Annotated in this window: 20 protein-coding genes (2 of these 20 running past the window's edge); 5 read left to right on the top strand and 15 right to left on the bottom strand. The window is 74.9% G+C overall.

Annotation, left to right across the window (positions count from 1 at the left end; translation table 11 throughout):
• The 7 genes from OG617_RS23935 to OG617_RS23905 all read right to left on the bottom strand — a co-directional run.
• Positions 1–11,030: the 5' portion of a type I polyketide synthase gene (locus OG617_RS23935; RefSeq protein WP_405095220.1), read on the bottom strand. Its footprint begins 3,250 nt before the window's first position; only the first 11,030 of its 14,280 coding nucleotides appear in the window; its start codon is at positions 11,028–11,030; its stop codon lies off the left edge, out of view.
• Positions 11,031–11,073: 43 nt separating this feature from the next.
• Positions 11,074–22,278, bottom strand: a complete 11,205-nt coding sequence (locus tag OG617_RS23930; RefSeq protein WP_405095219.1) for a type I polyketide synthase — start codon at positions 22,276–22,278, stop codon at positions 11,074–11,076.
• Between the two features lie 18 nt (positions 22,279–22,296).
• On the bottom strand, positions 22,297–37,179 hold the full coding sequence (locus OG617_RS23925) for a type I polyketide synthase (RefSeq protein ID WP_405095218.1): 14,883 nt from the start codon (positions 37,177–37,179) through the stop codon (positions 22,297–22,299).
• A 42-nt stretch (positions 37,180–37,221) separates the two neighbouring features.
• Complete coding sequence (locus tag OG617_RS23920) at positions 37,222–47,295, bottom strand: type I polyketide synthase (RefSeq protein ID WP_405095217.1); 10,074 nt, start codon at positions 47,293–47,295, stop codon at positions 37,222–37,224.
• Positions 47,296–48,073: 778 nt separating this feature from the next.
• A complete protein-coding gene (locus OG617_RS23915) occupies positions 48,074–49,288 on the bottom strand; it encodes a helix-turn-helix domain-containing protein (RefSeq protein ID WP_405095216.1) in 1,215 nt (404 codons plus the stop codon).
• Positions 49,275–49,769: a hypothetical protein gene (locus OG617_RS23910; protein ID WP_405095215.1), complete on the bottom strand. Its 495-nt coding sequence runs from the start codon at positions 49,767–49,769 to the stop codon at positions 49,275–49,277. The genes OG617_RS23915 and OG617_RS23910 overlap by 14 nt, the downstream gene beginning before the upstream one ends.
• Complete coding sequence (locus OG617_RS23905; protein ID WP_405095214.1) at positions 49,762–50,184, bottom strand: DivIVA domain-containing protein; 423 nt, start codon at positions 50,182–50,184, stop codon at positions 49,762–49,764. The genes OG617_RS23910 and OG617_RS23905 overlap by 8 nt, the downstream gene beginning before the upstream one ends.
• Before the next feature lie 199 nt (positions 50,185–50,383).
• Here OG617_RS23905 and OG617_RS23900 point away from each other — a divergent pair, with 199 nt between their 5' ends.
• The gene (locus tag OG617_RS23900; RefSeq protein WP_405095213.1) at positions 50,384–51,151 is read left to right on the top strand and encodes a Scr1 family TA system antitoxin-like transcriptional regulator; all 768 of its coding nucleotides are present in this window, start codon (positions 50,384–50,386) and stop codon (positions 51,149–51,151) included.
• Positions 51,148–51,342, top strand: coding sequence for a DUF397 domain-containing protein (locus OG617_RS23895; protein WP_405103924.1), 195 nt, complete (start codon positions 51,148–51,150; stop codon positions 51,340–51,342). The genes OG617_RS23900 and OG617_RS23895 overlap by 4 nt, the downstream gene beginning before the upstream one ends.
• A 424-nt stretch (positions 51,343–51,766) precedes the next feature.
• Here OG617_RS23895 and OG617_RS23890 read toward each other — a convergent pair whose 3' ends face one another.
• Positions 51,767–52,843, bottom strand: a complete 1,077-nt coding sequence (locus OG617_RS23890; RefSeq protein ID WP_405095212.1) for a hypothetical protein — start codon at positions 52,841–52,843, stop codon at positions 51,767–51,769.
• 497 nt (positions 52,844–53,340) lie between these two features.
• Positions 53,341–53,730, bottom strand: a complete 390-nt coding sequence (locus OG617_RS23885) for a hypothetical protein (protein ID WP_405095211.1) — start codon at positions 53,728–53,730, stop codon at positions 53,341–53,343.
• A 350-nt stretch (positions 53,731–54,080) separates the two neighbouring features.
• On the opposite strand from OG617_RS23885, the gene OG617_RS23880 reads away from it, so the two are divergent.
• The 3 genes from OG617_RS23880 to OG617_RS23870 all read left to right on the top strand — a co-directional run bounded on the left by OG617_RS23880 (position 54,081) and on the right by OG617_RS23870 (position 55,992).
• Positions 54,081–54,425, top strand: coding sequence for a hypothetical protein (locus OG617_RS23880; protein WP_405095210.1), 345 nt, complete (start codon positions 54,081–54,083; stop codon positions 54,423–54,425).
• Positions 54,426–54,463: 38 nt separating this feature from the next.
• Positions 54,464–55,429 carry an IS3 family transposase gene (locus tag OG617_RS23875; RefSeq protein WP_405095209.1) on the top strand — a complete coding sequence of 322 codons (966 nt, stop codon included), beginning with the start codon at positions 54,464–54,466 and terminating at the stop codon, positions 55,427–55,429.
• 92 nt (positions 55,430–55,521) lie between these two features.
• Entirely contained in the window at positions 55,522–55,992 is a 471-nt protein-coding gene (locus tag OG617_RS23870; protein WP_405095208.1) for a hypothetical protein, read from the top strand.
• A gap of 397 nt (positions 55,993–56,389) precedes the next feature.
• Here OG617_RS23870 and OG617_RS23865 read toward each other — a convergent pair whose 3' ends face one another.
• From OG617_RS23865 to OG617_RS23840, 6 genes are all read right to left on the bottom strand, one after another.
• On the bottom strand, positions 56,390–56,965 hold the full coding sequence (locus OG617_RS23865; RefSeq protein WP_405095207.1) for a hypothetical protein: 576 nt from the start codon (positions 56,963–56,965) through the stop codon (positions 56,390–56,392).
• Positions 56,962–57,822, bottom strand: a complete 861-nt coding sequence (locus OG617_RS23860) for an HNH endonuclease (RefSeq protein ID WP_405095206.1) — start codon at positions 57,820–57,822, stop codon at positions 56,962–56,964. The genes OG617_RS23865 and OG617_RS23860 overlap by 4 nt, the downstream gene beginning before the upstream one ends.
• A 234-nt stretch (positions 57,823–58,056) precedes the next feature.
• Positions 58,057–88,020 (bottom strand): type I polyketide synthase, encoded by a 29,964-nt coding sequence (locus OG617_RS23855; RefSeq protein WP_405095205.1) that lies wholly within the window; start codon positions 88,018–88,020, stop codon positions 58,057–58,059.
• Positions 88,021–88,046: 26 nt separating this feature from the next.
• Positions 88,047–110,636, bottom strand: a complete 22,590-nt coding sequence (locus tag OG617_RS23850; protein WP_405095204.1) for a type I polyketide synthase — start codon at positions 110,634–110,636, stop codon at positions 88,047–88,049.
• Positions 110,637–110,966: 330 nt separating this feature from the next.
• The gene (locus OG617_RS23845; protein WP_405095203.1) at positions 110,967–111,824 is read right to left on the bottom strand and encodes a metallophosphoesterase family protein; all 858 of its coding nucleotides are present in this window, start codon (positions 111,822–111,824) and stop codon (positions 110,967–110,969) included.
• Positions 111,825–112,063: 239 nt separating this feature from the next.
• On the bottom strand, positions 112,064–115,343 hold the 3' end of the coding sequence (locus OG617_RS23840) for a type I polyketide synthase (RefSeq protein ID WP_405095202.1). 16,061 nt of this gene lie beyond the right edge of the window; the window shows 3,280 of its 19,341 coding nt (coding positions 16,062–19,341); the start codon falls outside the window, past its right edge — the gene reads right to left on this strand; it ends in the stop codon at positions 112,064–112,066.

Genomic DNA, 115,343 nt, shown 5'->3' with positions numbered 1-115,343 from the left:
ACGCCCGTGACGGCCGTCCCCGCAGGCGCACCCGCACCCAGGGCGTCCAGGCCGGACAGCAGCTCCTCGACGCTCGACCCGACCACCGACGCCCGGTGGTCGAACGCCGACCGGGTGGTCGCCAGGGACCACGCCACCCCGGTGGGCGCGACGCCGTCGTGCTCACGCACGTACCGGGCCAGGCGGGCGGCCTGGCCGGCCAGGGCCGCCCTGGACCGGGCCGACACCGGCCACACCGTCATGTCCGAGGCGACCAACCCCGAGGCCTCCGTGGGGACGGCGACCTGCTCGGCCGGCTCGTCGTCGGCCTGCTCAATGATCACATGCGCGTTGGTGCCGGAGATGCCGAACGACGACACCGCCGCCCGACGCGGCCGGTCCACGGCCGGCCACGGGGTGGCCTCGGTGACCAGCTCCACCGCTCCCGACGACCAGTCGATGTGCGGCGAGGGCCCGTCGACGTGCAGGGTCGCCGGGACGACGCCCTCCTGCATGGCCAGCACCATCTTGATGATTCCGGCGACGCCGGCCGCCGCCTGGGTGTGGCCGATGTTCGACTTCACCGAGCCCAGCAGCAGCGGCTCGTCCCGGCCCTGTCCGTAGGTGGCCAGGAGCGCCTGCGCCTCGATCGGGTCGCCCAGCGTCGTGCCAGTGCCGTGCGCCTCGACCACGTCCACGTCCGCCGTGGTCAGTCGCGCCGACGCGAGGGCCTGCCGGATCACCCGCTGCTGGGACGGGCCGTTCGGCGCCGTCAGACCATTGCTGGCACCGTCCTGGTTGACCGCGCTCCCCCGCACGATCGCCAAGACCCGGTGCCCGTTGCGCCGTGCGTCGGCAAGCCGCTCCACCAGCAGCACGCCGACGCCCTCACCCCAGCCCGTGCCGTCCGCGCCAGCCGCGAACGCCTTGCACCGCCCATCGGCGGCCAGTCCCCGCTGCCGCGAGAACTCCACGAACAACCCGGGCGTGGCCATCACCGTCACGCCACCCGCGAGCGCCAGGTCGCACTCGCCGCGCCGCAGCGACTGCACCGCCAGGTGCAACGCCACAAGGGACGACGAACACGCCGTGTCCACCGACACCGCAGGCCCCTCCAACCCCAACGCGTACGCCACCCGACCCGACACCACACTCGCCGCATTCCCCGTCCCCGCGAACCCCTCCACCTCATCCACAGAAACCATCAACAGGGCCCCATAGTCCTGACCATTCGTCCCCACGAACACCCCTGTTCGCGAACCCCGCAACCCCCCCGGATCAACCCCTGCCCGCTCCACCACCTCCCACGACGCCTCCAACAACAACCGCTGTTGCGGATCCATCGCCAGCGCCTCACGGGGCGAGATCCCGAAGAAGGCCGCATCGAAGTCCGCCGCCTCGTACAGGAAGGCGCCGTTGCGTACGTAGGAGGTGCCGGTGGAATAGGGGTCGGGGTCGTACAGGCGCTCGACGTCCCAGCCCCGGTCGCCGGGCAGGTCGGAGACGGCGTCCCGGCCGGCGTGCAACATCTGCCAGAACCGCTCCGGGTCACCCGCGCCGCCGGGGAACCGGCAGGACATGGCGACGATCGCCACCGGCTCGTCGTCGCTGAGCGTCACCCGCGCGGTTTCCACCGGGGCGTCGGCCCCGCCGCCCAGCTCTTCGTGCAGGTGCCGGGCGAGCGCGGTGGCGGTGGGGTAGTCGAAGACCAGGGTCACCGGCAGGCGCAGCCCGGTGGCGGTGGCGAGCCGGTTGCGCAGCTCCACGGCGGTCACCGAGTCGAAGCCGAGGTCCCGGAACGCGTGGTGCGGGTCGATGGCCTGGCCGCCGTCGTACTTGAGGACGGTGGCGGCCTGGTCGCGGACCAGGTCGAGCAGCGCCTGCTGGCGCTCGGCGGCGCCCATCCGGGTGAACGCCCCGGCCGGGCCGGCCTCCTCCGCCTCCTTCGCCTCGACGAGGCCCTTGGTGGCCGCCAGGCGCTGCGCCTCGGGGATCTCGGCGATCAGCGGCCCGGGCCGGGTGGCGGTGAACGCGACGTAGAACCGGTCCCAGGCGATGTTGGAGATGGTCAGGAAGGTCTCGTCGTGCTCGACGGCCTGGTGCAGCGCGGTGACGGCGAGCCGGGGGTGCATCTCGGGCGCGCCGTGGCGGTGCAGCATCCGGCCGAAGTCGCCTTCGGCCATGCCGCCGCCGCCCCACGCGCCCCAGCCGATGGAGGTGGCGGGCAGGCCGAGGCCGCGCCGGTGCTCGGCGAGGGCGTTGAGGAACGCGTTGCCGGGGGCGTAGTTGCCGACGCCGGAGCTGCCGACGGTGCCGGCCATCGAGGAGAACAGGATGAACGCGTCGAGGTCGAGGTCGCGGGTCAGCTCGTGCAGGTTGAGCGCGGCGTTGACCTTGGCGCTCAGCGCGTAGTCGACCTGTTCGAGGGTGAGCGAGTTGATCACGGAGTCGTCGAGGACGGCGGCGGTGTGCACGACGGTGGTCAGCGGGTGCTCGGCGGGCACGTCGGCGATGACGGCGGCGAGCGCGTCGCGGTCGGCGGCGTCGCAGGCGGCCACGGTGACCCGGGCGCCCAGGCCGGCCAGCTCGGCCTCCAGCTCGGCGATCCCCTCGGCCTGCCGGCCGCGCCGGCTGAGCAGCACCAGGTGGGACGCGCCGTTGGCGGCGAGCCAGCGGGCCATGTGCCCGCCGAGGGCGCCGGTGCCGCCGGTGACCAGGGCGGTGCCGGAGGGCCGCCAGGTCCGGGTGGCGGGGGCGTCGCCGAGCGGGGCGCGCAGCAGCCGGCGGCCGAACGCGCCGGCCTGGCGCAGGGCCACCTGGTCCTCGCCGTCGGCGCCGGTGAGGACGCGGACCAGCCGCCGGCCGGCCGCGTCGTCCAGCTCGTCAGGGAGGTCGACGAGGCCGCCCCAGCGGTCGGGGTGTTCCAGGGCGGCGACCCGGCCGAAGCCCCAGGCGAGCTGCTGCACGGGGTGCGGCAGCGGGTCGGCGGGGTCGGTGGAGACGGCTCCGGAGGTCAGCGTCCACAGCGGGGCGCGGACGCCGGCGTCGCCGAGGGCCTGGGTCAGGGTGACCGTGCCGGCGAAGCCGACCGGCGCGGACGGGTGCGCCGGGGCGGGCGTCTCGTCGAGCGCGAGCAGCGACACGATCCCGGCGACCGGTCCCGCCGCGGCGAGGTCGCGCAGCCGGTCGGCGAGGGCGGCGCGGTCCGTCCGTTCGGCGTCCAGGGCCAGGGGTACGACAGTGCCGCCGCGCCGGTCGAGGGCGTCCCGGCAGAACGCGGCCTGGGCCGTGTCGGTGTCGTCGGGTCCGGTGACCAGCCACCAGGTGCCGGTGGCGGTGGGTTCGCCGGGCCCGTCGACGGCGACGGGCAGCCAGGCGTCGCGGTACCGCCAGGAGTCCACGGTGGCCTGGTCGCGGTGCCGGCGGCGCCAGGCGGCGAGGGCGGGCAGCACGCCGGCGACGGCCGTCTCGGGCAGCGCGTCGGTCGCGTCGGCGGCGAGTTCGGCGGTGAGGGCGGTCAGGTCCTCGGCCTCGACGGCGGCCCAGAACCGGGCGTCGACCTCGTCGACCTCGCCCGGGCCGGCGGCCGGGGCGGACGCCGGGGCCGGCTGCGGCCAGTAGAGCTGTCGCTGGAACGGGTACGTGGGCAGGTCGCGGCGGTGCGCGGCCAGCCCGGCGAACGCGGGTCGCCAGTCGACGGGCGTACCCCCGGCGTAGGCCTCGGCCGCGGCGCGGAGGAACCGGCCGAGGCCGCCCTCGTTGCGGCGCAGCGTGCCGGTGACGGTGACCGCGCCCGGGTCGGCGGCGGCCAGCTCGACGCTCTCCTGCACGGCCATGGTGAGCACCGGGTGGGCGCTGACCTCGACGAAGGTCTGGTAGCCGGCGGCGACGAGGCTGCGCACGGCGTCGTCGAAGCGGACGGTCTGCCGCAGGTTGCGGTACCAGTAGTCGGCGTCGAGGCCGGCGGTGTCGAGCCAGTCGCCCTCCACGGTGGACCGGAACCGGATCTCGCTGGTGCGCGGGGTCAGCCCGGCGAGCAGGTCCAGGAGCTGCTCGCGCAGCGGCTCGACGTGGGCGGAGTGCGAGGCGTAGTCGACGGGGATCCGGCGGACCCGCACCTCGCGGGCCTCGTAGTGGGCGACCAGCTCGTCGAGGGCGGCGACGTCGCCGGACACGACGACGGAGGTGGGGCCGTTGACGGCGGCGAGGGCGACCCGGCCGTCCCAGCGGGCGATGGTGCCGGTGGCCTCGTCGGCGGTGGTGGCGACGGAGACCATCCCGCCGTCCCCGGCGATGCCGGCGATGATCCGGCTGCGCAGGGCGACCACGGCCGCCGCGTCGTCGAGGCTGAGGGCGCCGGCGACGTGCGCGGCGGCGATCTCGCCCTGCGAGTGCCCGACGACGGCGGTCGGGCGGACCCCGTACGACTCCCAGAGCGCGGCGAGGGAGACGCCGACCGCGAACAGGGTGGGCTGGACGACGTCGACCCGGTCCAGGGAGGGTGCGTCGGGTACGCCGCGCACCACGTCGGTCGGCGACCAGTCGACGTACGGGCGCAGCGCCTCGGCGCAGGCGGCGAACTTCTCGGCGAAGACGGGTGCGGTGTCGAGCAGCTCGGCGGCCATGCCGATCCACTGGGAGCCCTGGCCGGGGAAGACGAAGGCGACCTCGCCCGGCGTACCGGCTCCCCGGGTGACGGTCTCAGGGGTGGGCCGGCCGTCGGCGAGCGCGCCCAGCGCGGCGGTCAGGCCGTCCCGGTCGGCAGCGAAGACGACGGCCCGGTGCTCCTGGGCCGCCCGGGTGGCGACGAGGGACCAGCCGACGTCGGTGAGCGCGGCGTCGGCAAGCCCGGCGCCGGCGACGAGGTGGTCGGCCAGGTCGCGGGCGCGGGCGGCGAGGGCGTCGGCGGTACGCCCGGACAGCACCCAGGGCAGCTCCCCGGCCGGCCCGCCGGCGGTCGGGGCGGGCTCCTCGGCGGGGGCCTGTTCGAGGATGGTGTGCACGTTGGTGCCGCTGATGCCGAACGAGGAGATCCCGGCGCGGCGCACGCCGTCGGCCGGCTCCCAGGGGCGGGCGGCGGTGAGCAGCTCGACGCTGCCGGCGGACCAGTCGACGTGCGGGGTGGGCTCGTCGACGTGCAGGGTGGGGGGCAGCACCCCGTGCCGCATGGCGAGCACCATCTTGATCACCCCGGCGACGCCGGCTGCTGCCTGGGTGTGGCCGATGTTCGACTTGATCGAGCCGAGCCACAGCGGCCGGCCGGCGGGGCGGTCGTGGCCGTACGTGGCGATGAGCGCCTGGGCCTCGATCGGGTCGCCGAGGGTGGTGCCGGTGCCGTGCGCCTCGACGGCGTCGACCTGGTCGGCGGTGAGCCGGGCGTTGGCCAGGGCCTGCCGGATGACCCGCTGCTGGGCGGGGCCGTTGGGGGCGGTGAGCCCGTTGGACGCGCCGTCCTGGTTGACGGCGCTGCCCCGCACGACGGCGAGGACCGGGTTGCCGTCGCGGCGGGCGTCGGAGAGCCGCTGGAGGACCAGCAGGCCGACGCCCTCGCCCCAGCCGGTGCCGTCGGCGGCCCCGGCGAACGGCTTGCACCGGCCGTCGGCGGCCAGCCCGCGCTGCCGGGAGAAGCCGACGAAGATGCCGGGGGTGGCCATCACGGTGGCGCCGCCGGCCAGGGCCAGGTCGCACTCCCCCGCCTGGAGGGCCTGCGCGGCGAGGTGCATGGCGACCAGCGACGACGAGCAGGCGGTGTCGACGGTGACGGCGGGGCCGTGCAGCCCGAAGGAGTACGCCAACCGGCCGGAGATGACGCTGGCGGAGGTGCCGGTGGCGAGGTAGTTCTCGTCGACGCCCCCGGCGGCCATCAGCAGCGAGCCGTAGTCCTGGCCGTTGGTGCCGACGTACACGCCGGTGCGGCTGCCGCGCAGCGCGGTCGGGTCGATCCGGGCCCGCTCGAACGCCTCCCAGGTGGTCTCCAGCAGCAGCCGCTGCTGGGGGTCCATGGCCAGGGCCTCCCGGGGGCTGATGCCGAAGAAGGCGGGGTCGAACTCGCCGGCCCCGGCGACGAAGCCGCCCTCACGGACGTAGCTGGTGCCGAGGTGTTCGGGGTCGGGGTGGTACAGCTCGGCGACGTTCCAGCCGCGCTCGCCGGGCATCAGGGTCATCGCGTCGGTGCCGCCGGAGACCAGGTCCCACAGCTGCTCGGGCGAGGACACCCCGCCGGGGAAGCGGCAGCTCATCGCGACGATGGCGATCGGCTCGCGGTGCAGGTCGGTGCCGTCGGCGACCACCTCGCCGGGTGCGTGGCCGGCGGTGCGGTCGTGCAGGTGGGCGGCCAGCTCGGCGACGGTGGGGTGGTCGAAGACGAGGGTGGCGGGCAGCGTCATGCCCGTCTCGGCGGTGAGCCGGTTGCGCAGCTCGACGGCGGTGAGCGAGTCGAAGCCGAGGTCGCGGAAGGTGCGGTCGGGCAGCGGCTGGCCGGCCGGGTAGCCGAGCACCACGGCGGCCTGGGTACGGACCAGCTCGGTGAGCTGCGGCAGGGAACGGCCGACGACCACGGCGCGGACGGGGCCGGCGGGCGCGGCGGGCACCCCGGGCAGGGCTGCGATCAGCGGGGTGGACCGGCCCCAGGCGGCGGCGAGGCGTCCCCAGTCGACGTCGGCGACGGTGAGGGCCGGCTCGGCGGCGTTGACGAGGCGGCCGAGCGCGGTGACCGCCTCGGCGGCGGGCAGCGGGTTGACGCCGCCCCGGGTGAGCCGGGCGGTCAGCGCGGCGGTGGCCGCGGCCATCCCGTCGGAGGCCCAGGCGCCCCAGGCGAGCGCGGTGGCGGGCAGCCCCTGGCCGCGCCGCCAGGCCGCGAACGCGTCGAGGTACGCGTTGGCCGCCGCGTAGTTGCCCTGGCCGGCGCTGCCGACGACCCCGGCGAGGGAGGAGAAGAGCACGAACGCGTCGAGGTCCCGGCCGGCGGTGGCCTCGTGCAGCACCCGGGCGGCGCGGACCTTGCCGTCGAGGACGGTCTGCATCCGGGCCGGGTCGAGGCCGTCGAGGACGCCGTCGTCGACGACCCCGGCGGTGTGCACGACGGCGGTGAGGTCCGGCAGGCCGGCGACCAGCGCGGCTACGGCGTCGGCGTCGGTGACGTCGCAGGCGACGATCCGGGCGCCGCCCAGCTCGGCCAGCTCCCCGGTCAGCTCGGCGGCGCCGGGGGCGGCGGGGCCCCGCCGGGAGGCGAGGACCACCTCGGCGGCCCCGTTGGCCAGCAGCCACCGGGCGGTGTGCCGGCCCAGCGCACCGGTCCCGCCGGTGACCAGCACCGTGCCCGACGGCCGCCAGCCCGGCCCGGCGGGCGGAGCTGCCGGGACGAGGCGGCGGCCGAAGGTGCCCTGCGGGCGGATGGCGACCTGGTCGTGGCCGGCGTCGGCGAGGACGGCGAGCAGCGCGTCCCCGGTGACCCGGTCGAGGCGGTCGGCGGTCCCGCCGGGCGGGGTGCCGTCGGCGGGCAGGGCGGTGCCGACTGGCAGGGCGGGCAGGTCGATCAGGCCGCCCCAGCGGTCGGGCTGTTCCAGGGCGACGACCCGGCCGAGACCCCAGGCCGCCGCCGACGCCGGGTCGGCGACGGTCTCGCTGCCGCCGACGGACACGGCGCCGCGGGTGACGCACCACAGTCGACCGGCCAGGCCGGTGTCGGCGAGGGCCTGGACGAGGGTGAGCAGCAGCGCGGTGCCGGCGGGCACGGCGGGGGCGTCCGGCAGCGCCGCGTCCCCCTCGGGCAGCACGCACAGCACCCCGGCCCACCCCGCCCCGCCGCCCTCCCGCAGCACCTCACCCAACTCACCCCGCCCGGCCCCAACGGGCACGACGAGCCGATCAACGCGCGCCCCCGCCCTAACCAGCACACCCGCGACCCCCGACAGCTCCGCGCGATCTTGCACTTCGGGCCCCGACGAAAGCCGCGTAACGCCCTTCTCGGGGGCCGAAAGTGCAAGATCGACGGGGGTGGGGGTGGGGGTGGGGGTGACGATCAGCCAGCGGGATGTTAAGGACGGGGTGGGGGTGGGGCGGACGGGGTGCCAGTCGACGCGGTACGACCAGGCGTCGAGGACGGCGTCGCGGAGGCGGGCCCTGCGCCAGGACGACAGGACCGGCACGGCCGGGGCGAGCGCCTCGACGGCGGCCGGGTCGTCCTGCACGGCCAGGTGGGACGCCACGGCGGGCAGGTCGCCGCGTTCCACGGCCGCCCAGAAGTCGCCCTCCGTGCCGTCGGCCGGCCCGGTCTGGTCGGCGGCGGGGGCGAACTCGGGCCAGTAACGCTGGTGCTGGAACGCGTACGTGGGCAGGTCGACCCGGGTCGCGCCCGTGTCGGCGAACCACGGCTGCCAGGTGACGGGGACGCCGTGGACGTGCAGCTCGCCGAGGGCGGCGAGCAGGGCGGCGGCCTCGGGCCGGTCGGCGCGCTGGGCGGCGACGGCGAGGACGCCGGCGTCGCCGGGCAGCGCGTCGGCGGTCATCGCGGTCAGCACGCTGCGCGGCCCGACCTCCAGGAACGTGTCGACGCCGGCGGCGCGCAGCGCGGTCACCCCGTCGGCGTACCGGACGGCCTCCCGGACGTGCCGCACCCAGTGGTCGGCCGTGCGGATCTCGTCGGGGTCGGCGAGCGCGCCGGTCAGGTTCGACACCACCGGCAGCAGCGGGGCGGCGAACGTCAGCTTGTCGAGCACCGCCCGGAACCGGGCCAGCATCGGCTCCATGAGCGGGCTGTGGAAGGCGTGGCTGACGGCGAGCCGGCGGGTGCGGGCGCCCCGGTCCCGCCAGGTCCGCTCGACCTCGTCGAGGGCGTCGGCGTCGCCGGACACGACGACGGCCGTCGGCCCGTTGACGGCGGCGATCCCGACCCGGTCGGTCAGCCCGTCCAGCGTCGGCAGGACGTCGGCCTCCGGCGCGGCGACGGCGAGCATCCCGCCGCCGGCCGGCAGGGCCTGCATCAGCCGGCCCCGGGCGGCGACCAGCGCGCAGGCGTGTTCGAGGGAGAGCACCCCGGCCACGTGGGCGGCGGTGACCTCGCCGATCGAGTGGCCGCCGACGAGGTCCGGCGCGATCCCGAACGACTCGACGAGCCGGAACAGGGCCACCTCGACGGCGAACAGGCCGGCCTGGGTGAACACGGTCTGATCCAGCAGGGCCGCCTCGGCGGTGTCCTCGGCGGCGAACAGCACCTCCCGCAGGGGGCGCGGCAGGGTCCGATCCAGGTGCCCGCACGCCTCGTCGAGGGCGGCGGCGAACACGGGGAAGGTCTCGTACAGCTCCCGGCCCATGCCGGCGCGTTGCGCGCCCTGGCCGGAGAAGAGGACCGCGAGCTGGCCGCGGGTCGAGCCCGTGCCGGTGAGCACGGTGCCGGCCGGCGAGCCGGTGGCGAGGGCCCGCAGCCCGGCGAGCAGGTCGTCCCGGCCGGTGGCGGCGACGACGGCGCGGGTGTCCAGGGGGGACCGGGAGGCGACCGACGAGTGGGCGACGTCGAGGGGACGCAGGTCGGCGTCGGCGTCCAGCCACCCGGCCCAGCGGCCGGCCTGCGCGGCGAGCGCGGCCTCCGACCGGGCCGACAGCAGCACCGGTACGACCGGACGGCCGGCCGTCGGGGCCGGGGCGTCCTCGCCCGCCTCCGGGGCGGGGGCCTGCTCGACGATGGTGTGCGCGTTGGTGCCGGACACCCCGAATGACGACACGGCCGCCCGGCGGGGCCGGTCCACGGCCGGCCACGGGGTCGCCTCGGTGGCGAGGCTGACGGCACCGGCGGTCCAGTCGATGTGCGGGGACGGCTGGTCGACGTGCAGGGTCGGCGGGACGACGCCGTGCCGGATGGCCAGCACCATCTTGATCAGCCCGGCGACGCCTGCGGCGGCCTGGGTGTGGCCGATGTTCGACTTGACCGAGCCGAGCAGCAGCGGCGCGGCGTCGCCCCGGTCCTGCCCGTACGTGGCCAGCAGCGCCTGCGCCTCGATCGGGTCGCCGAGCCGGGTGCCGGTGCCGTGCGCCTCGACGACGTCGACCTGCTCGGGGGTGAGCCGGGCGTTGGCCAGGGCCTGCCGGATGACCCGCACCTGGGAGGGGCCGTGCGGGGCGCTCAGCCCGTTGGACGCGCCGTCCTGGTTGACCGCGCTGCCCCGGACCACGGCAAGGACCGGGTACCCGTGGCGCTGGGCGTCGGAGAGGCGGGCGAGCAGCAGGATGCCGATGCCCTCGGACCAGGAGGTGCCGTCGGCGCCGGCGGCGAACGCCTTGCACCGGCCGTCGGCGGCGAGGCCGCGCTGCCGGGAGAAGCCGACGAAGACCGCCGGGGTGGGCATGACCGTCACGCCGCCGGCCAGGGCCAGCTCGCAGTCGCCGTTGCGCAGCGCCTGCGCGGCGAGGTGCACGGCGACCAGCGACGACGAGCAGGCGGTGTCGACGGTGACCGCCGGCCCTTCGAGGCCGAGGGTGTACGCGACCCGGCCGGAGATGACACTGGTCGCGTTGCCGGTGAGCAGGTGCCCCTCGCCGTTCTCGGCCTGGGCCTGGGCCATCATCCCGTCGTAGCCGTGCGACGCGGCCCCGACGAACACGCCGGTGCGGCTGCCCCGCACCGCCGGCAGCGGCAGCCCGGCCCGCTCGAACGCCTCCCAGGACGTCTCCAGCAGCAGCCGCTGCTGCGGGTCCATGGCGACGGCCTCGCGGGGCGAGATGCCGAACACGTCGGCGTCGAAGTCGACGGCGTCGTAGACGAAGCCGCCCTCGGACACGTAGCTGGTGCCCGGGTGGTCGGGGTCGGGGTGGAACAGCCGGTCGAGGTCCCAGCCCCGGTCGGCGGGGAACGGGCCGATGCCGTCCCCGCCGTCGCGGACGAGGTCCCAGAGCTGCTCGGGTGAGGAGACGCCGCCGGGGTAGCGGCAGCTCATCGCCACGATGGCGATAGGCTCCTGCGCCCGGTCCTCCAGCTCGCGCAGCCGCCGCCGGGTGCGCCGCAGCTCCGAGGTCGTACGCTTCAGGTACTCGACGTACTTCTCGTCCTCGTTGCTCACCGTGGACCCACCTCACTCGGCATGTCGTGGTCGTTGCGGCTGGTCACGACGTCTCCAGCTCGCGGTCGATCAGGTCGAAGATGTTCTCGGCGGTGGCCGACTCCAGGTCGTCGTCGCCGTCCGCTTCGGACTGCCGCTCGGCCAGCCGGTCCAGCAGGCCGTGCAGCCGTTCGGCGATCCGGCGGAACTCGTCGTCGGCCGGGTCGAGGCCGGCGAGCGCCGCCTCGAGGCGGTCGAGTTCCCGCCCGGCCACCGCCGACGGGTCCGCCGCGCCGGCCGGGGCGAACTGCCCGGCGAGGTGCGCGGCGAGCGCCGCCGGCGTCGGGTTGTCGAAGACCAGCGTCGCCGGCAGCCGTAGCCCGGTGGCCGCGCCGAGCCGGTTGCGCAGCTCGACCGCGGTGAGCGAGTCGAAGCCGAGTTCCCGGAACGCGCGGGTCGGTTCGATGCCGGCGGGGTCGCCGTGGCCGAGGACGACGGCCACGTGCGACAGCACCAGGTCGCGCAGGGCGCGTACCCGCTTGTCGTCGGAGAGGCCGGCCAGGGTCGCGGCGAACGCCTGCCCGTCGGCGGCCTCACCGGCGGCGGCCCGGCGGCCGGCGGCGCGGACCAGGCCGGCCAGCAGCGGATGGACGGGCGCGCCCGGCGCCGCCACCCCGGTGCTGATCTTCGCCGGCATGAGCACGGGGCGTTCGGACCGCCAGCCGGCGTCGAACAGGGCCAGGGCCTCGTCGTTGGACAGGGCGGCCATGCCGCCCCGGTCGAGCCGGCGGATGTCGGCGGCGTCGAGGTGCCCGGTCATGCCGCTGGCCTGCGCCCACCGGCCCCAGGCGAGGGCGACCGCCGGCAGGCCGAGGGCCCGGCGGTGCTCGGCGAGGGCGTCGAGGAACGCGTTGCCGGCGGCGTAGTTGCCCTGCCCGGGGCCGCCGAACACGCCGGCGGCGGCGGAGAACAGCACGAACGCCGTCAGCTCATGGTCGAGCGTGGCCCGGTGCAGGTTCCAGGCCGCGTCGACCTTCGGCCGCAGCACCGCATCGAGCCGGTCGGGGGTGAGCGACTCGACGGTGGCGTCGTCGAGGACCCCGGCGGCGTGCACGACGGCCCGCAGCGGGTGCCGGGCGTCCACCATGGACAGCACGTCGGCGACGGCGTCCGGGTCGGCCAGGTCGGCGGCGACGATCGACACGTCCGCGCCGAGCGCCTTGAGGTCGGCCAGCAGCTCGTCGGCGCCCTCGGCGTCGGGGCCGCGCCGGCTGACCAGGAGGAGCTGCCGGGCGTCGTGCGCGGTGACCAGGTGCCGGCAGAGCAGCGCGCCGAGGGTGCCGGTGGCGCCGGAGACGAGAACGGTGCCGTCGAGCCGGGGCGGCTGCGGGATGCTCAGGGCGAGCTTGCCGACGTGCCGGGCCTGGCTGAGGAAGCGGAACGCCTCCGGGGCCCGCCGCACGTCCCAGGTGCGCCGGGGCAGCGGGCGCAGCGCGCCGGTGGCGAACAGCGCCATCAGCTCGCCGAGCATCCGGCCGATGGCGTCCGGCCCGGCCTCGATGAGGTCGAAGACCTGGTAGTCGACGCCGGGGTGGGCCTCGGCGATCAGCCGTGGGTCCCGCTTGTCGGTCTTGCCCATCTCGACGAACCGGCCGCCCGGGGCGAGCAGTCGCAGGGACGCGTCGACGAACTCGCCGCTGAGCGCGTTGAGCACCACGTCGACGCCCCGCCCGCCGGTGCGGTCGCGGAACTCCTCGGCGAAGTCGAGGGTGCGGGAGGAGGCGAGGTGCGCGTCGTCGAAGCCGGTGGCGTGCAGCGCCGGCCACTTGCCGGGGCTGGCCGTGCCGTAGACCTCCGCGCCGAGGTGGCGGGCGATCTGCGCGGCGGCCATCCCGACGCCGCCGGCCACCGCGTGCACCAGCACGGACTCCCCCGCCGTCAGCCGGCCCAGCTCGGCCAGGCCGTACCAGGCGGTCAGGAACACCACCGGCACGGCGGCGGCCTCGGCGTACGACCAGTCGTCGGGGACGCGGGTGAGCAGGCGGCGGTCGGTGGCGGCGACGGAGGAGAACGAGCCGGAGAAGATGCCCATCACCCGGTCGCCCGGGGCGAGGTCGGTGACCCCCGGCCCGACGTCGAGCACCACGCCGGCGCCCTCGTTGCCCAGCACCTCCTGGTCGGGCACCATGCCGAGGGCCAGCACCACGTCGCGGAAGTTCAGGCCGGAGGCGCGCATCGCGACGAGGACGTGGCCGGCCGGCAGGTCACCCTGCGCCGGGGCGGGCAGCAGGGCCAGGTTCTCCAGCGTGCCCTTCTCGGTGACGTCGAGCCGCCACGGCGTGCCGTCGGCGGGCAGCGGCAGCGCCCCGGCGTCGCGGGCCCGGACCAGCCGGGGCGCCAGCGGCGCGCCGTCGCGGACCGCGAGCTGCGGCGCGCCGGAGGCGACGGCCGCCGGGACGGCCGCGAGGGAGGCTGCGGCGCCGTCGGTGTCGAGCAGCGTGAACCGGCCCGGGTGCTCGGACTGGGCCGACCGGACCAGCCCCCACACGGCGGCGCCGGCCAGGTCGCGGGGGGCCTCGCCGGGGGCCGCGCCGACCGCGCCGACGGTGTGCAGGACCAGCCGGGACTGCTCCAGCCGGGGCTCGCCGAGCCACGCCTGCACCAGCGCGAGGGCGTCCCGGGCCGCGTCGTGCGCGGCCTCGGCCACCCGCGCCAGGTCCGCGCCGGTCGCCAGGTCGACCACCACATCGGGTACGTCCCCGGAGCGCTCGATCGCGGCGACCAGCGCCGCCAGGTCGGGGTGGCCGTCGACGGGGTACCCGGCGGCGGTCAGCGCGTCGCCGAGGCCGGGGGTGTCGTCGCCGAGCAGCGCCCAGCGGGTCGTCCCCGCCGCCGCGTCGGCCGCCGGCAGCGGCGTCCAGTCCAGGTGGAACAGGGCGCTGCGGCGCAGCGCGGCGGCCTCGTCGGCCCGGCCGGCGGCGACCGGGCGGAAGGTCAGCGACTCGACGGTGGCGACCAGCTGGCCGGCGGTGTCGGCGAGGGTCACCGCGACGGTGTCCGGGCCCAGCGGGCGCATCCGCACCCGCAGCCGGGTCGCGCCGTGGGCGTGCAGGCCGACCGCCCGGAAGGCGAACGGCATCCAGCCGGTGCCGGCGGCGGCGTCCTCGCCCAGCAGGTCGGTGAGCCCGCTGACCTGGAGGGCCGCGTCGAACAGCGCCGGGTGCAGCCCGAACCGGGACGCCTCAGCGGCGGCGGAGTCGGGCAGGGCCACCTCGGCGTAGACCTCGTCGGCGCCGCGCCACACCCGGCGCAGGCCCTGGAAGGCGGGGCCGTAGCCGAGACCTCCCTCGGCCATCCCCGCGTACCAGACGTCGAGGTCGGCGTCGACCTCGACCGCGTCGGCCGGCGGCCACTCCCCCGGAACGACCACCGGGGCGGGAAGCTGCGGGAGCAGCAGGCCCTCGGCGTGCCGGGTCCACTCGCCGGAGCCGTCGTCCTCGGGCCGGGAGTGCACGGTGACGGCCCGCTCGCCGGCGTCGCTCGGCGCGCCGACGCGCACCTGCACCTGCACGGCGCCGCCCGGCGGGAGCACGAGGGGGCTGATCAGCGTCAGGTCGCCCACGTGTCCGGCGTCGACCTCGTCGCCGGCCCGGACCACCATGTCGACGACGCCGGTGCCGGGGACGATCACCGCGCCGCCGACGGCGTGGTCGGCCAGCCACGGGTGGGTACGCACCGACAGCCGGCCGGTGAGCACCACCGTCTGGTCGTCGGCGACGGGGATCGCCGCGCTGAGCAGCGGGTGGCCGGCGTCCTGGAGGCCGGCGGAGGCGACATCCTGCGCCCGGTGGGCGGGCGGGTCCAGCCAGTACCGGCCCCGGTCGAAGGCGTAGGTGGGCAGGTCGATGGTGGCCGTGGCGGCGAGCACGTGCGTCAGGTCGACGGGCAGGCCGATCGTGTGCGCGGTGGCCAGGTTCGTCAACAACCGGGTCGCATCGTCGTCGCCCCGCCGCAGGCTGCCCAGGGTGTGCCCGGTCACCCCGGCGTCATCCAAGATCGCCGTAACCGGCATCGTCAACACCGGATGCGGGCTGATCTCCACGAACGTGGAGTGCCCCGCCGCGACCGCGACCCGGATCGCGGCATCGAACTGCACCGTCCGGCGCAGGTTGTCGTACCAGTAGTCCGCGGTCATGCTCGCCGGGTCCACCCAGTCCCCGGTCAACGTGGAGACAAGGCGGGTGTGACCGGCCTGCGGGGTCACGTCGGCCAGGTCCGCGCGCAACTGCTCGGCGACCTCCTGCACCGACACCGAGTGCGACGCGTAGTCCACCGGAATCAACCGGGCCCGGATACCGTCGTCGGTGCACCCCTGAACCAGGTCCGCCACCGGCTGCGGCGGCCCGGAGACGACCACCGTGGCCGGACCGTTCACGGCCGCCACGCCGACGCCGGGGAACTGCGCGAGACGGACGGCGACCGCGTCGGCGGACAGATCCACCGACGCCATCGCCCCCGTACCCCGCAACACCGCCAAAGCACGCGAACGCAGCGCAACCGTCTTCGCCGCGTCGTCCAGGGACAGGATCCCCGCCACACACGCCGCGCCGATCTCACCCTGCGAGTGACCGACCACCGCCTGCGGCACCACCCCCGCCTGCCGCCACACCGCCGCCAAGGCGATGCCGACGGCCCACAACACCGGCTGGACGACCTCGACCCGGTCCAACCACGACTCGTCCTCGCCCGTCAGGACGGAGACGAGATCCACATCGAGGTACGGGGCCAGAGCACGCTGACACTCCGCCAGCCGCCCGTCGAACACCGGCGTCCGACCCACCAGACCCGCCGCCATCCGCGCCGACTGCGCACCCTGACCCGGGAACACGAACACCGGACCCGCACCGTGGGAGGCGGCCACGCCCGTGACCACGTCGGCGGCCGGCAGGCCGCCCGCGAGCGCTTCCAGGCCCGCCACCAGGTCCTCGACGGTCGACCCGACGACCGACGACCGCTGGTCGAACGCGGACCGGGTCGTGGCGAGGGACCACGCCACGGCGGCGACGTCTAGGTCGCCGCGTCCCCGGAGGTGGGCGGCGAGGCGGGCGGCCTGGCCGGCGAGGGCCGCCCTGGACCGGGCCGACACCGGCCACACGGTCACATCCGCGTCGACCAGGCCCGGGGCCACGGCGACGACGTCCGGATCGGCGGGCTCGTCGGCCTGCTCGATGATGATGTGCGCGTTGGTGCCGGACATGCCGAACGAGGACACCGCCGCCCGCCGCGCCCGGCCCGTCTCCGGCCATGGCGTGGCCTCGGTGACGAGGGCGACCGCCCCGGCCGTCCAGTCGATGTGCGACGACGGCGCGTCGACGTGCAGCGTCGCGGGTACGGTCCCGTGGCGCATCGCCTGCACCATCTTGATGATTCCGGCGACGCCGGCGGCGGCCTGGGTGTGGCCGATGTTCGACTTGATGGACCCGAGCAGCAGCGGCGCGGCGTCACCCCGGTCCTGCCCGTAGGTGGCCAGCAGCGCCTGCGCCTCGATCGGGTCGCCCAGCGTCGTGCCCGTGCCGTGCGCCTCGACCACGTCCACGTCCGCCGTGGTCAGTCGCGCCGACGCGAGGGCCTGCCGGACCACCCGCTGCTGCGACGGGCCGTTCGGCGCGGTGAGCCCGTTGGACGCGCCGTCGGAGTTGACCGCGCTGCCGCGCACGATCGCCAACACGTGATGCCCGTTGCGGCGGGCGTCGGACAGCCGCTCGACCAGCAGCACGCCGACGCCCTCACCCCAGCCCGTGCCGTCCGCCGCCTCCGCGAACGGCTTGCAGCGGCCGTCGGCGGCGAGGGCTCGCTGGCGGGAGAACTCGGCGAACGTGCCGGGGGTGGTCATCACGGTGACGCCGCCGGCCAGGGCGAGGTCACACTCGCCGCGCCGCAGCGACTGCACCGCCAGGTGCAACGCCACAAGGGACGACGAACACGCCGTGTCCACCGACACCGCAGGCCCCTCCAACCCCAACGCGTACGCCACCCGACCCGACACCACACTCGCCGCATTCCCCGTCCCCGCGAACCCCTCCACCTCATCCACAGAAACCATCAACAGGGCCCCATAGTCCTGACCATTCGTCCCCACGAACACCCCTGTTCGCGAACCCCGCAACCCCCCCGGATCAACCCCTGCCCGCTCCACCACCTCCCACGACGCCTCCAACAACAACCGCTGCTGCGGATCCATCGCGGAGGCTTCCCGTGGCGAGATGCCGAAGAACCCGGCGTCGAAGTCCGCCGCGTCGTACAGGAATCCGCCCTGGTCGGAGTACGTGGTGCCGGGGTGTGCCGGGTCGGGGTCGTAGAGACGGTCGAGGTCCCAGCCCCGGTTGGTGGGGAAGTCGCCGATGGCGTCGACGCCGTCGGCGACGAGCCGCCACAGCCGATCCGGGTCGTCGGCGCCGCCCGGGTAGCGGCAGGACATGGCGACGATGGCGATCGGCTCGTCGTCGTCCACGGTGGTCGCGGCGGCGGTCGGGGCCGGCTCGGCGGCGGTGCCGAAGAGGCCGGTGAGCAGGTGGCGGGCCAGCACGACCGGGGTGGGGTGGTCGAAGACGAGGGTGGTGGGCAGCGCCCTTCCGGTGGCGGCGACCAGCCGGTTGCGCAGCTCCACGGCGGTCAGCGAGTCGAAGCCGAGGTCCCGGAACGCGGTGGAGGCCGGGACGGCGGCGGGTCCGCCGTCGTGGCCGAGCACGTCGGCGGCGAGTTCGCGGATCAGGTCGGCGACGGTTTCCTCGCGCCGGGCCTGGGTGAGCCCGGCCAGGCGGCGGCGCAGGGTCGCGGCCGGGCCGTCGTCGCCGTCGTCGGCGGGCGCGCCGCCGTCGAGGGCGGCCTTCGCCTCCGGTACGCCCTCCAGCAGCGGTCGCCGCCGGGTGGAGGCGTACGCGGGGGCGAACCGGGACCAGTCGACGTCGGCGACGGTGAGGGTGACGTCGTCGTGGTCGAGGGCCTGTTGCAGGGCCCCCATGGCGACGACGGGGTCCATGGCGGGCAGGCCCCGGCGGCGCAGCTGCTGGTCGGAGTCCGCGCCGTGCATTCCGCCGTCGGCCCAGGGGCCCCAGGCGATGGCGGTGCCGGCGCGGCCGTCGGCCCGACGCTGCTGCACGAGCGCGTCGAGGTAGGCGTTGCCGGCGGCGTACCCGACCTGGCCGGCGCTGCCCCAGGTGGCGGCGATGGAGGAGTAGACGAGGAAGGCGTCCAGTTCCCGGTCGGCGAGCAGGTCGGCGAGGTGGGTGGCGCCGGCCGTCTTGCCGGCGGTGACCTCGGCCAGTTCGGCGGCGGTGACCGCCATGAGCGGGGTGGTCTGGGCGATGCCGGCGGTGTGCACGACGGTGCGGACGGGCGGGCCGTCGTCCTCGACGCGGTCGAGGAGGGCGGCGACGGCGGCCCGGTCGGCGATGTCGCAGGCGGCCACGGTGACCCGGGCGCCGAGCCCGGTCAGTTCGGCCTCCAGTTCGGCGGCGCCGGGGGCAGCGAGGCCGCGCCGGCTGACCAGCACGATGTGCTCGGCGCCGGTGGCGGCGAGCCAGCGGGCGGCGCGGGCGCCGAGACCACCGGTGCCGCCGGTGATCAGGGCGGTGCCGGTGGGCGCGTAGCGGCGTACCGGGGGGCGGTCGCCGACGGCGGCGCGGACCAGGCGGCGGGCGAAGACGCCGGGGCCGCGTACGGCGAGCTGGTCTTCGCCGCCGGGGCCGGTGAGGATCGCGGCGAGCCGGCCGGCGGCGCGGTCGTCGGGGTGGGTCGGCAGGTCGACCAGGCCGCCCCAGCGGTGCGGGGCCTCGACGCCGACGACCCGGCCGAGGCCCCAGATCGCGGCCTGCGCGGGGTCGGCGAGCCGGTCGTAGGAGGCGGCGGCCACCGCGCCCCGGGTGACCAGCCACAGTGGCGCGTCGAGGCCGGCGTCGCCGAGCGCCTGGACCAGGGCGAGGGTGGCGGGGAGGCCGGGCAGGGCGGCACGGTCGGCGGTCGGCGGTTCCCAGGCGAGCAGGGAGACCACCCCGGCGGCCTCGGCGGCGGCCTCGGTCACGGCGGCGGCGAGGGCGGCCCGGTCGGCGCCGGGTTCGACGGTCAGCGGCAGCGGTTCGGCGCCGGCGGCGGTGAGCGCCGCGCGGACGGCCCGGACGGCCGGATCGTCGTCGCCGAGGCCGGCGGGAAGGGCCAGCAGCCAGGTGCCGGTGAGCCGGCCGGCGGCGGGTTCGGCGGTGACCTGCCAGTCGACCCGGTAGCGCCAGCCGTCGAGCAGCGAGTGCTCCTGCCGCTGCCGCCGCCAGTCGGCGAGGACGGGCAGCAGGGTGCGCAGGGACTCGGCGGCGGCCTCGTCGTCGACGGCCAGGGTGTCGCGCAGGGCGTCCAGGTCGGCCCGTTCGACGGCGTCCCAGAAGCGCCGGTCGAGCAGCCCGGTCGCGGCGGCGGCCGGGTCGGCAGGTTCCTCGGCCGGCACCCAGTAGTGCTGCCGCTCGAACGGGTAGGTGGGCAGGCCGACGAGGCGGCCGGGCCGGTCGGCGAGCAGGTCGGCCCAGGCCACCGGCGTGCCGGCGACGTGCAGCCGGGCGAGCGCGCCGAGCAGGGCGCGGCGTTCCGGGCGGTCGCGGCGCAGCACCGGCACGACCACGGCGGGGGCGACGTCGGGGGTGGCCTCGACGGTGGCGAGGGTCTCCTCCGTGCTGGCGGCGAGGACGGCGTCCGGGCCGACCTCGACGAACGTGCCGACGCCGTGGGCGCGCAGGGTGCGCACGCCGTCGGCGAAGCGGACGGCCTCCCGGACGTGCCGCGCCCAGTACCCGGGGGTGCGCAGCTCCGCCGGGTCGGCCAGTTCGCCGGTCAGGTTGGACACGACGGGCAGGATCGGGGCGCGCAGGTCGAGGCCGGCGACGACGGCGGCGAACTCGGCGAGCATCGGCTCCATGAGAGGGCTGTGGAAGGCGTGGCTGACCCGCAGCCGCCGCACCTTCGCGCCCCGCCCGGCCCAGAGTTCGGCCAGCTCGTCGACGGCCGGGCCGGCGCCGGAGACGACGACGGAGGCGGGCCCGTTGACGGCGGCGACGGCGACCCGGTCGGTCAGCCCCTCCAGGGTGGCGGCGACGTCTGCCTCTGTCGCGGCGACGGCGAGCATCGCCCCGCCGGCCGGGAGCGCCTGCATGAGCCGGCCCCGGGCGGCGACGAGGGCGCACGCGTCGTCGAGGGTGAGCACGCCGGCCACGTGGGCGGCGGTGACCTCCCCGATGGAGTGCCCGGCGACCAGGTCGGGGGTGATCCCCCAGGAGCCGAGGAGCCGGTGCAGGGCCACCTCGACGGCGAAGAGACCGGCCTGGGTGAAGACGGTCTGGTCGAGCAGCGCCGCGTCGTCGGTGCCGGGCTCGGCGAACATCACCTCACGCAGCGGCCTGGGCAGCCGGGGGTCAAGGTGGGCGCAGACCTCGTCGAGGGCCTGCGCGAAGACGGGGTACGCCTGCGACAGCTCCCGGCCCATGCCGGCGCGCTGGGCGCCCTGGCCGGAGAAGAGGAAGGCGACCGCGCCGCGTTCGGCGGCGGCGCCGGTGACCAGGCCGGGGGCGGGCCGGTCGTCGGCGAGGGCGGTCAGGGCGGTGAGCAGGGTGTCCCGGTCGTCGGCGAGGACGACGGCCCGGTGCTCCAGGGGGGACCGGGAGACGACCGAGGACCAGGCCACGTCGGCGAGGCGCAGGTCGCCGGCGGCGACGTGCCCGGACCACTGCTCGGCCTGGCGGCGCAGCGCGGCGCGGGTGCGGCCGGTGAGCAGCACCGGCGCGGGCGCGGGCAGGCCCGGCCGGTCGGTCTCGGCGGGGGTGTCCTCGGGCTGTTCGAGGACGAGGTGGGTGTTGGTGCCGCTCATCCCGAACGAGGAGACGGCGGCCCGGCGGGGCCGGTCCACGGCCGGCCACGGGGTCGGCTCGGTGACCAGGGTGACCGCGCCGGCGGCCCAGTCGACGTGCGGGGTCGGCTGGTCGACGTGCAGGGTGGCGGGCACGGTGCCGTGCCGCATCGCCATGACCATCTTGATGATCCCGGCGATCCCGGAGGCGGCCTGGGTGTGGCCGATGTTCGACTTGATCGAGCCGAGCAGCAGCGGTGCGGCGTCGCCCCGGTCCTGGCCGTAGGTGGCGAGCAGCGCCTGGGCCTCGATGGGGTCGCCGAGGGTGGTGCCGGTGCCGTGCGCCTCCACCACGTCGACCAGGTCGGGGGTGAGCTTCGCGCCGGCCAGGGCCTGCCGGATGACCCGCTGCTGGGAGGGGCCGTTGGGGGCGGTGAGGCCATTGGACGCGCCGTCGGAGTTCACGGCGGAGCTGCGGATGATCCCGAGGACGGGGTGGCCGTTGCGGCGGGCGTCGCTGAGGCGTTCGAGCAGCAGCATGCCGACGCCCTCGGACCAGCCGGTGCCGTCGGCGGCGGCGGCGAACGACTTGCACCGGCCGTCGGCGGCCAGGCCGCGCTGCCGGGAGAACTCGACGAACGGTCCGGGGGTGGCCAGCACGGTCGCGCCGCCGGCCAGGGCGAGGCCGCACTCGCGCTCGCGCAGGGCCTGGCAGGCGAGGTGGATGGCGACGGACGCCGACGAGCAGGCGGTGTCCACGGTGACGGTGGGGCCCTCCAGCCCGAACGTGTACGCCAGCCGCCCGGAGACGACGCTGGCGGCGGTGCCGGTGAGCACGTACCCCTCGACGCCGGGGGCGCGGTGCAGCACGGCGGCGTAGTCCTGCCCGGAGGTGCCGACGAAGACGCCGGAGCGGCTGCCGCGCAGCGACAGCGGGGCGATGCCGGCCCGTTCGAACAGCTCCCAGGTGACCTCCAGCAGCAGCCGCTGCTGTGGGTCCATGGCGACCGCCTCGCGGGGGGAGATGCCGAACAGTGCGGCGTCGAACTTCCCCGCGTCGCGCAGGAACCCGCCGGAGCTGGTGGTCGAGGTGCCGGGCCGGTCGGGGTCGGGGTGGTGCAGCCGGTCGAGGTCCCAGCCCCGGTCGGTGGGGAACTCACCGATGGCGTCCCCGCCGGCGGAGACGAACGACCAGAGGTCCTCGGGTGAGGTGATGCCGCCGGGGTAGCGGCAGCTCATCGCCACGATGGCCACCGGCTCGGACTCCTCGGCGGTGACCTCGCGGAGCCGTTGGCGGGTCTGGTGCAGCTCGGCGATGACCCGCGTCAGGTACTCGCGCAGCCTCTCTTCGTCCGCCATGGTTGATCTCGCTCCCTCGTTCTTCACCGGTACGTGACGCGTGACTCAGGAAAGCCCGAGGTCCCTGTCAACAAGATCGAAAAGCTCCTGGTTGCTGGCCACCCGCAGCCGGTCGGCCACGTCGGCGGCCTCGTCGGGCCGCTCCTCGGCGCCCCGCTCCGCGGCACCGAGGCGCTCCAGCAGCCGGTGCAGCCGCACGGTGACCCGCACCCGGCCGAGGTCGTCCTGCTCACGCCCGGCGAGGGCGGCCTCCAGTTGGTCCAGCTCGTCGATGGTCGGCAGCGCCTCCACCGACGCCTCACTGACCAGCTCGGCGCGCAGGTGCTCGGCGAGGGCCTGCGGGGTGGGGTAGTCGAACACCACCGAGCTGGCCGGGTTGAGGCCGGTGCTCTTCGCGAGCCGGCCGCGCAGCTCCACCGCGGTCAGCGAGTCGAAGCCGAGGTCCCGGAACGGCCGGTCGGCCTCCAGGGCGTACGGACTGTCATGGCCGATGACCTCGGCGGCGGCGGTGCGGATCAGGTCGACCAGCAGCCGGTTCTGCTCGGCGGCGGTGAGGTCGGCGAGCCGCTTGCGCAGCCCGGTCAGGGCCTCGTCGCCGCCGTCGACGGCCGGGTCGGGGCCGGCGCGCAGGGCCGCCACCTCGGGCAGGTCGCTGATCAGCGGCCGGGGCCGGGCGGAGGCGAAGACCGGGGCGAAGCGAGCCCAGTCCACGTCGGCGACGGTGAGCACGGTGCCGTCGCCGGAGATCGCGGCGCGCAGGGCGGCCATCGCCGGTTCCCGATCGAGCAGGGAGACGCCGCGCCGGCTCATCGCCACGGCGTGTTCGTCGCTGACCATGCCGCCGCCGGCCCACGGGCCCCAGTTGACCGAGAGCACCCGGGCCCGGCCGGCGGGCCGGGACTGCGCCCACGCGTCGAGGAAGGCGTTTCCTGCGGCGTACGCGCCGTGGTCGCCGACGCCCCACGCGGCGGCGATGGACGAGAAGTAGACCACCAGCTCCAGGTCGTCGTGGTCGAGGAACTCGTCGAGGTGGCGGGCCCCGGCGGTCTTGCCCGCGACCACGTCGGCGAGTTCGTCGGTGTCGACGACGCTGACCGGGTTGAGCCGGCCGACGCCGGCGGCGTGCACGACGGCCTGCACGGTCTCGCCGTCGCGGCGCAGCCCGGCCACGAGGGCGGCGACGGCGTCCCGGTCGGCCAGGTCGCAGGCGACGGCCCGAGCCTGCGTGCCGAGGCCGGCCAGCTCGGCCAGGGTGTCGGCGACGCCGGGGGCGTCGGGGCCGCGCCGGCTGACCAGGATCAGCCGTTCCGCGCCGTGCCGGGCCAGCCAACCGGCGGCGTAGCGGCCGATGGCACCGGTGCCGCCGGTGATCAGCACGGTGCCGGGCGGCTGCCAGGCCGGGTCGTCGGGCAGTTCGGCGCGGGCGGCCCGGGCGAGCCGCCGCAGGTGCGTCCCGAGGGGACGCACCGCGAGCTGGTCCTCGGCTTCGGTGTTGGTCAGCGCCCGCAGCAGGTGCTCGCCGGCGGCCGGGTCCAGCTCCGCCGGCAGGTCGAGCAGGCCGCCCCGGTGCGCGGGGTGTTCCAACGCGGTGACCAGGCCGAGACCCCAGGTGGTGGCCTGTGCGGGGTGGGCGATCGGGTCACCGGGGCCGGTGCTGACGGCCTGCCGGGTGAGCAGCCAGAACGGTCCGGCCGGGGCGGCGTCGGTGACGGCCTGGATCAGGGCGAGGTTGCCGGTGAGACCGGCGGGCACCGCCGGGTGGTCGGGGTGGGGCCGCTCGTCCAGGGCGAGCAGCGAGACGATCCGGGCGGCCGGGCCGGCGGCCAGCCGCTCGGCCAGCCCGGCCCGGGTGGCCGTGGCCGGGTCGACCGCGAGGGTGTGCACGGTGCCGCCGTGGCCGCCGACCAGCTCGGCGATCCGCTCAGCGGTCTCCGTCGCGGTCCCGGCGGGGACGACCAGCAGCCAGTCCCCGGTGGCGGGGCCGGCGGTGAGCTGCCGCTGCGGCCAGGTGATCCGGTAGCGCCAGCCGTTGACCAGCGCGTCGGTCTGCCGTTGCCGGTGCCAGCGGGCGAGGGTGGGTAGCTGGGCGCGCAGCGGCCGGTCCGGGTCGACGCCGAAGCGGGCGGCCAGCCCGTCACCGTCGTCGGCGGCCACGGCCTGCCAGAACGCGTCGTCGGCGGCGACGGCCACCGGGGCTGCCGGCTCGGCCGTGCTGACCACGTCGCCGTCGCTGACCGGCCAGAACCGCTGGTGCCGGAACGCGTACGTGGGCGGGGCGGCCGGGCCGGCGGCGGGCAGCAGCGCCGCCCAGTCGACCCGTACGCCGTGGCAGTGCAGCCGGGCCAGCGCGCCGAGCAGGGCCGCCGTCTCGCCCCGACCCCGGCGGGACGTGCCGGTGACCAGGGTGCGCCCCTCGTCGGGCAGCGCCTCGGTGGCGAGGGCGGTGAGCACGGTGTCGGGGCCGACCTCCAGCAGGGCGGCCACCCCGAGGGAGTGCAGGTGGGTGACGGTGTCGGCGAACCGGACGGCCTCCCGGGCGTGCCGCACCCAGTACTCGGGGGTGCGGACCAGTTCGGGGTCGACGAGCAGGCCCGTCAGGTTGGACACCAGCGGGACGGCCGGCGGGGCGTAGTCGAGGGTGGCGGCGACCGCGGCGAACTCGGCGAGCATCGGCTCCATCAGCGGGCTGTGGAACGCGTGGCTGACGTTCAGCCGCTTGGTGCGTACCCCGAGGGCGGTGAAGTGCTCGGCCAGCTCGGCGAGCGTGTCGCCGGCACCGGAGACCACCACGGCGGCCGGGCCGTTGACGGCGGCGACGGCGACCCGGCCGGCGTACGGGGCGAGCGTGTCGGTGACCTCGGCCTCACCCGCGGCGACGGCGAGCATCCCGCCGCCGGCCGGAAGTGCCTGCATGAGCCGGCCCCGGTTGCCGACCAGGGCGCAGGCGTCGGCGAGGCTGAACACCCCGGCGACGTGGGCGGCGACGATCTCGCCGACGGAGTGCCCGGCCACCATGTCGGCCCGGATCCCCCAGGTCTCCATGAGCCGGTGCAGCGCCACCTCGACGGCGAAGAGCCCGGCCTGGGTGAAGACGGTCTGGTCCAGCAGGTCAGCCTCGGCGCTGCCCTCGGCGGCGAACAGCACCGCCTTCAGCGGCCGGGGCAGGTGGGCGTCGAGGTGCTGGCAGACCTCGTCGAGGGCCTCGGCGAAGGCGGGGAACGTGTGGTACAGCTCCCGGCCCATCCCGGCGTGCTGGGCGCCCTGGCCGGAGAAGAGCACGGCGAGGGTGCCGCCCGGCTCGGCCACGTCCTGGGTGAGGGCCGGGTGGCTCTGCCCGGCGGCGAGCGCCCGCAGCCCGGCCAGGTACGCGTCCCGGTCGGCGGCGAGCAGGACGGCCCGGTGCCGCAGATGGGACCGGCTGGTGGCCAGCGCCCGGGCGACGGCGGCGACGGCGGCGGGCTCGGAGGCGGCCCAGTCGGCGAGCCGGGTGGCCTGGGCGCGCAGCCCGTCGACGTCGTTGCCGGAGATCACCCAGGGCAGCAGCGGCGGCGCGGGCCGCAGCGCGGTGGTCTCCGGGTCCTCGTCGTCGGACGGGGGTGCCTGTTCGAGGATGACGTGGGCGTTGGTGCCGCTCACCCCGAACGCCGACACCGCCGCCCGGCGCGGCCGGCCCTCCTCGGGCCACGGCGTGGGCTCGGCGAGCAGCGCGACGGCTCCCGAGGACCAGTCGACGTGCGGGGTGGGCTCGTCCACGTGCAGGGTGGGCGGGAGCAGGTCGTGCTGGAGCGCCATCACCATCTTGATCACGCCGGAGACCCCGGCGGCGGCCTGGGTGTGGCCGATGTTGGACTTGATCGAGCCGAGCAGCAGCGGCCGGTCGGCGGCCCGGTCCTGCCCGTACGTGGCCAGCAGGGCCTGGGCCTCGATCGGGTCGCCGAGCCGGGTGCCGGTGCCGTGCCCGTCGACGACGTCGACGTCGGCGGTGGTGAGCCGGGCGTTGGCCAGGGCCTGCCGGATCACCCGCTGCTGGGCGGGGCCGTTGGGGGCGGTGAGCCCGTTGGACGCGCCGTCCTGGTTGGTGGCGGAGCCACGGACCACGGCAAGGACGCGCCGGCCGTCCCGCCGCGCGTCGGAGAGCCGCTGGAGGAGCAGCAGGCCGGCGCCCTCGCCCCAGCCGGTGCCGTCGGCGGCGCCGGCGAACGACTTGCACCGGCCGTCGGCGGCGAGGCCACGCTGCCGGGCGAACTCCAGGAACGGGCCGGGGGTGGCCATCACGGTCACGCCGCCGGCGAGGGCCAGCTCGCACTCGCCGGCCCGCAGCGACTGCACGGCCAGGTGCAGCGCGACCAGCGACGACGAGCAGGCGGTGTCGACGGTGACCGCCGGGCCCTGGAGGCCGAAGGTGTAGGAGAGCCGGCCGGAGACCACCGCTGCGGCGTTTCCGGTGGCCTGGTAGCCCTCGGTCTCGGCCCGCGCGGCCATGAGCAGGGTGGCGTAGTCCTGGCCGTTCGTGCCGACGAAGACGCCGGTGCTGCTGTCCCGCATGTCGACGGGGGCGATGCCGGCCCGTTCGAACAGCTCCCACCCGGTCTCCAGCAGCAGCCGCTGCTGCGGGTCCATCACCAGCGCCTCGCGCGGGGAGATACCGAACAGCCCGGCGTCGAACCCACCGACGTCGGCGACGAAGCCGCCCTTGAGCACGTACGAGGTGCCGGGGGTGTCGGGGTCCGGGTCGTAGAGGGCGTCGAGGTCCCAGCCCCGGTCGGCGGGGAACCCGGCGATCGCGTCGCGGCCCTCGGCGACCAGCCGCCACAGGTCCTCGGGGCTGGCCACCCCGCCGGGGTAGCGGCAGCTCATCGCGACGATGGCGATCGGCTCGTCGAGGGCGACGACCGCCTGGGTGGGCTCGGCGACCTGCTCGGTGACGCCGAGGATGCGGTCGGCCAGCCAGCCGGCGAGCAGCTCCGGGGTGGGCCGGTCGAAGACCAGCGTGGCGGGCAGTCGCAGCCCGGCGGCCTCGCCGAGCCGGTTGCGCATCTCCACGGCGCTGAGCGAGTCGAAGCCGATCTCCCGGAACGGCCGGTCCGCGCCGATCGCCTCGGCGGAGGCATGCCCGAGCACCGCTGCCGCGTGCACCCGGACCAGCTCCAGCAGGGTGCGGCGGCGCTCCGGCTCGGCCAGGCCGACCAGCCGGCCGCGCAGCGGGGACGCCTCGGCCGACTCGTCGTCGTCCCGGGCCCTGGTGGCGGCGAGGATCTGGGCCACCTCGGGGATGTCCTCGATCAGCGGCCGGGGGCGGGTCATCGCGAAGGTCTGGTGGAACCGGTCCCAGGCGATGTCGGCCACCGTGAGGGTGGTCTCGTCCTGGGCGAGGGCCTGGGCCAGCACGGAGACGGCCAGGTCGGGGCGCATCGGGCGGACGCCGGCACGGAACATCTGGTCGGCGGCGCCCTCGGACTCGATCATCCCGCTGCCCTCCCACGCGCCCCAGGCGACGGCGGTCGCGGCGAGGCCGCGGCGGCGCCGGTCCTCCGCGAGGGCGTCGAGGAACGCGTTGCCGGCGGCGTAGCCGCCCTGGAGGCCGCCGCCCCAGACGCCCGCGCCGGAGGAGAAGAGCACGAACGCGCCCACCTCGCCGCCGAAGGTCTCGTCGAGGTTGGCCGCGCCGGCGACCTTGGCGTGCAGGCTGTCGGCCAGCTCGGCCAGGTCGGTGCCGGCGAGCAGACCGGCATGGGCCACCCCGGCGGCGTGGAACACGGCGTCGACCGTGACGCCCTCGCCGGCGAGCCGGTCGACGAGGCCGCGTAGCGAATCCGGGTCGGCCACGTCGCAGGCGGCCACGGTCACCGTCGCGCCGAGCCCGGTCAGCTCCGCCTCCAGCTCGGCCGCGCCCGGTGCCGCCGCGCCCTGCCTGCTGGTCAGCACCAGGTGGGACGCGCCCTCGCGGGCCAGCCAGCGGGCCACGTGCGCGCCGATCGAGCCGAGGCCGCCGGTGACCAGGGCGGTGCCGGCGGGTCGCCAGCCGGTGTCCGCCGGCACGGTGTCCGTACCGGCGGGGGCGAGCCGGCGGGCGAACAGGCCGGAGGGGCGGACGGCGACCTGGTCCTCGTGGTCGATGCCGGCGAGGACGGCGGCGAGCCGGCCGCCCGCCCGCCGGTCCAACTCGGCCGGCAGGTCGACCAGGCCGCCCCACCGGTCGGCGTGCTCCAGGGCGGCGACCCGGCCGAGGCCCCAGACGAGGGCCTGCCGGGGGTGGCCGAGCGGGTCGGCACGCCCGGTGGAGACCGCGCCGCTGCTGGCGCACCAGAGCGGGGCGGGAATCCCGGCGTCGCCGAGGGCCTGCACGAGGGCGAGGGTGCCGGCGAGGCCGGCGGGGACGACAGGCCGGTCCGGATGGGCGGACTCGTCGAGGGCGAGCAGGGAGAGCACCCCGGCGACGGCGTCGGTGTCGACGTCGGCGAGCTGCCCGGCCAGCGCCGCCCGGTCGGGGTCGGCGACGGTCACCGGGACCACGTCGGCCCCGGCCTCGCCGAGGGCCTGGACGGCCTGCCCGACCAGTGGGTGGCCGGCGTACGCGGCCGGCGCGACGAGCAGCCAGGTCCCGCCGAGGGTGGTGGTGGAGGGGGCGACGGTGAGCGGCGTCCACTGCACCCGGTAGCGCCAGGCGTCCACGGTGGACTCGTCACGCCGTCGCTGCCGCCAGGAGGAGAGCAGCGGCAGCGCCCCGCCGAGGGTCCGGGCCTCGGTCTCGTCGATCCGCATCGCGGCGGCGAGGGCCTCGGCGTCGGCCCGCTCCACGGCGTCCCAGAACTGGCGGTCGACCTGGTCCTCGACGGCTGCGGCCGGGCCGGTCCGCACCGGCGCCTGCGGCCAGTACCGCTGCCGGTGGAAGGCGTACGTGGGCAGCGGCACCGCCGGGCCGGTGCGGACGCCGCAGACGGCGTTCCAGTCCGCCTCGACACCGCGCACGTGCAGCTCGGCGAGGGCGGTGAGCATCCGGGCCCAGCCGCCGGCCCCCCGGCGCAGGGTGTTCACCACGACCGCGTCGTGGTCGCTGGCGTCGATCGTCTCCTGCATGCCGAAGCTGAGCACCGGGTGCGGGCCGACCTCCAGGAAGACCTGGTGGCCGTCGGCGAGCATGCTGCGCATGGCCCGCTCGAAGTTCACGGTCTCCCGCAGGTTGCGGTACCAGTAGCCGGAGTCGAGGGTGGTGGTGTCGATCAGCTCGCCGGTGAGCGCGGAGTAGAACGGCAGCTCGGTGGGGCGGGCGGTGATCCCGTCCAGGCTGGCCAGGAGCCGGTCGGCGACCGCCTCGACCTGCGGCGAGTGGGAGGCGTAATCGACGTCGATGGGGCGGGTCCGCACGTCGTCGGCCGCGCAGTCGGCGACGAGTTCGGCGAGGGCGTCCGGGTCGCCGGCCACCACCACCGACCCGGGTCCGTTGATCACGGCGACGGTGAGCCGGCCCTGCCACCGCTTCAGCGCCTCGCGGGCCCGGTCGGCGGGCAGGGCGACCGAGACCATGCCGCCCTTGCCGGCGATGTCGACGAGCACCTGGCTGCGCATGGTGACGATCCTGGCGGCGTCTTCCAGGGAGAGGGCGCCGGCGACGCAGGCGGCGGCGATCTCGCCCTGCGAGTGCCCGACCACCCCGCCCAGGCGTACGCCCAGCGAGCGCCACAGCCGGGCCAGGGAGACCATCACCGCCCAGAGGGCGGGCTGCACCACGCCCGAGGCGACCAGCGGCGGGGCGCCCTCGGCGCCGCGCAGCACGTCGGTCAACGACCAGTCCACCCAGGGCGTGAGGACGGCCTCGCACTCGGCGATCGACGCGGCGAAGACCGGGGAGGAGTCCAGCAGGTCGAGCGCCATCCCGGGCCATTGCGAGCCGTGCCCGGAGAAGACGAAGACGGGGGCGGTGTTGCGCAGCGCCGCACCGGTCACCACGGTGGCCACCGACTCGCCGTCGACCAGCGCGGTCAGGCCCTGGGCCAGCTCGAACTGGTCCTGGCCGAGGACGACGGCCCGCTGCGGGAAGGCCGCCCGGGTGGTGGTCAGGGCGTACGCCACCCCGGCGGGCTCGATCTCCGGATGGGCGGCCAGGTGTGCGCGCAGCCGGAAGGCCTGCTCCCGCAGGGCGGGACGGTCCACGGCGGAGAGCACCAGCGGGACGAGCCCGGCGTCGGCGGCGGCGCCGGGCTGGGAGTCCGCCGCGACGACCGGCTCGGGGGCCTGCTCCAGGACGACGTGCGCGTTGGTGCCGGAGATGCCGAACGAGGAGACCGCCGCGCGGCGGGGCCGGTCCACGGCCGGCCAGGGGATCGACTCGGTGGTCAGGGCGACCGCGCCGGCGGTCCAGTCGATGTGCGGGGACGGCTCGTCGACGTGCAGGGTGGCGGGCACGATCCCGTGCCGGATGGCCTGCACGACCTTGATCACCCCGGCGACCCCGGCGGCGGCCTGCGCGTGCCCGATGTTGGACTTGATCGAGCCGAGCAGCAGCGGCCGGTCGGCGGGCCGGTCCTGCCCGTACGTGGCCAGCAGCGCCTGCGCCTCGATCGGGTCGCCGAGGGTCGTGCCGGTGCCGTGCGCCTCCACCACGTCCACGTCGGCCGTGGACAGTCGGGCGTTGGCGAGGGCCTGCCGGATCACCCGCTGCTGCGACGGCCCGTTCGGCGCGGTGAGCCCGTTCGACGCGCCGTCCTGGTTCACGGCGGTGCCCCGCACTACCGCGTAGATCCGGCGGCCCTCGCGCTGGGCGTCGGAGAGGCGCTGCACGAGCAGCACGCCGACGCCCTCGGACCAGCCGGTGCCGTCGGCGGCGGCGGCGAAGGACTTGCACCGCCCGTCCCGCGACAGGCCCCGCTGCCGGGAGAACTCGATGAACGTCCCCGGCGTGGCCATCACGGTGACGCCGCCGGCCAGCGCGAGGTCGCACTCGCCGGACCGCAGCGCCTGCGCGGCCAGGTGCAGGGCGACCAGAGACGAGGAGCAGGCCGTGTCGACGGTGACCGCCGGCCCTTCCAGGCCGAACGTGTAGGCCACGCGCCCGGAGAGGACGCTGCCCGAGTTGCCGGTCCCGATGTACCCCTCGACCTCGTCGGAGACCTCCATGAGCCGGGAGGCGTAGTCGTGGTACATGACGCCCGCGAACACACCCGTCCGGCTGCCCCGCAACCGCTGCGGATCCACGCCGGCGGACTCGAACGACTCCCACGACGCCTCCAGCAGCAGCCGCTGCTGCGGGTCCATCGCCAGGGCCTCACGCGGCGAGATCCCGAAGAAGGCCGGGTCGAAATCGGCTGCGTCGTACAGGAACCCGCCGTGCCGGGTGTACGAGCTGCCGCTGCTGCTCGGATCCGGGTCGAACAACGACTCCAGGTCCCAGCCCCGGTCCGCCGGGAACTCCCCGATCCCCTCGCCACCGGCGGCCAGCAGGGCCCACAGCTGCTCCGGCGTCTCCACCCCGCCCGGGTAGCGGCACGCCATGCCGACGATGGCGATCGGCTCGTCGGGGCCGGTGCTGGTGCGCGCGCCCGACACGGCCACGGCGACGCTGTCGGCCCCCGCGAGTTCGTCGTGCACGTGGGCGGCCAGCACCTGCGGCGTCGGGTAGTCGAACACCAGCGTCGACGGCAGCCGCAGGCCGGTCGCCGCGTTGACCCGGTTGCGCAGGTCCACCGCAGTCAGCGAGTCGAAGCCCAGTTCCCGGAACGCCCGGTCCGCCGGCACCGCCTCCGCGCCGCCGTGACCGAGGACCTGGGCGACGAGCCCCCGGACCAGCGCGTCGATCTGGGCGCGGGCCTCTCCGGCGGTCAGGCCGGCGATGCGGGTGGCCCAGGTGGCCCCCTGTCCCGCCTGGCGGCGGCCGGTGGTCGCCCCGACCAGGGTCCGCAGCATCGGCGGCACCATGCCGGAGCCGGCCGACGCCCGCAGGGCGGCCACGTCGATCACGGCCGGCACCAGCGCCGGCCGGTCCGCGGCGACCGCCGCGTCGAACAGCGCCAGCCCGGTCTCGGCGCTCATCGCGGTGACGCCGCCCCGGGCCGACCGGGTCCGCTCGGCCTCGCCGAGGGACGCCCCCATCCCGTCGGTGTCCCACATGCCCCAGGCGAGACTGACCGCCGGCAGGCCCGCCTGCCGGCGGTGCGCCGCCAGCGCGTCCAGGAACGCGTTACCCGCCGCGTACGCCGCCTGACCCGGCGAGCCCATCACCCCGGCGATGGACGAGAACAGCACGAACAGGTCCAGGTCGAGGTCGGCCGTGGCCCCGTGCAGGAACCAACCGGCCGACACCTTCGGCGCCAGCACACCCGCCAACCGCTCCGCCGACAGCCCCTCCACGACACCGTCGTCCAACACACCGGCCGTGTGCACCACACCCGCCAGCCGACCCGCCGACGCGATCTCCGCGACCAGGCCGGTGACCTGCTCCCGGTCGGTCACGTCACACGCCACCACCCGCGCCGACGCGCCCAGCCCCGCCAGCCGCTCCACCAGCGCGTCCGCACCGGTCGCCCCGGGACCTCGCCGCGACACCAGCACCAGCGACCGCACCCCGTGCGCGACCACCAGGTGCTCCGCCACCAGCGCGCCCAACGCGCCCGTGCCACCGGTCACCAGCACCGAACCCTCGCCCACCACGGGAGCGGAATCCGACGTCGACACCGACGCGCGCACCAGACGCGGCGCGAGCACGTCGCCGGCCCGTACCGCGACCTGGCCGCCCGAGGCGAGCGGCGCGTCCGCCACCCGGGCCAGCAGGCCCAGCGTCGCCGCGTCGGCGTCGCCGTCGACGTCCGCGAGGACGATGCGGCCCGGGTGCTCCGACTGCGCCGACCGCAGCAGACCCCACACCGCCGCGCCCGCCAGGTCCGTCACCTCGTCGCCGTCCCGGGCCGCCACCGCGCCCCGGGTCACCACGACGAGCCTCGACTCCGCCAGGGTCTCGGCGGCCAGCCAGGACCGCACCGTCGCCAGCACGGCGGACGTCACGTCGCGCACCGTGTCCGGCATCGCCGCCCCGAAGGCGACGGCGGAGACCGGCAGCACCAGCGTCGCCGGTGCCACCGCGTCTGCCGCGACCGCGTCCACCACCGCGGCCACATCCGGGTACGACGCCAGCCCGCCCCGGGCCGCCAACTCGCCGGCCAGCCCGGCAACACCCTCGTCGCCGACACTGTCGAGCTGCCCAGTCGGCGCCACCAGCAGCGCCCAGCCGGTCGCGTCGCCGACGGAGACAGCCTCCTCCGCCTGCCAGGTCACCTCGAACAGCGACCGGCCGGCCGGGCTCACGCCGGCCACCCCGGTCATCTCCCGCAGCACCAGCGAGTCCATCGACACCACGGCCGCACCCGAGGAGTCCACCGCGACCAACCGCACCCCGGAGCCCTCACGGGTCAGCCGCACCCGCAGCACCGACGCCCCCGAGGCGTGCACCTGCACACCCTCGAACGCGAACGGCACCCGGGGGTTGCCGGCCTCACCGGCCAGCAGCAGCGCGACCGGGTGCAGGGCCGCGTCCAGCAACGCCGGATGCACCCCGAACGCCGTCGCCTCCCCCGCCACCTCGTCCGGCAACGCCACCTCGGCGAACACCTCACCGCCGGCCGCCCACGCCCGCCGCAACCCCTGGAACACCGGCCCGTACGCCAGGCCACGGTCCGCGACCGCCGGGTACCAGCCGCCGAGGTCCACCTCGGACGCGCCGGTCGGGGGCCACTCCCCCAGCACCGGTTCCTCGGCCGACACCGGTTCCAGCACACCCTCGGCGTGCCGGACCCACTCGGGGTCGGCGTCCTCCTCCGGCTGGGAGTGCACCGTCACCGCCCGCACGCCGGAGGCATCGGCCGCGCCGACGCGCACCTGCACCCGCACCCCACCCGACGCGGGCAACACCAACGGCGCCGCCACGGTCAACTCCCGCACCCGCGACGCACCCACCTCATCACCGGCCCGCACCGCCAACTCCACCAACGCCGTCCCCGGCACCACCACCACACCACCGACCACATGATCGGCCAACCACCCATGCGTCGACACCGACAGCCGACCGGTCAGCACCACCATGTCCTCGCCGGCCACCGACACGGCGGCGCCGAGCAGCGGGTGCGCGGCCGCGCCGAGGCCCGCCCCGGAGACGTCCATCCACCGGCCGGCGGGCTCCAGCCAGTACCGCTGGTGCTGGAACGCGTACGTCGGCAGGTCGACCCGCTGGCCGCCCGCGAGCAGACTCGCCCAGTCGACGGCCAGGCCGTGGACGTGCAGTTGGGCGAGGGCCTCCAGGACGGCCTGCGGCTCGGGCCGGTCGCGGCGGGACGCCGCGACCAGCAGGGGCGCGGGATCGTCCCCCGGCCGGTCGGCGAGGCAGCCCTGCGCCATCGCGGTGAGCACGCCGCTCGGGCCCAGCTCCAGGTACGTGCCGACCTCCTCCGCGTGGAGGGCGGCGACGGCGTCGGCGAAGCGCACCGTGCCACGGACGTGCCGCACCCAGTAGCGGGGGTCGCGGAGCTGCCCCGGCTCGGCGACCCGGCCGGTCAGGTTGGACACGACCGGGATGGTCGGCGCGTGGTAGGTCAGCCCCTCGGCGACGGTCGCGAACTCCGCCAGCATCGGCTCCATGCGTACGCTGTGGAAGGCGTGGCTGACCCGCAGGCGGCGGGTGGGGACTCCCCGCTCGGACCAGGCCTGCTGGAGTTCGTCCAGGGCGTCGACGTCCCCGGCGACCACCACGGCGGTGGGGCCGTTCACGGCGGCCACGTCGAGCCGGTCGGCCAGCCCGGTCAGGGACGCGGTGACCGACGCCTCGTCGGCGGCGATCGCGAGCATCCCACCGCCGGCGGGCAGCGCCTGCATCAGCCGGCCCCGCGCGGCGACGAGAGCGCACGCGTCGGCCAGGGAGAACACCCCGGCCACGTGCGCGGCGACGATCTCCCCGATCGAGTGCCCGGCGACGAGGTCCGGGGTGATGCCGAACGACTCCACGAGCCGGAACAGCGCCACCTCGACGGCGAAGAGCCCCGCCTGGGTGAACACGGTCTGGTCCAGCAGCTCCGCGTCGGGCGTTCCCGGCTCGGCGAACATGACCTCGCGCAGCGGGCCCGGCAGCAGCGGATCGAACTGCGCGCACGCCTCGTCGAGCGCGGCGGCGAAGACGGGGAACGCCTCCGACAGCTCCCGGCCCATCCCGGCGCGCTGCGCGCCCTGGCCGGAGAAGAGGAAGGCCACCCGGCCGCGCGGGGACGCCGCCCCGGTGGTGACCGTGCCGTTCGGCTCGCCGGCGGCGAGGGCCCGCAGCCCGGCGAGCAGGTCGTCGGCGCCCTCGGCCAGGACGACGGCCCGGTGTTCGAGGCCGGCGCGGCTGATCGAGGAGACGGCGACGTCCACCGGTCGGGGGGCGTCGTCGGCGGCGAGGTGGTCGGCCCACCGGGCGGCCTGCCCGGCGAGCGCCTCGGCGGTGCGGGCGGAGAGCAGCACCGGGGCCGGCGGCAGCGCCACCGGCTCGCCCGTCGGGGCGGCGGCGTCGGCCGGCGGGGCGTCGTCGACGGGGGCCTGCTCCAGGATGACGTGGGCGTTCGTACCGCTGATGCCGAAGGACGACACGGCGGCCCGGCGCGGCCGGTCGGCCGCCGGCCACGGGCGGGCCTCGGTCAGCAGCGAGACCTGGCCGGCGGTCCAGTCGATGTGCGGGGACGGCTCGTCGACGTGCAGGGTGCGCGGCATCGTCCCGTGCCGGATCGCCTCGATCATCTTGATCAGGCCGGCGGCGCCCGCCGCCGCCTGGGTGTGGCCGAGGTTCGACTTGACGGAGCCGAGCCAGAGCGGCCCGCCCTCGCCCCGGTCCTGCCCGTACGTGGCGAGCAGCGCCTGCGCCTCGATCGGGTCGCCGAGGGTGGTGCCCGTGCCGTGCGCCTCGACCACGTCCACGTCCGCCGGGGAGAGCCGGGCGTTGGCGAGGGCCTGCCGGATGACCCGTTCCTGGGAGGGGCCGTTGGGTGCGGTGAGGCCGCTGCTGGCGCCGTCCTGGTTCACGGCGCTGCCGCGCACCACGGCGAGGATCCGTCGGCCGTCGCGGCGGGCGTCGGAGAGCCGCTGGAGCAGCAGCACGCCGACGCCCTCGGACCAGCCGGTGCCGTCGGCGGACGCGGCGAACGACTTGCACCGCCCGTCCGAGGCGAGGCCGCGCTGCCGGGAGAAGTCGGCGAAGGTGCCCGGGGTGGACATCACGGTCACGCCGCCGGCCAGCGCGTAGTCGCAGTCGCGCTGGCGCAGCGCCTGCGCGGCGAGGTGCACGGCCACCAGCGACGACGAGCACGCGGTGTCGACGGTGACGGCCGGCCCCTCCCACCCGAAGGTGTACGCCACCCGGCCGGAGACGACGCTGCCGGAGTTGCCGGTGCCGATGTATCCCTCGACGCCGTCGGGCAGGTCCAGCACCCGGGACGCGTAGTCGTGGTACATCACCCCGGCGAAGACGCCGGTGCGGCTGCCGCGCAGCCGCTGCGGGTCGAGGTCGGCGTGCTCGATCGCCTCCCAGGAGGTCTCCAGCAGCAGCCGCTGGTGCGGGTCCATGGCCAGCGCCTCGCGGGGGCTGATGCCGAAGAAGGCCGGGTCGAACTGCGCCGCGTCGTAGAGGAACCCGCCCTGGCTGGTGTACGAGGTGCCCGGGTTGTCCGGGTCGACGTGGAACAGCCGCTCCAGGTCCCAGCCCCGGTCGGTGGGGAAGCCGCCGACCCCGTCGCCGCCGGAGTCGACCAGGTCCCACAGCTCCGCCGGGCTGGACACCCCGCCCGGGTAGCGGCACGCCATCCCGATGACGGCCATCGGCTCGCGGTCCTTGGCCTCCACCTCACGCACCCGTCGGCGCGCGTCGCGCAGGTCGGCGGTGGCGCGGCGGAGGTAGTCGAGGAACTCAGCCTCAGTGGGCATCGGGCTACTCCGTATCGGGAATCGGGGTGCGGAACATGCCGGTCAGGCCGAGCCGAGTTCTTCGTCCAGGAAGCTGAAGATCTCCTCGGCGGACGCCGAGGACAGGCTTCCGCCGTCGTCGGTGGCGTCGTGTGCGCCGGAGCCGGTGTAGGTCCACAGAGAGAGCAGTTCGCGCAGCCGGTCGCCGACGGCGACCCGGTCGGCGTCGCCGTCGGCCACGGTCCGCATGACGTGCTCCAGCTTGTTCAGCTCGCCGAGCACCGTCAGCGCGGACGTGCTCCGCTCGGCCAGGAGCGCGCCCCGCAGGTGTTCGACGAGGGCTGCCGTAGTGGGCCGGTCGTAGATCAGCGTCGACGGCAGGCGCAGGCCGGTGGCCGCGTTGAGGCGGTTGCGGAACTCGACGGCGGTGAGCGAGTCGAAGCCGAGTTCGACGAAGCCGCGCTCGACGTCGATGGACCGGATCGAGGCGTACCCGAGGACGGCGGCGGCGTGCGTGCGGACCAGGTCGGACAGCACCTGGTCGCGGTCGGCCTCCGCGGTGGCAGCGAGGGTGTCGCGCAGCGCCGCCGCCGGGTCGCGCTCGGCGGCGCGGGCCGCGCCCGTGGTCGCCGGGCGGACCAGCGACCGCAGCACCGGCGGCACGGCGGCGGGCCCGTGCCGGCCGATCAGGGCGAGGTCGAGGTTGACCGGTACGACGACGGGGTCGGCGAACCGCAGCGCCTCGCTGAACAGGTCCATGCCCTCCTCGGCGGCGAGCGGGACGAAGCCGCCCCGGTTCATCCGGTCCTCGTCGACGTGCCCCGGCTGCCCGTCGCCGGTGTCGTTGGCCCACGGCCCCCAGGCCATGGACGTGGCGGGCAGCCCCCGGTCGTGCCGGTGCTGGGCGAGCGCGTCGAGGAAGCAGTTGGCGGCGGCGTGGTTGGCCTGCCCGGGGCCGCCGAACAGGCCGGCGGCGGAGGAGAACAGCACGAACGCGGCCAGGTCCAGCTTCTCGGTCAGCTCGTGCAGGTGCCAGGCGGCGTCGACCTTGGGCCGGAGCACGGCGTCGAACCGGTCCGGGGTGAGGGCGCCGAGGATGCCGTCGTCGAGCACGCCGGCCGCGTGCACCACGCCGGTGAGTGGCCGGTCGGCGGGGATCTGGTCGACGAGCAGGGCCAGCGCGTCACGGTCGGTGACGTCGCAGGCGGCCACCCGGGCGGTCGTGCCCAACTCGGCGAGTTCGTCGACGAGGGCCGCCACGCCGGGGGCGTCCCCGCCGGTGCGGCTGACCAGCAGCAGGTGGCGTACCCCGTGCCGGTCGGCCAGCCGGCGGGCCACCAGCCGGCCGAGCGCGCCGGTCGCCCCGGTCACCAGGACGGTGCCGGCGGCCAGGTCGGGGTCGGCCCGGTCGGCGGGCGGCGGGCCGAGCCGGGTCAGCCGGGGGACGCGGAGCTGGCCGGCGCGCACCGCGAGCTGCGGCTCGCCGGTGGCGAGCGCCGCCGGCAGCAGGTCGGCGGCGGGCCGGTCGTCGTCAACGTCGACGAGCACGATCCGGTCGGGGTTCTCCGACTGGGCGCTGCGCAGCAGCCCCCACGCGGTGGCGGCGGGCAGGTCGGCGATCCGGTCGCCCGCGTCGACCCGGACGGCGCCGCGGGTGACCACCACCAGCCGGGCGGCGGCGAGGGTGTCCTCGGCGAGCCACTGCTGGGCGAGCGCGAGGGTGCGGTGGCTGACCCGGTGGGCCAGCCCGGCCGGGTCCGGCTCGTCCGGGTCCGGCCCGCCGCAGGTGACGACCACCGCGTCGGGGACGGCGGCGCCGGCACGCACCCCGGCTACCAGTGCGGTGAGGTCCGGGGACCGGTCGGCGGCGGGCCAGTCGTCGCCGAGGGCGACCAGCCGGTACGGGCCGTCGGCGCGGACCGCGTCGGCGGTGACCCAGTCGAGGCGGTGCAGGGACCGCGTGGCGGCGCGGCGGGCCGCGCTGAGCTGCTCGCCGGAGATGGGCCGCAGGACGAGGCCGGTGACGGAGGCGACCGGCGTCGCGCCGGTGTCGGTGACCGTCAGCGCGACCGCCCCGGAACCGGTGGCGGTGAGCCGGATCCGCAGCTCCCGGGCGCGGGTGGGCCGGATCGTCACGCCGGTCCAGGTGAACGGCAGCCCGGGCCGGATGTCGGGGCCGCCCGTAGCGGGCGGCGGGGCGGTGCCGTCGTCGGGGCCGGCTCCGGCGACGCTGGCGCCGATGGCGTGCAGCGCCGCGTCCAGCAGCGCGGGGTGCACCGAGAAGGCGGTGGTGTCGGCCGCCGCGTCGGCGTCCAGGGCCACCTCGGCGAGGATGTCGGTGCCGGAGCGCCACGCGGCGCGCAGGGACCGGAACACCGGGCCGTAGTGGTAGCCCTGCTCGGCGAGGCGGGTGTAGAGCCCGTCGAGGGCGATCGGCTCGGCGTCGGCGGGCGGCCACACCGCCGCCGGGGCGTCGGCCGGGTCCTCGGTGGCGGCGAGCAGGCCGGAGGCGTGTCGCTGCCACTGCCGGGACCCGTCGGTGGCGTCGTCGGGCCGGGTGTGCACGGAGACCGGGCGGTGCCCGGTGTCGTCGGCCGGGCCGACCCGGACCCGCAGGTCGACGCCACCCTCGGCGGGGATCGCCAGAGGCGCTTCCAGGTTCAGTTCGGCCACCGACGCGGCGTCGGCGTGCCGGCCCGTCCAGGACGCCAGCTCGACCAGCGCGGTGCCGGGCAGCAGCACGGTGCCCAGCACGGCGTGGTCGGCCAGCCACGGCTGGGCGGTCAGGGAGATCCGGCCGGTGAACAGCAGCCCCTCGTCGCCGGGCAGTTCGGCGACGGCGCTGAGCAGCGGGTGGTCGACGGCGTCGAGGCCGACGGCGGGCAGCACGGCCAGGTGGGCGCCGGTGCGCTCCAGCCAGAAGCGGTGCCGCTCGAACGCGTACGTGGGCAGGGCCACCGGGTCGGCCCCGGCGAGGATCCGGCGGTGGTCGACCGGCAGCCCGACGGTGTGGGCGGCGGCTAGGGCGGCCAGCAGTCGGGTCGGCGCGTCGCCGTCCCCGCGCAGGGTGTCCAGCACCTGGCCGGCGGCGCCGGCCGCGGCGAGCGCCCCGGTCAGCTCGGCGGCAGACGCCGGGTCGGGCGACAGCGCCACGAAGGTGACGTGGCCGGCCGCGACGGCGGTCCGCAGGGCGGCGTCGAGGGAACCCGGCCGGCGGACCCCGTCGGCCCAGTGGCCGGCGTCCAGGGACGCCGGGTCGGCCCAGTCCCCGGTCACGGTCGACAGCAGGCGGGTGGTGCCCGGCTGCGGGGCGAGGCCGGTCAGCTCGGCGCGGAGGCGGTCGGCGACGGCATCGGTCGGGTCGGCGGCGTCGTCGGTCCGGTCCGCGACGGCCCGGGCCCGCAGGGCCACCACGCGGGCCGCGTCGGGCAGGGACAGCACGCCGGCCACGCAGGCGGCGGTGACCTCCCCGTCGGCGTGGCCGAGCACGGCGGCGGGGGTGACCCCGGCGTGCCGCCACACGGCGGCCAGGGCGACGCCGACGGCGAAGGCGACGGGCTGGGCCAGCTCCGGCCGGTCCACCCAGGACCGGTCCGCGCCGGTCAGCAGGGCGGCCGGGTCGACGTCCAGCCAGGGGGCCAGGGCGAGGCCGCAGTCGGCGAGCGCGTCGTCGAGGACCGCGCACCGGCCGACCAGCCCGGCCGCCGCGTCGAGGGCGGCGCGGGCGTCCGGGAGGGCGAACACGGGGCCCGGCCCGTGGCCGGCGACGGGGCCGGTGAGCAGGTTTCCGGCCGGGGTGCCGGCGGCGAGCGCGTCCAGGCCGGCCAGCAGGTCCGGGGTGCCCACGCCGAGCACCGCCGCCCGCCGGTCGAACGCTGACCGGGTGGTGGCCAGCGACCAGGCCACCGCCGCCGGGTCGAGCCCGGGGTGTTCCCGCACGTGCCGGGCCAGCCGGGCGGCCTGCGCGGCCAGGGCGGCCGTGGAGCGCGCCGACAGCGGCCACACCACCGTGTCGGAGGCGAGCAGGCAGGGGTCGGGCGCGGACGCGGGGGCCGCGTCGGCGTCGTCGGCGGCGGGCAGCTCGACGACCACGTGGGCGTTGGTGCCGGAGATCCCGAACGAGGACACCGCCGCCCGGCGCGGCCGGTCCACGGCCGGCCAGGGGCGGGCCCTGGTGACCAGCTCCACGGCCCCGGACGACCAGTCGATGTGCGGCGACGGCTCGTCGGCGTGCAGGGACGCCGGGACGAGTCCCTCCCGCATGGCCAGCACCATCTTGATCACGCCGGCCACCCCGGCGGCGGCCTGGGAGTGCCCGATGTTCGACTTCACCGAGCCCAGCAGCAGCGGCTCTCCGCCGTCACGGCCCTGGCCGTACGTGGCCAGCAGGGCCTGCGCCTCGATCGGGTCACCGAGGACGGTGCCGGTGCCGTGCGCCTCGACGACGTCCACGTCGGCGGTGGTGAGCCGGGCGCTGGCCAGGGCCTGCCGGATCACCCGCTGCTGCGACGGCCCGTTCGGGGCGGTCAGCCCGTTGGACGCGCCGTCGGAGTTGACCGCGGACCCGCGGACCACGGCGAGGATGCGCCGGCCCTCGCGCCGGGCGTCGGAGAGGCGCTGCACCAGCAGCATGCCGACGCCCTCGGACCAGCCGGTGCCGTCGGCGGACGCGGCGAACGACTTGCACCGGCCGTCGGCGGCCAGCCCGCCCTGCCGGGAGAACTCCTGGAACGCGGTGGGGGTGGCCATCACGGCCACGCCGCCGGCCAGGGCCAGGTCGCACTCGCCCCGGCGCAGCGCCGCCCCGGCCAGGTGCAGCGCCACCAGCGACGAGGAGCAGGCGGTGTCGACCGTGACGGCCGGCCCCTCCAGCCCGAGGGTGTACGCGACCCGGCCGGAGATCACGCTGTGCGCGGCCCCGGTCATCAGGTACCCCTCGACGCCCTCGGGGACCTCGGTCAGCCCGGTGCCGTACCCGGAGGTGGACGCGCCGACGAAGACGCCGGTGCGGGTGCCGCGCAGCGCGGCGGGGTCGACCCCGGCCCCTTCCAGCGCCTCCCAGGACGCCTCCAGGGTGAGCCGCTGCTGCGGGTCCATGGCCAGCGCCTCGCGGGGCGAGATCTCGAAGAACGCGGGGTCGAAGTCGGGCACGTCGTAGAGGAAGCCGCCGGCCGGGGCCTGGGCGCCGTCGAGGCCCTCGGGGATCTCCCAGCCCCGGTCGGTGGGGAACGCCGACACGGCGTCGACGCCGTCGGCGACGAGCCGCCAGAACTCCGCCGGCCCGCCGACGCCGCCCGGGTACCGGCAGGCCATGCCGACGATCGCCACGGGCTCGTCGGCGTGCACGACGAGGGTCTCCGCCACGTCGACCGCGTCGCCCCCGAAGACCAGCTCGCGCAGGTGCGCGGCCAGCTCGGCGGGGGTGGGGTAGTCGAAGACGACGGTGGTGGGCAGGCGCAGGCCGGTGGCGGTGTTCATCCGACCCCGGAAGTCGACGGCGGTCAGCGAGTCGAAGCCGAGGTCCTTGAACGGGCGTCCGCGCAGCTCGTCCGGGGTGGCGTGGCCGAGGACGGCGGCGGTCTGCTCGTTGACCAGCCGCAGCAGGTCGCGTTCCTGGTCGGCGGCGGAGAGGCCGGCCAGGTGGCGCAGCGGTTCGGCGACGGCGCCCGACGCGGGCGCGGCGGCCTCCTCGGCGTCGAGCAGTGCCCGCACCTGGGGCAGGTCGCCGAGCAGCGGGCTGGGCCGGGCCACGGTGAACGCCGGGTGGAAGCGGGTCCAGTCGACGTCGGCGACGGTGACGCATCCGGTGGGCCGGCGGGTCGCCCGGTCCAGCGCGACGAGCGCCCGATCGGGGTCGATCGGGGGCAGGCCCATCCGGTTGAGCTGCGCGGTGGCCACGTTCTCGGCGGCCATGCCGCCCTCGCCGCCCCAGGCGGTCCAGGACACGGCGGTGGCGGGCAGTCCCCGGCCGCGCCGGTTGACCGCGAGGGCGTCCAGCAGCGAGTTCCCGGCCCCGTACGCGCACTGCCCGGCGCTGCCCCACACCCCGGAGATGGAGGAGAAGAGCACGAACGCGGCGAGGGGGCGGCCGGCGAGGCAGTCGTCGAGGTGCAGGGCACCGAGCACCTTGCCGGCGACGACGTGGGAGAACTCGTCGAGGGTGGTGTCGGTCAGCGGGGTGAGCTGGTCGGTGCCGGCGGCGTGCACGACGGCGGTCAGCCCGGGCAGCGTGTCCAGCAGCGCGGCCACCGACGACCGGTCGGTCACGTCGCAGGTGGCGGCGGTGACCCGCCCGTCCGCGCCGTACCGTTCGAGCAGGTCGGCCACGGCGGGGGCGGCGGCGCCCCGACGGCTGGCCAGCACCACCTGCGGGGCACCTCGGTCCAGCAGCCAGCGGGTGACGTGGCCGCCGAGCCCGCCGGTGCCGCCGGTGACCAGGACGGTGCCGGCGCTCCAGTCGACGGCGGGCACGTCGTCCACGGCGGCGGGGGCCGGCACGAGCCGGCGGGCCCAGACGCCGCCCGAGCGGACGGCCACCTGGTCCTCGCCGCCGTCGGCGAGCACGGCGGCCAGCCGGCGGGCGACGGCGTCGTCCACGGTGGACGGCAGGTCGACCAGGCCGCCCCAGCGGTGCGGCTGCTCGACGGCGGCGGCGCGGCCGAGGCCCCAGACCTGGTTCTGCAGCGGATGCTCGACCTGGTCGGCGGGGGCCGCGGCGACCGCGCCGCTGGTGACGCACCACAGCGGCGCCACCAGGTCGAGGTCGGTCAGGGCCTGGACCAGCGCGAGGGCGGTGGCGGCGGCGAGCGTGACCCCCGGGTGTTCCGGCAGCAGCCGGTCCTGGCCGGCGACGACGAGCAGCACGCCGTCGACGGGCCGCTCGCCGGCGGCCTCCCGCAGCCGGGCGGCCAGCGCCGCCCGGTCCAGGTCGGCCCCGTCGACGGTGAGCGGTTCGGCGTCGGGCAGCAGGCCGGCCAGCCCGCCGGCCCAGGCGGGGGCGTCGGCGGCGGGCAGCACGACCAGCCAGCGGCCGGTGGGTGCGTCCCGGTCGGCGACCGGCACCGGCTTCCAGGTCACCTGGTACGACCACTCGTCGGCCAGCGACCGCTCCCGGCGGGACCGGCGCCAGGAGCTGAGCACCGGCAGGGCCGGCAGCAGGGTACGCACGGCGTCGTCGTCGGGGTCGACGCCCAGCTCGCCGCCCAGCGTCTCGGCGTCGGCGCCCTCCAGCGCAGCCCAGAACCCGTCGTCGTCGCCGGAGGCGGTGGCCACGACGGCGGTGGGCGGCGGCTCGGGCCAGAACCGCTGGCGGTGGAACGCGTACCCGGGCAGCGGCACCCGCGCGGTGTCGGCGCCCGCGAACAGCGCGGCCCAGTCCACGTCGACCCCGCCGCCGTGCAGCTCGGCGAGGGCGGCGAAGGCGGAGCCGGGCTCACCGCGGTCGCGGCGCAACAGGGCGGTCGCGGCCCGGCCCTCGTCCCGGCCGGTGGCGGCGAGGATGTCGCGGGTGAGCGCGGTGAGCACCCCGCTCGGGCCCACCTCCAGGAAGGTGCGCACGCCCATGGCGCACAGCCGGTCCACGCCGTCGGCGAACCGGACGGCCTCCCGCACGTGCCGCACCCAGTATTCGGGGGTGCGCACGGCGTCGGGGTCGACGACCTCGCCGGTCAGGTTCGACACGATCGGCAGCGTCGGCGGGTGCAGCTCGACCCCGCGCAGCACGGCGGCGAACTCGTCGAGCATCGGTTCCATCAGCGGGCTGTGGAAGGCGTGGCTGACCCGCAGCGGCTTGGTCCGCACCCCCTGGTCGGCCCAGCGGCGTTCCAGTTCCTCCACGGCGTCGGCGGCGCCGGAGACCACCACCGAGGTGGGGCCGTTCACGGCGGCGACGGCGACCCGGTCAGCGAGGCCGGTCAGGGCGGCCCGGACCGCCTCGGCGGGGAGCTGGACCGACAGCATCGCGCCGCCGGCCGGCAGGGCCTGCATCAGCCGGCCCCGGGCGGCGACGACGGCGGCGGCGTCCGGCAGGGTCAGCACGCCGGCGACGTGGGCCGCCGACAGCTCGCCGATCGAGTGGCCGAGCAGGACGTCCGGGACGACCCCCCAGCTCTCCAGGAGCCGGAACAGCGCCACCTCGACGGCGAAGAGCCCGGCCTGGGTGAACAGGGTCTGGTTGAGCAGCGCGGCGGCCTCGCCGCCCTCGGGCGCGAAGATCACCGGGGCCAGCGGTCGGGGCAGGTGGCGGTCCAGCTCGCCGCAGACCTCGGCCAGCGCGCGGGCGAACACCGGGAAGGCGTCGGCCAGGTCGCGGCCCATGCCGCAGCGCTGCGCGCCCTGCCCGGAGAAGAGGAACGCGAGCTGGCCGCCGCGCGGCCCGGCACCGGTGACCAGTCCGGGCGCGTCGTCCCCAGCGGCGAGCGCGCGCAGCCCGGCGAGCAGTTCGGCGCGGTCGGCGGCGAACAGCACGGCCCGGTGCTCCAGCCGGGCCCGGGTGGTGGCCGACGACCAGCCCACGTCGGGCAGCCGGAGTTCGGGGCGGGCGTCGAACAGGTCGGCCCAGCGGGTGGCCTGCGCGGCGAGGGCCGCCGCGTCACGGGCGGAGAGCAGCACCGGCACGAGGCCGGCGCCGGTGATCGGGGCGGGCCCGTCGCCGGCCGCCGTCACGGCGTCCGCGCCGCCTTCGGCGGTGATGGCCGTGCCCGGCCCGGCGGTGGTCGTTGCGGGGGTGTCGGCGGTCGCCGGGGCGGCCTCGGCCGGCGCCTCCTCGATGATCACGTGGGCGTTGGTGCCACTCATCCCGAACGACGACACGCCGGCCCGGCGCGGCTGCTCCCCGGCGGCCCACGGCTGGGCCCGGGTCACCAGCGACACCGCGCCGGCCGTCCAGTCCACGTTGGGGGTCGGCTCGTCGACGTGCAGCGTCGCCGGCACCGTCTCGTGCCGCAACGCCATCACCATCTTGATCACCCCGGCGACGCCGGCGGCGGCCTGGGTGTGACCGATGTTCGACTTCACCGAGCCGAGCCACAGCGGACGATCCGCCGGCCGGCCCTGCCCGTACGTGGCGAGCAGCGCCTGCGCCTCGATCGGGTCGCCGAGGGTGGTTCCGGTGCCGTGCGCCTCCACCACGTCGACCTGCTCGGGCGCCAGGCGGGCGCTGGCCAGGGCCTGGAGGACGACGCGCTGCTGGGACGGGCCGTTGGGGGCGGTGAGCCCGTTGGACGCGCCGTCCTGGTTGACGGCGCTGCCCCGGACCACGGCCAGCACGGGGTGCCCGTGCCGGCGGGCGTCGGAGAGCCGCTCGACGAGCAGCAGGCCGACGCCCTCGCCCCACCCGGTGCCGTCGGCGGCGGCGGCGAACGACTTGACCCGCCCGTCGGCGGCGAGGCCGCGCTGCCGGCTGAAGCCGATGAAGGCGGACGGGGTGGACATGATGGTGGCGCCGCCGGCCAGCGCCAGGGTGCACTCCCCCTGACGCAGGGCCTGGCAGGCGAGGTGCAGGGCGACCAGCGACGAGGAGCAGGCGGTGTCGACGGTGAGGGCGGGGCCCTCGATGCCGAGGGCGTACGAGATCCGGCCGGACACCACGCTCGCCGCCGTGCCGGTGAGGACGTATCCCTCGGTGCCGGGCGGCGGCGGCTGGAGCAGTCCCACGTAGTCCTGGCCGGTGGTGCTGGCGAAGACGCCGACCTGGTGGCCGCGCAACGCGGACGGGTCGATGCCGGCGTGCTCGAACGCCTCCCACGACGTCTCCAGCAGCAGCCGCTGCTGCGGGTCCATGGCGAGGGCCTCGCGCGGGGAGATGCCGAAGAAGCCGGCGTCGAAGTCGGTGGCCGAGTCGAGGAAGCCGCCCTCGGAGGCGTACGACGTGCCGGGGTGGTCGGGGTCGGGGTGGAACAGCCGGGTCAGGTCCCAGCCCCGGTCGGCGGGGAACCCGGAGATGGCGTCCCCGCCCGAGGCGACGAGCTCCCACAGGTCCTCCGGGGAGCGCACCCCGCCGGGGAAGCGGCAGGACATGCCGACGATCGCGATCGGCTCACGGTTGGCAGCCTCAAGCTCGCCGAGCTTCCTCCTGGTCTGGTGAAGGTCCGCCGTCACCCATTTCAGGTATTCCCGTAGCGTATCTTCGTTCGCCATTGCCGCCACCTATTCGGGCCGGAAGAACCAGGCGACCCAATACCGTCCACAGACGCCTCAAGCCGCGAAGACCAGAGCCCATAAAGCCGACCACGAATTGCCAGACAGACAGCGCTGCAGCGCACACCAGGTCCTACTTACCGGAGGAAGGTATTTGGCCCCGGACAGCGCTGCCAACCCCTAGCGGGCCCCTAGCACTGCCCCTAGGAGCAGGGCCGCAGGCTGGGACGAAGCGCCCCTCGGACGGGCACCGGCCGGTGCCCGTCGACCGGCGGCCGGGCGGGTGCGACACCCGCCCCGGCCGGCTTCGCCGATCTCGTCGACACCACGCGCCCCCGGCCTTTTCCACTGCGGCGCAGTGAACCATTCCGCGTAACGGGTGAGAGATAAGAACGCGCAACTCCGCTACGAAGTGTTCCCCTCACAGACACTGTCCGGTCCGGACGGTCGGGGCGATGAGGTCTGGGGGCCCTGGCGTGGGCGCCGCTCCACGGCGGGTATGCCTCCCGGCGCCTATGGAGCTGAGTCGGATACGACATCACCCACCCTCGCCGCGATCTATGACCGCATGCGACGACCCGACGGCGGTGGGTGACGCGACGGCGGTGCCCGACCGGCGGTGATGACGTGGACGACTCAGCTCCATGGGCGCCGCCCCACGGCATCGACCGCCCCGCCCACAGCCCCGCCCCGACCACGGTCCCCGGGCCGACCAGGGACCGCACCCGCGACAACGCAATGACCCTGCCCGGCCGGTGGAGGAGGGGCCGGGCGGTCATCACCCGACGCCGAGGGCCGTGGCGAGCCGGGCTACGTCCGCCGGGACCGGTCCGTGGCGTGTCAGGTCGGTGAGCAGCGTACGGGCCACCGGCCGCAACCGGACCTCGGCCGGTGCGGTCCGGTCCGCGTCGACCAGCGCGCGTCCGGCGGCGAGCGGGTCGCCGACCCGGAGGTACGCGCGGGTGGCGTCGAGCAGGTACGCCGCCCGGTGCTCGGCCGGTAACCGTCGCCAGTCGTCCGCGCCGACGACCTTCTCGTGCAGCACCACCGCCTCGCCACCGGCACCCAGCTCGACGGCGGTAGCCACCCGGGCCAACTCCACCGCCGTGGGCCCGAAACTGGTCCAGTGCCGGTCGTGGCCCTCGCCGATCTCGTCGGCGATCCCGGCCGCCTGGTCGACCAGCTCCCGTGCGCTGCACTCGTCGCCGAACCCGGCGGCGGCCAGGGCGGCATGGATCAGCAGCGTCCCGCGCAGCGCCAGGTCCCGTGGCGGGCCGTCGCGCCACACCCTGGGGGCGGTGCGGTACGCGGCGGCGATCGTGACCGACAGGGCCGGCCGGGGGCGGTCGAGGAGGCGCAGCGCCTGCCCCAGCGGCACGGTGGCCGCCGCCACCAGCAGCGGGTCGCCGGTCGCCACGGACATGGCCCGGTCGGCGGCGAGCCAGCCGAGGTCGCCCTCGCCGAGCTTCACCAACACCGACGACGCGATCCGGTACGCCTGCACCAGCAGCTCCGGCGCGCCGTCCCCGCCCCCGCCGCCGCTGGTGTGGGCGTGGGCGTGTTGGGTGTCGCCGAGCAGTTCCGGCAGCATCCGCAGCAGTTGCGGGTAGTCGGCGTGCTGGTACGTCAGCCAGGCGTGCCGCACCCGCCGGCCCAACTCGCCGACCGGCGGTGCCGCCCGCACCTGTCGCCCGTTCAGCGCGGTGTCGTAGCGGGCGAGGGCGGCGCGTACCCCGTCGACGCCGTGCACGGCGGCGCGGGCGGCCTGCGACGGTAGGGCATCCCGGCCGAGCAGCGCCACCGGGTCGACGCGGAGCACAGCGGCGAGGTCCTGAATGACCGTGAACCGGTCGAGGGCGCGGACACCCCGCTCGACCTTGTCGACCCAACTCTTCGACTTGCCGAGCCGGTCGGCGAGCATCTGTTGGGTCATCCGCCGTCGGGCCCGCAGCCGGGCAATTCGGCGTCCTATCGGCAGGTCATGGGTGGTCACGACGCCACCGCCGGTCGGGCACCGCCCTGGTCGTGTCGTCCGCCGGTATCCGGTCCGCCTCGGCCTGCTTGAGCAGGCGTTGCCTCGCGGCCTCCTGTTCGGCGGCCTCCGCCTGCTCACTCCGGCTCTGCGCCGGGCCGTTGTCCGTGGCGTCCATATCTCCCTGCCTTTCGATTGGGTAGGTAGCGTCGGTGCCGCTCTTGATCTCCCGAGTCGGCGGGTGCTCCTGGACCGCCCACATCTCCAACGGCCTGCCGCACCATCCGACGATGCGTTCGGTGATGTCAGTGGTGCTCATGCCGGTGATTTCCGTGTGGGCGTCCGGCAGGTAGGAGGTCATGTAGCGCACGAGCGTGCGAATGTTGCACTGACACAGCTCCTTGAGCTGGCGTTTGCGGGTCAGGCAGGGCCAGGGAGCCCCGCAGACGAGGCAGTTCCAGTCCGGCCTGGACGGGCCGTGGAGCGCCGGGTAGTCAGCCATCGCCGCCGCCGTCCCCCGGCGGGCGGTGGCAACCCTGCCGGCGGGGCGAGTAGGGCGGCCACATGGGCGGACGCCGGTACTCACCCCGGGGCCGCTGCGCCCACGGCTCGCGGGGACGGCAGCGCTCTGCTCGCAGCTCGGTCGCGGCGTCGCGGTGGTGGCGGGCCTCGTCCCGAGCGGCGATGACCTCCCGGTAGAGGGTGTCCAGGTCGGCCTCCACCCGACGGAGGAACCTGCCGACTGCCTCCGGGTCGAGGCCACGGCGACCGAACCTGGTCAGCGGGAAGTCCTGCCACCGGATGTCGGCCGGGGTCAGCAGGCTCCGCCTGGACTGGTAGACCCCGCCGCGCTCAGTGCCCTCGATAAGGGGCCCGCCCCCAACCGGCTCGGCGGGTTCGTCTGTGCTGGGCTCCATGTGCCTCCGTCCTGCGCTGTCGAGATGGCTGGGCGGCCCGGCCGCTGTCACGACCCGGGGCGGGTGGGCAGGGTCCGGCGAGCTATCCACACCCTCCGACGGGGGCCCGCCTACCCGACACCTTGCCGACAGCGACGGGATCAGTACACGACGTTGCCTTATGCTCAGGATTGTTCGGGACGTCCATGTTGGAGGCGGGATGAACCAGGCACTTCAAGCGGCCATGACCGAGGCCGGCGAGACGGCAGAGAGTCTCGCAGCTCAGACGGGGGTAGATCCGAAGACCGCAGCGCGTTGGATCTCTCCGGGACGTGTGCCGCAACCGCGTCGACGTGTGGCGGTGGCGGCAATCCTGGGCCGGGACATAAATGACCTATGGCCTGATGTCCTGAAGCGACGCGAGCCGCAGTGGCTGAGAAAATGGGTCGACTGGGAACGCGAGGCAGTCGCGCTGCGGTGGTTTGAGCACGCCTGGGTGCCCGGCTTGCTTCAAACCGAGGCGTACGCGCGAGCCACGCTGGCTCATAATCTCCTGGCTCCGGGCGAGATCGAGGAGCGCGTAGCGTCGAGGTCCGAACGAAGCGCCATCCTCTTCAGCATCAAGCCCGTGCAGCTCGTCGCCGTCATCGACGTGATGGTGCTGCGCCGGCCCATGAAGAGTCACCCCGCCGCGATGAAGGAGCAGCTCGCCCACCTGGCTGAGATGGCCGAGCTGCCACACATACAGATCCTCGTGGTGGGTGAAGACGCAGGGCTCTACCCAGGCCTACAGGGTGGATTTATCCTGGGCACCCTGGGCGACGGCTCGGTGGTCGCGCACCTCGATCACCAGGTGCGAGCGCAGGTGGTAGACCAAGCGGAGGACCTTGTTAACCTCCAGCAGACGTGGGAGGCGATCAGGGGCGAAGCGTTCTCCCGTAAGCAGTCACTCAGCCTGATCAAGGAAGCAGCGCAGACATGGACATGACCGACGCCAAGTGGCGCAAGAGCACCCGCAGCGGCTCCAACGGCGGTTCGTGCGTCGAGGTCGCTGACAATTTGCCGGGCATCGTCCTGGTCCGGGACACGAAGGACCGCGAAGGCGGCACCCTCGACTTCACGCCGGGCAACTGGCAGTCGTTCGTCAACCTGGCCAAGCAGATCGGGCCAGTCGGCTGACCAGTACGACGAGAGACCCCCGGCCACCCGGCAAGGTGCGGCCTGGGGCTTGTCTGTAGTCCGGGCTACTCGAGATCACCTACGTAGCCAACCGACCGGCTCGTCCAGAGCGTCACCTTTAGGGCAGGGGCCATAGGAGGCGAAGCCGCGCCATTGTCTCTGCGCATCTTCAAGGCGGCCTGCGCCGCGGCCGCTCGCGCCGTCGATCAGGGCCGGGCCACGATCCACCCACCGCCGACGCCTACCGTTTTTTACGGGGGCGTCGGCGGAGGAGTCCGTCGGCGGCGCCGACGCCGTCGCCAAGAATGCGCCACGAACAGCCACTATGCCCTAAAAGAGCTAACCGAGGATGATCGCGATTCCTGACTGGAGTGTCGGCCATCCAATTGCAAGTTACGAGGCAGAGGTTATAAACCCAGCAGGCTCATTGCTTCTGTAGTTGGGCGATGCAACCCTGAAGCAATGCGTTCACGGCAGCCCCCTCGGGCAGGTCGTCGATCATGAGGAGGTCGGGCCTCTTGGAGATCTGCCTGTGCAGAGCATCGTCGCCTTGGGTGCGGAAGAAACTTAGCCGGTTCAGATAGCGACCATCTGTCTTTCCCCACGGATGGCTACTGACGACTCCCGCGAAGGTCTTCTGCCCGAACAGCGGCGGCACATGATCCAGCAGCGCCCTCAGCACTGCGTGGGCCGCGAAAACGCACCCGCTTCCCACGCAGGTATCAAGCTCGTCTGCCAAGGCGCTGAGCTTGCTGATGTCCCACGCTGCACCGTCGATACCGCGTAGATGATCCAGCACCTTAGGGTTGAGGTAGGCACGGGTTACCGGCGGGAGGTCAACAGGCCCCACGGCAAGCTGGTGCGTAGGTCGGTGGCGCTGGCGTTCCTCCTCGTCCCACGTCACCAGGACATCAATGAACTCCTCAACAGATTGCACGTTCCTGAATCGGCGTACGTGCGTACCGATGTTCAGGTACCACGGCGCGCCGTCTGAGGGCCTGCAGCTTCCTACGCTCCCCCAGTTGTGCACGCTGAGGAGAGTGAACAGTCTATCCAGGCTTCCCGAATCGGTTCGGAAGGCTAGAGGGATGGCGCGGAGCATCTGCTGACGGTTGACCTTGATGGACGTCTCGCCTGGCTCGGGTTCACGCCTGATCTCCTGGCGTGCACACCAGCGCACCGAGCGAAGGAAAGCCTCTACGTCAGAATCCGCGCTGCTACAGCGTGCGACCCCACTGATGGTTAGCGTGATTGCGTCTTGCGGGGCGGGATCGGGGCGGATGTGGCTCTGCATGAGGAGCCCCTCGGGCAACCCCCGCATGACCGTCGTCGCGCCGAGAACGCCTCGGCGCTGCGCCTTGATGAACGCACGGTCGACGGCGTACATCGTGGGCCAGACGGCCTGCTTGCGGAACTCGTCGTAAACAACCTGCACGAGCGCCATTTGAATGGCCGAAAGCTCGATCGTCGTGGCCCCTCGGCGTTCGGCGATGCCCCACATCTACCGCCTCCTTTCCTTCCGGGCAGACATTTGCGGTGTTCTCCCCTGCGGCTTCGTCGGCGGGTAGTCTACGTCGCCCTCCTCTGCTGACAGCCCCTGTTGGTCCACGGTTTCGATGAGAGCCCATGCTTGACCGGGGTTGCAGGACGCCTTCGTAGCTCTGTGACCTACCCTCGGCAGGAACGCATCCCGAAACTTGCACGTTGACTGGCCTTTGAGCTTGAAGGCTGCTCACCCCCCGTGGCTGAGTCAGCGTCTCCTGGGTCGACTCAGCCACGCACGGAGGTGAGCAGATCGCGGCTTTCTCGACCCGGCACGGGACCATGGGCACGGCCCAGGTCGAGCTGGTCAACCGAGCCACTACTCGGTCGCAGACCACCCGGTCATGCAGGTACCGTTCGTCGTGCTCGTTGATAACGCAAGCCGACGACGTGAACGATGGGGTGGAAGTGGCATCCGGGCAGCCAACAGACCGCAGCCGACGCGGTACCGACACTTCAAAGCTGGTAGGCGCTTTGCCACCGGAGATCTTGAGGAAAATCGGCTTCGTTCCTCCGCTCCTGCCCATCCAGACCCAGATGGGTCAGCAGGTCGCCGCGATCGTTGCGGCGTCCGCACCGATACAGGGGATCGTCCGGCAGCTCCTCGATAACGGCGCAATGGCCACTACCACGAGGGCCGCCATGGATATCTCGGGCGTCCAGCGGATCGTCGCGCAACTCGCGGGCACCGACCAACTCGCGGCTGCTCTTGGCCAGACCCTCCTTGTCCAGCACCGCATCACCGAGTTGACGGGTTCGGCTGTCACGGCCCAGATCGGTGCGAGCAGGTCGTCCTTCCTGGACAAGGCCGGATTTCGCGATCGGTACTTCTCGCAGCTTCAACACCTAGGCCTGCGAATGAGCCAGCAAGTGAGCTGGCTGGCAGGCCACCAGCAGTTGGCCCTAGCCGCGCCGGTCCTGCGGGTGAATCGCGCGTGGCAGTCAGCCACGTCTGGTGCCATGCTGTTGGCAGCGCCCGAGACAGTTCTCGACTTCGGCCGCGGAGCGCAGGCGATCCCCTCTTGGTCAGGATGGTGTGAGACACCCTGTGTGAGTGAGGGGTGCTGACCTGAGGGCGGGGATCGGAGATCCTTGTGTACGTGTCCACTTCATCTGGCAAGCAGTCGGCGTCTGGCGGGGCCGATCCGGCGCCGAAGCCGTCTCGGCGGGTTTTCAGCCCGGAGTACAAACTCGCGATGGTCGCCGAGTACGAGAACGCCCCGAACGGAGAGAAAGGCGCGATCCTGCGCCGGGAAGGCTTGTACTCGTCTCACATCATCGAGTGGGCACGAGCTCGTGACGCCGGACTGCTCGGCAATCGGGGTAGTCGGAGAGAGGACGCCGCTACGATTCCGGCCGGCCAGCGGGTGAAGAAGTCGGCCGAGCAGTTGGAGTTGGAGAAGCTGCGCCGGCAGAACGAGAAACTCCAGGCGGATCTGAAGAAGACCCGTATGGCCCTCGACATCATGGGAAAAGCACACGCGCTCTTGGAGGAACTCTCCGAGAGCGCGGACAACGACAGCCCGCCGAAGAAATCCTGACCGCCGTCTTCGCGCAACTGCGTGACGCGGGGACAGCGGTGCAACGCGCGTGCACGCTGACCGGAACCTCACGGGCGACCTACTACCGGCAGGCCAAGCCTCGTGGGCCACGGCATGGGCCGTGGCTGGCACGGACCCCGCCGCCGCAGGCGCTCAGCATCGCCGAACGCGACCAGGTCCTGGCCCTGCTGAACTCGCCCGTCTACGCCGATCTGGCAATTCCGCAGGTCTGGGCGAGGGAACTCGACGCGGGCCGCTACCACTGCTCGATGTCCACGATGTATCGGATCGCTCGTGCCGCAGGGCAGAGCCGGGAACGACGCCGACTGGCCAGTCACCCAACGCGGGTGCGCCCAGAGTTGGTCGCGACCGGCCCCAGCCAGGTGTGGTCCTGGGACATTACCGCGTTGAAAGGACCGGTCAAGGGCGTCTGGTTCAAGTGCTACGTCATCATCGACATCTACTCCCGTTACGTCACCGGCTGGCTTATCGCCGCAGGCGAGGACGCGGTCGTGGCCCGCGATTTCCTCGCCGACGCGATCACACGGAACGGGATCGAGCCGCATACCATCCACGCTGACCGGGGCGGCGCCATGACATCGAAACCGGTATCGGAAATGCTCGTGGATCTCGGCGTGCTCCGTTCCCACTCACGGCCCCGGACCTCGAACGACAACCCGTACTCCGAGGCCCAGTTCAAAACCATGAAGTACGTGCCAGATTTCCCAGGAAAGTTCGGATCCCTCGCGGACGCAAGAGCGTTCTGCGACGGCTTCTTCACCGCCTACAACCACGAACACCGGCATTCCGGGATCGGCTGGCACACCCCGGCATCGGTGCACTACGGCACCGCCAACCAGATCCGCGAGCAACGCCAGACCACCCTCGACGCGGCTCACGCCGCGCACCCCGGCAGGTTCAACCACCGGCCACGCGCACCCAAACTCCCCGACCAAGCGTGGATCAACCAGCCAGCCCAACAGGCACAGACCGTCTCAGTTTGACTTGACAACTACCGATCAACCGTGCCGCCTACACGATCGAGACGGAGGAGACCTCCTCCGGAGAGATCTGGTACATCGCGAGGACCAGCGAGGTGCACTCTGACGAGCAGACGGGTGGCCAGGTCGACCAGCTACTCGGATGGCTAGAAGGCGTGGACCAGAGGCTACCGCGCAAGTACAAGGGTGCCTGGAGCGCCATTGGTCAGCGGGGGCCGGACTGGATATCGCAGGGGGCCAACTCCGGGATGGAGCTACTCGATTGGACACTGCGGAGGCTGGCACCGGATGAAGAGGTCGTTGCCTGGCAGCAGGGTACTGGCATGTACGTCACCGAGATGAACCCAGAGACGGGCAAACCGCATCGCAGCCTTCGGTGCCGGTACATCGCTCATAGCCGAGGGCTGCCAGCGCGGGCCCTCGACGATCTCATCGGAGGTGTCTCAAAGGCGACGCGCATCCTACAGAAGATCAAACACGCCGACGAGGAGGCCATGGCGGAAGCACTGCGGTCGTCGATGGTCGGAGTCGAGTGCTGCCTCATGATCATGTGGCGCGGTGCGTAGCGGCCGCCAGGCTCGCCGGGCTGTCCAAGTAGGTCGATACGGCACCGTCTCACAACAGGCGAACCGCCCCCGTTCCGGCGATGAACGCGTACTCGCGCTCTTCGAGCGGCGTCATCGCAAATGTCACATGGAGGATCGAACTCGTCCCACGGTTGCATGACCCTTAGCGCCACGACGGTCCAGCGGTTCTCGTAGATCAGCAACACATCCAGGTCCGTCGGCGCGCCGGTACGAAGTGCCGAGCCGAACAACCACACCTGCAGGGGCGGTAGGCCGCGAGCCGCCTCGACCAAAAGCTCGAGATGGGGCCAGCAGCTCAGGTCCAACGGGTATCGAGGCCGATGAGCAGCTCGTCGAACAGGACGATCGGAATCCCTGCCTGCTCGGCGGCCTGTAGCTAATCGGTGGAAAAGCCGCGGCAGTTCGGATTGGTGACGACGATCAAATCGGCGTCGATTCCCGCATACGACTCCAACAGGCTGTACAGCTGATCGGCGGTGAACTCGTAGTTGTTGGTCGTGATGATGGTGAGCGGTCGGCGTCGGCATCGGGTTACCTCGTAGGCGTGGTGTCCTTTGCGCTTGATCGACTTCACCTCGCTGTTGAAGGTCAGTCGACGGCGTTCGTATCGCTCCTGGCTGTCCACGTGGTCGGCGATGTCATCGTCTTGCTCCAGCGCATCTAGCAGCTCGCCGAAGCCCGCGACACAGATCCCGAGCTCCTCGGCGCGCTCGTAAGCAGCATGCGAGATCCGGGTCGGCACCACCACGACGAACGTCGTGTCCTGCACTACGTCGACCCTGGCACGGAGATCGTCCGCGTCGAACCGCTCCCCGTCCCCGAGTCCGATGCATATCACCCGTGCGTTCGGCCGAGGTGCGCGCATGATCTCCAGCTGGGACGATGGAAGCCTCGTCGAAAGGTAGCCTTCCTCCTGCAGCTTTTTCTCGATCCAGCCGCGCACGTCATTCATCGAGAACCGGCCTCCTGGGTGTCCAGCAGAATGCGCCCGATGGCTTCGGGAAAGCGTTCCGTGCCGGTGGTGAAGTCGTCCAGGACGTGCCGGCTCTCGAACTGCTCGACGTGGACGCGGTATACGGCCAGCGTCTCCTGCTCATCCCGGGTAAGAAGATGCCGGTTGGCCTCCAGCACGCGAAGGATGGCGCGGTTGTTCGGGATAACCGTCGAGCGGACGTGCCGGCGCCAGAGGGTGGGATTGCCTTCAAGGTAAGGGTCACCGATCGGGCCGTATCGCTCGTGGATCGCACGGTTGGAGTCCAGCTCGCCTTGGATGTGCGCCCGCACCTCGGACCGCGTTCGAAACGTGGGAGTCGCCAAGGCGATCCGGATTTCCTCGACTCGCTGCCGCTTCCAGCCATGCAGCAGCTTCGCGGGGTAGACCGCCGGGGCCTTGTCGATCTTCGTGTGGCAGTTGGCACACAGCAGGATCAGGTTGCTGTGATGGGCCCGCTCCCTGAGGGGCATCTCGATGACAGGAATGCCTCGTGGACCATCCGGCATGGCGGGGATGATGTGGGCCAACTCGCCGAAGTCTACGTCGAGGTCGTCCGGAAACAGGTACATGCGACAGGTTGGGTCGCTGCAGTGACCGCCGGAGTCGCCCCAAAGGCGCCGCCGGCTGTGTACGTCCGGGTTCACTCTGCACTTCGCCGTCGCGGTGCCATTGTCGCCGACCACAGCCCGGAAGCGCACCAGCGATAGGTGGTTGGAGGGGTGCTGCGTGGGCCGCTGTGGCGGCACCCGGGCGCACCACAGAGCTGACCAGGCCCGCAGCATCTGCGCGAGCAGCGACAGGCTCGGCAGCAGCACAAGTATCCGGACGTCGACCCGCTCGGCGGTTCCGCAACAGTCACTAACAGGCCGGGACACCTCGGACGACGCCCGATCCGGCACGCTCGCCGCCGGCTCGGCACGAACTGCTCATCGCCATGGCCGACCTCGCGGGCCTGCCTACATCGCCCGAGACCCCGGCGCGCACGCCAGCGCCGCCGAGTACACGCGAGTCGCGCTGTCCGTTCCCGTTGCGGACTGCACTCTCCATACTCAGCGCGTCTCGCCGAATGGCACCTCACCGCCGGGGCCGCCGAGTTCGCGCCGGATGAAGTCGAAGATCTCGGCGTCGGTCGCGTCGTCGAGGGTCTGCGTGACCGGCTTCTCCTCGGCCGGCGCCCGGTCGTCGCCCCACCGGGCGACGAACGCCTGCAACTGGACCATCAGCTTCTGCCTGGTCAGCCGATCCGGCGCGTCGGCCGCGAAGGCGGCGTCCATTCGTTCCAGCTCGGCCAGCAGCGGCGCGGCCGTCAAGGTGCCGTCGTCGACGAGCTGATCGCGCAGGTGCCGGGCCAGCGCCGCCGGGGTCGGGTAGTCGAAAACCACGCTGGGGGGCAGTTGCACGCCGCTGGCGGCGCGGAGCCGGTTGCGCAGCTCCACTGCCGTCATCGAGTCGAACCCGACCTCCCGGAACGCGCGGTCGGGCTCCAACGTCCCGCCGTCGGCGTGGCCCAGCACGCTGGACGCCTGCGCGCACACCAGGTCGACGAGGATCGTCTCGCGCTCCCCGGCGCCGAGCGGGCGCAGCCGCTCCCGCAGCGCGGCCGCCGCCTCGTCGTCCGCCGGCTGGCGGACGTCGTCGGCGGGCAGCGCCTCGCGCGCCTCGGGGATCTCGGTCAGCAGCGGGCACGGGCGCATGGCGGCGAACGTCGGCACGAATCGATCCCAGCGCACGTCCGCCACCACGACGGTCGCCTCGTCGCGGACCGCCCGGGCGAGCGCCTCGACGGCCAGCTCCGGCGGCAGGCCCGGCAGCCCGCGCCGGCGCAGCTGCTCCAGCTCCGGCGACGCCGGGTCGTCCTGCCACGGCCCCCACGCCACGTCGGTGGCCGGCAGCCCGGCGTGCCGGCGGTTCGCCGCCAGCGCGTGCAGCAGCGCGTCGCCGGCCGCCTGACCGGCCCGGCCGCCCGCGCCCCACACCCCCGAGGTGGAGGTGCACAGCACGAAGGCGTCGACCCGCCGGTGGGCCAGCTCGTCGGCGTACCGGGGGATGTCGCCCACGGTCGCGACGAGGTCCGCGGCCAGGGCCGCGACGGTGAGCTCGGCCAGCGGCACCGACCCGGTCTCCGCCGGGACGTGCACCAGCCCGGTGACCGGCCGGCTCTCGGCGGCGAGCTGCTCCATCAGGTCGGTGAGCTTGCCCGCCGCCGGCTCCTCCAGCGGCAGCACCTCGGCGCCCTGCCGGGCGAGCCACGCGCCGGTGTGCCGGGCCAGTTCGCCCGCCCCGCCGGTGAGCACGACGGTCCCGTGCGGGGTGTACGCCCGGCCGGCGTCCGCCGGCCGGGTGGTGTCCCGCACGAGGCGTCGGGTGTGCACCTCGGCGCCCCGGATCGCGAGCTGGTCCTCCCCGTCGACGTTGGTGAGCGCGGTGACCAGCGCGGCGTACGCCGCCTCGTCGGGGCGGCCGGGCAGGTCCACGACGCCCCCGAGGTGCCTCGGGTGTTCCAGCGCCGCGACCAGGCCGAGACCCCAGGTGGTCGCCTGCGTGGGGCGCGCGACCGGCTCGTCGTCGACGGCGACGGCGCCGGTGGTGGCCAACCACAGCGGCACGGCCGGGCCGGGCCGCAGGGTGTGCGCCTGCACCAGCAGCAGGTTCGCCGCGAGGCCGGTCGGCAGGGCGGTCTGCTCGGGGTGTGGGGCGTCGTCCAGCGCCAGCAGGGACAGCAGCCCTGTCGGCAGGTGCTCCGCGCCGAGCCGGTCGAGGTCGGCGGCGAGGGCGTCGCGGGTGACGGTGGCCGGGTCGACCGGCAACACGTGCACGGTCGCCCCGACGGCGGTGAGCGCGGCCACGATCCCGCCCGGGTCCTGCTGCCGGGGAGTCACCACCAGCCAGGTGCCCGGGTCGCCGACGGTCATCGGCCGCCGTCGCCAGGTGACCCGGTACCGCCACCCGTCGAGGGTGCCATCCCGGTGCTGGCGTCGGCGCCACGAGTCGAGTTCCGGCAGCGCCTGGCGCATCGGCTGGTCCGGGTCGATGCCCAGCCGGCCGAGGTCGCCGTCGGTGACCGCCCGCCAGAACTCGTCGTCCACCGGGTCGGCGGCCGGGGCCGGGGCCACGGTCAGCATCGGCCAGTAGCGCTGCGGCTGGAACGCGTACGTGGGCAGGTCGGGCAGGTCGCGGGGGGTCGGGCGGGGCCCGGCCAGCGTGTCGAGCACCGCCGCCCAGTCCACGTCCCGCCCGCCGGCGTGCAGGGCGGCGAGGGCGGCGAGCAGGGCGGCCGGCTCGGCCGCGCCGGCCCGCAGGGCCGCCACGGCCGTCCCGTCGGAGTCGGTGGGTAGTAGGCCGGCGGTGAGCGCGGTCAGCACGCCCTGCGGCCCGAGTTCCAGGAACGTGTCCACCCCGGCCGCCCGCAGGGCGGTGACCCCGTCGGCGAACCGGACGGCCTCCCGGACGTGCCGCACCCAGTACTCCGGGGTACGCAGCTCATCGCCGTCAGCCAGCGCACCGGTCAGGTTCGACACCACCGGCAGCAACGGCGCGGCGAAGCTCAACCCGGCCAGCACCGTACGGAACTCGGCCAGCATCGGCTCCATCAGCGGGCTGTGGAACGCGTGACTCACCGTCAACCGGCGCGTCCGCACACCCCGGCCCCGCCACGCCCCCTCCACCTCGTCGAGGACGTCGACCGCACCGGACACCACCACGGCCGTCGGGCCGTTGACGGCCGCGATCCCGACCCGGTCGGTGAATCCGTCCAGGCTGGACAGCACCTCGGCCTCCGACGCGTTGACGGCCAGCATCCCGCCGCCGGCCGGCAGCGCCTGCATCAACCGGCCCCGCGCCGCCACCAGGGCGCACGCGTCCGCCAGGGACAGCACCCCGGCCACGTGGGCGGCGGCGATCTCGCCGATCGAGTGGCCGGCCACCTGGCCGGGGACCACGCCGAACGACTCGACCAGCCGGAACAGCGCCACCTCGACGGCGAACAGGCCCGCCTGGGTGAACACGGTCTGGTCCAGCAGCCCCGCCTCGGCGGTGCCCGGCTCGGCGAACAGGACCGGCTTCAGCGGCTGCGGCAGCAGGCCGTCCAGCAGCCCGCACACCTCGTCCAGCGCCGCCGCGAACACCCCGAACGCGGCGTACAGCTCCCGGCCCATGCCGGCGCGCTGGGCGCCCTGGCCGGAGAACAGGACCGCGAGGCCGCCGGAGCGGCGCCGGGCCGTGGTGAGCGCGGGGTGCGGCTCACCGGCGGCCAGCGCCCGCAGCGCCGCCGACCGGGCCGGCCCATCGGCCGCGACGACGACCGCGCGGTGGCCGAGGTGGGCCCGTCCCGCCGCGAGGCCCCAGGCGATCCGGCCGGGGTCGCCCGCACCGGTCGTCACCAGGTCGGCCAGCCGGCCCGCCTGGTCGCGCAGCCCGGCCGGGTCCGCCCCGGAGAGCAGCCACGGCACGGTCGTCGGGTCGGCCGACCGGCCAGCCTGGTCGCGCAGCCCGGCCGGGTCCGCCCCGGAGAGCAGGGGCGTCGGGCCTGCGGCCAGCTCCGGGTCGACCCGGTGCCCGTCCGTCGCGGCGGGGTCGGCCCCCCGGTCCTGGCCGGTGGCCGGTTGCGGCGCGGGGGCCTCCTCGATGATGACGTGGGCGTTGGTGCCGCTGATCCCGAACGAGGAGACGCCGGCCCGGCGGGGCCGGTCGGTCCCGGTCCACGGCCGGGCCTCGGTGAGCAGCGCCAGCGCGCCCGACGACCAGTCCACGTGCGGGGTCGGCGCGTCGACGTGCAGCGTCGCCGGCAGCAGCTCGTGCTGGAAGGCGAGCACCATCTTGATCAGGCTGGCGGCGCCGGCCGCGGCCTGGGTGTGCCCGATGTTCGACTTCACCGAGCCCAGCCACAGCGGCCGGTCCGCCGGCCGCTGGTGCCCGTACGTGGCCAGCAGCGCCTGCGCCTCGATCGGGTCGCCGAGGGTGGTTCCGGTGCCGTGCGCCTCGACGGCGTCGACGTCACCGGGCGTCAGTCCGGCGACGTCCAGCGCGTGCCGGATCACCCGCTGCTGCGCCGGCCCGTTCGGGGCGGTCAGGCCGTTGCTGGCGCCGTCCTGGTTGACCGCGCTGCCGCGCACCACGGCGAGGATCCGGTTGCCGTCGCGCTGCGCGTCGGAGAGCCGTTGCAGCAGCAGTACACCGACGCCCTCGCCCCAGCCGGTGCCGTCCGCGCCGGCGGCGAACGCCTTGACCCGGCCGTCCTCGGCGAGGCCGCGCTGCCGGGAGAACTCCAGGAACGCCCCCGGAGTCGACATCACCGTCACGCCGCCGGCCAGGGCCAGGTCGCACTCGCCGGAGCGCAGCGCCTGGGCGGCCAGGTGCAGGGCGACCAGCGCCGATGAGCAGGCCGTGTCGACGGTGACCGCCGGCCCGTGCAGGCCGAACGAGTACGCCAGCCGGCCGGAGACGACGGAGGCGCCATTGCCGGTGGCCTGGTAGCCCTCCACCTGGGACCGGGCGCCGAGCAGCAGGGTGGCGTAGTCCTGGCCGTTGGTGCCCATGAACACGCCGGTGGCGGTGCCGCGTACCCGCTGCGGGTCGATGCCGGCGGACTCGAACACCTCCCAGGTGGCGTGCAGCAGCAGGCGCTGCTGCGGGTCCATGGCCAGGGCCTCGCGCGGGTTGATGCCGAAGAACGCGGCGTCGAACCCGGCCACGTCGGTCAGGAAGCCGCCGCTGCGGGTGTAGCTGGTGCCGACCCGATCCGGGTCGCTGTCGAACAGGGAGTCCAGGTCCCAGCCCCGGTCGGTGGGCATCGGCGTCACCGCGTCCGTCCCGTCGGCCAGCAGCCGCCACAGCTCCTGCGGGGAGGACACCCCGCCGGGGAAGCGGCAGGCCATCGACACGATCGCGATCGGTTCGTCTGCCGCCGGCCGGACCACGGTGACGCCGGCCGCCGGGCCGTCGGCCGCGCCGGCCACCAGTCCGGTACGCAGGAAGCGGGCCAGTTCCAGCGCCGACGGGTGGTCGAAGACCACGGTCGACGGCAGGGTCAGCCCGGTGGCCCGGCCGAGCCGGTCCCGTAGCTGAACGGCCGCGAGGGAGTCGAAGCCCAGCTCCCGGAAGGCGCGGCCGGCCGGCACCTGGTCGGTGGAGCCGTGGCCGAGGACCGCCGCCGCCTCCGCCCGGACGAGGTCGACCAGCAGCGTCTCCTGGCCGGTCGCCGGCAGCCCGGCGAGCCGGGACCGCAGCGCGGCGGTGACGCCGGTCTCCTCGGGCTGCGGCTCCGGCTGTTCGGCGCCGGCCGGGGCGACCCGGTCGAAGAGGCCGCTCGGCCGCGCCGCGGTGAACGCGGCGAGGAACCGGGACCAGTCCACGTCCACGATCACCGGCGCCGCCTCCGGGGCGTTGACCCACCGGCCCAGCGCCGCCACGGCGGCCTCGGGCGCGAGCGGGGCGAACCCGCGGCGGCGCAGGCCGTCGGCGGTCTCCCCGGCGGCCATGCCGTCGGACGCCCACGGCCCGTACGCGAGGGCGGTGGCGGGCAGGCCGGCGGCCCGGCGGGCGGCGACGAGCGCGTCGAGCAGGGAGTTGCCGGCCGCGTACCCTGCCTGGCCGCCGCCGCCCCAGACGCCGGCGACGGAGGAGAACACGACGAACGCGTCGAGGTCCCGGCCCCAGCAGGCGGTGTCCAGGTGCACGGCCCCGAGCACCTTGCCGGCCAGGGTCTCCGACAGCTCGCTGTCGGTCAGCCCGTACGCCGGGGTGGTGCCACCGGACGCGCCGGCGGTGTGCACGACGGCGGTGAGGTCCGGCAGGCCGGCGACCAGCGCGGCGACGGCGTCGGCGTCGGCGACGTCGCAGGCGACCACCCGCACCGTGCCGAGGTCGGCGAGGTCCCCGGTCAGCTCGGCGGCGCCGGGGGCGGCGGGGCCCCGCCGGGAGGCGAGGACCACCTCGGCAGCCCCGTTGGCCAGCAGCCACCGGGCGGTGTGCCGGCCCAGCGCACCGGTACCGCCGGTGACCAGCACCGTGCCCGACGGCCGCCAGCCCGACCCGGCGGGCGGAGCGGCGGGCACGAGGCGGCGGGCGAAGACGCCGTTGCGGCGCACCGCCACCTGGTCGAGGGCGCCGTCGGCGAGCACCGCGATGAGGGCGGCGCGGGTGCTGCGGTCGGCGCGGGCGGGCAGGTCCACCAGGCCGCCCCAGCGGTCCGGCTGTTCCAGGGCGACGGACCGGCCGAGGCCCCAGGCGAGCGCCGCCCAGACGTCGCCGGCCCGCTCCGCCGCCGAGACCGGCAGGGCTGCCCGGCTGAGCGCCCACACCCGGCCGGGCAGGCCCGTGTCGGTCAGCGCCTGGGTGAGGGTGAGCAGCGCCGCCGTGCCGGCGGGGACCCCGGGCGCGTTGGGGAGCGGCCGGTCCTGCCGGGGCAGGACGCACAGCACCCCCGCCCAGCCCTCGTCGCCGATCCGGCGCAGCCGCCCGGCCAGCTCGGCCCTGGTCTGGGCCGGCGGCACGGTCAGGGTGTCGACGCGGGCGCCGGCCCCGGTCAGCGTCTTCGCCACGCCCGCGTCGGCGCCGCTGCCGACGGTGACGACCAGCCACCGCCCGGACAGTCCGGTCGCCGGGGCCGGCCGGACCGGCTCCCAGCCGACCCGGTACGACCAACCGTCCAGCGCGGTGTCCCGGGTCCGGGCCCGACGCCACTGCGACAGCACGGGCAGTGCCGGGGTGAGGGCGTCCACGGCGGCGTCGTCGCCGAGCTGGCTGGCGAGGGCGGTGAGGTCGCCGCGCTCGACGGCGGCCCAGAAGTCGGCGTCGCGTCCGTCCTCGACGGTCAGCGGCCGGGGCGCGGCCTCGGGCCAGTACCGCTGGTGCTGGAACGCGTACGTCGGCAGGTCGACGCGCTGCGCTCCGCTGTCGGCGAACCACTGGGTCCAGGTGACGGGCACCCCGTGGACGTGCAGCTCGGCCAGGGCGGCGAGCAGGGCGTGGGTCTCGGGCCGGTCCTTGCGCTGGGCGGCGACGGCCAGCACGCCGTCGCCGGGCAGGACGTCGGCGGCCATCGCGGTGAGCACGCTCTGCGGGCCGATCTCCAGGAACGTGTCCACCCCGGCGGTCTTCAGGGCGGTGACCCCGTCGGCGAACCGGACGGCCTCCCGGACGTGCCGCACCCAGTACTCCGGGGTACGCAGCTCATCGCCGTCGGCCAGCGCACCGGTCAGGTTCGACACCACCGGCAGCAACGGCGCGGCAAACGTCAAACCCGCCAGCACCGTACGGAACTCGTCGAGCATCGGCTCCATCAGCGGACTATGGAACGCGTGACTCACCGTCAACCGGCGAGTCCGCACGCCCCGGTCCCGCCACGCCTGCTCGACCTCGTCGAGGGCGTCGACCGCACCGGACACGACGACCGAGGTGGGGCCGTTGACGGCCGCGACACCGACCCGGTCGGTGAACCCGTCCAGGCTGGACAGGACGTCCGCCTCGGCTGCGGCGACCGCGAGCATCCCGCCGCCGGTCGGCAGCGCCTGCATCAACCGACCGCGCGCCGCCACCAGGGCGCACGCGTCCGCCAGGGACAGCACCCCCGCCACGTGGGCGGCGGTGATCTCGCCGATCGAGTGGCCGGCCACGAAGTCCGGCACGATCCCGAACGACTCGACCAGCCGGAACAGCGCCACCTCGACGGCGAACAGCCCGGCCTGGGTGAACACGGTCTGGTCCAGCAGGCCCGCCGCCTCGGACCCCGGTGCGGCGTTCAGCACCTCCCGGAGGGGGCGCGGCAGCAGGCCGTCCAGTTCGGCGCACACCTCGTCGAGCGCGGCGGCGAACACGGGGAACGCCTCCGCCAGGTCCCGGCCCATCCCGGCGCGCTGCGCGCCCTGACCGGAGAACAGCAGCGCGAGCCGGCCCCGCTCGGTGGCGGCGCCCGTGACGGCCGCGCCGGAGGGCTCGCCCGCGTCGAGGGCCCGAAGGGCGGACAGCAGGCCGTCCCGGTCGGTCGCCAGGAGCACCGCCCGCTGTTCCAGGGCGGGTCGGGTGGTGATCGACGACCAGGCCACGTCCACCGGACGCACAGCCTCGTCGGCGGACAGCCAGCGCGCCCACCGGCCCGCCTGCGCCGCCAACGCACCATCCGTACGCCCCGACAACACCACCGGCACCACCGACGGCACCACCCGACCGACAACCACACCCTCAACCACCGCAGCCGCAGGCTGCTCGATGATCACATGCGCATTCGTGCCCGAAATCCCGAACGAGGAGACGGCAGCCCGACGCGGCCGGCTCACGGCCGGCCACGGCGTCGCCTCCGTGGCCAGGGTGACCGCACCCGCCGTCCAGTCGATGTGCGGGGACGGCTCATCCACGTGCAGGGTCGCCGGCACCACACCATGCCGCATCGCCATGATCATCTTGATGATGCCCGCCACACCAGCCGCCGCCTGCGTATGACCGATGTTCGACTTGACCGACCCAAGGAGCAGCGGCCGGTCCGCCTGACGGTCCTGCCCGTACGTCGCGAGCAGGGCCTGCGCCTCGATCGGGTCACCCAGCGTCGTACCCGTGCCGTGCGCCTCGACGGCGTCCACGTCGGCCGTGGTCAGGCGGGCGTTGGCCAGCGCCTGCCGGATCACCCGCTGCTGCGACGGACCATTCGGCGCGGTAAGACCGTTCGACGCACCGTCCTGGTTCACCGCCGTACCCCGCACCACCGCCAGGATGTTCCGCCCCTCGCGCTGCGCGTCGGAGAGCCGCTGCACGAGGAGGACACCCACGCCCTCGGACCAGCCCGTGCCGTCGGCGGCCGCAGCGAACGACTTGCACCGGCCGTCCTGCGACAGGCCACGCTGACGCGAGAACTCGATGAACGTCCCCGGCGTCGCCATCACCGTCACACCACCGGCCAACGCCAAATCACACTCACCCGACCGCAACGCCTGCGCCGCGAAGTGCAACGCCACCAGCGAGGATGAGCAGGCCGTGTCCACGGTGACCGCCGGTCCCTCAAGTCCGAACGTGTACGCCACCCGGCCGGACAGCACACTGCCCGACGTGCCGGTGCCGACGTAACCCTCGACCTCGCCCGGGACGTCCATCAGCCGCGACGCGTAGTCGTGATACATGACGCCCGCGAACACACCCGTCCGGCTGCCCCGCAACCACTGCGGGTCCACCCCCGCCGACTCGAATGTCTCCCACGACGCCTCCAACAGCAGACGCTGCTGCGGATCCATCGCCAGAGCCTCACGCGGCGAAATCCCGAAGAAGGCCGGATCGAAGTCGGCCGCCCCGTACAGGAACCCACCGTGCCGCGTGTACGAGGTGCCGCTGCTGTTCGGATCCGAATCGAACAACGATTCCAGGTCCCAACCCCGATCCGCCGGGAACTCCGAGATGCCGTCCCCGCCGCCGGCCAGCAGCTCCCACAGTTGGTCGGGGCTGTCGACCCCGCCCGGGTACCGGCAGGCCATGCCCACGATCGCGATCGGCTCGTCGGTGCCCGCGGTCACCACCGCCGACTGCCGGGCGGTGATCTGACCGGAGATCAGTTCGTAGAGGTGGTCGGCGAGCACGGCCGGGGTGGGGTAGTCGAACACCAGCGTCGAGGCCAACCGCAGCCCCGTCGCCGCGTTCAACCGGTTCCGCAGGTCCACCGCCGTCAACGAGTCGAAGCCCAACTCCCGGAACGCCCGGTCCGCCGGCACCGACTCCGCCCCACCATGACCGAGCACCTGGGCAACCAAGCCCCGGACGAGCAGGGCGACCTGTGCCCGGCCCTCGTCCTCGGTCAGCCCGGCGAGCCGTCCGGCCCAACCGTCTCCGCCCTGTCCCGCCTGGCGGCGCGTCGTGGACGTGCCGACCAGCGCCCGCAGCATCGGCGGCACCACACCACCGGTGGCAGCAGCCCGCAACGCCGACACGTCGACCACCACCGGCACCAGGGTCGGCCGGTCCGCGGCCATCGCCGCGTCGAACAGCTCAAGACCAGTCTCGACGCTCATCGGCGGCAGCCCCGACCGCGCCGAACGCACCCGCTCCACCTCACCGATCGACGCCGCCATACCCGCCGTATCCCACATCCCCCACGCCAACGACACCGCCGGCAGACCCACCTGCCCCCGATACACCGCAAGGGCATCCAGGAACGCATTCCCCGCCGCATACGCCGCCTGACCCGGCGAACCCAACACCCCCGCCACCGACGAGAACACCACGAACAGATCCAGATCCAGACCCGCCGTCGCCTCGTGCAGCCACCAACCCGCCGACACCTTCGGCGCCAACACACCCGCCAACCGCTCCGCCGACAGCCCCTCCACGACACCGTCGTCCAACACGCCCGCCGTGTGCACCACACCCGCCAACCGGCCCGCCGCGACGACCTCACCGACCAGCCCGAACACCTGCTCCCGGTCCGTCACATCACACGCCACCACCCGGGCGGCAGCACCCAGCCCCGCCAACCGCTCCACCAACTCGGCCGCACCCGCAGCGTCAGGGCCACGCCGCGACACCAACACCAACGACCGCACCCCGTGCTGCACCACCAGGTGCTCCGCCACCAGCGCGCCCAGCGAGCCGGTGCCGCCGGTCACCAGCACCGAACCCTCACCCACCACGAGCGAGGAACCCGACGACGACGCCCGCACCAGACGCGGCACGAACACTCGACCAGCGCGGAGAGCCACCTGACCGCCCGCGCCCGTGGCACCGGCGAGCGCGGTGAGCAGCTCGGGTTCCACGTCGCCGACTTCCAGGTCCGCGAGGACGATCCGCCCGGGGTGCTCCGACTGCGCCGACCGCAGCAGACCCCACACCGCCGCACCCGCCAGATCCGTCACCACGTCACCGTCCCCGGCTGCCACCGCACCCCGGGTCACCACCACCAGCCTCGAACCCGCCAGGGCATCCGCCGCCAACCACGACCGCACAGACGACAACACGCCGGACGCCACCGCCCGCACCGCGTCCGGGACTGCCGCACCGGGGGTGGCGGACACCGGCAGCACCAGCGCCGCCGGCGCCGCCGCACCCGTCTCGACCGCCGCCACCACCGCAGCCACATCCGGGTACGCCACCAGCCCGTTCCGGGCCGCCAACTCCTCGGCCAGCCCACCGTCACCGGTCACCAGCGCCCAGTCGCCGACCTGTCCCGCCGGCACGGTCTCCTCGGCCTGCCAGGTCACCTCGAACAGCGAACGGGCGGCGGGGCTCGTGGCGGTCAGGCCGGTCATCTCCCGCAGCACAAGCGAGTCCACGGACACCACGGCGGCGCCCGACTCGTCCACCGCGACCAGTCGCACCCCGGAGCCGACCGGCGTGAGCCGGACCCGCAGCACCCGCGCCCCCGAGGCATGCACCTGCACGCCCTCGAACGCGAACGGCACCCGAGGGCCGTCCGACGCCGCGCCGGAAAGCAGCAGCCCGATCGGGTGCAGGGCGGCATCCAGCAGCGCCGGGTGGACGCCGAACCGCGCCGCGTCGCCCGCCGCGTCGTCCGGCAACGCCACCTCGGCGTACGCCGCTCCGTCGGCCGTCCAGGCGCGTCGCAGTCCCTGGAACACCGGCCCGTACGTCAGGCCGTGCCCGGCCAGGGCGGCGTACCAGTCGGTCAGGTCCACCTCGGACGCGCCGGCCGGCGGCCACGCCCCGATGCCCGGCTCCTCCGGGGAGGAGGCCTCGAGCACGCCGTCCGCGTGCCGGGTCCAGCCCGCCTCGGCGTCGTCGTCGCGGCGCGAGTAGACGGCCACGGTGCGCTCCGGGGAGCCGGCGGACCCGTCGACCCGTACCTGGATCCGCACGTTGCCGGAGGCGGGGACCATCAGCGGGGCGGCCACGGTCAGCTCCCGCAGCCGGGAGAGGCCGACCTCGTCGCCGGCGCGTACCGCCAGTTCGACGAGGGCTGCACCAGGGACGAGCGTCACACCGGAGACCGCGTGGTCCGCCAGCCACGGGTGGGTGGCCAGCGACAGCCGGCCGGTCAGCACCATCTCGTCGTCGCCGGCCAGGTCCACCGCCGCGCCCAGCATCGGGTGTTCGGCGTCGCCCAGGCCGGCCCGGGAGACGTCACCGGACCTCGGGCGGCCGGCCGCCGGCCAGTACCGCTCCCGCTGGAACGCGTACGTGGGCAGGTCGACCCGGGTCGCGCCGGTGTCGGCGAACCACTGGGTCCAGGTCACCGGCACGCCGTGGACGTGCAGCTCCGCCAGGGCAGCCAGCAGCGCGGGGGCCTCGGGCCGGTCCCTGCGCTGGGCGGCGACGGCCGGCACACCGTCGCCGGCCGGCAGGACGTCGGCGGCCATCGCGGTCAACACACTCTGCGGCCCGACCTCCAGGAACGTGTCCACCCCGGCGCCGCGTAGGGCCGTGACCCCGTCGGCGAACCGAACCGCCTCCCGCACATGCCGCACCCAGTACTCCGGGGTACACAGCTCATCGCCGTCAGCCAACGCACCGGTCACGTTCGACACCACCGGCAGCAACGGCGCGGCGAACGTCAACCCGGCCAGCACGGCACGGAACTCGTCGAGCATCGGCTCCATCAGCGGGCTGTGGAACGCGTGACTGACCGCGAGCCGGCGGGTCCGCACGCCCCGGTCCCGCCACGCCTTCTCGATCTGGTCGAGGGCGTCGATCGCACCGGACACGACGACGGCGGACGGGCCGTTCACGGCGGCGACGCCGACCCGGTCGGTCAGACCGGCGATCGACTCGGCCACCGCAGCCTCGTCCGCAGCGACGGCGAGCATCCCGCCGCCGGCCGGCAGCGCCTGCATCAACCGGCCACGGGCGGCGACGAGAGCGCACGCGTCCGCCAGGGACAACACCCCCGCCACGTACGCGGCCGTGATCTCACCAACCGAATGACCGGCCACGAAGTCCGGCACGATCCCGAACGACTCCACCAAACGGAACAACGCCACCTCGACCGCGAACAGCCCCGCCTGCGTAAACACGGTCTGACCGAGGAGACCCGCCTCCGCCGAACCCTCAGCGGCAAACAGCACCTCACGAAGCGGCCGAGGAAGCAGCGGGTCCAGGTGCCCAGTCACCTCGTCCAACGCGGCGGCGAAGACGGGGAACGCCTCCGCCAACTCCCGGCCCATCCCGGCACGCTGCGCGCCCTGACCGGAGAAGAGCAGGGCCAACTGACCGCGCTGGTCGGCTGCGCCGGTGACGACCACGCCGGAGGGGTCCCCGGCGGCGAGAGCGGTCAGCGCCGTGATCAGGTCGTCGCGGCCGGTGGCCGTGACCACGGCACGGTGTTCCAGGGCGGGTCGGGTGGTGATCGACGACCAGGCCACGTCCACCGGACGCACAGCCTCGTCGGCCGACAGCCAGCGCGCCCACCGGCCCGCCTGCGCCGCCAACGCACCATCCGTACGCCCCGACAACACCACCGGCACCACCGACGGCACCACCCGACCGACAACCACACCCTCAATCACCGCAGGCTGCTCGATGATCACATGCGCATTCGTGCCCGAAATCCCGAACGACGACACCGCCGCCCGACGCGGCCGATTCACCACAGGCCACGGCATCGCCACCGTAGCCAGGACGACCGCACCCGCCGTCCAGTCGATGTGCGGAGACGGCTCATCCACATGCAACGTCGCCGGCACCACACCATGCCGCATCGCCATGATCATCTTAATGATGCCCGCCACACCCGCCGCCGCCTGCGTGTGCCCGATGTTCGACTTCACCGACCCAAGGAGCAGCGGCCGACCCTCGGACCGGTCCTGCCCGTACGTCGCCAACAGGGCCTGCGCCTCGATCGGGTCACCCAACGTCGTACCCGTGCCGTGCGCCTCGACAGCGTCCACGTCGGCCGGCGTGAGCCGGGCGTTGGCCAGGGCCTGCCGGATCACCCGCTGCTGCGACGGACCATTCGGCGCCGTCAACCCGTTCGACGCACCGTCCTGGTTCACCGCCGTACCCCGCACCACCGCCAGGATCCGCCGCCCCTCACGCTGCGCGTCCGACAGCCGCTGCACCAGCAGCACACCGACGCCCTCGGACCACCCCGTGCCGTCGGCCGACCCGGCGAACGACTTGCACCGGCCGTCCTGCGACAGACCACGCTGACGCGAGAACTCGATGAACGTCCCCGGCGTCGCCATCACCGTCACACCACCGGCCAACGCCAAATCACACTCACCCGACCGCAACGCCTGCGCCGCCAGATGCAGGGCAACCAGCGACGACGAACACGCCGTGTCCACGGTGACCGCCGGCCCCTCCAGGCCGAACGTGTACGCCACCCGGCCAGACAGCACACTGCCCGACGTGCCGGTCCCGACGTAGCCCTCGGCGTCCGGCGGAAGGTCCTCCAACCGGGAGGCGTAGTCGTGGTACATGACGCCCGCGAACACGCCGGTCCGGCTGCCCCGCAACCACTGCGGGTCCACCCCCGCCGACTCGAACGACTCCCACGACGCCTCCAACAGCAGACGCTGCTGCGGATCCATGGCGATCGCCTCGCGGGGGCTGATCCCGAAGAAGGCCGGGTCGAAGTCCGCCGCGCCGTGCAGGAACCCGCCGTGCCGGGTGTACGAGGTGCCGCTGCGGTCCGGGTCCGGGTCGAAGAGGCCGTCGAGGTCCCAGCCGCGGTCGGTCGGGAACTCGGAGATGCCGTCGCCTCCGGCGGACAGCAGGGTCCACAGCTGTTCCGGCGTCTCCACCCCGCCCGGGTACCGGCACGCCATGCCCACGATCGCGATCGGCTCGTCGGTGCCCGCGGTCACCACCGCCGACCGCCGGGCGGTGATCTGACCGGAGATCAGTTCGTAGAGGTGGTCGGCGAGCACCGCCGGGGTGGGGTAGTCGAACACCAGCGTCGAGGCCAACCGCAGCCCCGTCACCGCATTCAACCGGTTCCGCAGGTCCACCGCCGTCAACGAGTCGAAGCCCAACTCCCGGAACGCCCGGTCCGCCGGCACCGACTCCGCCCCACCATGACCGAGCACCTGCGCGCAGAGACCCCGGATCAGCACGTCGATCTGGGTACGGGCCTCCTCGGGGGTCAGGCTCGCCAACTGGCTGGCCCAGTCGCCGCCCTGTCCCGCCTGGCGGCGCGTCACCGTCTGGCCGACCAACGCCCGCAACATCGGCGGCACCACACCACCCGACACCGCAGCCCGCAACGCCGACACATCGACCACCGCCGGCACCAACACCGAACGCCCCGCCACCACCCCAGCATCGAACAGCTCAAGACCGGTCTCGGCACTCATCGGCGGCAGACCCGACCGCGCCGAACGCACCCGATCCACCTCACCAATCGACGCCGCCATACCCGCCGTATCCCACATCCCCCACGCCAGGCTGACCGCCGGCAGACCCACCTGCCCCCGATACACCGCAAGGGCGTCCAAGAACGCATTACCCGCCGCATACGCCGCCTGACCCGGCGAACCCAACACCCCAGCAACAGACGAAAACAACACGAACAGGTCGAGGTCGAGGTCGGCCGTGGCCTCGTGCAGCCACCAACCCGCCGACACCTTCGGCGCCAACACACCCGCCAACCGCTCCGCGCTGATCCCCGAAACCACACCGTCGTCGAGCACGCCAGCCGTGTGCACCACACCCGCCAACCGACCGGCCGCGACGACCTCACCGACCAGCCCGAACACCTGCTCCCGGTCCGTCACGTCACACGCCACCACCCGGGCGGCAGCACCCAGACCTGCCAGCCGCTCCACCAGCTCGGCCGCGCCCGCAGCGTCAGGGCCACGCCGCGACACCAGCACCAACGACCGCACCCCGTGCGCCCGGACGAGGTGCTCCGCGACAAGGGCGCCCAACGAGCCCGTACCGCCGGTCACCAGCACCGAACCCTCACCCACCACAAGCGAGGAACCCGACGACGACGCCCGCACCAGACGCGGCACGAACACCCGGCCAGCCCGAACGGCCACCTGAGCGCCTGCGGCGTCCTCGGCGACCCGCGCCAGGACGGCCACCACGCCCGCGTCCACGTCACCGTCGACATCCGCGAGGACGATCCGCCCGGGGTGCTCCGACTGCGCCGACCGCAGCAGACCCCACACCGCCGCACCCGCCAGGTCCGTCACCACGTCACCGTCCCGGGCCACCACCGCACCCCGGGTCACCACCACCAGCCGCGAACCCGCCAGGGCATCCGCCGCCAACCACGACCGCACGGACGACAACACGCCGGACGTGACCTCGCGTACCGCGTCCGGGACCGCCGTGCCGGGGACGGCGGACACCGGCAGCACCAGCGCGGGCGGTGCCACCGCACCCGTCTCGACCGCAGCCACCACCGCAGCCACATCCGGGTACGACGCCAGCCCGCCCCGGGCCGCCAACTCTCCGGCCAGCCCGGCGACACCCCCGTCGCCGACACTGCGGAGCTGCCCCGCCAGCAGCGCCCATCCAGTCGCGTCGCCGACGGAGACAGCCTCCTCCGCCTGCCACGTCACCTCGAACAACGACCGCGCCGCCGCACCCGGGGCAACCACCCCGGTCATCTCCCGCAGCACCAGCGAGTCCATCGACACCACAGCCGCACCCGAGGAGTCCACCGCGACCAACCGCACCCCGGAGCCCTCACGGGTCAGCCGCACCCGCAGCACCGACGCCCCCGAGGCGTGCACCTGCACACCCTCGAACGCGAACGGCACCCGAGGACCACCGGCCTCACCCGCCAACAGCAACCCGACCGGGTGCAGGGCCGCGTCCAACAGCGCCGGATGCACCCCGAACGCCGCTGCCTCCCCCACCACCTCGTCCGGCAACGCCACCTCGGCGAACACCTCACCACCGGAAGCCCACGCCCGCCGCAACCCCTGGAACACCGGCCCGTACACCAGGCCGTGCGTGGCGAGCACGTCGTACCAGTCGGTCAGGTCCACCTCGTCGGCGCCGGCCGGCGGCCACGCGCCGATGCCCGGCTCCGCCGCGCCGGGCGCTTCGAGCACGCCCTCGGCGTGCCGGACCCACTCCGCCTCCGGGTCGCCCTCGGTCTGGGAGTGCACCGTCACGGCCCGGGAGCCGGAGGCGTCGGCCGCGCCGACGCGCACCTGCACCCGCACCCCACCCGACGCGGGCAACACCAACGGCGCCGCCACGGTCAACTCCCGCACCCGCGACGCACCCACCTCATCACCGGCCCGCACCGCCAACTCCACCAACGCCGTCCCCGGCACCACCACCACACCACCAACCACATGATCGGCCAGCCAGGCGTGCGTCGACACCGACAGCCGACCAGTCAGCACCACCACGTCCTCGCCGGCCACGGTGACCGCGGCGCCCAGGAGCGGGTGGTCGGCGACGCCCAGCCCGGCGCCGGAGACGTCCCCGACGCGCGGGCGCCCGGCGCCGAGCCAGTACCGCTCGTGCTGGAAGGCGTACGTGGGCAGGTCGACCAGCGTCGGGCGGGCCCCGGCGTACCACTGCTGCCAGGTCACCGGCACGCCGTGGACGTGCAGCTCCGCCAGCGCGTGCAGCAGCGCCTGCGGGGCGGGACGGTCCCGCCGCTGGGTTGCGAGCGTCAGCGTTCCCTCGGCCAGCAGTTCGGCGTTCATGGCGGTCAGCACGCTCTGCGGGCCGACCTCCAGGAACGTGTCCACCCCGGCGTCGCGCAGGGCGGTGATCCCGTCGGCGTACCGGACGGTTGCGCGGACGTGCCGCACCCAGTAGTCGGGGCGGGTGATCTCCTGCGGGTCGACGACCGTCCCGGTCAGGTTCGACACCACCGGCAGCAGCGGCGCGCGGAACGTCAGCGCCTCCAGGACCGCCCGGAAGTCGTCGAGCATCGGCTCCATCAGCGGGCTGTGGAACGCGTGGCTGACCGCGAGCCGGCGGGTGCGTACGCCTCGGCCCGTCCAGACCTGCTCCAGCTCGTCGAGGGCGTCGACCGCCCCGGACACGACGACGGCGGACGGGCCGTTCACGGCCGCGACACCGACCCGGTCGGTCAGCCCGTCCAGCGTCGGCAGAACCTCGGCCTCCGACGCGTTGACGGCGAGCATCCCGCCGCCGGCCGGCAGCGCCTGCATCAGCCGGCCACGGGCGGCGACGAGAGCACACGCGTCCGCCAGGGACAACACCCCCGCCACGTACGCGGCCGTAATCTCACCAACCGAGTGACCAGCCACGAAGTCCGGCACCACACCGAACGACTCGACGAGGCGGAACAACGCCACCTCGACAGCGAACAGACCCGCCTGGGTGAACACGGTCTGATCGAGGAGATCCGCCTCCGCCGAACCCTCGGCGGCATTCAGCACCTCACGAAGCGGACGCGGCAACAGCGGGTCCAGGTGCCCGCACACCTCGTCCAGCGCGGCGGCGAACACGGGGAACGCCTCCGCCAACTCCCGGCCCATCCCGGCGCGCTGCGCGCCCTGGCCGGAGAAGAGCACGGCGAGGGGGCCGCGCGCCGCACCCGTACCGGTGACGACCGCACCGGTCGGCGAGCCGGCGGCGAGGGCGCGCAGCCCGGCCAGCAGCTCGTCCCGGTCGGCGGCCGTGACCACCGCGCGGTGTTCCAGCGTGGACCGGCTGACCAGCGAGGACCAGGCGACGTCCGCCGGGCGCGGGGGCTCGCCGGCGGCGAGCCAGTGGGCCCAGCGGTCGGCCTGGGCCGCCACGGCTGCCTCGGTCCGGGCCGAGAGCAGCACCGGCACCAGCGGCGGTACGGCGTCGTCCGCCGGTTCCGTCCGGGTCTCGGTGGGCGGCTGCTCGATGATCACGTGGGCGTTCGTGCCGCTGACCCCGAAGGAGGAGACGGCGGCGCGGCGCGGCCGGCCCGGGGCGGGCCACTCGCGGGCCTCGGTGAGCAGCTCGACCGCGCCCGCCGACCAGTCGATGTGCGGCGACGGCTCGTCCACGTGCAGGGTGCGCGGCATCGTCCCGTGCCGCATCGCCATGATCATCTTGATCACGCCGGCCACCCCTGCGGCGGCTTGGGTGTGCCCGATGTTCGACTTGATCGACCCCAGCCAGAGCGGACTGCCCGCCGGCCGGTCCTGCCCGTACGTCGCCAGCAGCGCCTGCGCCTCGATCGGGTCGCCCAGCGTCGTGCCCGTGCCGTGCGCCTCGACGGCGTCCACGTCGGTCGTGGTCAGGCGGGCGTTGGCCAGGGCCTGCCGGATCACCCGCTGCTGCGACGGACCGTTCGGCGCGGTGAGCCCGTTCGACGCGCCGTCCTGGTTCACGGCCGTGCCCCTGACGACGGCCAGGATCCGCCGGCCCTCCCGGCGGGCGTCCGACAGGCGCTGCACCAGCAGCACGCCCACACCCTCGGACCACCCCGTGCCGTCGGCCGACCCGGCGAACGACTTGCACCGCCCGTCCTGCGACAGGCCACGCTGACGCGAGAACTCGATGAACGTCCCCGGCGTCGCCATCACCGTCACACCACCGGCAAGAGCCAGATCACACTCACCCGAGCGCAACGCCTGCACCGCCAGGTGCAACGCCACCAGCGACGACGAGCAGGCGGTGTCCACGGTGACGGCCGGCCCCTCCAGGCCGAACGTGTACGCGACCCGGCCCGACAGCACACTGCCCGACGTGCCGGTGCCGATGTAGCCGCCCACCCCCTCGGGCAGCTCCTGCACCTGCGAGGCGTAGTCGTGGTACATCAGGCCGGCGAACACGCCCGTCCGGCTGCCCCGCAACCGCACCGGGTCCAGCCCGGCGGACTCGAACGACTCCCATGACGCCTCCAGCAGCAACCGCTGCTGCGGATCCATCGCGACCGCCTCGCGCGGGCTGATCCCGAAGAACGCGGGGTCGAACTCGGCTGCCCCGTACAGGAACCCGCCGTGCCGGGTGTACGACGTCCCGGGGTTGTCCGGGTCGGGGTGGAAGATCCGGTCGAGGTCCCAGCCCCGGTCGGCCGGGAACTCCCCGATCCCGTCGGCGCCGGTGGCGACCAGTTGCCAGAGCTGCTCGGGGCTCGTCACGCCGCCCGGGTACCGGCACGCCATGCCCACGATCGCGATCGGCTCGTCGACGTTCGCGTTCGCCACGGCGTCGCGCTGCTCGGCGACCTGCCCGGACAGCTGCTCGTACAGGTGGTCCGACAGCGCGCCGGGGGTCGGGTAGTCGAAGACGAGGGTGGAGGTCAGCCGCAGCCCGGTCGCGGTGTTGATCCGGTTCCGCAGCTCCACGGCGGTCAGCGAGTCGAAGCCCAGCTCCCGGAACGCCCGGTCGGCGGGCACCTGGTCGGCGCCGCTGTGCCCGAGGACCTGCGCGATCAGGCCCCGGACGAGCAGGGCGACCTGGGTGCGCGCCTCCTGCGGGTCGAGACCGGCGAGCCGGTCGGCCCAGCCTCCGGCGGCGGGCCGCCTGCGGCCGGCGGTCGAGCCGATCAGGGTCCGCAGCATCGGCGGCACCCGGCCGGCGGCGGTCTGCGCCCGCATGGCCGGCAGGTCGACCAGGGCCGGCACCAGCGCGGCGCCGCCGTGGGCCAGCGCGGCGTCCCACAGCCCGAGGCCGACGGGGGCGGTCATCGGGGTGAGGCCGGCCCGGCTGACCCGGGCCCGGTCGGTGTCGTTGATCGAGCTGGCCATGCCGTCGGTGTCCCACATGCCCCAAGCGAGGCTCACCGCCGGCAGGCCACGCTGGGCGCGGAGCTGGGCGAGGGCGTCCAGGAAGGCGTTGCCGGCGGCGTACGCGGCCTGGCCGGGGGAACCAAGCACGCCGGCGATGGACGAGAACAGCACGAACAGGTCGAGATCCAGCTCCGCCGTCGCCTCGTGCAGCCACCAGCCAGCGGTGACCTTGGGCGCCAGCACGTCCGCCAGCCCGTCGGCGGTGATCCCGGTGACGACGCCGTCGTCGAGGACGCCGGCGGTGTGCACCACGCCGGCCAGCCGCCCGTCGGCGGTGATCCGGCGGACCAGCGCGTCGACCTGCGTCCGGTCGGTCACGTCGGCCGTGGCGATCTGGACGGCGGCGCCGAGGCCGGTCAGCCGCTCCACCAGGTCGGCCGCGCCCCGGGCCGCCGGGCCCTGGCGGGAGGCCAGCACCAGCGACCGCACCCCGTACGCCGTGACGAGGTGCTCGGCCACCAGGGCGCCCAGCGAGCCGGTTCCGCCGGTCACCAGGACGGTGCCCGCGCCGACCACCGGCGCGGCCTGCGCGCCGCCGGCCGCGCGGGCCAGCCGCGGGACGTACGCCGTGCCGGCGCGCACCGCGAGCTGCCCGCCCGCGCCCGGGTCGGCGGCGAACCCGGCCAGCAGGGCCAGCAGCTCCGGGCCGAGGTCGGCGTCGGGTTCGAGGTCGGCCAGCACGATCCGGCCGGGGTGCTCCGACTGCGCGGACCGCAGCAGGCCCCAGACGGCCGCCCCCGCCACGTCGGTGACCCGGTCGTCGGGGTGGGCGGCGACCGCCCCACGGGTCACGACGACCAGGCGGCAGTCCGCGAGGGCGTCGGCGACCAGCCAGCCCTGCGCCTCGCGCAGCACGGCGGCGGTCGCGGCGCGTACCGCCTCGGGCACGTCGGCGTCGGGCACGTCGGCGTCGGTCGCCGTGTGCACGGGCAGCAGCAGCGCCGCCGGGGCGGGGGCCGTCGCGCCCGTCACCGCCCCGACCACCGCCGCCACGTCCGGGTACGCCGACGTCAGCGCCGCGCCGTCGGTGGCGTCGCCGCCGAGCACCGCCCAGCCGTACCCGGCATCGGCCGGGGCGACCTGCTCGGGCTGCCACGACACCTCGAACAGCGAGCGGTTCGCCTGGTTCGGCGTGCCCGCCGTGGTCATCTCCCGCAGCGTCAGGGAGTCCACCGACACCACCGGCGTGCCGGCCTCGTCGACGGCGACCAGCCGCACCGAGGACCCGCTCGCGGTCAGGCGCACCCGGAGGGTCCGCGCGCCGATCGTGTGGACCTGCACCCCCTCGAAGGAGAACGGCACCCGGGGGCCGTCGCCCGCAGCCTCGGCGGGCAGCAGCCCGACGGGGTGCAACGCGGCGTCCAGCAGCGCCGGGTGCACGCCGAATCCGGCCGGGTCCCCGACCACCGTGTCGGGGAGGGCCACCTCGGCGTACACCGTGCCGTCGGCGGTCCACGCGCGCCGCAGGCCCTGGAAGACCGGCCCGTAGGCGAGCCCGTGCCCGGCGACGGCCGCGTACCAGCCGGTGAGGTCCACCTCGGCCGCGCCGGCCGGGGGCCAGGCGCCGACGGTGGGCTCCTCGGTGGTGGGGAGGCCGACGACGCCGTCGGCGTGCCGGGTCCAGCCGGCCTCCGGGTCCTCCTCGGACTGGGAGTGCACGGTGACCGGCCGGGCGCCCGTCGCGTCGGCCGGGCCGACCCGGACCTGCACCCGCATTCCGCCGCCGCCGGCGGGCAGCACCAGCGGGGCGAGCACGGTGAGGTCGCGGACGCGGGACGCGCCCACCTCGTCGCCGGCCCGGACGACGAGGTCGAGCAGGGCGGTGCCCGGCACCACCACGGCGCCGGAGACGACGTGGTCGCCCAGCCACGGGTGGGACGACAGCGACAGCCGGCCGGTCAGCACCACCATGTCCTCGCCGGCCACCGACACCGTCGCGCCGAGCAGCGGGTGGCGGGCCACGCCGAGGCCGGCGCCGGACACGTCGGCCGCCTGCCCGACGGGCGACAGCCAGTACCGCTGGTGCTGGAACGCGTACGTGGGCAGCTCGACCCGGGTCGCGCCGGTGTCGGCGAACCACTGGGTCCACGTCACCGGGACGCCGTGCACGTGCAGCTCGGCCAGGGCCGCGAGCAGGGCATGGGTTTCGGGCCGGTCCCGACGCTGGGCGGCGACAGCGAGCACACCGTCGCCGGCCGGCAGGACGTCGGCGGCCATCGCGGTCAGCACGCTCTGCGGGCCGACCTCCAGGAACGTGTCCACCCCAGCCGCCCGCAGGGCCGTGACCCCGTCGGCGAACCGAACCGCCTCCCGGACGTGCCGCACCCAGTACTCCGGGGTACACAGCTCATCGCCGTCAGCCAACGCACCGGTCAGGTTCGACACCACCGGCAGCAACGGCGCGGCGAACGTCAACCCCGCCAACACGGCACGGAACTCGGCCAGCATCGGCTCCATCAACGGACTGTGGAACGCATGACTCACCGCCAACCGACGCGTCCGCACACCCCGGCCCCGCCACGCCTGCTCGACCTCGTCGAGGGCGTCCACCGCACCCGAGACCACCACGGCCGACGGGCCGTTCACTGCCGCGATCCCCACCCGGTCGGCGAACCCGTCCAGGCTGGACTGCACGTCCGCCTCCGACGCGGCGACGGCCAGCATCCCGCCGCCGGCCGGCAGCGCCTGCATCAACCGGCCACGGGCGGCGACGAGAGCGCACGCGTCCGCCAGGGACAACACCCCCGCCACGTACGCGGCCGTGATCTCACCAACCGAATGACCGGCCACGAAGTCCGGCACCACACCGAACGACTCCACCAAACGGAACAACGCCACCTCGACCGCGAACAGACCCGCCTGCGTGAACACGGTCTGACCGAGGAGATCCGCCTCCGCCGAACCCTCAGCGGCAAACAGCACCTCACGAAGCGGCCGGGGCAACAACGGGTCCAGGTGCCCGCACACCTCGTCCAACGCGGCGGCGAAGACGGGGAATTCGGCGTACAGGTGCCGGCCCATCCCGGCGCGCTGCGCGCCCTGACCGGAGAACAGCAGCGCGAGCTGGCCCCGCTGGCCGGCGGCGCCGGTGACGACCACGCCGGAGGGGTCCCCGGCGGCGAGAGCGGTCAACGCCGCGAGCAGGTCGTCCCGGTCGGTCGCGGCGATGACCGCGCGCTCGTCCAGCGTCGCGCGGGACACCACCGAGGAGAGGGCCACGTCGAGCGGGCGGAGGTCCTCGTCGGCCGTGAGCCAGGCCGCCCAGCGGTCCGCCTGGGCTGCCAGCGCGGCGCCGTCGCGGGCGGACAGGAGCACCGGGGCCAGCGACCGCGCGGCGGTGGGGGTCGGCTCCTCGGCGTCCGCCTCGTCCCCGGCGGGCGGGGCGGGGGGCTGTTCGAGGATCAGGTGGACGTTGGTGCCGCTGATGCCGAACGAGGACACGGCGGCCCGGCGGGGGCGGTCCACCTCGGGCCAAGGGCGCGCCTCGGTCAGCAGCGAGACGGCGCCGGCCGACCAGTCCACGTGGGGGGTGGGCTCGTCGAGGTGCAGGGTCGACGGGAGCAGCCCGTGCCGCATCGCCATGATCATCTTGATGATGCCGGCGACCCCGGCGGCGGCCTGGGAGTGCCCGATGTTCGACTTGATCGACCCGAGGAACAGCGGCCGGTCCGCCGGCCGGTCCTGCCCGTACGTGGCCAGCAGCGCCTGCGCCTCGATCGGGTCGCCCAGCACGGTGCCGGTCCCGTGCGCCTCGACGGCGTCCACGTCGGCGACGGTGAGCCGGGCGTTGGCCAGGGCGGCCCGGATGACCCGCTGCTGTGCGGGGCCGTTCGGCGCGGTGAGGCCGTTGGACGCGCCGTCCTGGTTCACAGCGCTGCCGGCGAGCACGGCGAGCACCTGCCGGCCCTGCCGCCGCGCGTCGGACAGGCGCTGGACCAGCAGCACGCCGACGCCCTCGGACCAGCCGGTGCCGTCGGCGGACGCGGCGAAGGACTTGCACCGCCCGTCGGGGGCGAGGCCGCCCTGCCGGGAGAACTCCACGAACGCGCCGGGGGTGACCATGACGGTCACGCCGCCGGCCAGGGCCAGGTCGCACTCGCCGCCGCGCAGCGCCTGGGCGGCGAGGTGCACCGCCACGAGCGACGACGAGCAGGCGGTGTCGATGGTGACCGCAGGGCCCTCCAGCCCGAGGGTGTAGGAGACCCGGCCGGAGATGACGCTGTGCGCGCCCCCGGTGAGCTGGTAGCCGGCCAGCTCCTCCGGGGTGTCGGTGGTGCCGTAGCCCGACGGGGAGGCGCCGACGAAGACGCCGGTGCGGCTGCCACGCAGCCGGTCCGGGTCGACGCCCGCCTGCTCCAGGGCCTCCCAGGACGCCTCCAGCAGCAGCCGCTGCTGCGGGTCCATGGCCAGGGCCTCGCGCGGCGAGATGCCGAAGAAGCCCGGGTCGAAGCCGGTGGCGCCGGGGACGAAGCCACCCTCGCGGGTGTGCGACACCGGCCGCCCCTCGGCGTCGACTGCCAGCAGCCGGGCGATGTCCCAGTTGCGGTCCTCGGGGAAGCCGCTGATGCCGTCGCGGCCGGTGGCGACGAGGTCCCACAACTCGCCGGGGCTGGCCACGCCGCCGGGATACCGGCAGCTCATGCCCACGATGACGATCGGGTCGTCGTCGACCGGCCCGGCGGGGCCCCAGGTGGTCACGGTGTCGACCTCGTGCAGGCGCAGCACGGACGACAGGTGGTCGGCGAGGGCGGCCGGGTTCGGGTAGTCGAAGACGAGGGTGGTGGGCAGGGAGAGGCCGGTGGCGGCGCCAAGCCGGTTGCGCAGCTCCACCGCGGTCAGCGAGTCGAAGCCCAGCTCCTTGAACGCCCGGTTCGCCTTGACCAGCTCGGGGCCGGTGTGGCCGAGAACGGTGGCGGCGACCGTGCGGACCAGGTCGGTGAGGTGCCGGTCCTGCTCGGCGCGGGGCAGGGTGAGCAGTTGCTGCCGCAGGCCGCCGCCGGCCCCGTCGTTCGGCTCCTCGTCGGTGGTCCGCAGGGCGTCCCGGGCCTCGGCGATGTCGTCGAGCAGGGGCCGGGGCCGCGCGGCGGCGAACGCCGGGGTGAACAGGGACCAGTCGACGTCCGCCACGGTCAGCGACGGCGTGGACCGGCCGACGGCGCTGCGCAGGGCGTACACGGCCTGGGCCGGGGACATCGCGGTGAGGCCGCGCCGGGCCAGCAGTTCCTGGCCCTCCCCGCTGGCCATGCCGCCGTCGGCCCAGGGGCCCCAGGCGACCGCCGTGGCGGCGAGACCATGGGCGCGGCGCCGCTCCGCGAGCGCGTCCAGGAAGGCGTTGCCGGCGGCGTAGGCGGCCTGGCCGCCGCTGCCCCAGATCCCGGCGATCGAGGAGAACAGCACGAACGCGTCCAGCGGCCGGTCGCCCAGCAGCTCGTCCAGGTGGACCGCGCCGGCGATCTTGCCGTCGAGGACGGCGGCGAGCGCGGCCAGGTCGGTGTCCACCAGCCTGGCGAGCTGGCCCACGCCGGCGGCGTGCACGACCGCCGTCAGCGGGGCGTCGTCCGCGTCGATGTCGCGCAACACCGCCTCGACCTGCGCCCGGTCGGCCGCGTCGCAGGCGACCAGCGACACCCGCGCGCCGAGCCCGGCCAGTTCGTCCCGCAGTTCCGCCGCGCCCGGCGCCCGCTCGCCACGGCGGCTGGTCAGCACGACGTGCGCGGCGCCGTTGGCCGCCACCCAGCGGGCCACGTGGGCGCCGAGCGCCCCGGTGCCGCCGGTGATCAGCACCGTCCCGGACGGCTGCCAGCGTTCGACGGTTCCCACGCCGGCGGGGTCGGCGCGGACCAGCCGGCGCACGAAGACGCCGGAGGGGCGTACGGCGATCTGGTCCTCGTCGCCGGCCCCGGCCAGCACGCCCACGAGCCGGTCCCAGCCGGCCGCGTCGGGCCGCTCCGGCAGGTCGGCCAGGCCGCCCCAGAGCTGGGGGTGCTCCAGCCCGGCGACCCGGGCCAGGCCCCACAGGCCGCCCTGGGCGACGCTGCGGACGCCGTCGGCGTCGCCGGTGCCGACCGCGCCCCGGGTGAGGGTCCACACCGGCAGCGCGACGTCGGCGTCGTGCAGGGCCTGCGTCAGGGTCGCCGTCGCGGCGGTGCCGGTCGACACCGCCGGGTGGCCGGGGTGCGGCCGGTCCAGCAGGCCGAGCAGGGAGACCGCCGCCGCGAACCGGCGGTCCGCCGGCAGCTCGGCCAGCCGGGCCGCCAGCTCGTCCCGGGCGGTCAGCGGGTCCACCGGCAGGCGGTGGACCGTCCCGCCGGCGGCGCCGAGCGCCGCCGTCAGCGCGTCGGCCCACTGCGCCACTGCCGGGTCGCCGGCCGGTTCGAGCAGCAGCCAGTCGCCGATCGGCGCGGCGGCGGCGGGCGTCGCCGCGCGCTTCCACACCACCCGGTACGACCAGCCGTCGACGACGGCGTCGCGCAGCCGCGCCCGGCGCCAGGACGACAGGACCGGCAGCGCCGGGGCGAGGACGTCCGCGCCGTCGTCGCCGAGCTGCGCGGCCAGTGCCGCCACGTCGGAGCGTTCCACGGCGGACCAGAACTCGACGTCGATGACGTCGGGGCTGACCGGGCCGGTGCCGGACGCCGGAAGCTGCTCCGGCCAGTAGCGCTGCCGCTGGAACGCGTACGTGGGCAGTCCGACCGTGGTCGCGCCGGTGTCCGCGAACATACGGGGCCAGTCGACGGCCGCGCCGTTGACGTGCAGTTCGGCGAGGGCGGCGAGCAGCGCCCGGGGCTCGGGGCGGTCGGCCCGCAGCGCGGGCACCGCGACGACCGGGGTCGCGTCGTCGGCGGCCGGGTCGACCGGCTGCGGGCCGAGGACGTCCTGGGTCATCGCGGTGAGGACGCTGCGGGGCCCGATCTCCAGGAACGTGTCGACCCCGGCGGCGCGGAGGGCGGTGATCCCGTCGGCGAACCGCACGGCCTCCCGGACGTGCCGCACCCAGTACCCCGGGGTGCGGATCTCGTCGTCGGCGATCGCACCGGTCAGGTTCGACACCACCGGCAACCGGGGCGCGGTGAACGTGAGCCCCGCGAGCACGGCGCGGAAGTCGTCGAGCATCGGCTCCATCAGCGGGCTGTGGAACGCGTGACTCACCGTCAGCCGGCGGGTCCGGACGCCCCGGTCCCGCCAGGTCCGCTCGATCTCGTCGAGGGCGTCCACCGCCCCGGACACCACCACGGACGACGGGCCGTTCACGGCGGCGATCCCGACCCGGTCGGCGAGACCGTCCAGGCTGGGCAGCACGTCCGCCTCGGACGCGCCCACCGCCAGCATTCCGCCACCGGTCGGCAACGCCTGCATCAACCGGCCCCGAGCCGCCACCAGGGCACCCGCGTCCGCCAGCGACAGCACACCGGCCACGTGCGCGGCCGTGATCTCACCGATCGAGTGCCCACCCACGAAGCCCGGCACCACACCGAACGACTCGACGAGACGGAACAGCGCCACCTCGACCGCGAACAGGCCGGCCTGGGTGAACACGGTCTGATCCAGCAGGCCCGCCTCGGCGGTGCCCTCCGCCGCGAACAGCACCGGCCTCAACGGCTGCGGCAGCAGCCCGTCCAGGTGCCGGCACACCTCGTCCAGCGCGGCGGCGAAGACGGGGAACTCCCCGTACAACTCGCGGCCCATCCCGGCGCGCTGCGCGCCCTGACCCGAGAACAGCACCGCCAACGGACCCCGGTCCGCCGCCCGACCCGCCACCACCGCACCCGACGACCCGCCCGCGGCCAGGGCACGCAGCCCGGCCAGCAGCTCGTCCCGGTCGGTCGCGGCCAGCACGGCCCGGCTGTCCAGTGCCGACCGCGACACCGCCGACGACCAGCCGACGTCCAGGGGACGCAGGTCCTCGTCGGCAGCCAGCCACCTGGCCCAGCGGCCGGCCTGGCCGGCGAGCGCGGCGTCGGAGCGGGCGGACAGCAGCACCGGCACCACCGGGAGGGTGACCGCCGGTTCGGGCGCGGCGTCGACGTCGGCGTCCGGGGCGGGGGGTTCCTCGATGATGGTGTGGGCGTTGGTCCCGGAGATGCCGAAGGACGAGACGGCGGCCCGCCGGGGCCGCCCGGTCGCCGGCCAGGGCCGCGCCTCGGTCACCAGCGACACGGCGCCCGACGACCAGTCGACCTTCGGCGTCGGGGAGTCCACGTGCAGGGTCGACGGGACGACACCGTGCCGCATCGCCATCACCATCTTGATGATCCCGGCGACGCCCGCGGCCGACTGGCTGTGCCCGAAGTTCGACTTGATCGAGCCGAGCAGCAGCGGCCGGTCGGCGGGCCGGTCCTGCCCGTACGTGGCCAGCACGGCCTGGGCCTCGATCGGGTCGCCGAGGACGGTGCCGGTGCCGTGCGCCTCGACGGCGTCCACGTCGGCGGTGGTGAGCCGGGCGTTGGCCAGGGCCTGCCGGATCACCCGCTGCTGGGCGGGGCCGTTCGGGGCGGTGAGCCCGTTCGACGCGCCGTCCTGGTTGACCGCGCTGCCCCGGATGACGGCCAGCACGCGGTGCCCCTTGCGCTGGGCGTCCGACAGCCGCTCCACCAGCAGGAGACCGACGCCCTCCGCCCAGCCGGTGCCGTCGGCGGCGGCGGCGAAGGACTTGCACCGGCCGTCCGGGGCCAGGCCGCGCTGCCGGGAGAAGCCGACGAACGGGCTGGGGGTGGCCATGACGCACACGCCGCCGGCCAGGGCGAGGTCGAAGTCGCCCTGGCGCAGGGCCTGGGCGGCGAGGTGCAGGGCCACCAGCGACGACGAGCAGGCGGTGTCGACGGTCACCGCCGGCCCCTCCAGCCCGAGGGCGTACGCGATCCGGCCGGAGACGACACTCGTGGCCGTGCCGGTCAGCAGGTAGCCCTCGTCGGTGCCCTCCATCTCGGTCTGCGGGCCCATCCCGTACCCGTTGGCGGCGGTGCCGACGAAGACGCCGACCTTCTGTCCGCGCATGGACGCGGGCGCGATCCCCGCGTACTCGAACGCCTCCCACGACGTCTCCAGCAGCAGCCGCTGCTGGGGGTCCATGGCGACCGCCTCGCGGGGCGAGATGCCGAAGAAGCCGGCGTCGAACTCGGCCGCGTCGTAGAGGAAGCCGCCCTCGCGGGTGGTGGAGCGGCCCGCCCGGTCGGCGTCGGCGTCGTACAGGTTGTCCAGGTCCCAGCCCCGGTCGGTGGGGAAGCCGCCGACGGCGTCACCGCCCGACGCGACCAGGTCCCACAGCTGCTCCGGGGTGGAGACGCCCCCGGGGTAGCGGCAGGACATGGCCACGATCGCGATCGGTTCGCGCGCAGCGGCGGTGAGCTGCTGGTTGAGCTGACGGAGGCGGCCCGTCTCCTTGAGCGAGGCGCGGAGCGCCTCGACGACCTTGTCTGCGGACGTAGACATCACAAGCTCCGTACTGGGGACAACGGTCAGGAATCGGATCCGTCAAGCGCCAACTTGACGAGGGTGTCGGCGTCCATCTCGTCGATGAGGTCGATGCCCTCGGCGGTGGACTCGGCGGCGTCGGTCTCGGCGTCGGTGAGGTTCAGCAGCAGTTCCAGCAGGCCCGCGTCCCGGAGCCGGGCCAGCGGGATGGTCGCGAGGGCCTGCCGGACCGTCGACTCCGACGGGTCCGGGCCATCCGACCGCCGCGCCTCGGGGAGCAGCCCGTCGAGCAGGTGCTCCGCGAGGGTGGTGGGGTTCGGGTAGTCGAAGACGAGGGTCGCCGGCAGCGGCAGGCCGCTCGCGGCGGTGAGCCGGTTGCGCAGCTCCACCGCGGTCAGCGAGTCGAACCCGAGCTCCTTGAACGCCAGCCGGGGCTTGACCCGGTCCGTGCCCGGGTGACCGAGCACCGCCGAGGCGTGGGTGCGGACCAGGTCGACCAGGTGCCGGACCTGCTCGGTACGGGGCAGGGTGCGCAGGTGCTCCCGGATCCCGTCGGCGGCGCCGCCCGGCTGCTCGTCGGCGGGGGCGCGCAGCGCGTCCCGGGCCTCGGCGAGGTCGTCGAGCAACGGCCGGGGGCGGGCCGAGGCGTACGCGGGGGCGAACACCGCCCAGTCGACGTCGGCCACGGTCAGGGCGGGTCGGGGCTGGCCGACGGCGTACCGCATGGCGTGCACGGCGTCGTCCGGCGCCATCGCGCTGAGGCCACGCCGGGCCAGCGCCTGCTGGGCCTCGACGCCGGCCATGCCCCCGTCGGCCCACGGCCCCCACGCCACCGACGTCGCCGCGAGGCCCCGGGCCCGCCGCTGGTCGGCCAGCGCGTCGAGGAACGCGTTGCCCGCCGCGTAGGCGCCCTGCCCGCCGCTGCCCCACACCCCGGCGATCGAGGAGAACAGCACGAACGCGTCCAGCGGCCGGTCGCCGAGCAGGTCGTCCAGGTGCACCGCGCCGGCCACCTTGCCGGCGAGGACGGCGGCGAAGCCGGCGAGGTCGGTCTCGGCCAGCAGGCCGACGTCGCCGGCCCCGGCGGCGTGCACCACCGCCGTCAGCGGCGCCGGGTCCTCGTCCAGGGTCGCCAGCAGGGCCGCGACCTGGTCCCGCTCGGCGACGTCGCATGCCACGACCGAGACCCGGGCGCCGTGCGCGGCCAGTTCCTCCCGCAGTTCCGTGGCGCCCGCGGCCCGCTCGCCGCGGCGGCTGGTCAGCACCACGTGTGCGGCGCCGTTGGTGACCGCCCAGCGGGCCACGTGGGCGCCCAGCGCCCCCGTTCCGCCGGTGATCAGCACCGTGCCCGACGGCTGCCAGCGCTCCCCGGCGGCCGGGGCTGCGGCGGTCGCCCGCACGAGCCGCCGGACGAACACGCCGGTGGGCCGTACGGCGATCTGGTCCTCGTCGCCGGCACCGGCGACCACCCGGACCAGCCGGTCCCAGACGGCGGAGTCGACGTCGTCGGGCAGGTCCACGAGGCCGCCCCACAGTTGCGGGTGTTCCAGCCCGGCGACCAGGCCGAGGCCCCACAGCCCGCTCTGGGCGACCCGGCGGACCGCGTCGCCGTCCCCGGTGCCGACCGCGCCCTGGGTCAGGCACCACAGCCGGGTCGTCGTCCCGGTGTCGTGCAAACCCTGGAGCAGCAGCAGGGTGGCTGCCGTGCCGGCGGGCACGGCAGGGCTGTCCGGGTGCGGCTGGTCGCGGAGGCCGAGCAGGGAGAGCACGCCGGTGACCGGCCGGTCGGGCAGCGTCTCGGCGAGCCGCCGGGCGAGGTCGTCCCGGTCGGTGCGGACGGGGTCGACGGTCAGCCGGAGCACGTCGGCGCCGGCCGAGGCCAGGGCCTTGGCGGCCTCCTCGGTCCGCGCGCCGGTGACCGGGTCGTCGTCCTGCGGCGACACCAGCAGCCAGGTGCCCGCCGGGATGGCGGCCAGGTCGGTCCGCTTCCACATGACCCGGTACGACCAGCCGTCGACGAGGACGCGTTGCCGGCGGGCCCGGTGCCACGTCGACAGCATCGGCAGGGCCGGGGCGAGGGCGTCGAGGTCGCCGCCGTCGCCGAACTGGGTCGCGAGGGCGGTGAGGTCGCCGCTCTCCACGGCCGTCCAGAAGTCGGCGTCGCCGCCGTCGCCGACCGGCTGGCGGGCCGGGGTGGCGGGCTCGGGCCAGTACCGTTCCCGCTGGAACGCGTACGTCGGCAGGTCGACCCGGGTCGCCCCGGCGTCGGCGAACCACTGCGCCCAGGTCACCGGCACTCCGTGCACATGCAACTCACCCAGAGCGGCCAGCAGCGCCCGCGCCTCCGACCGGTCCCGACGCTGCACCGCCACCGCCAACACGTCCCCACCGGCCGGCAACACATCCGCCGCCATCGCCGTCAGCACGCTCTGCGGACCGACCTCCAGGAACGTGTCCACCCCGGCAGCCCTCAGCGCGGCGACCCCGTCGGCGAACCGCACCGCCTCCCGCACATGCCGCACCCAGTACTCCGGGGTACGCAACTCCTCGCCGCCGGCCAACGCGCCGGTCAGGTTCGACACCACCGGCAACCGGGGCGCGGCAAACGCCAAACCCGCCAACACCGACCGGAACTCAGCCAGCATCGGCTCCATCAACGGACTGTGGAACGCATGACTCACCGCCAACCGGCGCGTCCGCACACCCCGGCCCCGCCACACCCGCTCCACCTCGTCCAAGGCGGCGATCTCGCCCGAGACCACCACCGACGCCGGCCCGTTCACCGCCGCGACACCGAGCCGGTCGACGAAGCCGTCCAGGCTCTCCGCCACGTCCGCCTCGGACGCGTTGACCGCCAGCATCCCGCCACCGGCCGGCAACGCCTGCATCAACCGACCCCGAGCCGCCACCAGGACACACGCGTCCGCCAGCGACAACACCCCCGCCACGTACGCGGCCGTGATCTCACCAACCGAATGACCGCCCACGAAGTCCGGCACCACACCGAACGACTCCACCAGACGGAACAACGCCACCTCGACCGCGAACAGACCCGCCTGCGTGAACACGGTCTGATTGAGGAGATCAGCGTCCGGCGTACCCGGCTCAGCGAACAGCACCGGCCTCAACGGACGCGGCAACAACCCGTCCAGCCCGGCACACACCTCGTCCAGAGCGGCGGCGAAGACGGGGAAACCGTCGGACAGTTCGCGGCCCATCCCGGCGCGCTGCGCGCCCTGACCGGAGAACAGCACCGCCAGCGGACCCCGGTCCACGGCGGAGCCAGTGGTCACCGCGCCGGACGGCTCACCGCCGGCGAGGGCGGTCAGCCCCGCCATCAGGTCGTCGCGGTGCGCCGCGACGACGACGGCCCGGCTCGCCAGGGCCGGTCGGGTGGTGACCGAGGACCAGGCGACCTCGACGGCCCCGAGGCCCTGGTCGGCGGAGAGCCACCGGGCCCACCGGTCCGCCTGCGCGGCCAGCGCCACGTCGGTGCGCGCCGACAGCAGCACCGGCACCACCGACGGTACGGCGTCGCCGACCGTCCTGCCCTCGGTCACCTCGGCGGGCGGCTGCTCGATGATGACGTGCGCGTTGGTGCCCGAGATCCCGAACGAGGAGACGGCCGCCCGACGCGGCCGGTTCACGGCCGGCCACGGCGTCGCCTCGGTGGCCAGGGTGACCGCGCCGGCCGTCCAGTCGATGTGCGGAGACGGCTCATCCACATGCAACGTCGCCGGCACCACACCGTGCCGCATCGCCATGATCATCTTGATGATGCCCGCCACACCGGCCGCCGCCTGCGTGTGACCAATGTTCGACTTGACCGACCCGAGCAGGAACGGCCGGTCCGCCTGACGGTCCTGCCCGTAGGTCGCCAACAGCGCCTGCGCCTCGATCGGGTCACCCAGCGTGGTGCCGGTCCCGTGCGCCTCCACCACGTCGACCTGCTGCGAGCTGAGCCGGGCGTTGGCCAGGGCCTGCCGGATCACCCGCTGCTGCGACGGACCGTTCGGCGCGGTGAGCCCGTTCGACGCACCGTCCTGGTTCACGGCCGTACCCCGCACCACGGCCAGGATGTTCCGCCCCTCACGCTGCGCGTCCGACAGCCGCTGCACGAGAAGGACACCCACACCCTCCGACCAGCCCGTGCCGTCGGCGGCAGCGGCGAACGACTTACACCGCCCGTCCTGCGACAAACCACGCTGACGCGAGAACTCGATGAACGTCCCCGGCGTCGCCATCACCGTCACACCACCGGCCAACGCCAAATCACACTCACCCGACCGCAACGCCTGAACCGCCAGATGCAGGGCAACCAGCGACGACGAACACGCCGTATCCACCGTCACCGCCGGCCCCTCCAGGCCGAACGTGTACGCCACCCGACCCGACAGCACACTGCCCGACGTGCCGGTCCCGACGTAACCCTCGACCTCGCCCGGCACATCCATCAGCCGCGACGCATAGTCGTGATACATGACGCCCGCGAACACACCCGTCCGGCTGCCCCGCAACCACTGCGGATCAACACCCGCCGACTCGAACGTCTCCCACGACGCCTCCAACAGCAACCGCTGCTGCGGATCCATCGCCAAAGCCTCACGCGGCGAAATCCCGAAGAAGGCCGAATCAAAGTCCGCCGCCCCGTACAGGAACCCACCATGCCGCGTGTAAGACGTGCCGCTGCTGTTCGGATCCGAATCGAACAACGACTCCAGGTCCCAACCCCGATCCGCTGGGAACTCCCCGATCCCCTCCCCGCCACCGGCCAGCAACGCCCACAACTGCTCGGGCGTCTCCACCCCGCCCGGGAACCGGCAGGCCATGCCCACGATCGCGATCGGCTCGTCGCCGCCGACCGTCGCCTGCGATTCCGGCTCGGCCTCGACGACCCGGGTGCCAAGCAGGTCGGCGTGCACGTGCTCGGCCAGCGCCTGCGGGGTGGGGTAGTCGAAGACCAGGGTCGAGCCGAGGCGCAGCCCCGTCGCGGTGTTGACCCGGTTGCGCAGCTCGACCGCGCTCAGCGAGTCGAAGCCGAGGTCCCGGAACGCCCGGTCCACCGGCACCGCCTCCACGCCGTCGTGCCCCAGCACCTGCGCGGCCAGGCCCCGGACGAGCAGGGCGACCTGCGCCCGGCCCTCGTCCTCGGTGAGCCGGGCGAGCCGGTCGGCCAGGCTGTCGCCGCCCTGTCCCGCCTGGCGACGCGTCGTGGTCGTGCCGACCAGCGCCCGCAGCATCGGCGGCACCACGCCGCCGGCGGCGGCGGCCCGCAGCGCGGGCACGTCGATCACCGCCGGCACCAGGGTCGACCGGTCCACGGCCATCGCCGCGTCGAACAGCGCCAGGCCGGTGTCGGCGCTCATCGCGGTCAGGCCGGCCCGCCCCGACCGGACCCGGTCGGCGTCACCGAGGGACGCCGCCATCCCGGCCGTGCCCCACATCCCCCACGCGAGGCTGACCGCCGGCAGACCGGCCTGCCGGCGGTGCGCCGCCAGGGCGTCCAGGAACGCGTTGCCCGCCGCGTACGCCGCCTGGCCCGGCGAGCCGAGCACCCCCGCGATCGAGGAGAACAGCACGAACAGGTCCAGGTCCAGATCGGCCGTCGCCTCGTGCAGGTGCCAGGCAGCCGACACCTTCGGCGCCAGGACGCCCGCGAGCTGGTCGGCCGTCAGCCCCTCGACGAGGCCGTCGTCGAGCACACCGGCCAGGTGGACCACGCCCGCCAACCGGCCCGTCGAGGTGACGTCCGCGACCAGCCCGGCCACCTGCTCCCGGTCGGTGACGTCGCACGCCACCACCTGAGCGGACGCGCCCAGCCCGGCCAGCCGTTCGACCAGTTCGTCGGCGCCGGCTGCCGCCGGGCCCCGCCGGGACGCCAGCACCAGCGCCCGGAGCCCGTGCGCCTGGACGAGGTGCTCCGCGACAAGGGCGCCCAGCGCGCCGGTGCCGCCGGTCACCAGGACGGTGCCGGCGTCCGCCACGAGCGGGGCGTGCATCGACGGCGCCGACACGCGAACCAGCCGTGGCACGAACACCCGACCCGCGCGGAGAGCCACCTGAGCACCTGCGGCGTCCTCGGCGACCCGCGCCAGGACGGCCACCACGCCCGCGTCCACCGCACCGTCGACATCCGCGAGGACGATCCGACCCGGATGCTCCGACTGCGCCGACCGCAGCAGACCCCACACCGCAGCACCCGCCAGGTCCGTCACCACGTCACCGTCCCCGGCTGCCACCGCACCCCGGGTCACCACCACCAGCCTCGAACCCGCCAGGGCGTCGGCCGCCAGCCAGGACCGCAGCTCCGCCAGCACCGCCGAGGCGAGGGCGCCGACCGCGTCGGGCACCGCGCCGTCCTGCGGGGCGGTGGCCGGGAGCAGCAGCAGGGCCGGCGCCTCGGCGCCGCCGTCGAGCGCGGCGAGCAGGTCGGCGACGGTGCGGTGGGCACGCCCGGTGGCGACGTCGGCCGGGCCGGGCCCGCCGAGGGTCGCCCACCCCGGCACGTCGGCCGGGACCACCTCGGCGGCCCGCCAGGCGACCTCGAACAGCGACTGGGCTGCCGCGTCCGGGGCGGACCGGCCGGTCAGCTCCCGCAGGGTCAGCGAGTCCACGGACACCACCGGCGTGCCGGTCTCGTCGCCGGCGACCAGCCGCACGCCGGTGCCCTCGCGGGTCAGCCGCACCCGCAGCACCCGCGCGCCCGAGGCGTGCACCTGCACACCCTCGAACGCGAACGGCACCCGAGGCGCGGCGGACTCCTCGAACAGCAGGGCGACGGGGTGCAGGGCGGCGTCCAGCAGCGCCGGGTGCACGCCGAACCGCGCGGCGTCGCCGGCCGCGTCGTCGGGTAGGGCCACCTCGGCGAATACCTCGCCGCCGCCCGTCCAGGCCCGGCGCAGCCCCTGGAACGTCGGCCCGTACGCCAGGCCGCGCTCGGCGAACGCGTCGTACCAGCCGGTCAGGTCGACCTCGTCGGCGCCCACGGGCGGCCACGAGCCGACGCCCGGCTCGTCGGCGGACGCCGGTTCCAGCACCCCGTCGGCGTGCCGGGTCCAGCCCGCGTCGGGGGCGTCGTCGGGTCGGGAGTGGATGGTGACGGTGCGCTGCGGCGCGTATCCAGGGGCCGACACCCGGACCTGGATGCGCACGCCGCCGGAGGGCGGGAGCACCAGCGGCGCGGCGATGGTCAGCTCCCGTACCCGGGACGCGCCCACCTCGTCGCCGGCCCGCACCGCGAGTTCCACCAGCGCGGTGCCCGGCAGCAGCACCGCGCCCGACACCACGTGGTCGGCGAGCCATGGCCGGGTGGCGAGCGCCAGCCGGCCGGTCAGCACGACCTCGCCGTCGCCGGCCAGGTCGACGGTGGCGCCGAGCAGCCCGTGCCCGGCCGCGCCGAGGCCGGCGCCGGCCACGTCACCGGCGCGCAGCCGGCCGACGTTGGGCCAGTACCGCTGCCGCTGGAACGCGTACGTCGGCAGGTCCACGGGGTTCGCGCCCGCCTCCGGCAGCAGGGTGGACCAGGTGACGGGCACACCGTGGACGTGCAGTTCCGCCAGCGCGTGCAGCAGCGAGACGGGTTCCGGCCGGCCGGGGCGCAGCGCCGCGACGACCGCGACCGGGGACGTGGCCGGGTCGTCGTCCGGCAGGCAGGTGCGGACCATGCCGGCGAGGACCGCGTCCGGGCCGAGTTCGAGGAACGTGCCGACGTTGCGCTGCCGCAGGCAGGCGACGCCGTCGGCGAAGCGGACGGCCTCCCGGACGTGCCGCACCCAGTAGTCGGGGGTGCCGATCTCCTCGGCGTCGGCGATCCCGCCGGTGACGTTGGAGACCACCGGCAGCAGCGGCGGGCGGAAGGTGAGCCCGTCGAGGACCGCCCGGAACTCGGCCAGCATCGGTTCCATCAGGGGGCTGTGGAAGGCGTGGCTGACCCGCAGCCGTCGGGTGCGTGTTCCCCGGGCGGACCAGGTCCGCTCCAGGGCGTCCAGCGCGTCGAGCGCGCCGGAGACCACCACGGCCGCCGGCCCGTTGACCGCCGCGATCCCGACCCGGTCGGTCAGGCCGGCCAGCGCCTCGGTGACCGCAGCCTCGTCGGCGGCGACGGCGAGCATCCCGCCGCCGGCCGGTAGCGCCTGCATCAGCCGGCCCCGCGCGCCCACCAGCGCGCACGCGTCGTCGAGGGAGAGCACCCCGGCCACGTACGCGGCGGTCACCTCGCCGATCGAGTGGCCGGCGACGAAGTCCGGCACGATCCCGTACGACTCGGCGAGGCGGAACAGGGCCACCTCGACGGCGAACAGGCCGGCCTGGGTGAAGGCGGTCTGGTCGAGCAGTTCGGCGTCGGCCGAGCCCGACGAGGCGAACAGCACGTCCCGCAGCGGGCGGGGCAGGTGCGGGTCGAGGTGGGCGCACGCCTCGTCCAGCGCGGCGGCGAAGACGGGGTACGCGGCGTGCAGCTCCCGGCCCATGCCGGCGCGCTGCGCGCCCTGGCCGGAGAAGACGACGGCGGTGCGCCCGCCCCGGGCGGTGCCCCGGACGACGGCGGCCGAGGGCTGCCCGTCGGCGAACGCGTCCAGGGCGGACAGCAGGCCGCCCCGGTCGGGCACCAGCAGGACGGCGCGGTGTTCGAAGACGGACCGGCCGGTGGCCAGCGCGCGCCCGATCCCGGCGACGGTCAGGTCCGACCGGTCGGCCGCCAGGCCGTGCAGCCGTCGGGCCTGCCCGCGCAGGGCGGCGTCGTCGCGCGCCGACAGGACGCAGGGGACGAGGCCGCCGGGGACCTCTCCGGCCAGCGCGGGGGTGGCCGCGGGGGCCGCAGCCGGCGCCTGCTCGATGATGGTGTGCGCGTTGGTTCCGCTGATCCCGAAGGAGGACACGGCGGCGCGGCGGGGCCGGTTCAGGGCCGGCCAGCGGCGGGTCTCGGTGAGCAGTTCCACCGCCCCGGCGTCCCAGTCGATGTGCGGGGACGGCTCGTCGGCGTGCAGGGTCGACGGCAGCAGCCCGTGCCGCATCGCCAGCACCATCTTGATCACGCCGGCGACCCCGGCGGCGGCCTGCGCGTGCCCGATGTTGGACTTGATCGAGCCGAGCAGCAGCGGCCGGTCGGCGGGCCGGTCCTGGCCGTACGTGGCCAGCAGCGCCTGCGCCTCGATCGGGTCGCCGAGGGGGGTTCCGGTGCCGTGCGCCTCGACGGCGTCCACGTCCGCCGCCGTGAGGCGGGCGTTGGCCAGGGCCTGCCGGATCACCCGCTGCTGGGCGGGGCCGTTGGGGGCGGTCAGGCCGCTGCTCGCGCCGTCCTGGTTGACCGCGCTGCCCCGCACCACGGCGAGGACGCGGTGCCCGTTGCGCTGCGCGTCGGAGAGGCGTTCCAGCAGCAGCATGCCGATGCCCTCGGCGAAGCCGGTGCCGTCGGCGCCCGCGCCGAAGGCCTTGCACCGCCCGTCGGGCGAGAGTCCGCGCTGGCGGGAGAACTCGGTGAGCATGCCGGGGGTGGACATCACGCTGACGCCGCCGGCGAGCGCGAGCCGGCACTCGTCCTGGCGCAGCGCCTGGGTGGCCAGGTGCAGGGCGACCAGCGACGAGGAGCAGGCGGTGTCGACGGTGACGGCGGGGCCCTCCAGGCCGAACAGGTAGGAGATCCGGCCCGACGCGACGCTGCCGGCGCTGCCGTTGCCGACGTAGCCGTCCAGCTCGTCGGTGGTGTCGGCGGCCTGGGACGCGTAGTCGTGGTAGATGAGCCCGACGTAGACGCCGGTGCTGCTGCCCCGGGCCGTGTGGGGGTCGATGCCCGCCCGCTCGAAGGCCTCCCAGGAGGTCTCCAGCAGCAGCCGCTGCTGCGGGTCCATGGCCAGCGCCTCCCGGGGGGAGATCCCGAAGAAGCCGGCGTCGAACTCGGCCGCGTCGTGCAGGAAGCCGCCCTGCCGGGGGCCGTTGGCGTCGTCGCCGGTCCGCAGGTCGTCCGGGTCCCAGCCGCGGTCGGTGGGGAACGGCGCGATGACGTCGGCCCCGGCCGTGACCAGGTCCCAGAGCTGCTCGGGGGTCTGCACGTCGCCGGGGAACCGGCAGGCCATGCCGATGATCGCGATGGGCTCGTCGAGGGCGGTGGCCGCGCCGGCTGCCGTGCCGGCGGCGGATGCCTCGACGCCGCCGAGCTCCCGGTCGAGGAAGTCGGCGAGGACGACCGGGGTGGGGTAGTCGAATGCCACGGTGGCGGGCAGCCGCAGCCCGGTGGCGGTGGCCAGCCGGTTGCGCAGTTCCACCGAGGTCAGCGAGTCGAAGCCCAGTTCCTTGAAGCCGCGTTGGGCGTCGACGCTGTCGGCGGAGCGGTGCCCCAGCACGGCGGCCACGCTCGCGGCGACCAGGTCGAGCAGGTGGCTGCGCCGCTGCGCGGAGCTGAGCGTGGCCAGCCGCCCGCGTTCCGAGGCGGTGTCGGCGGGTCCCTGCCCGGCGGTGCGCCGGACGGGTCCGGTGGGTCGGAGCAGCTCGCGCAGCATGCTGGGCACCGCGCCGGCGGCCGGCCGGGCCGTGGCCGGCGGCAGGTTCATGAGCACGAGGTGCACGCCGCCGTACTGGCGGGCCAGGTCGAACAGGGCGGTGCCCTCGACCTCGGTCAGCGGGGCGCTGGTGGCCCGGATCGCCCGGCGGTGGGCGTTGCCGCCGAGGTGGGCGGTCATCGCGCTGGCGGTGTCCCACAGTCCCCAGGCGAGGCTCGTGGCGGGCAGCCCCTGCTGTTGGCGGAGACGGGCGAGGGCGTCGAGGAACGCGTTCGCCGCCGCGTAGTTGCCCTGCCCGGGCGAGCCGAGGGTAGCCGCCGCCGAGGAGAACACCGCGAAGCTGGCCAGGTCGGCGTCGCGGGTGGCCCGGTGCAGCGCCCAGCCGGCGTCGACCTTCGGGGTCAGCACCGCGTCGAGGGCCCGCTCGTCGAGGGAGCCGATGGTGGCGTCGGCGATCACGCCGGCGGTGTGCACCACGGCGGTCAGCGGGTGCGCCGGGTTCACCTGCGCCAGCAGGCCGGCGACCTGCTCGGGGTCGGCGACGTCGGCGGTGGCGGTGGTGACGTGGGCGCCGTGGCGGGTCAGTTCCGCCACCAGGTCGCGGTAGGCCTCGGGGCCGCGGCGGGAGGCGAGCAGCAGGTGCCGGGACTGGCCGGTGGTCACGAGGTGCCGGGCGAAGACCCCGGCCAGGGCGCCGCCGGCTCCGGTGATCAGCGTGGTGCCGTCCGGGTCCACCGGGGCGGGGATCCGCAACACCACCTTGCCCACATGCCGGGCCTGACTCATGTGCCGCAACGCCCGCCGGGCGTGCTGCACGTCCCACACCCGCACCGGCAGCGGGCGCAGCACGCCCTGCTCGAACAGCGCCAGCAGCTCGGTCAGCATCTCGCCGATGCGGGCGTGCCCGGCCTCGTTGAGGTCGAACGCCCGGTAGGTCACGCCGGGGTGGCGCTCGGCGACCTGGCGGGGGTCGCGGATGTCGGTCTTGCCCATCTCGACGAACCGGCCACCACGCGGCAGCAACCGCAACGACGCGTCAACAAACTCACCCGCCAGGGCGTCGAGCACCACATCCACCCCGGCACCACCCGACACCGAACCGAACACCCGCTCAAACTCCGTCGTCCGCGACGACGCGATCCGCCCCGCATCCACCCCCAGACCCCGCAACACCCCCCACTTACCAGGACTCGCCGTCGCAAACACCGTCGCACCAAAATGCCGCGCCAACTGCACCGCAGCCATACCAACCCCACCCGCACCCGAGTGGACCAACACCGACTCACCCGCCCGCAACCCCGCCAAATCCCGCAACGCATACCACGCCGTCAGGAACACCACCGGCACGGTCGCGGCCTCGGCGAAGGTCCAGCCGGCCGGGATCCTCGCGACGAGTTCCCGCGTGGCGGTGGCCTGGGGGCCGAAGGCGGGTTCGAACATGCCCATCACCCGGTCGCCGGGCTTCAGGTCGGTCACGCCCGGACCGACCTCCACCACCACACCCGCACCCTCACTGCCCATCACCGCCGACGGATCCGGATACATCCCCAACGCGATCAACACATCCCGGAAGTTCACCCCCGCCGCCCGCACGGCGATGCGCACCTGCCCCGCGTCGAGGGGAGTCTGGGTGGCCGGCACCAACGCGACCCCGTCGAGGGTGCCGGGGGCGATCGCGGCGAGGTGCCACAGCCCGTCCGGCGGGGTCAGTGCGTCCCCGGCCGACGCGCCGGTGCGGATCAGGCGCGGGGAGCGGATCTCGCCGCCGCGCACCGCGACCTGCCCGCCCGTGGTCGACGGGTCCTCGGCGACGCCGGCCAGCAGGTCCCACAGCTCGGGTGAGAGGTCCCGGTCGACGTCGGCGAGGACGATCCGGTCGGGGTGCTCCGACTGCGCCGAGCGCAGCAGGCCCCACACCGCAGCGCCCACCGGGTCGCGCAGCTCGTCGGCCGGGACGGCCGTCACGGCGCCCCGGGTCACCGCGACGAGCCGGGTGTCCGCCAGTTCCCCGGCGTCCAGCCAGGACTGGAGCACGCCGAGCACGTGCGCCGTGGCCGTCCGCACGGCCGACGGCACGTCGGCGTCCGCCGGCTGCGGGATCGTCACCGGCAGCAGCAGCACGCGCGGCCGGCCGGCCGTTCCGGCGGCCACGGCCGCGGCCAGGTCGGCCACGGTGGGGTACCCGGCCGCTCCCGACCCGGTGGTCCCGGCCGTGTCGCCCAGCAGCACCCGGCCGGTGGGGTCCGTGGCGGGGGTGACGTCCTCGGCCTGCCAGCTCACCTCGAACAGCGACCGGACGGCGGTGCCCGAGGCCGCGGCCCCGGTCATCTCCCGCAGTACGAGCGAGTCCACCGACACGACCGGGGCGCCCGTGCCGTCGACCGCGACCAGCCGCACACCGCTGCCTGCTCGGGTCAGCCGGACCCGCAGCACCGCGGCGCCCGACGCGTGCACCTGCACGCCCTCGAACGCGAACGGCACCCGCGGCCCACCGGATCCCTCGGTCAGCAGCAGGCCGATCGGGTGCAGGGCGGCGTCGAGCAGCGCCGGGTGCACCCCGAACCGCGTCGCGTCGCCCGCCGCCTGCTCCGGCAGGGCCACCTCCGCGTACGTCTCACCGGCCGCCGTCCACGCCCGACGCAGGCCCTGGAACACCGGCCCATACGCCAGACCATGCCCGGCCAACGCGGCGTACCACCCGGTCAGGTCCACCTCGGCCGCACCGACCGGCGGCCACTCCCCCAGCACCGGCTCGTCCGGGGAGGCGGCCTCCAGGACGCCCTCCGCGTGCCGGACCCAGCCCGCGTCGTCGTCCTCCTCCGGCTGCGAGTGCACGGTCACCAGCCGGGCGCCGGACGTGCCGGCCGCGCCGACGCGCACCTGCACCCGCACCCCCGCCGACGCCGGCAACGCCAACGGCGTCAGGACAGTCAACTCCCGCACCCGGGACGCGCCCACCTCGTCACCGGCCCGCACCGCCAACTCCACCAACGCCGTACCCGGCACCACCACCGAACCGGCGACCACATGCTCCGCCAACCACGGATGAGTGGCAGCGGACAGCCGCCCGGTCAACAACACCTCGTCGCCGCCGGCGAGGCGCACCGCCGCGCCGAGCAGGCCATGGCCGGCCGCGCCGAGGCCCGCGCCGGAGACGTCGCCGCCGAACGAGCGGTCCACCGCCGTCCAGAACCGCTCCCGCTGGAACGCGTACGTGGGCAGGTCGACCGGGGCGGCGCCGGAACCGGCGTACACCCTCGCCCAGTCCACGCCGACGCCCGCGACGTACAGCTCCGCCAGGCCGGACAGCATGTGCGAGTGGCCGCTCTCGTCGCGGCGCAGGGAGCCCACCACCACGCCGGGGCCCGCCGGGTCGGCGGCCCGGTCGAGCGCGTCCTGGACCACCACCTTGAGCACCGGATGGGGGCTGACCTCCACGAAGACCCGGAAGCCCTCGGCGATCAGCCGGTCGACCACCGGCGCGAGCCGGACCGGTTCGCGCAGGTTGCGGTACCAGTAGTCGGCGTCGAGCTGGGCGGTGTCGATGAGGTCGCCGGTCACCGTCGAGTAGAAGGACACGGCGGTCGGCTCGGCGTCGACGGCGCCGAGCGCGGCCGTCAGGTCGTCGCGTACCGCCTCGACGTGCGCGCTGTGCGAGGCGTAGTCGACGGCGATCCGCCGGGCCCGGATGTCCCGCTCGGCGCAGTGCGCGAGCAGCGCGTCGACGGACTCCGCGGCGCCGGAGACGACGGTCACGGCGGCGCCGTTGAGGGCGGCGATCGACAGGGTCTCCGCCCACGGCGCGATGAGCTGCTCGGTGTCGGCTGCCGACAGGGGCACCGAGAGCATGCCGCCCCGGCCCGAGATCGCCAGCAGGCCGCGGCTGCGCGCCACGACCAGCCGCATCGCGTCCGGGAGGGTGAGGGCTCCGGCGGCGCACGCGGCGGCGATCTCGCCCTGCGAGTGGCCGACGACGGCATCCGGCTCGATCCCGCACGCCTGCCACAGCCGCGCGAGGGACACCATGACGGAGAACAGGGCGGGCTGGACCACGTCGACCCGGTCCAGCGGCGGCGCGCCGGGCGCCTGCCGCAGCACGTCCTCCAGCGACCAGTCCACCAGCCGGGACAGCTCCTCGGCGCACTGCCGCATCCGCTCCCGGAAGGCCGGGGACGACTCCAGCAGGTCCAGCGCCATCCCGACCCACTGCGAGCCCTGGCCGGGGAAGACGTAGGCGACCTTCGGCGTGCCGTCGACGGGGGTCGGGGCGGCCTCGGCGTCGGCGAGGGCGGCCAGCTCGGCGAGGGCGGCTTCCCGGTCGCCGGCGACCACGACCGCCCGGTACGGGTGGTGGGCCCGCCGGGTGGCGAGGGAGAACCCGAGGTCGGCGAGGTCCAGGTCGGCGTCCTCGGCGAGCTGCCCACGGATTCGGGCGGCCTGCTCCCGCAGGGCCTGCGGGCTGCGCCCGGACACCGTCAGGGGCACGCCGGCCGGGCCGGCCAGGCCGGGCAGCTCCGGGGCGGGGGTCGGCCGGGCGGCGGGGGCTCTGTCGTCGGGCGCCTGCTCGATGATGGTGTGCACGTTGGTGCCGCTGATCCCGAACGAGGACACGGCGGCGCGGCGGGGCCGGTCGACGGCGGGCCACGGCCGCGGCTCGGTGAGCAGCGCCACCGCGCCGGAGTCCCAGTCGACGTGCGGGGACGGCTGGTCCACGTGCAGGGTGGACGGCAGCAGCCCGTGCCGGATCGCCATGATCATCTTGATGATGCCGGCGACCCCGGCGGCGGCCTGGGAGTGCCCGATGTTCGACTTGATCGACCCGAGGAACAGCGGCCGGTCCGCCGGCCGGTCCTGCCCGTACGTGGCCAGCAGCGCCTGCGCCTCGATCGGGTCGCCCAGCACGGTGCCGGTCCCGTGCGCCTCGACGGCGTCCACGTCGGAGGCGCCGAGCCGGGCGTTGGCCAGGGCCTGCCGGATCACCCGCTGCTGCGACGGCCCGTTCGGCGCGGTGAGGCCGTTGGACGCGCCGTCCTGGTTCACGGCGCTGCCACGCACCACCGCCAGCACCCGGTGCCCGTTGCGCCGGGCGTCCGACAGCCGCTCCACGAGCAGCATGCCCACGCCCTCGGACCAGCCGGTGCCGTCGGCGGACGCGGCGAACGCCTTGCACCGGCCGTCGGGGGCCAGGCCGCCCTGGCGGGAGAACTCCGAGAACATGCCGGGCAGCGCCATCAGGGCGACGCCGCCGGCCAGCGCCAGGTCGCACTCGCCGCCGCGCAGCGCCTGGGCGGCGAGGTGCAGGGCGACCAGGGACGACGAGCAGGCGGTGTCGATGGTGACCGCAGGGCCCTCCAGCCCGAAGGTGTAGGAGACCCGGCCGGAGGCGACGCTGCCGGCAGTGCCGGTCAGCAGGTGCCCCTCGAGGCCGTCCAGGTCCTCGTGCCCGCCCGTGGCGTAGCCGGAGGATGCCGCGCCGACGAAGACGCCGGTGGCGGTGCCGGTCACGCCGTCGGGGTCGACACCGGCGTACTCGAAGGCCTCCCAGGCGGTCTCCAGCAGCAGCCGCTGCTGCGGGTCCATGGCGAGGGCCTCGCGGGGGCTGATGTTGAAGAAGCCGGCGTCGAAGCCGGCGGCGTCGTAGAGGAAGCCGCCCTGGTCCGTGACGGTGCTGCCGGTGTCGTACAGGCGGTCCAGGTCCCAGCCCCGGTCCGTGGGGAAGCCGCCGATCGCGTCGGCGCCGGAGGTGACGAGCTGCCAGAGCTGCTCCGGGGTGGCCACCCCACCCGGGTAGCGGCAGGCCATTCCGATGATCGCCACCGGCTCGTCGGTCGCGCTGACGCCGACGGCACGCACGGCCGTGGCGGCGTCGGTCGCGGCGAGGCCGAGCTGCCCGAACAGGTACTCGGCGAGCCGGGCCGGGGTGGGGTGGTCGAAGGCGAGCGTGGCGGGCAGCCGCAGCCCGGTCGCCGAGCCCAGCCGGTTGCGCAGCTCCACCGAGGTCAGCGAGTCGAAGCCCAGTTCCTTGAACGCGCGGGCGGCCGGCACGGCCTGTGCGGAGGCGTGGCCCAGCACGGCGGCGGCCTGCCCGCAGACCAGCTCCACCAGCAGCCGTCGGGCGTCCGCCTCCGGCAGGCCGACGAGCCGGTCCCGCCACGAGGCCCCCGCCGTGGGGGCACCGCCGGCCCGCCGCCGGCCGCCGGCGCGTACGAGCTGCCGCAGCAGCGGCGGCACCTGCGACGCGCCTCCGGTGACCTGCAACCGGGCCGCCACGACCACCGGCGACACCGCCGGCAGGGCCGCGTCGAACAGTTCGGCGCCCTCGGTCGCGGAGAGGCCGGTCATCCCGACCCGTCGCTGCCGCTGCTGGTCGTCGCCGTCGAGGTGGGCGGTCATCCCGCTGGTGGTGGCCCACAGGCCCCAGGCGACGCTGGTCGCGGCCAGGCCCCGCTGCCGGCGGTGCCCGGCCAGGGCGTCGAGGAACGCGTTCGCCGCCGCGTAGTTGCCCTGCCCGGGCGAGCCGAGGGTGGCCGCGAGGGAGGAGAACGTCACGAACGCGGCGAGGTCCAGGTCGGCCGTGGCCTCGTGCAGCGCCCACCCGGCGTCGACCTTCGGGGCCATCACCGTGGCGATGGCCCGCTCGTCGAGCGAGGTGACGGTGGCGTCGGCGAGCACCCCGGCGGCGTGCACCACCGCGGTCAGCGGGTGCGCCGGGTCGACCCGGCCGATCAGCTCCCTGACCTGCGCGGGGTCGCTGACGTCGACCGCGACGGCGGACACCCGCGCGCCGGCGTCGGTCAGCTCGCGGACCAGGGCGGCGTAGTCGTCCCGGCCCGCGTCGTCGGGGTGCTGGCGGGAGGCGAGCAGCAGGTGCCGGGACTGGCCGGTGGCCACGAGATGCCGGGCCACCACCCCGGCCAGGGCGCCGCCCGCGCCGGTGATCAGCGTGGTGCCGTCCGGGTCCACCGGGGCGGGAATCCGCAGCACCACCTTGCCCACATGCCGGGCCTGACTCATGTGCCGCAACGCCCGCCGGGCGTGCCGAACATCCCACACCCGCACCGGCAACGGACGCAACACACCCTGCTCGAACAGCGCCAGCAGCTCCGTCAGCATCTCGCCGATCCGGGCGCTGCCGGCCTCGTTCAGGTCGAACGACCGGTACGCGACGCCGGGGTGCTCGGCCGCCACCGCCTCCGGGTCGCGGACGTCTGCCTTGCCCATCTCGACGAACCGGCCACCACGCGGCAGCAACCGCAACGACGCGTCAACAAACTCACCCGCCAGGGCATCGAGCACCACATCCACCCCGGCACCACCCGACACCGAACCGAACACCCGCTCAAACTCCGTCGTCCGCGACGACGCGATCCGCCCCGCATCCACCCCCAGACCCCGCAACACCCCCCACTTACCAGGACTCGCCGTCGCAAACACCGTCGCACCAAAATGCCGCGCCAACTGCACCGCAGCCATACCAACCCCACCCGCACCCGAGTGGACCAACACCGACTCACCCGCCCGCAACCCCGCCAAATCCCGCAACGCATACCACGCCGTCAGGAAGACCAGGGGCACGGAGGCGGCCTGCGCGAACGACCAGCCGGCGGGCATCCGGGCGAGGCGCTCCCGGGGGGCGACCGCGAGCGGGCCGAAGCCCAGCTCGAACATGCCCATCACCCGGTCGCCGGGGGCCAGGTCGGTCACACCCGGACCGACCTCCACCACCACACCCGCACCCTCACTGCCCATCACCGCCGACGGATCCGGATACATCCCCAACGCGATCAACACATCCCGGAAGTTCACCCCAGCCGCCCGCACGGCGATGCGCACCTGCCCCGCGTCGAGGGGAGCCGGGGTGGCCGGCACCAACGCGACCCCGTCGAGGGTGCCGGGGGCCACGGCGGCCAGGTGCCATGCCCCGGACGGCGGCGGGGTCAGCTCGTCGGCCGTGAGCCGGACCAGCCGGGGCACGAACGTCCCGTCGGCGCGGACGGCGAGCTGGCCGCCGGTCGCCGTCGGGTCGGCGACGACGCCGGCCAGCACCGCGAGGGTCGCCGGGTCGAGCGGACCCTCGACGTCGGCGAGAACGATCCGGTCGGGGTGCTCCGACTGCGCCGAGCGCAGCAGGCCCCACACGGCGGCGCCCGCCAGGTCGGTCACCTGGTCCTCGTCCCCGGCGACGACGGCGCCCCGGGTGACCACGACGAGCTTCGTGTCGGCGAGGGCGTCGGCGGCGAGCCAGGACCGCACCACGGTCAGGGCGTCGTTCGTGGTCGCGCGCACCCCGTCGGGCACGTCGACGCCGGGGGCCGCGCCGGGCGTCCACAGCAGGGCCCGGGGGGACCCGGCCCGCGCGTCGGCGGCCGCCGTGGCGAGCGCGTCGACGTCGGGGAAGCCCGGCAGGTCGAGCCCGGCGATCGACGGCCCGAGCAGCGCCCAGCCGGACAGGTCGCCGGCCGGGGTGATCTCCTCCGGCAACCACGTCACCTCGAACAGTGACCGCGCCGCCGCGCCCGGGGCGGCCACCGCCGTCATCTCCCGCAGCACCAGCGAGTCGACGGACACCACGGCCGCGCCGGACTCGTCCACCGCCACCACGCGCACGCCGGAGCCCGCACGGGTCAGCCGGACCCGCAGCGCCCGCGCACCCGAGGCGTGCACCTGCACGCCCTCGAACGCGAACGGCACCCGCGCCCCGCCACCCTCACCGGCCAGCAGCGACGCCACCGGATGCAACGCGGCGTCGAGCAGCGCCGGGTGCACCCCGAAAGCCGCCGCGTCGCCGGCCGCCTGCTCCGGCAGGGCCACCTCCGCGTACGCCTCACCGGCCGCCGTCCACGCCCGACGCAGGCCCTGGAACACCGGCCCATACGCCAGACCGTGCCCGGCCAGCACGGCGTACCACCCGGTCAGGTCCACCTCGGCCGCACCGACCGGCGGCCACTCCCCCAGCACCGGCTCGTCGGCCGACACCGGCTCCAGCGCACCCTCGGCGTGCCGGACCCAGGCCCCGTCGGCCTCCTCGTCCGGCTGTGAGTGCACGGTCACCGAACGGGAGCCGGACGGGTCGGCAGCGCCGACGCGCACCTGCACCCGCACCCCCGCCGACGCCGGCAACGCCAACGGCGTCAGGACAGTCAACTCCCGCACCCGGGACGCGCCCACCTCGTCACCGGCCCGCACCGCCAACTCCACCAACGCCGTACCCGGCACCACCACCGAACCGGCGACCACATGCTCCGCCAACCACGGATGAGTGGCAGCGGACAGCCGCCCGGTCAACAACACCTCGTCGTCCCCGGCGAGGCGCACCGCCGCGCCGAGCAGCGGGTGGCCCGCGACGCCCAGCCCGGCGCCGGACACGTCGCCGACCCGCCACGACACCGCGTCGGGCCAGTACCGTTCCCGCTGGAACGCGTACGTCGGCAGGTCGACCCGGGTCGCCCCGGTGTCGGCGAACCACTGCGCCCAGGTCACGGGCACACCATGCACATGCAACTCACCCAGAGCGGCCAGCAGCGCCCGCGCCTCCGACCGGTCCCGACGCTGCACCGCCACCGCCAACACGTCCCCACCGGCCGGCAACACATCCGCCGCCATCGCCGTCAGCACGCTCTGCGGACCGACCTCCAGGAACGTATCCACCCCGGCAGCCCTCAGCGCGGCGACCCCGTCGGCGAACCGCACCGCCTCCCGCACATGCCGCACCCAATACTCCGGGGTACGCAACTCCTCGCCGCCAGCCAACGCACCGGTCACGTTCGACACCACCGGCAACCGGGGCGCGGCAAACGCCAAACCCGCCAACACCGACCGGAACTCAGCCAGCATCGGCTCCATCAACGGACTGTGGAACGCATGACTCACCGCCAACCGGCGCGTCCGCACACCCCGGCCCCGCCACACCCGCTCCACCTCGTCCAAGGCGGCGATCTCGCCCGAGACCACCACCGACGCCGGCCCGTTCACCGCCGCGACACCGAGCCGGTCGACGAAGCCGTCCAGGCTCTCCGCCACGTCCGCCTCGGACGCGTTGACCGCCAGCATCCCGCCACCAGCCGGCAACGCCTGCATCAACCGACCCCGAGCCGCCACCAGGACACACGCGTCCGCCAGCGACAACACCCCCGCCACGTACGCGGCCGTGATCTCACCAACCGAATGACCGCCCACGAAGTCCGGCACCACACCGAACGACTCCACCAGACGGAACAACGCCACCTCGACCGCGAACAGACCCGCCTGCGTGAACACGGTCTGATTGAGGAGATCAGCGTCCGGCGTACCCGGCTCAGCGAACAGCACCGGCCTCAACGGACGCGGCAACAACCCGTCCAGCCCGGCACACACCTCGTCCAGAGCGGCGGCGAAGACGGGGAAACCGTCGGACAGTTCGCGGCCCATCCCGGCGCGCTGCGCGCCCTGACCCGAGAACAGCACCGCCAGCGGACCCCGGTCCACGGCGGAGCCAGTGGTCACCGCACCCGACGACTCACCCGCAGCCAGGGCACGCAGCCCGGCCAGCAGGCCGTCGCGGTCGGCGGCGGCCAGCACGGCCCGGCTGTCCAGGGTCGAGCGGGATTCGACCGACGACCAGGCGATGTCCTCGGCGCGCAGGTCCTCGGCACCGGCCAGCCAGTCGGCCCAGCGGCCGGCCTGGCCGGCGAGCGCGGCGGGGTGCGCGGCGGAGAGCAGCACCGGCGCGACCGGGAGCCGGCGCGACGGCGCGGGGGCGTCCTCCGGCGTCTCGGGGGCCGGGGCCTGCTCCAGGACGAGGTGGGCGTTGGTGCCGCTCATGCCGAAGGACGAGACGGCCGCCCGCCGGACGTGGTCCTCGCCGGCCCACGGGCGGGCCGTGTCGAGCAGGGACACCGCCCCCGTCGACCAGTCGATGTGCGGGGACGGCTGCGCCACGTGCAGGGTGGGCGGCAGCACGCCGTGCCGCATCGCCATCACCATCTTGATGACGCCGCCGGCACCGGCTGCGGCCTGGGGGTGGCCGATGTTCGACTTCAGGGACCCCAGCCACAGCGGACGGTCTGCCGACCGGCCCTGGCCGTACGTGGCCAGCAGCGCCTGCGCCTCGATCGGGTCGCCGAGCCGGGTGCCGGTGCCGTGCGCCTCCACGACGTCGATGTCGGCCGGCGTCAGCCGGGCGTTCTCCAGCGCCTGCCGGATGACCCGCTGCTGGGCGGGGCCGTTCGGGGCGGTCAGCCCACTGCTGGCCCCGTCCTGGTTGACGGCGCTGCCGCGGATCACCGCGAGGACGGGGTGGCCGTTGCGCCGGGCGTCGGAGAGCCGCTCGACGAGCAGCATGGCGACGCCCTCGGACCAGCCGGTGCCGTCGGCGTCGGCCGAGAAAGCCTTGCACCGGCCGTCGGAGGCGAGCCCGCGTTGCCGGGAGAACTCGACGAAGGCGCCGGGGGTGGCCAGCACGGTCACGCCGCCGGCCACCGCGAGGGAGCACTCGCCGTCCCGCAGCGCCTGGCCGGCCAGGTGCAGGGCCACCAGCGAGGACGAGCAGGCGGTGTCGATCGTGACGGCCGGCCCCTCCAGGCCGAAGGAGTACGCCAGCCGGCCCGACATGACGCTCGCCGCGGTGCCGGTGAGGACGTACCCCTCGGTGCCCTCGGGCAGTTGCCGCAGGACGCTGGTGTAGTCCTGGCCGGCCGTGCCGACGAAGACGCCGGTGCGGCTGCCCCGCAGCGTCGCGGTGTCGATGCCGGCCCGCTCGAAGACCTCCCAGGTCACCTCCAGCAGGAGGCGCTGCTGCGGGTCCATGGCCAGCGCCTCGCGCGGCGAGATCCCGAACAGGGACGGGTCGAACAGCCCGGCGTCGGCCAGGAAGCCGCCCCGGTTGCTGTAGGTGGTGCCCTGGTGGTCCGGGTCCGGGTCGTACAGCCGGTCCAGGTCCCAGCCCCGGTCCTCGGGGAACGTGCCGGTGGCGTCCACGCCCCCGGCGACCATGTCCCACAGGTCCTCGGGCGAGGCGACCCCGCCGGGGAACCGGCAGGCCATACCGACGATCGCGATCGGCTCCGAGTCCTCGTTCTCCAGCTCGCTCAGGCGCCGGCGCGCCAGGCGGAGCTCGGAGGTCACCCACTTCAGGTGTTCGAGGAGCTTGTCTTCGTCCGCCATGACCCACCCGCCCAGAGCTTGCTATCGATCAGAATCTGCCGATTCGCTGACCACACCGCCGCCGGCGGCCCGACTCCGCGCATACTTCGGTGGAGACATGACCATTCGGCGCATGGACGCAATTCCTATTTCAGTTTCTGTTTCCGGTACCTGTTCAAACGCCCGCCGCGGCACCACGCCGACCACCCTGCCGACCCATGCCCGCCACCGTGAGTGGACGGTACTGAGCGCCGACCTTGCCCCCAACCCCTAACGGACCCCTGATCGGGCGGTCCTGACGGGCCGTCGCGGTGGGCGTCGCAGCGGGACGTTCGACACAGACGTGGCCGGTCAGACGCGGTGCTGGACGGCCGGCGGCAGAATCTGGCGGAGCCGTCCGGGCGGCGTGGCGCGGTTCCGCCACTCCCGTGGGTAGCCGACCGAGACCTCCTCGAAGCGGACCCCGTCGTACCAGGTGGTCCGCGGGATGTGCAGGTGTCCGTACACCGCCACGCGGGCGTCGAAGCGCACGTGCCAGTCGGCCGTGGCCTCGGTGCCGCACCATTGCGCGAACTCGGGATACCGCAGAATCCGGGTGGGTTCCCGGACGAGGGGAAAGTGGTTGACCAGAATGGTGGGCAGCCCGTTCCGCTCCTCGGTGAGCCGCCGCTCGGTGTGGGTCAGCCGGGCCCGGCACCACGCGTCCCGCGTCGGGTACGGGTCGGGGTGCAGGAGGATCTCGTCGGTGCAGACCACGCCGACCTCGTGGGCCCGTTCGAGGGCCTGCTCCTTGGTGTACGTCCCGGACGGCCGGAAGGTGTAGTCGTACAGCAGGAAGAGCGGGGCGACGAGCACCGGATCGCCCTGCGGGTCCCAGATCGGGTAGGGATCCTCCGGGGTGACGACGCCGAGGCTCCGGCACAGCTCCACCAGGTGCCGGTAGCGGGCCTCACCCCGTAGCTGGACCGGGTCCTCGCGGGGCGTCCACAGTTCGTGGTTGCCCGGCGCCCAGATCACCTTGGCGAAGCGGCGGCTGAGCAGGCCCAGCGCCCACTCGATGTCGCTGACGAACTCGCCGACGTCACCGGCGACGATCAGCCAGTCGTCGTCGGCCTCCGGCCGCAGCCCCTCGACGACGGCCCGGTTCTCCTTGTAGACCACGTGCAGGTCACTGATGGCGAGCAACTGAGGCAGGCCCGATCCGACCACCCGGACCTCCGTCCATTCCGGGTACCGCGCGCACCCACCACTCGTGCCGATCGGCCGCCGGCAAGGCAGGACGAGACGGCCTGACGGGCTCCGACCCTACGAAGCCCGACCCGGCCAGGCACACCCCTAGACGGCAGGTCGGGACCCCTAGGGCTGGCACGGGGCTGCGCCGGGCCGGCCTGGTGTGCCGGTCCGGCCGCGCCGCCGTCCCGGGGCGGCTCTGGTTCGTGGCCCTGGTCTCAGGACTTGCCGAACTCGCGCTGGATGATGTCGAACAGCTCCTCCCGGCTGGCCGTGTCGAGTTCCTCCGCGGTCTCCGCCGCCGGCGCGGGGACGGCGGCGGAGGCGGGCCGGCGGGCCCGCCACCTGGCCAGCATGCTCTCCAGGCGGCCGATGACCGCCTCGTCGACCTGGTCGGCGGGCGCCTCGCCGAGGAGCTGGTCGAGCCGTTCGACCTCGGCGGCGATCGGCAGCGCCGGCTGCTCCGGCGCCAGCCCGGCACGCAGGTGCTCGGCGAGGGCGCCTGGGGTGGGATGGTCGAAGATCAGGGTCGCGGGCAGGCCGAGACCGGTCTCGGCGGTCAGCCGGTTGCGCAGCTCGACCGCGGTGAGGGAGTCGAAGCCCAGTTCGAGGAAGCCGCGACCCGGCCGGATCGCGGCGGGCGTGGCGTGCCCGAGCACCGTCGCGGCGGTGCCGCGTACCAGGTCGAGCAGGATGCGGTCGCGCTCGGACGCCGAGGCGGCGGCCAGCCGCCCCCGCAGGGCCGAGGGTGCGCCGTCGGCGTCGGCGGACGGCGCCTCCTGCGGGGCGGGCTGCGCCTCCGGGATCTCGGCGAGCAGCGGGCTCGGCCGCAGCGCCGTGAACGACGACGCGAACCTGTCCCACCGCACATCCGCCACCACCACCGACACGTCACCCACCTCCAACGCCCGCTCCAACCCCACCACCGCCAACTCCGGCGCCATCGCCACCAGACCCCGCCGGGACAACTCGTCCCCGACCGCACCCACCGCCATCCCCGCTTCGCCCCACGGACCCCACGCCACCGACGTACCCACCAGCCCCCGCGCCCGCCGGGACACCATCAGCCCCTCCACGAACGCGTTCCCCGCCGCATACCCCACCTGACCCGCCGAACCCCACACCCCCGCGATCGACGAGAAGACCACGAACGCGTCCAGCTCCACACCGGACAGCAACTCGTCCAGCACCACCGCGCCGCCGACCTTCGCCCGCAGCACCTCCCCCAACTGCTCCGCACCCACCTCGCCCAACGGCGCCAGCTGCGCCACCCCCGCCGCGTGCACCACCGCCCGAACCCGATCACCAGACCCCGCCAGACCGTCGAGCAACCCGGCCACCGCCACCCGGTCGGCCACGTCACAGGCCATCACCGACACCCGCGCGCCCGACCCCCGCAGCCCCGCCACCACTCCCGCGCCTTCCGAGCCCAGCCCGCCCTCGCCGCTACGCGACAGCAACACCACGTGCTCCGCTCCCGCGCCCACCGCCCACCGCGCCACCCGGAGACCCAACGCGCCCGTGCCGCCCGTCACCAGCACCGTCCCCGACAACCGCACCCCACCGCTCGGGACCGAGCCGACAGCCGCCCGCACCAACCGCCGGCCGAACACCCCCGACGACCGCACCGCCACCTGATCCTCCACGCCACCCGCCAATACCGCGGACAGCCGGTCCCACACCCATCCCTCCGCCACGCCCGGCACATCCACCAGGCCGCCCCACGACCCCGGCAGTTCCAACCCCGCGACCCGGCCGAGACCCCACAGCGCCGCGCCCTCGACGTTGTCGAGCACGTCCGACCCGCCCACCGACACCGCACCGCTGGTCAGCCACCACAGCCGACCCTCGATCCCGGAGTCGGTCAGCGCCTGGACCGCCGTCAGCGCCGTCGACAGGGCGGCGGCGGCCGGAAGATCACCCGGGTCCGCCGGGGCGGCCAGCGACAGCAGGGACAGCACGCCGGCGACCCGGCCGTCGGGCCCGGCCGCATCGCGCAGCCGCCCCGCCACCGCGTCCCGGTCCGCGCCGTCGACCAGGACGGTGGCGACCCGGGCCCCCCGGGCCGCCAGGGCGGCGAGGGCCGGGTGGTCCGCCTGCCCCGGTGTGGTCAGCACCAGCCAGGTTCCGGTGAGCGTGCCGGTGGCCGGCAACCCAGCCGTACGCCACTCGACGCGGTACCGCCACGAGTCGACCGTCGACCGCCGCTGCGCGTCCCGACGCCACCGGGCGAGCTTCGGCAGCAGCGCCGTGGACGACTCGCCCGCGTCCGCCGCCAGTTCCTCGCCCAGCACGCCGAGGTCACCGGACTCGACCGCCGCCCAGAACTGCCCGTCCGCCGGGCCGCTCGCGGTAGCGGAAGCGGGTGCCGGCGCCGGGTCCTCCAGCCAGTAGCGCCGGCGGTCGAAGGCGTAGGTGGGCAGGTCCACCGTCCTCGGCCGGACGCCCGCCTGCGCCAGATAGGCCGACCAGTCCACCGACGCCCCGGCCGCGTGCAACTGACCCACCGCCGCCAGCAGAGACTCCACCTCCGGACGGTCCCGGCGCAGAGTCGCCACCCGAGACACCTCGCCACCGGCGACGTCGGCGACCATCGCCGTCAGAACCGCGTCCGGGCCCACCTCCACGAACGTGTCCACCCCGGCCGCCCGCAGCGCCGCCACCCCATCGGCGAACCGCACCGGCCGCCGCACATGACGCACCCAGTACTCCGGGTCCGCGATCTCCAACGGATCCGCCACCACACCCGACACGTTCGACACCACCGCCACCGACGGCACCCGCCAGTCCAAGCCGGCGACCACCGAACGTAACCCGTCCAACATCGGCTCCATCAGCCGGGAGTGGAACGCGTGCGACACGGTGAGGGGCTTGGTCCGCCAGCCCCGGGCCCGGCAGGTGTCCGCCACGAGTTCGACCTCGTCGGCCGCACCGGAGAGCACCACCGCCGCCGGGCCGTTCACCGCCGCGACGTCCACCGCCGCGCCGGTCACCTCGATGACCAGACGCACATCGGCCTCGGACGCCGCGACCGCCGCCATCACCCCGCCGGCCGGCAGGGCCTGCATCAGCCGGCCCCGCGCCGCCACGAGGACACACGCGTCCTCCAGCGACAACATCCCCGCCGCGTACGCCGCCGTCACCTCACCCAACGAATGCCCCGCGAAGAAGTCGACCCGCACCCCCCACGACCGCAACAACTCCCACAACGCCACCTCCACCGCGAACAACCCCGCCTGCGCGAACACCGTCCGATCCAACAGGCCCGCCTCGGCGGACCCCGGCTCGGCGAACACGACCTCCCGCAACGGCGGGAACCCACCGTCGAACTCGACGTCGATCAGCCCGCACACCCGATCGAAGGACTCCGCGAACACCGGGAACCGGTCGTACAACTCCCGACCCATCCCCACCCGCTGCGCACCCTGACCCGTGAACAACACCGCCCGGCGACCCGACGACACCACCCCCGACGCCGCCGCGCCACCGGCCGCCACC

The sequence above is a fragment of the Micromonospora sp. NBC_01412 genome (assembly GCF_045040215.1).
GTDB lineage: Bacteria > Actinomycetota > Actinomycetes > Mycobacteriales > Micromonosporaceae > Micromonospora > Micromonospora rubida.
Note: the sequence above shows the minus strand (reverse complement) of the source record. Positions and strands in the feature narration are given on the sequence as shown.

Bases quoted from the DNA above. Each gene is read 5' to 3' on its own strand.
- OG617_RS23910 (WP_405095215.1), bottom strand. From the start codon at position 49,769: ATGGCTGACTACCCGGCGCTCCACGGCCCGTCCAGGCCGGACTGGAAC.
- OG617_RS23905 (WP_405095214.1), bottom strand. From the start codon at position 50,184: ATGGAGCCCAGCACAGACGAACCCGCCGAGCCGGTTGGGGGCGGGCCC.
- OG617_RS23890 (WP_405095212.1), bottom strand. From the start codon at position 52,843: ATGTGGGGCATCGCCGAACGCCGAGGGGCCACGACGATCGAGCTTTCG.
- OG617_RS23895 (WP_405103924.1), top strand. From the start codon at position 51,148: ATGACCGACGCCAAGTGGCGCAAGAGCACCCGCAGCGGCTCCAACGGC.
- OG617_RS23900 (WP_405095213.1), top strand. From the start codon at position 50,384: ATGAACCAGGCACTTCAAGCGGCCATGACCGAGGCCGGCGAGACGGCA.
- OG617_RS23925 (WP_405095218.1), bottom strand. From the start codon at position 37,179: ATGCCCACTGAGGCTGAGTTCCTCGACTACCTCCGCCGCGCCACCGCC.
- OG617_RS23880 (WP_405095210.1), top strand. From the start codon at position 54,081: ATGGTCGCCGAGTACGAGAACGCCCCGAACGGAGAGAAAGGCGCGATC.
- OG617_RS23855 (WP_405095205.1), bottom strand. From the start codon at position 88,020: ATGTCTACGTCCGCAGACAAGGTCGTCGAGGCGCTCCGCGCCTCGCTC.
- OG617_RS23850 (WP_405095204.1), bottom strand. From the start codon at position 110,636: ATGGCGGACGAAGACAAGCTCCTCGAACACCTGAAGTGGGTGACCTCC.
- OG617_RS23865 (WP_405095207.1), bottom strand. From the start codon at position 56,965: ATGAATGACGTGCGCGGCTGGATCGAGAAAAAGCTGCAGGAGGAAGGC.
- OG617_RS23920 (WP_405095217.1), bottom strand. From the start codon at position 47,295: ATGGCGAACGAAGATACGCTACGGGAATACCTGAAATGGGTGACGGCG.